We start from the raw sequence: 115,343 nt of genomic DNA, 5'->3' as shown, positions 1-115,343 counted from the left end.
TTCGTTGGTTACCGGACGGAAATCTTGAATATCTAGGACGTAATGATAATCAAGTAAAAATCCGTGGTTACCGTATTGAGCTGGGGGAGATCGAAGCAGCATTGACATCACTTAATTGCGTTAAGCAGGCAGTGGTTGTCGATAATGAACGAGATGGTAGTAAAAGTTTAGTTGCTTACCTCGTTGGTAACACAAGTGAAGTGCTTAATCTAGATGAAATAGGGCGTATCAGTACTGAATCATCGTTAGATATTGAGGCCATTAGGCGAACTCTAACTACACAATTACCAAACTACATGGTACCAACCTCTTTTTCTGTGATAAGTCATATACCCTTGACAATTAATGGAAAGTTGGACCGTCATGCATTACCAACGCCTGAGTTCACTTATGGAGGTACTTATGTAGCTCCATACTCTGAGCTAGAACAGCATATATGCGTTATATGGGAGGATGTACTGGGCCTTAAGGGCATTGGTATTTACGATAACTTCTTTCAGATCGGCGGTGATTCCATTCTCAGTATTCTGTTGGGGTCTCGACTTCGAAAAGAAGGTTATTCAATTCAGGCGAAGGATATTTTTGAATCACCGACGATACATGCATTAACTCTTTTATTAGAAAATGAACGTGTACCTGTAGTTATTGATTGTGAACAAGGAACTCTTGAAGGACCGTTTGATTTACTACCCATTCAACAATGGTTTTTTAATATTGACTTAGCTGATTCTAATCACTTCAATCAATCTTTTATTATGCGTATTCCTGCAAATTTATCTGAAAAAGAACTTATAAATACATTAGATAAATTAGTTCTTCACCATGACATACTCCGATTACGATTTGATCATAAAGATGAGCAGTGGGAGCAAACATATACACTTAACTCTACAATGCTGCCGCTTAAGCTCTTGGATACCTCTTTGCTTAGTTCTGATGAATTACAGCAACAACTAACAGACTGGCAAGGGATGTTTAATTATAAGAAAGGTTTATTATGGCAAGTCGGTTATTTAACTGGTTATGATGATGGTTATGCTCGACTTTGGTTTGCAGCACATCATCTTATTATTGATAGCGTATCGTGGCGTATCATTGGAGAGGATATATCTCAGTTACTTATCGGGAAATCTTTATTAGGTAAAACCAGTAGTTATCGTCAATGGGTAAGTTGCATTGAAGAATACGCGAAAAATAATGTTGGGGAGCGTGAGTATTGGCATAATGTGTTGAGTGATAGTAATAAGGTGATACTTCCGTCACCTGAAGATCAGGTACAGCATAAAGTTGTACTTGATTGTGAATCAACTAAGCGGCTTTTATATAAAGTAAATAGGGCTTATAACTCTGAAATTAATGATGTATTACTTTCAGCTTTATCTATAGGGCTGAAAAAAACATTTGGGTATAACTATTATCATATTAACTTAGAGGGGCATGGGCGCGAAGATATTACTAATTCGTTAGATGTTTCTCGAACATTAGGGTGGTTTACTTCTCTTTACCCTGTTCGATTATCTGTTCAAAAAGAACTTTCGGAAACCTTAATCTTGACTAAAGAAATGCTTAGGGCCATTCCACATAAAGGTATTGGATTTGGAACGTTAAATAAATCTGAATTCGGTTCCTGTTTGTTACCTAAAATAAGTTTTAATTACTTGGGGCAGTTAGACCGTGGACCTCATGAGAGTAGCTCTTTGTGGCAATTATTAGATGAAGATGCTGGTGACTCTATATCGAAAAAAAATAAACTGGATGGTCTGCTTAATATTAATGGGTATGTAATTGGGGATCAATTAACTTTTTCCATTGAATCTCGACTTCCTAAAAGACTTGGAACTTGTTTCGAAAAATGCTTTAAAGAAGCACTGAATGATGTGATTGATCATTGTATAAATATTGTGGATAAAGGTGGCGTTTGCACCTTATCTGATTTGAAATTATTAGAACAACCGCCTTATTTTGAACAAAATATAGAGGCGACTGGTCCTCAATGGTTTTTACTTCCTCCTGGTGGAGGAGGTGGTGAGAGTTATCTAGCTAATTTAGTGCCAAAGTTGAAGAATAATAAATTAGTATTGTTTAATAATATTTATGACAATATAAGTAGATTATCAAGCAGCTATGCTGAAAGCTTCTACACTTTTGAGAGATTGGCAATGCAATACTTACAATGGATCAAAAGAATACAGCCTAATGGACCTTATTATTTATGTGGATGGAGTTTTGGTGGTGTGCTTGCATTTGAAATCGCTAGGCAGTTAGAGGCATCAGGTTGTAAAGTTGATAAAATAATACTTATTGATCCTTATTTTTGCACCGGTGCGTTTAAGGCATCACTGAGTGAAAACGAACAGCTAAACTTCTATCTCAATGGCATTAATTGTCGTTATGATTGTAGTTTTACGCCTTATGAAACTAAAGCTAAAATACATTTATTTAAAGCCAAAGTTAAAGAGTTTGACTCTTTAGAAGATATGCTTGAGTGTAAAAAACGGGAACTAAAGGTTAGTGGTGATTATGATCGACAAGCACTGAAATATGATTCTATGTTTCAGTATTTTATTGAGGACTACTATTTAAGAAGTGAAGATAATGGATTAAATGATTTCCTTAAATCACCAGATCTCGATATTAGTTATTTAGATTCGAGTCACTTGGGATGGATTAACAATGAGAGGGATATTAATGATATTGCTGAAATCATTCAAAAAGTTTGATCTGGGTAGGTAAGATAAGCGCTTGGTCAATTGCTGTTAGTCCCTATTAGGGGTAAGGAAAACGGATGTTGGATAAATTAACATAAATCAGAGTTATGTCTAGGTATTAACGTAAGCGGTTGGTTAAGCGGTCAAGCCTGATATCATCAGGCTTCTAGGCCTGCATTCCAGGGTAATAAATCACTTAAATCAGCAAATTCATCCCGTTGTGGCAGTTCTGTGAAGAGTTTTTGGAAATATAAATACGGATTTATATCGTTTGCACGGCAAGTCATCACAATACTGTAAAGTACTGCGCTTGCATCTGCACCATCCACTGATTGGCTGAACATCCAATTTTTCCGACCTGTGGTAAATGGCCTGATGTCTCGTTCGGTGACGTTATTATCAATCCCTAATTCACCCGAATAAAGATAACGCCTCAGTTTTTCCGTAAGCGTCTGGGCAACGACACCTAGCTACGTTTAATATTCCATGGCAGCAACGCGTCAAGATCATTCGGCTTTTCAGCAATCTGCTGCAAGCAGGTTGCAATATAATCATGAACAATAAGATTATTCGCTTTTGCTGTTTCAACCAAACTATATAAAATCGCACTCGCGTTCGCACCAGTATTGGTGTACGAGAATAGCCAAGCCTTACGACCTATTACAAAGGGCTTTACCGCCCGTTCCGCTCGGTTATTGTCGATGTTTAACCTGCCATCTTCAAGGTAGCGCTGGAATTTTTCAAATTGGTTTAAGCTGTAGCTAATCGCTTCGCCAAGTTTGCTTTTGGGTGGGATTTTTTCTTTGTGTTCGATGAGCCAGTCATATAATATCTTTACAATAGGCTTGGCTTCTGATTGCCGAATGGTAAATTTGTCTTTGACTGATTTTCCTTTAATGCGTTTTTCTATTCCGTATAACTTACCAATTAAATTTAATGCGACATCCACTTTCCCTGTTTTCTTTTTGCCTTGCACCTTTTTAACATCAATGAATTTACGGCGGATATGCGCAAGACAGGCAACCAATGTTGCTTGCGTTGATTCATAAGCTTTATATCCATCAACGTGCATGTAACCTTCGTAACCATCAAGAAAATCGATCGCACATTGGGCTCTACGACTATTATGATAATCGAATAACACTATATTGGTGTTACTGCCTAATGCATCTGTTCCACAGCAATATACCCACATATAGCTTGTCGCTTTTTCGGCTTTGATTACTTTTAGTGGCGTTTCATCCGCATGAATAGCTGGCTCAGCTCGCAATGTTGTTTTCAAGCGCATGTATAAAGGTTCAAGCAATGTTGCACAACGTAATATCCAGCTCGACATCGTTTGACGACTCAACTCAATACCGATGTCACTCAACATTGTTTCTTGTCGATAAAGTGGTAAACCAAATTGATATTTACAGGTGATGATTTGGCTCAGCAAACTCACGGTAGCAATACTTTTAGGGATTGGCGTGGCTGGCATCGGCGCCATCTTTATATGATTTTCAATACCTTTTCGTTCACAATGGCGACAAGTATATTTCGGACGAATAGTTTTGATGACTTTAATATGAGCAGGTACAAATTCAAGGGTTTCGCTGCTACTTTCGCCCATTTTATGTAAAGGGTTACGGCAACAATCACATGTTTTATCTGTGTCATCAATATCAATGATAACTTCTTTTCGTGGGAGTTCTGGCGGTAATGGTTTGCGCTTTGGCTCTATTTTTTCTTCAGTTGATACGCTCGCTAATAGCTGTTCGTCTTGTTCATCAAGCGTCACTTCCGCTTCATTAAATACTTCATCAGCACCTGGCATCTTTTCTGATTTTTTACCGTATTCGTTAGCCAGTTTTATATTATAACGTTCGAGCAACTCCTGATAAATTACATCTTTTTTATTGAGCTCTTTATCTTTTTCAGCTAACTCACTGTCTTTTTGAGTCACGAGTAGCTGCAACTCAAGTAACATTTCCTTAAGCCGTTCAGGGTCGTCTGGTAATAAGTTCGCATCAAGTTTCATTTGCTCATTTTAGCAAATTTATGACAATGAAACTGCTTTTGACGCCAATTAGTACAAGGGGAGAGCGTCAACGATCGTTGACTACTCAGACATGACAAAACTGATCGCGTTAGATCATCGATTGATACTGTAACTCTTGGTGACCAAGTACATCAAATCCTGATAGCAGCCACTTAAATTGTTCATCCGTTAATTCAAATTCATTGCAATCGATGTTACTCGGCCATTTGAATTTTTGCTTTTCGAGGCGTTTATACCAAAGTGCAAAACCAGTCTTATCCCAATACAATATTTTTAGTTTGTCTTTGGCTTTATTGCAAAATACAAACAATTCTCCCGTGTAAGCGTCACGATTAAGCTCATCTTCAACAATGGCAGCTAACCCGTTTATTGATTTTCGAAAGTCGACAAAATCACGGTGTAAAAAAACGGCTGATGGTTCAATAAAGGATTGCATTAGTTCAACTCACGCAGTATTTGAGCCAAGTATGTGGCGGGAGTTGTTGCAGGCAAACTGACGTTTGCCTTACCAACCGAGAGTGTGATTGGCTGTTGCTGCTCTTCAATAAATTCTATCTGCTGCGTCACTTTAGCGCGAACAAAGCTACTTGATGCTAACCCTAGTTTTTTCTTGAAAGCGTAGAAGCTCGACGTTGGTAAGTGATGTTGCTGGCAGTAATCTGAAACAGTTAACCCACTGGTTTGCTGATTTTGTATTAGGGTTTGCCATTGTGTTTGATTGCGCGATATTTTCATTGTTATTTCCTTTTGTTTAACTTGGAAATAACATAACTGAGATCAGAAATTAGATGAAGGTGTGGTTGGCCAGACGCTTACGGAAAGTGAACTCAATCAGTAGGAAACATCATACTACTAAAGGAGCTTCTAGCCTGTTATGTCATTTGATTCTTACTTTCATATGCGGTAACAAATCTTTAAATGTAGTATGTTTTTTTAATGAGGCAATACGACCGGACAAGCTAATTGTCGCCTAATAACTGATGTTGTGATGACTAATAACTTCGCCTTTGGTGGTATCAATACATCACTGCTCTTTAAACGCTGGCATAAATAGCATTTTGATAACAAACGCGCCTTACTTTTCATTAAGTTGCGTGTTTTTTGTAATTTTAACTGGAGTAATTGTTCTGCCTGTCGATAATAAGGTTATACCTTAATGAAGAGATGAGTAGACATTGATGTCGATTAAATCTGTTTTATCTGCGGCGAGCTTAGTTTTTTTAAGCCCATTGGCTGCCGCGGAGTCTTTCTACCATAGTAATATTGAATTGAGCTATGCAGAAGACACATGGACGTTGAATACAGAAAATGAAATGTTGGAAGATGTACATTTTAAAACATTCATTGATAAAAAAAGTGACATATCAGAAGTCAGCGATGCATCGGCTAAATCAACGGATATTGCGGTTGGTTTGTCAAAGACATTTAGGGTTCATGAATATGCGGAGATATATGGTTCAGTTAATCTTGGTATTAGTGCTTTAGTCGCAAGGATTGAAGGGCAAGATAAAGATAAAACCATTGCAATATTAACGTCACCAGTATTGGGTGTAACGTATTCGACGTCACCTGAGTATGAAATCGACTTTAATGTATCATATGACCTTGTGAACCTCGATCATGAAGTGGATGCTATCCAATCCATTTATAACGCGACGAAATTTAAAGTGGGGGTTAAATACCATGTTAACTCGGCCGTCACAATCAGTGCGGGCTACCACTGGACAGCCGCCGAGGAAGACAAATTAAACCTGAGCAATGTTGTATTATCATTCAGGCTTAACCTCGAACCCGTTGTTATGTTTATGATGTAGCTTTATGGTTGCTTGATCGAAAAAGTCTGAGAATAGCCTTAGCAGGCGAGAGCTTACGGTTCCATTGCTATCTCAGCCTTATCTTAATACTTTTGCATTTACGCTAATAGCGCGTTAAAACACCATTCACATTCTTAACATTGAGATATAAGTCATATGTAAGTTCTAAACTGCTATCTCTATATGAACCCTGCGTAGTCATGCATTTTGCATTTAATATAACTCTCACATTTCGGCTGTGCTCAGCGTAGTTACCTCCTGGAAAATAACAATACCCTCTAATAATAGGATAATTATTTTCTAGTTCTAACTCTCCGTTTTTGTAGAGTAGTTCGGTTTTAACTGGATCTTGCATTGTTAAATCTAGATTAAAAGGAGTCCATCTACCCTGCTGATTCTTACATTCCCCAATTAAGTCCACTTGCACAGCCTGGCTACTAGCAAGATAATCACCTAAAGGTACAAATCCACATGGGTAATTATAGCTATACTCTATTTCTGCTTGATCAAAACAACCTTTCATATAGCTATTTATCTCATTCGCTGACTCTAGCTTATGGACAACATCTAACAAACAAATATATAAATCGACAAGATCAGAGTGTGTATTAATACTACTTGATGCTCGTCGTGCACTGTCCATATTTTCTGAGATTGTAAGCCACTGCGCCCACAAGTTTGTTGCTGACTTTTCTGCATTAAGAGAAAAATTCAACATAAAATTAAAATCATCATTTAATTGATTCAACGTAGAACGAACTGATTCCTCCTGTAAATATTGAATGTAATCCATCTTTTTTCGAATAACTAGCCTAGTCTTGTCAATAATATCCTTAAACATAGTCAGCCTACTAGCTGCTGAATCATTTTCAGCTGTAGCGTAACTAATATCATACCAAGCGTTAAAGATTATGTTATGAATATTCGTCAGATCTGGTTCAATGTTTGATAAATAGGATGTTACGGCTGTGGTGCCAACCAGCTTGTTACTATTTTCGAGTAATTCTTCAAGTTCTTTAAGTGCCGATTTTAATAATCCATAATGCTTATTATAAATTTTATTCATTTCAGAGATACAATCTTTAAAACTACCTTCAATAGATGAATTCCAATCTCGGCCATTGTTATTTACATCCATAAAAAGATCATAAAAACTTTCTGGAGATAAAATATCTATCTCGGTACTACTATAACCTAGAAAATAAATTGTTTTTTTTAAATTATCAGGTGCCAGAACAGAATAACGGACATATTTCTTTATATTAATTAAATCAGCGGATGTGAAAATTTGGTCCACAGTTAAGGCTGTATTTTTTTCTAATGTAGGGTGCATAAACTTAACCTTATTAATAAGGCTCCCCTTCATTTTGAAAGGGAGCTATAGTTGTTATTATTAAGTTATAATTTAATTAATAGTGAAGTGCTTTTGGTAATTTTGATGCTTCTTGAATCCATTGACTCACCGTTGTTTTTGAAGGGAGATGGCTCACAAGGTTCTTTTCATTATTTACTTCGGTTAATTTTTTCACTAAATTTTCGGCATTTCGCTGAGCAAGCTCTGGTACAGTATCAACGCCAGAGACTTCCAGTAAATCAGCATAATGTGCATCAATACCAGTGACCCTACCTAAATCAGCACGATTCAGCCAATTTAAAATTGTACTTTCATCAATACCAGATGCATGGGCTATTTGTTTTCTACCTTTAGGTTGTCCTCCGGCTTTAAGCAGCTCAGTCACTGATGTAATATTAACGTTATTCAGTTTTATTACGCCATGTTCGCTCATCCCCTTAATACTAGAAAAATGATGAACAGAATTAGTGATAGGGGTACGTAAACGACTGTTAATTGAATCTACACCGGCTTCCAGCTCACCCATATAGCTAGACATAAGTATGAATAATTCAAGGACACGATTAAAGTGACGATCTTCATTTTCAAGATCATTTACTGATTTGACAAAATTAGTATAACAATCGGCCAGATTGGTCAATTCAACACATAATGGGGAACGGTTCTTATCAATCGCTATTACGATGTTAATTGTAAATAAATTATGCTCATATTTCCTTTTTTTATCTTTTAGTTCTGCTCGTTCAGCATTTAGAACATCACGCTCATCATTTAAAAACTGACTAGCGTCAACCATTAGGTCATAGCTAAACCCTCTCCCAACTTCATCAGCTAGGCTAGATAATATATCGAACTTTACCGCTATCGCTTGCAGTTCCGGTACTGGTATTTCTACAAAGTCAGTTATTTGATCAAGACTTGGGATCGCATCGGCAAAGAAATCAAAAACATTATATTGACGCAATAGCTCTCTTGCTTTGTCTAATTCCTTAATTTTCTTTGTGGTATCCGCAATTTCTGAGTTACGTTTATCAATTGTTTCATTTACAAATGTAATTTTAGATTCAAGTTCTTTTTGCTCATCTGTTAATTCATTTTTAAACTCAAAAAACATAATGTTATTAACTGAATCAGTGTGTCCTTCAGCGTACTTGTTAATATCATTAAGTATCGGATTGAGCTTGTTAATAAATTTCTTTCTGAAGCTGTTAATCGTTACATTAATATTTTCAATCTGTTCTGGATCTGTTTCTGTTTCCAACTCTTTTAACTTACGAAGGATGAGATTATTAAGGTGAGACATACTACTATCGGTTATATTTGTTTTACTTTCAACCGCTAGAATAGACGTTTCAGTATCTGATTTTGCAGTCGTTGCATCATCTGAAATCCTTCTACAAATGTCGAGATACACTAAATAATCACCAGAACTCACAAGCTCGTTATTGTTATCTCTAATTTGCTCGGCGATTTTATTCAATTTTAAAATATCAACTTTAGGCTCAATAGAAAGTGAAGAATCTTGAATTTGTAATAAATTATCTTGCTCTTTTTGAGCAATTTTAATTGTATCTAGCGCCTTGTTAATTTGATCAACAATAATTTGAGCATTCCCTTGAACATCAGCCCAAGGATGGACAACATCATCAAATGCCATCCAGTAATCACATAAATCTGCAGAAGTAACAATAGCTTCACAACCTGTGTGAGATTTTTCCAATAGATTAACAATTATCTTCCAAGATTTAACTAATTGATTAGCACCTTTTTCAGCTTGTAATATGGTAGCTGTAACACCTTCAAGTTGACCATCAATTGCAGTCACTGCGTTAAGCATGCGACTTAAACTTTCTATGTCTTTATCTTTTTTATCTAATTCGGCTTTTTTATTGTTCATTTGTTTACGGAGAACTTCTGCTTTAGCACCAAATATGCCACCCGTAATAGCAATACCAATCACACCACCAACAATACCGCTGAATGCGAGTCCTACGTTATAATCATAATCTGCTTTTAATGTTTGAATTCTTGCTTTTATTTCTCTACGTTCTACTTTTAAGTCCTCTAATTCCTGATCTAAATCAAGTTGATCACAGGTAGATTCTTTATGTTTTACATCATCATAATTGCTTTCTATGCCATCTTGAAAACTTAAGATCTTATCTAGTAATTTGATACTTCTATCGTAATATGTTGTAGCTTCTTTGGTCAGCGTTTGGATTAGTTTAGCTGACATGGCGAGATGGGCTGCATCTTCTCCGACAGCATCGGCATCACCATTAAAGTTTTTCATAAATTCTGCAACAAAATCTTCATCAAGTAGTTGCTCAGAGGAGATCGCATCTATATCTAAATCCCCCGTATAATATTTTTCAACCATGACAGATAAGAAGCCAAGTATCTTATCACCCTTATAATTCATCGTGTCAGCAAAACTATCAAGATCTGCAGCTGTTGATAATAGATCCGCTTTAATCGGATTCCACAATTGACCATTATCACGAATTGCAATATATGAGGCGAGCAATTCAACATTCGTTAACCCAGCGATATCACATTCATAGTCACCTAAAAATTGCTTAACTTGAGCAAGGTTTATCGGTAATGATGCACCACTGTTCGCATAAGTTTGAATTGAAATTATCGCTTCTGTTGATAATACTAACGAAGTATCAGAAGAAGTATGTTCTACTTTACCTGTGGCCAATTTTAGTAATTCATGTATAGCTTGAGTTGGACGAATTTCATAATCAGAATTATCAACATAAGCTGCAGTTTGTGTATTCAATGACATAATGTTTCCTTTAAATAAATAATAATTGAGCATTGTGGGTGCTGATTTGATTGTGTAATCAACACCTTACGCCAGGTAAATATATCATTTCAATTAGCTGTAATATAACCCTATACAATACGGAATTAAGTCATTATGTCTATTTGATCACCTTTAATTAGATAAATACCTCTAATTGTATATTGACGATCACAATCTTTCGTGTTTTAGGTGTTGTAACTTTGACTCAGCTCAAATTCAAAATATGATGTACTCTGTCGCTGCCCTAGCCAAGTTTATCCAAAATTCATTGAGCGATTCTTTGGCCGCATGGTGACCGCATAGTAGCTGCTTGTGCCGCCAGCTTAGAATATAATGGCTTGTGGACGGTTACGATCACAGTGCTAGGGGCGAGCGCTTTACTGATTGTTTTATTTAAAGTTAAGCAGTAAATGAAAGTAATTTATTTTTAGCGTTGCTGGCCAGATCAAAATTGCGATAAACTACAGGGATATATTGATACAGGTTATAAACACTCATGGAATCATTCGACAAAATATATCTCCGAGCTACTGAACGTAAGGGTGGGGAACAGGCGTTAGCGTATTTATTATCGCAACCATTGACAAACGATGAGCTTGTTACTGTGCCTAACAGAGATGTACTGGCTGAGTTTACCCGTGCCATTTTCAAATCAGGGTTTGTTTGGCGGATTATTGAAATTAAGTGGGCCGGATTTGAAGAGGTGTTCTGGGGCTTCGATATCGATAAGCTGATCTTAATGCCTGATGATATGTTAGAGCGTAAAGCGGCTGATACTAAAATCATTCGTAACTATACCAAGGTAAAAACAGTACGTGATAACGCGCTGTGGCTCAAAGATATTTGTGACGAATATGGCTCTATTGCGAAATGGTTAGCACAATGGCCAGCCGATGATATTGTGGGTTTGTGGCAATATATGAAAAAACACGGTAGTCGTTTAGGTGGTAATACCGGCCCGTATGCATTGCGTCGATTAGGTAAAGATACGTTTATTTTGAGCAGCGATGTTGAAGCTTATTTTCGTGGGCATCAACTCATCGATGGTGGGCTCATGACCAAACGTAGTTTAGCCACGATCCAAAATACCTTTAACCAATGGCGACTGGAATCGGGTTACAGTCTTCAAGAACTTAGCCAAATTGTCGCTTATTCAGTCGGCGATAATCGGGTTGGTTTTAGTGGCGAAGTGCAGAATAATACCAAAGTAGATAATAGTACCGAACTAGAGAGCGTTAAATAATGAAAATGTGTATGAATAAGTTAATTATTACCGTGTTATTAATGTGCACATTTGCATTACCCGTACAGGCGTTGACGGTTAAATTTAGTGAGGCTGTGCTGCAAGGGAAAGTCTCGGCTGTCATGCCATTAGTGAAGGAAACTTCATTTTTGACGGTAGAGGTAACTGAACCTGTGTTAAAGTTGGCGCAAGACAAAAATGAAATTGAGTTGCAATTAAACATTAAATTATTAATGGCAGGATTAGAGTACCGTGGTCATACGCGACTAACGGGGTCTCTGAGTTATAATTCAGAAAAATCTGCGTTCTACGTAACAAATATGAAGGTACGTGAAGTTAAGGTTGAAGGCATGCCGGACTTGTTTACACCACAAGTGATCCAAATGGCAGAGCAAGTGGTAAATCCAGTACTTAATCAAATGCCAATATATAAACTTAAAGATGACTTAACCCAAACCATGATTAAAGCTGTTCTAGAGTCAATTGAAGTGCGTAACAAGGAATTAATCGCGACACTTAACGTTATTTAATGGCCAAATTTATAATAGATAATGAATAAAATACCGCATAACGCTATGTTAGCGGTATTTTTAATAGAGTTAAATTAGGCTAATTTTCTATAGCTTAAATACACCGACCATATCACCAAGGCGCATCGAAAGATCACGTAATGCATGACTCGATTTCGCTAAGCCTTCTGCTGTGTCTGCAGTGCATTGGGTGATGTCATTAATCTCAACAATGTTTTGGTTGATTTCATTGACTACCGTTGATTGTTCTTCTGTTGCCGTTGCTACTTGGGTGTTCATGTCCGAAATGTGGCCAATACGCTCACCAATAGACACTAATGCTGTCGAGGTATCAGTTGTCGCGATTGTGCCCTGTGTGGTTAACTCACGGCTTTTTAGCATAGCAGCTACTGCGCTGCTGGCCTCATTTTGTAAGTTATCAATCATTATTTGAATTTCGTTGGTGGATTGATCGGTACGGCTGGCTAAATTACGTACTTCGTCTGCAACCACGGCAAAACCACGCCCTTGTTCACCCGCACGTGCCGCTTCGATCGCTGCGTTAAGGGCCAGTAGATTAGTCTGCGCTGAAATGCTGCTTATCACCTCTAAAATGCCACCAATCGCCTGGGTATTATTGGCTAATGAGTCGATAACTCGGCTGACTTCGTCCACATCACCTGCAAGCTGGTTAATCACATCACTAGCTTGGGTTACCACGTGTTGACCATCTCGGGTTTCAGCTTCTGCATTCTGGGCTTCAATGGCTGCCGCTGATGCGTTATTGGCGATTTCGTTAACTGTCGCGCCCATTTCATTAATTGCAGTCACGACCAGAAAGGTGCGGTCTCGTTGTTCATGGCTATTATCTAAAGTGATCTGCGCTTGGCTTGCCACTTCTGCAGCAGCCTCCTGGAGCGCTTCACCAGTGCGTGAGACTTCTTTCATTGAATCGTGGATCTTAGTAATAAAACTATTAAAGCCCAATGACAATTGTGCAATTTCATCGTGTCCTTGAATCTCAATACGTTGACGCAGGTCGCCGTCACCATTACCAAGTTCAGAAAACACACCTGCGATACGTTGAATTGGACGTGTAATATTGTTACCTAACCAGATGGCGATGAAAGTAAAAGCAAGGGCAATCACAAACGTCCATAACATGATCTTGTTATTGGCTTGCGCTAAGCTGGCGAATGCTTCCTCGGTGGGTAACTCGGCAATTACATACCAATCCATTGATGGGATATAACTACTGGCAATCATAGTGTCATGTCCATCTACCGTCGCTTCACTCATATTAAACGCGTTTGTTTGTAGCAAAGTACTTGCGACTTCTCGGTTATAGATGCGATTTAAATCTGCATTACCAATTTGGCTATTGTCCTTGTGTAGACGTACCATACCCTTGGCATCAACAAGGTAAACAAAACCGCTTTGCTCAAGTTTGAACTGGTTAATAAAGTTAACCATGTCGTCGAGTGATTTTGATAATCCTGCCATGGCAATGCCATTTAGCTGTTGGTAATTAATAAAGAGTTTAGTTTCGCCGCTACGTTCTTTAAAGATACTAACGGACTGCGCCTTATTACTGGTGGTAAAATCATAGAACCAGTTATCTTGTTGGCGGTTTAATTGGCGTAAGAAGCCATTTTGGTTCCAGTACTGACCATCCATACGGTTTGCGATGGATGCGTCGATGAGTTGATACTGGTTTTTAATATCATTCAGTGTTTGTATTAATTGTACTTCTTGATTTGGTGCCTTTGTATCTTGTAGGCGTTCAAGGACAAAACGGTTTGTAGCTAGCTGCTGAGCCGCTTGTTGTAATGTTGAAATTTCTTTATCTACTTCATTACGGATCTGCATTAATTTAGCGGGCAGTTCAGAAGTGGTTAAGCGTGTTTCAATGACTTCTTTGGCTAGGTTTTGACTCACGAACCCGACGAGTAAGGTCGCGGTAATAACGGCACTAATCATAGTAATGATCAGTTTTTGCTTGATACTAAATTGACTGAAATTCATTCGGGTATTGTCCTGGCCTATCGATAAGGGAATTCAAATGTAAAATGTTGCTGGATTTAAGTAATAATCCGCACTTTAATTTGAATTATTATAATTATTGTTTAACATTATGCGTTAATTAACTTGGTTAACGGCATTAATAACGAAACCTTTAGCGATATAGACTATGTTTATACGCGGTTTTAATTAATTAAGTGGCTTATTGTTTAAAACATGGCATTTTTATAGTATAAGAGCCCACTGAATTAAGAATATCTAAAAATTAGGAACTGTAGATGTCTAAAATGTTTTTCAAAGGTCGTATTGACGCGAGATTAAACCACGTTAAATCTGGCTATAGCACTAAACGTGATATTAAGCTTGGGACTGACGAGTCACCTTTAAATTTGACCGTGCAAACAGCAGAGCGTAAAACTGAAATTGAAGTGATTTTAGCTGACACTAAATTAGTTGCAAACATTGAAGTAAATGCAGAAAAAGAAGAAAACACCCGTGATTTAGACGGTGTGTTAAACAAGCCAAAAACAACTGTATTCGAAAAAACGCCTAACCGTAATGATCCTTGCTCATGTGGCAGTGGTAAAAAATACAAAAAATGTTGTGCTTAATTGATAGTGTGAGTCACTTAATTAAATAACGTTTGTCTTATTGTACATTAAGCTCTTAGTCATATGACTAAGGGCTTTTTTTATGTCTGCCACTTAATATTCAATGTAACCATTAGTTTCAATAATTGACCAATTTTACCGGTAACATCGACCACTTAAGTCGCCATACAACCACTGACATAATCAAGACTATTAATATCGCCCTATCTTACTAAAATTACGCCCATATAAATAAGGAGATCTATATGAGTTTGTTGTATTTTTTTTGGTGGCTTGCGTCCATCAACTAAACTCGTACAGCAGTGTTGCTGACAAGGATGCAAAGGAGATTGGATATAGAATCAGCCTGGCAGGGGTGAAAGAAGTGCTTCTACACATTAAGTAATGTTCTTTATATTCAGTCTTTAGCATAAAATAGCCTTACTCACTTTGGTGGTAAGGCTATTTTTTTGCAGTTGAATTCCGGATGTTTATATAATACCAAAGCTTTGTTTTAATAGTTTTAGGTAACGGCGGCTTACAGGTAACGTTTTACCACTTGTCGTCACGATTTCAGCCAAACTATTATCCAATAGTTGGATCTCTTTAATTGCTTTTAGATTAACAAGGTACTGACGATGACAACGAATCAAGGGGGTCTTTTCTTCTAGTACCTTCAATGTTAATTGGCTCGTTGTTTCTTGTTGGCCGGTATTAATGTACACACCAGATAATCCGCTGTATGCAAATTCAATGTCTTCAGTGGCTATAATGAGAATACGGTTGTGACCAGTGCAAGGCACTTGCGCCAACTGTTTATGCTCTATCGGAGTGTAGTTCTGCGGTGTTGTTGACTTGACTAACCTGTCTACCGTTTTTTGTAAGCGCGCGGGATCGATAGGCTTAAGCAGATAATCAAAAGCGTTCTCTTCAAAAGCCTGCAAAGCATATTGATCATAGGCTGTTGAAAACACAACTTTAGGCATATTGTCAGGATGAAGCATCGAGAGCATTTTAATGCCCGTAATCTGTGGCATTTGAATATCTAAAAATATAATGTCGGGCTTTAATTTGTTAATGAGTTGCAAGCCTTCGATTGCATTTTCTGCTTGTTGAATTACTCGAATCTGTTTGGTCTCATGTAATAATTCGATTAACTCTTCACGAGCATACTGTTCGTCGTCAATGACGATAGCATTAAGCATGAGTTAGTGTTCCTTATTATTAATTGTTATCGTGCTTATCGGTAGCAAAAATGATATCTGAGTTAGCTTATTTGCTATGCTTGAAATTTGTAAACTTGAACTTTCATTAAAATGATTAATCAGTCTTTTATCTACTATTTTCAGTCCTAAACCTTTTGAATCTTCTTTTTTTGTGACAAATGTACCCGCATTGTCGGTGACAAAAATAAGCGTCCCTGTCGCTGTTTTTTTACTGTATATCTCTAATTTACCCGCTCCTAACATAGTTGAAATACCGTGCTTTATGGCATTTTCGATGAGGGGTTGTAGGGTAAAACTTGGTAGTCTTATATCCATTAAATCGGGGTCTATATCAATATTGACCGTTAATCTATCCGTTAATCGGGCTTGTTCAATGGTCAGATAAGCGTTTACGTGAGACAGCTCTTCACGCAGGGTTACTGATTCAATGTTCTGTTTAAGGTTACTACGGAAAAATTGTGACAGGTGCTGGATCAAAGCCCTGGCTTTATCTGGATCACGACGTGTCACAGCACTAATTGTTGTTAGCGCATTAAATAAGAAGTGTGGGTTAACTTGAGCATGTAATAATTTAAGTTCAGCTTGTGTTAATAATGTTTGCTGCTGTTGATAGCGACCAAGTAATATCTGACTCGACAGTAATTGTGCGATCCCTTTTGCCATCGATATATTGATATTAGACAGTAGCTTTCGGTGTAGTTCGTATAATTTAATTGTGCCTACGACCTCATTGTCACCATTACGTAACGGCAAGATTAATGCTGAGCCTAATCGGCATTTGTCATCAATAGGGCATTGGTAGATACTTCTGCTGTTTAGGTCTACGATGCGGTTTTCATTAATCGCTTGTTGAGTGTAATCTGAAATGGGCACATTCGCTTTATGATGTCGCTCACCAATACCTACAAATGCTAGAATATTGTGCCTATCTGTAATCGCTATTGCACCGACATTCGTTTCTTCATAAATAATGTTTGCTATGGTTTTCGCACTTTCAGTATCAAGACCTTGATTAAGAATGCCGACACTGCGATCTGCAATTCTTAATGCGCGTTGTGAAAATGCGGTTGAATACTTTTCAAAAATAGATTTTCTATCCTCGATAATACTCATAAATAAGACAGCACCAATCGTGTTTGTCGTGATCATAGGCAGTGCTATTTGACTGACCAGAGCTAGTGCTTGATCGTAAGGTTTGGCGACCACGAGTAAGATTGCCATCTGTGTTAGTTCTGCAATCAAGGTAATGAAAAAAATGACGTGTGGTTTAAATAGGTCGTTAATTTTATTTTTACGTAACAGATATACGTGTAACAAACCACCAATCAAGCCTTCTACGGATGTCGAAATAGCACAAGCGAGATCAGTAAAACCACCCATAAAATAACGATGTATACCGCCTGTCATGCCGACGGCTAATCCAACAATAGGGCCACCAAATAACCCCCCCATTACAGCGCCGATTGCTCGGGTATTCGCTATTGCATCTTGGTATTGCAAACCAAAATAACTGCCCATGATGCAAAACATCGAAAATAATAAATAACAGCTAAGCTTATGCTCCCAGCGTGAGGATATATTTAATAGGGGCATGAAAATGGGTGTTTTGCTGAGTAGGTAAGCGAACACGAGGTAAACACACATTTGTTGTAATAGAGAGGGGATTAAATCCATAATGTCATCTCAACTTTATTGCTTAATAACAAACAGTAACGATAATTATTTTCATCTTAAGTGTTGAATGCGCTGTTCATTTATGAATTAGGCAGCATACTACACACTTACTAAAAAAACCTATTGAATTTAATCATTTAGCGTTGTTTAAGTTGTTTTTTGACCGAAAAATAGCAGTTAGCTTAAATCAGGAACAGTTTGCTTATGCCTTTTTACATAATAAGGAGTATAAAGTTAGTTATATCAATAATATATCTATGGTCTTTAGCAGGATTAACGCAACGGCTTTGAAGAACCATAAGTACTGTTGTGTATCTGGATTTAGATAATGGTAAACGAATTAATGAAACGTTTGGTCATTGAAAAGGTGATGAAATGCAGACGAACAGCTATATATCAGTAAGTAACAACGCAAAATTAGCGTTAATAAGAACGTTAGCAACATAATATACGCTGCTAACGTTGAGCTTTATTAGAATGCTAATTCGATATCTGCTTTCAATTGCACTAACTCACTGCATACCGATGGTGAACCTTCGTTAAAATCAAATGTTTTATCGTTTAGGGCACAAATTGTACCAACGACAACCCCTTGAGCCATCAGTGGGAAGCCAAGATAAACACCAAGATTAAATTTCACGAAATCTTCGTTGCCTTTCCATTCATCATCAATACTTGCATCTGGGATAAATACCGGTTGTGCAGTATCGACAACTCGTTCGCAATACAGTTCGTGGCAGCCTGGCTGTCGACTTTTCGGACCACAGTCTCCCACGTTATAAATTGGCTGTTCATTGGCAACAACAACTTCCATTGTGTCGGGTCTCGACTCCATGATCAGGATTGAATGTAAGCCTGAATTATTGGCAAGCGTATTTAGGCGCTCTTGCCACTCAGAGAATGATTGTTTGATGTTAACAAATGGCATATTTAATTCCTTATATCCTTATTGGGAGTTACTTTTGATTATACGTCTTAAGTCTACATTTTCAGTTGATCAGATCTCATTTTTACAATGTTTACGGTAAATTACTGTCAGCAAGCGGGTATGTTATAAACATTTTTAACTGTGTTTATTTATTGTTTTTATTTACCCATCTTAACCCTACCTTAACCTGCTATTTTTTATACTTGCCTCAGTAGAATTGAGGAGATAAACAATGGCTTATTCTGGTCCATTACGATATTCAGTGTTAGCACTACGTTATTCAATGTTAGCACTTACTTTAGCTGCCGTGACAGGCTGCAGTAACACCGCGATTAATTATGAGCAAAGTGCTGATACAACGCGGAAAGAAAAAACACATTGGCAATATCAACAACAAGATGCAGTTGATATAACACAGTTAACTGAGCTTATTTCTATACCTGAACTGACTAGTTTAGTCGAACAAGCCATATTACAAAACCCAAGTTTGCAACAAACCGCAATTTCTTTGCAAATTGCTTATGCACAACGCGGTGTTGCGGCAAGTGATCAAATTCCGCAAATTAATGGCGGATTTAACGCTGAGCGTGACGAGAATGATACGAGTTATAAAACAGATATTAGCGTGAGCTGGGAACTTGATATCTGGCAGAAGCTCAGTGATGAAGTAGCCGCTGCAGACATGGACATTAAAAGCTCAGAGGCGACTTATCAAGGTGCTCAAGATGCCTTAGCAGCAAACATCATGCGCAACTGGCTACAAATCAATTTACAGCAGCAATTAATCACCATTGAGACTTCACGCTTAGCGGTATTAGAGAACAATGAAAACTTTATATTAAGTCGCTATCGCAGTGGCCTAGGTGCACTTGAAGAGTTAGATAATGCACGTACCAGCAGTGCGCAGACTCGTGCAACGTTAGCTGAGCAACAAGAAACATTAGCGAAAAATCAACGTAACCTCGGACTACTGTTAGGACACACAACTGCGATTGAGGTGGGGAGTGATTTCCCTAACGTATTGCAAGCTTTAGCGGGGTTACCGGAACAAAATTTAGGTCGTCGCCCTGATTTACAAGCCGCTTATGCTGACATTAGTGCCGCGCAATATCGGACTGACGTTGCTTATAAAGCCTTATTACCGTCAATCAGTTTATCCGCGTCGTTAACCGATATCGCCAATTCACCCAGTGAATCGTTATTAACAAGTCCGGCATGGAGCTTATTAGGTCAATTGACAGCACCTATTTTCCAAGGGGGGAAGTTACGTAGCCAAATCGAAATAGCAGAATTGACGACCGAGCAAACGTATTGGGCTTATCAAGAAACGCTATTAACAGCAGTGAACGAGGTCGAAAATGCCCTCGGCCAAGAGTTGTCGCTAAAACGTCAGCAGCAACACCTTAATGATGCGCTAACGAGTGCGAAGCGCAGCGAGGCTAACTATCAAACTAAATACCGCCAAGGGCTGGTGGATATATTAGATCTGCTTAGCGTACAGCAACAAACTTTTGATCTGCAATCGCAATTGACACAAGCAACCTATAACCGACTGGTTAATCGTATTGATTTAGGACTGGCTTTAGGGCTTGGCATCACAACAGACAATGCTGGAGAAGCATCATGAAAAAGAATGTTATTACTATCGCGATCACATTAGCGGCCGCAGCCAGTATTTTTGCCGTAATGAGTTACAACGGTGCAAAAATGGATGCTGCGAATAGTTCTGTTCATACGCCTGTTGTTAAAGCTGTTGTGCAATTACCCGAAGTCACGGTGATGGCGGTGACGAAAGGCAGTTACCAAGCTGAAGTGATTGGTTATGGTGAGGCAAAATCGCGTTATCAATTAACCCTCACCAGTGAAGTCAGTGGTCAGGTCGAATCCCTCGGACAGAATTTTTCGACCGGCAAGCTATTCAAGCAAGGCGAAGTGGTTATTAAAATTAATGATATTGATTATCAGCAAGCCTTTAGCAGTGCGCAAGTGGCAGTCGCCGACGCTAAATTAGCCTTGTTAGAAGAGCAGCGTCAAGGCCAGCAAGCACGTCTGGAATGGCATAACTCCGGTATCAGTGGCGATCCTGATTCCCCGTTGGTATTACGCGAACCACAGCTGATTGCCGCTCAAGCCACGTTTAAAAATGCCCAAAGCCAGTTAACTAAAGCGCAACGTGATTTAGATAAAACAGCCATTACAGCGCCATTTTCAGCGTTAGTGGTGAGTCGAGATGTGCAATTAGGCAGTTATCTGCAAGTGGGTAATAGCATTGCGACCTTATACAGCACAGATCGCATGGAGATTGAGATCCCATTATCGGCGCATCAATGGTCAAGTTTACCGAACATCAGTGGTGCAGTAGAGGGTCAATGGCCGGTTACTTTAACGAACACAACGGGAGATAGCCAGTGGCAAGGTTACGTTGAACGTGTCGAACAGCATCTTGATAATAACAGTCGTCAACGTGCCTTGGTCGTTGTCGTTGAACAGCCGCTAACACAGCAAACACCGCTATTTCCGGGTACGTTTGTGACGGCTATAGTGCAAGGCAAAGCGCTGAATGATCTATGGCAATTACCCGCATCGGCAATATCACAAAATGGCGAAGTTTGGTATATCGGTGCAGATGGTCACTTGGCTACGTTCACTGCCCAGCAGCAGTTTGCTCAAGGTGAATTAAGTTACATTAAACCAATGGCGGGGATGGACAGTGCCAACATTATCATTCGTCCATTAAACAGCTATGTGCAAGGCATGCAGGTGATCGCGAAGTTAACCAATCAAAGTGATGTGCAACTTGCAGATGCCTCTGTCGTCACATATGTGACGATAAATAACGTGAGTGTGAAATTATGAGTGAACAACATCGTGATTTAACAACTCGCCCGTCACAATCTCACGAGTTATCTACTATGAACCCATTACAAGGGGTTATTAACTGGTTTGCCACCAATTCCGTAGCGGCCAACTTACTGTTAATTAGTATCATCCTTCTTGGGGTAATGGCATTAGGAAACTTACGTAAAGAAGCGTTTCCGAGTATTGAACCAGATACCATTCGTGTATCGGTTAACTACGACAGTGGCGATGCCAAGCAAGCGGAAGAGGGCATCGCGATAAAGATTGAAGACGCCCTCGAAACGGTGGCTGGTATTAAGCGCATTACCTCAACATCGAATGCCAATGGCAGCTCAGTCAGCATCGAAAAGACCAGTGGTTATTCACTCGATACCTTACTGACAGATGTAAAAACCAATGTTGATGCGATCAATAACTTCCCCAGTGATGCCGAGAAACCGGTGATTGATAAAGCCCGTCGTCAGGATCATGCCTTATGGGTGCAGTTATACGGCAATGCTGACCGCGCAACACTACAAACGTTAGCTGAAAAGTTAAAATCAGATCTGTTAGCGAAATCAGGTATTCGCGACCTTGAGATTAAAGCCAACGTTGAGCCGATGATCTCTGTCGAAGTCGATGAAGCCAAGCTACAAGCGTACGGGTTAACCATTGCTGATATTTCTGCGGTGATCAATGCCGAATCGGCCACACCATTAACGACAAGTTTACGTAATAGTGAAAAAGTGATGCGTCTAAAAGCGTCATCACAGGCGTATCAACAAAGTGAATTCGCCCGTATTCCGGTGATTACCAGCAGCAACGGTGGTGTTATTACCTTAGCGGATGTAGCGACTGTTACCGACACGTTTGCCGATGATAGCTACACCTTATCTCGTTATGACCAACAAAATGGCATGGCGATTGAGATCGTTATGGATGATTATGGTGACATTACCCAGATTGTAAAACAAGCGCAGGAAGTGGTTGATGAATGGCATGCGCGCGGGTTATTACCTGCCGATGTTGAGCTGGTGACTTGGTACGATCAAAGTGACACCATTACAGATCGTTTGTCATTGTTAACCAAGAACGCCTTAACTGGTATTGCACTGGTATTTATTGTGTTAGCACTGTTCTTGAACTTTCGCGTTGCATTTTGGGTTGCTGCGGGTTTGCCGTTTGTGTTATTCGGCACCTTGTTCTTTATGCAAGATGCCTTTGTTGGCCTTACTATTAATGAGATGACTACCTTTGGTTTTATCATGGCGCTCGGTATTGTTGTTGATGATGCAGTGGTGATCGGCGAAAGTATTTATACCACCCGTAAAGAAGAGGGCGATACTGTCGCCAATACGGTAAAAGGCACAATGAAAGTCGCTATCCCGACGTTGTTTGGCGTATTGACGACGGTGGCTGCGTTTGTTGCTATTGCCAATGTTGACGGTAATCTCGGTAAGATCTATGCGCAGTTTGCGGGCGTGGTAACGATTTGTTTATTACTGTCGATGGTGGAATCTAAATTAATCCTACCGTCACATTTAGCGCACTTAAGCACAGCCCGTCAATCGACAAAGGGCATTAAAGGACTGTGGGTACGTACTCAAAATGCGGCGGATGCTGGTTTACAATGGTTCAATGTACGTATTTACCGTAACGTGATTGAGTGGTCATTAAAATTACGTTATGCCGTTATCTTAGCCTTCATTGCGTTGTTTATTTTAGTGATTGGTTTGCCATTAACGGGCAGTGTACGGGTTACATTTTTCCCTGATATACCGGGTGAAGTGGTGAGTGCTGACATGGTGATGCAAAATGATGCCAGCTTTGGTCAAACCAATACGAATTTACTTTGGATAGAGCAAGCTGCATTGCAGGCGGATAAGAATTTGTTGGCTAAATACGGTGTTGTGGCGACCAGTGAAAATAGCGAGATCATGAGTTTACAGGTCATTGCTGAAGACGACAGTTCGGGTAAATTGACGGTAGAACTGGATGCTGACTCTGTTTATCGGTCAAATGAGTTTACGGCAGAGTGGAAGGCGTTAGTGGGTTCACCTGAAGGGGTTAAAAAGCTTAAGTTTCTTGCGACTATGCACATGGTCGATAACTTTAAAGTCGAGTTAAAATCGTGGGACGATGCAACGGTGAAAGCCGCTGGCATACAGCTTAAAACCGCGCTAGAGTCGATACCAGGTGTTAGCGGTATTGATGATAATCTTAACCCTGGTCAGCCACAGCTACGTTTTGTATTAACAGAGCAAGGTCGTAGTTTGGGCATGGATACCGCCACCTTGTCACAACAAGTACTTCAGGCATTTGGTGGTGATATTGTACAGCGTTTCCAGCGTAATAAAGATGAAGTGAAAGTGCGTGTTCGTTATTCTGAGAATCAGCGTCAAACATTAGCGGATATTATGCAAGCGCGTGTGCGTACGCCAGACGGTACGGTTGTGCCACTGAGTAGTGTGGCGAGTATTAGTAGTGAATATCAAGAAGATGAGATCACCCGGATTGATAGCTTACGTACTGTGTATCTCACCGCATCGGTGGACAAATCGATATTGGCATCGAATGAGTTGGTGACTAATTTACAGCGTGATTTAGTGCCTGAGTTAACGCGTCAATTCCCTGAGTTAAATATACATTTTGCGGGTGAAGCAGAAGAGCAGGGGGAAACGACAAGTTCGATGATCTCGGTATTTGTTGGCGCCCTGTTGGCTATTTACGTATTGCTGGCTATTCCGCTTAAATCGTATGTGCAACCTGTGCTTATTATGTTTGCGATCCCGTTTGGTATTGTTGGGGCGATATTAGGACATTGGCTTAATGATCTGACGATTAGTATTTTATCGTTAAATGGTATTCTGGCGCTCAGTGGCGTGGTGGTGAATGACAGTTTGTTACTGGTCTCGCGTTTTAATGAGTTGATGAAAGAGGCTAAAATGTCACTACACGATACTATAGTAACGGCTTGTAGTGGCCGTTTACGCGCGGTGTTATTGACTTCGGTGACTACGTTTGTTGGTCTTGCGCCATTACTCGGTGAAACATCGACACAATCACAGTTCTTGATCCCAGCTGCGGCATCATTAGGATATGGTATTTTGTTTGCAACCTTGATCACCTTGGTATTGATACCTGCGTTATTGTTCATTCAATATGAAATTCAACAGTTTTTCGCTAAAATGATGGAGAAAAAAAATGTTAAACCTGCTGTTAGTGGAAGATGATTTAGATTTAGCGACCGCTGTGGTTGATTATTTAGAGCTGGAAGACATTCAGTGCGACCATGCGGCAAACGGGCTAGCAGGTTTAAACATGATCACCAATAATGATTACCAAGCGATTATTCTGGATTTAAACCTGCCTAAAATGGACGGATTAACAGTTTGTAAGAATATGCGCGAGCAGGGTATTGATACCCCAGTACTGATGCTGACCGCTCGCGATAGTTTGGATGATAAGCTGGTGGGCTTTGATTCTGGCGCCGATGATTATTTAGTGAAACCATTTGCGATGGCGGAGCTGATTGTGCGTATGCAGGTATTAGCACGCCGTCGCAGTGGTCAAGTTAAACGCTTAAACTTGGCTGATTTAGAGCTAGACCTACAACAAAAACAGGCAACCCGAGCTGGGCAGTTATTAAAACTATCACCCATCGCGTGGAAAATACTCGAAGTATTAATGCGTGCAACACCCAATCCCGTCTCACGAGAAAAGTTGATGCAGGCTGTCTGGGGTGACGACCAACCGGATAGTAATAGTTTAAAGGTGCATATTTATAATTTACGTAAACAATTGGATGCAGGTGATGTGCCGCCATTATTGCATACCATATCCGGTGTCGGCTTTGCGCTACGAATTTCCTCTAAATAGGTTTATGTTATGAAGTTAAGACCCAGTTTACGGTTGTATTTTCTTGGCGCTATGTTGTTTCTTGGTGTCAGTATGGCCATTATGTTTTCTGCGCTCACGGTCAATTATTTTGTTGAAGGCATGGACTCGGTATTACGTGGCACCATGGTCGAAGTTGCTGATACAGAAGGGTTAGAAGTACAAGATGGCCAGCCTGAGATGTTGCTGGATTTCTATGTCTCAAGTCGCTGGCAAGATCTTCCCGCTGAGGCGAGAGACAATTTCGTAACACCACCGACGAATATGTTTGAATTAAACAAGCACATTATTAAAGATGAGTTATTTTCGCCCCCGAGTGCTGTGCACTTTTTGATGGTGATGGAAACGAAACAGGGGCAATTATTGTATATCTATAAGTCCTATACGGGTGATTTACATGCTCGCTTGTCCGGTGGACCCGGTTCTCAGTTTTTCTGGATCCCAGTATTTGGTTTAGGTGGCATTGCGGTGTTTGCTTTGTTATTAATCATGGTGATGCGTCGTGTAGCCTCGCCTGTCGAAGCATTACGAGATTGGGCCAAGTCATTAAATGCTGAAAGCTTACAGCAACCGCCACCCGAATTTAAATACAAAGAGCTGAACACGTTAGCGAAAATTGTGCATAACAGTCTTAATTCGGTGCAAGAGAGCCTTGATCGCGAACATGAGTTTTTGCGTAATGCCAGCCATGAATTACGTACACCAATCGCGGTTATCCGTACTAATGTTGAATTGCTGAATAAAATCAACAGCAAATCACCCATGACAACCAAACAGCAGCAAGTTATTGAACGCATCGAACGCGCGGGTTTTACCATGAGTCACTTGACTGAAACCTTGCTGTGGTTGAGTCGAGATGAGTCATTATCATTAACCCCTGAACTTGTTAAATTAGACGAACAAATTATGCAAACGGTAGAAGATTTAAGCTATTTATTACGCGGTAAATCAGTAACCGTTGAACTTGATACCAGTGAATGGCAAGTGGAATTACCAGCCACTGCCTGCCGAATTGTTCTCGCTAATTTGATCCGTAATGCATTTCAGCACACCGATACGGGTGTTGTGACTATTCGCCAACAGCAAGGGCAAGTTGTCATTCGTAATGTGAATGACGATGTTGATACAGCGGTGCTGGGGAGCAGTAACATCAACGATTTGGGGTTTGGCTTGGGGGTTAAATTGACCGACAAACTCACTGCGCGTTTTAACTGGCAACATAAGCGTGAAATTGAATCTTCTGGGCATCGAGTGACTGTTAATTTTGATTAATATTGAACATCGGACTTATTAGATTAAAGGCTATTTAGTGAACTAAATAGCCTTTTTATTAAAACGGTGCTGGATAACGTTTAAATACCGATTCAATATCCGCTAATGCTTGTGGTGTTAGCGGCGTTGAAAAGGCTGAAATGTTTTCTTTTAATTGCGGTAGTGTTGTCGCACCAATAATGGTCGATGTGACCCCGTCTACTTGATCGCACCAGGCTAAAGCCAATTGTGCTGGTGTAAGACCGTGCTGGTGGGCGATGTCAACATACTCTGCAGTCGCAAGGTGGGCACTTTCAGTATTTCTATATAATTTATTGCGTTGCGAGAATGTCCAGCGACTGCCTTCCGGTCGCGCATTGTTTAAATACTTTCCTGATAACATGCCTGTCGCCAGTGGAGACCAAGGTAAATAGGCGATATTTTCATGCACGCAGTTTTCGATTAAGTAGGGCCAGTCTTTCGCGTGCAATAAGCTGAATTCATTTTGAATTGACACCATGCGCGGCAGGTCATATTGTTCACTGAGCTTCAGGTAAGTATTAATTCCCCAGGTGGTATCGTCAGACAAACCACAAAAGCGGATCTTGCCTGCATCAACACAACGTTTTAACCCTTGTAAAATATCAAGCATTTGTGCGGTATGGTCGGCGGCATTGATATCACTAAAGCGGATCTTATTGGGACTGTGCTGACTAAAGTGCGGATTAGGGCGGTTTGGCCAGTGCAGCTGGAATAAGTCGATATAACTGGTCTGTAGACGCTTTAACGAAGCATCTACAGCTTGAACGATCGCATCACCAGTAATCGGTCCACCGTTACGTACCCAAGGCAATCCGGGGCCTGCAATCTTAGTGGCTAACACTATGTCTTTACGACGATGTGGGTTGGCCGCTAGCCAATTTCCAATAATAGTCTCTGTTTTACCATAGGTATCTGCTGACGGCGGCACTGCATACATTTCAGCCGTATCAATAAAGTTCACGCCCTGTGATAACGCGTATTCGATTTGTTGATTGGCGTCTTGCTGGTTATTCTGAAAACCCCACGTCATACTGCCTAAACAGACTCGGGACACAGACAAACCGCTACTACCTAGTGTTGAAAATTGCATTATCATCCTTATGCTGCTTCGTTTTCATCATTATACGTCTGCTAATACCATTAATCGACCCAACAGCGAATAAATAATGTCGGACTACGGGCTGCCTTGTTAGCGGTAACTTTATAAAATAGTTAATGATATCACTTTGTCTTTTAGTATCAATGATTTACGCATTTAAAACAAGGTAATAACAACCGGTTTGTCAATGGGCATTGATCTGACCAGACGTTTTAGATCTATATTATTTGAAGTGCTGCACATAAACGTGAAACCTTGTCGCATTATTTTATTATTACATTATGAGTACCTAGTTATTAATACTTTTGAGTGTTCTAATGATTTTATAAGGTGATTGATGACAGTATTAGATCGGAATATTTACATAAGGTTAAGCCGTTAAGACTTCATAGGACTGAAAAATGGAATTATCTCAGGAATCAAATGCGTTAGATGCGTATATGCAACAAGTGAATAAAAAAAGTACGCTGCTGACAAAAGAAGAAGAGTATGAAGTTGCAGTCGCTGTTGGTAAGGGGGATTTACGCGCCAAAAATCGCATGATTGAAGCCAATCTACGTTTAGTGATTAGCGTTGCTAAACGTTACCAGTATAGCGCTATTCCTTTAGTCGATATAATCCAAGAAGGGAACACAGGATTAATTCGTGCTGTTGAAAAATTTGATGCGAATAAAGGCTATCGTTTTTCTACTTATGCTATTTGGTGGATAAAAAATAACATTGAGCGCTGTATCATGAATAGCGCTCGTACCATTCGTATCCCCATTCATGTCGGTAAAATGCACAAAAGTATTGCTAAGGTTGCCAGAGAGCTCGGATTAGATGTTGGCAGTGATAACGATTTGGTTGTGATAGCCAAGGTACTCGAAACCGATGTAGATGAAGTAATGGAAATCATGTCGTATTATTTTAATGAATTGAGTCTAGATAAAGGCATTATTACTGGGAATGATTCGGTTACCACCCTTGCTGATATCATTAAAGACGAATCGGCAAGTACACCGAGTGAAGAGATTGAAGGTGGCAGCACGCGCGATTATCTTTTAGCATTATTAGAAAACTTACCAGAATGTGAACGTCGTGTCGTTGAATTGCGGTTTGGGTTAACAGGCGAGGAGCCGTTGAGCTTGTTAAGAATTGGTGAGCGCTTATCAATTTCTCGTGAAAAAGCGCGGACTATCATTCGCTCGAATCTGAGAAGACTAAAGCCTAGATTATTAGTGAATAGTGTACAGCAACATGATTACATCTCTTAATATCAAATAACAGTAACACTGCGCTGTATCGCTTGCTGGTACGCTATTCGTTGGTAACAGCAAGCACTTTGATTATCTCTTTTTTTCGAGTGAGAGTAGTTGCTGTTTTAATTCTAAGCCATAAGCATAACCCACTAGTTTCTTATTCGCGCCTATCACCCGGTGGCACGGAATAATAATTGGGATAGGATTTTTGTTATTGGCCATACCTACCGCTCTTGATGCATTTGGATTACCTAGTCCCGCTGCAATGTCCTTATAACGGCGTGTCTCACCATACGGTATTTTAGTTAATTGCTGCCACGCATGACGTTGAAATACGGTACCTGTAGGATTCAGTTCTAACTCAAAAGTGTGGCGTTCATTATTGAAGTATTCACGTAGTTGTTGCTTCGCGTTATTAAAAAAAGTACTGGAGTGTTGCCAGTCGGCAGCAATGTTAATTTCTTTGGTATCATTATCAATCAATAGCTGGCTAATGCCTTTTTCATCTCCGACTAAGATGATGAGGTAATCTTGTTCATCTGAAGGGGTTGCTAGTTGGATGGTGAATTTATCGTAATACATAACGGCTTTACAACTTGATCTTATAATTTCGAGGCATAAAGTTTAGTTTAATTTTACAATATTTGTTGTTATCTGGATCAGATAAATTGCACCGTAATCTATCCATATTAAAAATAAGTTATGTGTATTTTTAATTATTAACCTTTAAGGGGTAAGTTAATGTTCTCCTTTTTGTTCTTTTTTTCCTTTAGCAAATATTTCTAATTTGTTTATACGACTAAAGTCGGTAATTTCTTTTCCTGTGCCTCAACCATGAGTATTAATCAATTTATTGCGATCAGTTACTGAAAACAATAAACCACTAAGTATTATAAAGCCTATCTAATATACCTTTTAATAAGGGGGGAGGAATACCCGTTTCATAGGGCGATCTGCTGTATTGGTATTAACCTTTAGACACCTTAATTTTATTATTTAAAAGGAGTTAAATATGAATAACCTGTCGATCAAGGTAAAACTGTCAGGTTTAGCTGGGCTTGTTTCTTTATGTCTTGTTGTCTTATCTATGATTGCACTGAGTTCGTTTAACAACATCGCAATGTTGAATGAAACATTAGTATTAGTGAAAGATAGTGAAGTTGATATGTTGCAGTTACGCCGAAATGAGAAGGATTTTTTAACCCGACTAGATGTTAAGTATCAGACCAAATTTGAGCGTAATTATGAACAGTTAACGGTCCGAATTAATCAATTAAAGCAGAAAATTGAAGGATTAGACTGGGAGAATGGGAAAGACGCGGAACTGGTCAATTTATTACAGTATCTTAAAGATTATCAACATTCATTTTATAATATAGTCGCTATTTATAAAAAAATTGGTTTTACGCATGAAACTGGCTTACGTGGTACGTTAAGGCGTGCTGTACATGATGCAGAATCATTAGTCAGAAAATCAAATCAGTTGCAGTTAACCGCTGATATTCTCATGCTAAGACGTAATGAAAAAGACTTTATGTTACGAAAACTGCAAAAGTATAAACAAAAATTTGAGCGTAATTATTCATTTTTTAATCTACATTTGAAGGCATCAGCACTTGATGTCACCGTGAAACGAGCAATTGAATTGAAAATGACGGATTACCGTCTTAAATTTATGCAGCTTTTTGATGGGTATCAACAGTTTGGTCTAACTCCAGATACAGGATTTCAGGGGGTGATGCGTGACTCAATACATAAAACTGAGGCTATTTATCACCAACTGACTCATGAATTAGAAACGAACATTATCGCGCAAAATAACCGTATTTATAATCAATTATTATTGATAACAATACTGCTTATTATCATCATCGTCTCTGCAGTTCTATCCATCTCTTATTCTATTAATACACGTTTGGACTTATTGAAGTCACACCTTCGTGATGTGGCTATAAAGTCGGGCGATTTATCCGTGTCTTTAAAAATCAGTGGTCGAGATGAAATTACATTGATTTGCAAATACTTTAATCAATTTGTGGATAATTTAAAAAACACATTTAATCAAATACCCATTTTTTCAGAACATTTAGAACAAGCGTCTAAAATTAATGCGGCAGTATCATCTCAGACACATCAATTAGCCGTAACGCAACAAGTGGAGTCAGATCAGTTAGCGGATGCGGTATCTAAGATGGTCTTGGCGACAGAAGATATTACGCACAATATACATGTCGCCGCCAATTCTGCCAAAGAAGCGAATAAATCAGTATTACAAGGTAAAGCGACCATTCACCATGTTAGTCATTCGATTAATGCGCTTGCTGAACAATTACAGTCCTCGGTAGACGTCGCGAATAATCTCGCTGAAAATGGTAATAGCATTAGTATTGTTTTAGATGTTATTCGCGACATTGCCGCGCAGACTAACTTACTTGCACTCAATGCTGCTATAGAAGCCGCTCGCGCAGGCGCTAACGGACGCGGATTTGCTGTGGTCGCGGATGAAGTGAGGACACTAGCACAACGGACTGCTGCGTCGACAGTACAAATCCAAGCGCTCATTGAAAATCTACAAAAAAATGTGTTTAGTACAGTTGATGTCATGCAAAACGGATCTGCGGGTGCATTAAGCACCGCGCAAGATGCGGCTAATTCTATGGAAATACTCGATGATATTAGTGATAACGTACAACAGATATTTGAATTAAATACCAATATCGCACGAGCATCGAAAGAGCAGGGCGTGATGTCGACTAAGATAAATCAGAACATCATGAGCATTAATGCAACGGTACGAGAAACCGCGAAGCAATCCAACGAAACGAGTCAATCAAGCTCAAGGATAAAGAATATTGCCGTTGAGCTGCAAGCGTTAGTCGCGACATACCGGTTTTAGTTGGCTGGAATAAAGGTTTTAGCCAAATTACTAATCGTATCAATATCGGCTTTCAACTCATCCATTTGAGCCACCACGGTGTCGGTATGTTGCCAGTTCTGTTCTGAACCTTGCTTAATATCGATAACGTGGTTGTTGATCTCATTTGATACCATACTTTGCTCTTCAGCTGCCGTGGCAATCTGCATCGATAGGAGTGACAGTTGCTGCATCTTCTCATGAATGATAGCAATGGCTTGATCTGACTGTTCTGCTTTCTCGACACACTGATCGGCATTGTTTTTGTTTTTTTTCATCATAATGAGCCAGTCATTAATTGTTTCTAGCATGGTCGATAAACTAGAATGAATGTGTTCTGCCGTCTCTTGTGTGCGTGATGACAAAGTGCGTACTTCATCTGCTACCACGGCAAAACCACGGCCTTGTTCGCCTGCTCGTGCCGCTTCAATAGCTGCGTTCAATGCCAATAGATTTGTTTGGTCGGCAATCGATTGAATGTCGGTCATCAAACTCCCCACATTTTGCGCTTCGGTATTGAGCTTATCTGCGGCGGTAGATGCTTGTTCCACTTCATTGGCTAGTTGTTTAATTTCAATCGTGGTTGTGTTAATGCCATCTTGGGCCATTTCACACAGTTTAAAGGTGGCGTTAATTTCATCTGATGTTTCGACACTATTACGTACAATTTCATCGGTAGAGGTGAGCATTTGCGACATAGCAGTGCTTACTTCGGTTAATTCTTGTTGTTGATTTACCAAGTTCGTTCTGATTTGCTCTGTCCCGAGTGAGACGGTTTTAATCACGTTTTGCACTGGTTTAGTTGAATCTAAAGTACGTTCTAAAATGGCTTTTATTTTCGTTTTTAAAAGTCCCATATTAAAATCAAAGACGCTGGCGGTCCCTTTACCAAAATACACTTGGCGGCTGACGCTATCAAACGTGGATTGCATACGTTGCGCTTTTTGTGCCATTGGGATGATATCTTGCCAGAATACAAGCATGGGTGTTACTGCTGCAAAAAAGGCAATAACGGAGGCTGCGAGCCCCAAATAGTGGTAGATAAAGACTTGTGAGACAAGACTGATGAAGGTTAACAGGATAAAGCGTTGAGTACGTGTAAACTCAAACAGTAGTCCTTTACCTTGCAAATTTTTGTAGACATTACTTGCTCGGCTTACCATTTGCGGTGTCGCAGGTGTACCGACTTCTTGATGACCAACTATTTTACCGTTTTCAAATTGCGGGGTAATGAAGATATCAAACCAAACATCATTACCTTTGTTTGTTGTTTTACAAATAATCCCCTGCCAAGAGAAACCTTGTGCCAAGGTTTTTCTTATTTCTTCTATCACAGATGGAGGCATAGTTGACGAGTTCAGTTCTCGGCTATTCTTTCCTAATAATACGTCTTGTGTATATCCTAATGCGTCACAATAGTGATTGTTAACATACGTGTATTCACCTTTGTCGTTTACTAATGAAATCAATTGCGCAGCGCTATTAGCCATCAAGTTACCTATTAATGAATACCATGGGATAAAAAACCAAAATAACATTGAACTTACTTAGAGTCATCTTATAGTTACTTTTTATGTGGTTATTGTCGACGATGGATGCATATTATGCAGGTATTCGTGATGTAAAAACAAAAACCGAAGGGGTCACCTCGGTTTGATGGTATTCATTCATGATTAGCATTTCCAACATTTGCCATTATTAGGGTGGTTATACCAAGATGGAGTATTCACGCCACTGCTTTCAACCCAACCTCGGAACTGAGGATAAGCGGATAATATATCAATATACTCTAATGGATGACGCCATGATGTTGTGACGTTAAGTGCCCAAGGGTGACCCGCGGCCGTTCGGTAGTAAGTATGCGTTCCTGCATTCGAATCATCATCACCTGTACCGAGTAAAGTGAGGTCAGCTAAATCGGACGGTTCTTTATTCGCGAGGTGGATTTCTTTACCGCGTTCGCTGACACGATAGATAAACGGATTGAACGGTGCACTGCCGAGTGTTGTTACATCAACAGGATCTGTAAACACCATCTTAAATACGAGTGGCACCTGTGGTCGATCATCCCCATCTTGACTGTTGTAAAATGGATAAGCGCCTGCGGGTAATACAGCAAAAATATTGTCGATGAGCACTATCACGACTTCTCCAGTATGACCTGCTTCAGGTGTCAGCGTGCTGCCATTGCCATCTATTATCATCGTCGCGCTTTCTATATTAACTGAATCTGTTCCCGGGAAACTAATCGCGAATGCATTCGCATACATCGCACCACGCGCCACCGCGTTACCTGTCATCGAGACCTCTTTTACTTCGCCTGCAGCATTCGTAATTCTATTGAATGTGTGTAGAAGTACAAAGTCATTAAGATCGTAATCCCCTTTGTCTGGCCATAGGTCTTCAAACACCAATGTGGATTGTGCTGAGAAATTATTAAAGGCTCGTTCTGGATCGCTTGGGTAATCATCTGTTGTATCTGGTACCCCATCTTCATCACAGTCGATACCTATATCTACCCAAGTCACAATCGCTTGCTCACTCATTAAACCATTTGAATCGGTAGCGGTGACTTGCACGCGCCACGTTTCACCTGCGGCTGTTTGACTGGTTAATACGGTATTACCTTGATGATCTGTTTTACCTGCCACGTCATCATCGACTACGTTGCCTTGACCTATATCCACAAACCAACGGTATGAATAGGTTACGCTATCTCCATCTGGATCGGACGGTGTCGGACCTGTTACATTAACCACCAAATTATCTGTAGCTTGGGTACAAGTACTTGGTGTCATTGATAGCGTTGGTTGTGATGGTGGGCTGTTGTTCGTTTCTATATAGGTGATGGTTAATAAACTGTAATCAAGAATTGTTACCCAGCCATAGTTATTCATATCAACATCGATGAAGGTATTGATTAAACCATCATCCGTGATCGAGGAGATCGGAATATCAAACGTTGTCTCTGACCATGTGTTATTTGAACCTTGCAATAAACCTGGGTTCAAATCGATGCCATCAATACTGACGCCATCATACTCACCGGTTGCACCATGAAATATTTCTGAATCAATATCATAACTACGTATCCATAACGTCGCACTTTGGATCTGAACTAAGGGGTTAGTGATAATAACGGCGAAACTGTGTTGCCAACCAAAATCCTGTGATGCGTTGGTGTAATAATTAAAGCCCCCATTTTGTGGGCCAATACCCGAAGGCGTATAATGTGGTGCAGTACTCGATACATCAATTTTTTGTGTGTAGGTGAATGAACCATAACCATGATCGACAGTATTTTCTGTTGTGGCTAAGGCCAAGGCTGAATTTGTTACTACAGAACTGGATAGTGCAAGTAGGGCAAGGTAACAGAGTTTATTGAATTTAAATGTATGCATACCTCTACCTACTTTATAATAAATCAGAATCAATAACCACATCACAACCCAGAACTTGTGTCGCTGTTATTTGTTCTTTGTATAGAGTATTGATACAAATTAAATCAAGTAATTGGCTTTTTACTGTGATGCCTAGCCATGAATTCACAAGTGTGAGTAACACTTCCACTTCACCTTTATCAGTGGTCATTGCCTTTAAAAATGGCGTTGTATTTGTTTTGTTATTTTCATTCAGACTGTAGATTTCGATATAATATTTACCGGTAAGTGCAAGAGGAGCGCCGTTTAACTGGGTTATATTACTCACATGTTTAAAGGTAACGACTTTTGTACTTTGCATCTCCCAGTTGAAGTCTGTTGGTACTATGGTGTCAGGAAATATGATTGGTATAGATGCGGTGTTCGTATTGATCCCATTTTCTCCTGAGCCATTTGTGTTACCTGCAGGGCTAGAGTCACCATCACCACAACCTGCGACTAATATAGATGTCATAAAAAATACAAGAAGAGTGTCCTTCATAATGTACACCTTATTTCATGATTATCAGTTAAAGCAAAACTCAAGGCTTTATCAATAATAAATAAGGATTAGGTTTACCTTGAATTTTATAAGGATACTTGCAAGTGGGATACCACTTATTAATTTGTGTATAAACAATGGCGTGTGGTTTTATTAAAATTTTTTGGTGTATTGCCTCGCATTTTGCAATGCAAATTAGGAGTGAAGATTGGGTTAATGGTAAAAAAGCCTAGGGGCTAACCTAGGCTTGACGTGTGTCGATCAATTATAAGTTATCAGCATTTCCAACAATACGTATTGTTAGGGACATTATACCAAGTCGGGTTCGTTACACCGCCACTTTCTGCCCATACTTGTATTTGTGGATAAGCAAGTAATACATCGATATATTCATATGGGTGACTCCATGCCGAAGGAACGAGGAGTGCCCAAGGATGACCATCTGTTGTTTGATAGTAAGTCGCCGACCCAACATCTGAAGCATCATCACCTGTACCAAGTAACGCGAGATTGGCTAAATCAGTTGGCGTTTTATTCATCAGATGAATTTCTTTACCACGTTCACCAACACGATAGATGAATGCGTTGTATGGTGCATCGCCAAGAGCCGCGACAGTAACTGGCGTCGTAAATACAGCATTGAACGCGAGTGATATGAACGGTCTGTCATCGCCATTTTGGGTGTTGTAGTAAAGAAACGCGCCAGCCGGTAATACATCGAACACATTGTCGATCAGTACCATCACCGCTTCACCAGTATGGCCAGCTTCAGGTGTTAGAGCGCTTGTGCTACCGTCAATGGTCACAGTCGAACTTTCAATATTCGATCCTTCAGTGCCAGGCAAACTAATCGCAAATGCATTCGCATAACTTGCACCACGAGCAACTGCTGAGCCTACCATCTCAATTTCTTTTATATTACCATCCGCATTTGTGATTTTATTGAATGTATGGGTAAGCACAAAGTCATTGAAGTCATAATCACCTTTATCAGGCCATAGATCTTCATACGCTAACGTTCCTTCAGGGTAATAATTATTAAAGGCGCGTTCTGAATCGTCAGGGTAGTCATCATAGATATCATCGACACCATCGCCGTCACAATCGGTACTAATCGAGATCCATGTCGAGAATTCAGGGTCACTCATTAGACCGTTTGAATCAACAGCGGTAACTTGAGCACGCCATGTTTCTCCGTCGACAGTCTGACTTGATAATACAGTGTCACCTTGGTGATCTGTTTTACCTGCAACTTCATCATCAACTACACTACCTTGACCGATATCCACAAACCAACGATATAAGTAGCTTACGGTATCGCCATCAGGATCTGTTGGTGTCGGACCTGTTACTGAAACAACCAGATCACTCGCAGTTGTAGCGTCGCAACTCGATGGCGACATTGATAATTCTGGTTTGAATGGTGGACTATTAGTGGTTTCCATATAGGTGATCGTGAGTAAACTGTAATCAAGTTTTGTTACCCACTGCCCAGCAGTGTTCATATCAATATCGATAAATGTATTGATTAATCCATCATCCGTAATAGAGGAAATAGGTACATCAAATGGGGTTTCAGACCACGTCCCATCTGTACCTTGTAATATGCCTGGGTTTAAGTCGACCCCATCAACACTGATACCATCATATTCACCGGCAAGACCATGAAAGGCTTCTGAGTCAACATCATAGGCACGAATGAGTAATGTCGCAGTTTGAATTTGTACTAAGGGATTGCTTATTACGTCTGCAAAACTGTGTTGCCAACCGAAATCTTGGTTATGCCAAGAATAAATGTTAAAACCACCAGATGCTGGAGGGGTATAATGGGGTGCTGTACTGGAGACATCAATTTTTTGTGTATAGGTGAACGTACCATCACCATGATCAACAGTGCCTTCTTCTGTCGCCGCGGCTAATACAGATGTTGATAATACTGAGCTTGATAATGCAAATAGACCAAGACAACAGAGCTTATTTAATTTAAATTTATGCATACCGATATCTACCTTTATAATAAGTCAGAATCAAGAACAACGTCACAACCAAGCGCTTGTGTTGCTGTTATTTGTTCTTTGTATAATGTATTGATGCAAACGGAATCGTCGAGTTGAGTCTTCACCGTGATGCCTTTCCATGAATTTAAAAGCGTTAGCAATAGTTTTGCTTCCCCTTGTCTGTTGGTCATGGCTTTTAAGAAGGGCGTTGTACTGGTCGTGTTGTTTTCATCAATACTGTAGATTTCGATATAATGTTTTCCAGAAACATTAAGTGGAACACCAGCAAATTGGCTAATGTTACTGACGTGCTTAAAGTTAACGAATTCTGAATTTCGCATCTCCCAGTTAAATCCAGCTGGTACTATTGTGTCTGAAAAAATGGCGGGTGTAGCCGCTGCACTACTGGTGTTCCCATTGGCTTCAGTGTTATTCGCGTTACCTCCAGGGCTTGAGTCATCACCGCCACAACCGGCGAACAATATGGATGTCATAAACAGTACAAGAGGAGTTTTCTTCATAGCTTACACCTTAATTTTATTAAGTTTCGTAAATTAAAATCCAAGAATTTATAAGCAACCAACTAGTATTACGGTTACCTCGAATCTTGTAAGTGATATTGCAAATGAAGTGCCATCTTTATATGTTTTAATAAACAATGGATTAAGGTTTTGATAGGGAGGGGAACGTGATTTATTCGCATTTTGCAGTGCAAATTAGGGATTAGGCACTAAGCGGGTAGTTAAAAAGCCTAGGGGTTAACCTAGGCTTGACGTGTGTCGATCAATTATAAATTATAAATTATCAATTATAAGTTATCAGCATTTCCAACAATACGTATTGTTAGGGACATTATACCAAGTCGGGTTCGTTACACCGCCACTTTCTGCCCATACCTGCATTTGTGGATAAGCAAGTAATACATCGATATATTCATATGGGTGACTCCATGCTGAAGGAACGAGGAGTGCCCAAGGATGACCATCTGTTGTTTGATAGTAAGTACTCGTACCAACATCTGAAACATCATCACCTGTACCAAGTAACGCGAGATTGGCTAAATCAGTTGGCGTTTTATCCATCAGATGAATTTCTCTACCTCGTTCACCAACACGATAGATGAATGCGTTGTATGGTGCGTCGCCAAGAGCCGCGACAGTAACTGGCGTCGTAAATACAGCATTGAACGCGAGTGATATGAACGGACTGTCATCGCCATTTTGGGTGTTGTAGTAAAGAAACGCGCCAGACGGTAATACATCGAACACATTGTCGATCAATACCATCACCGCTTCACCAGTATGTCCAGCTTCAGGTGTTAGAGCGCTTGCGCTACCGTCAATGGTCACACTCGAACTTTCAATATTAGATCCTTCAGTGCCAGGTAAACTAATCGCAAATGCATTTGCATAACTCGCACCACGAGCAACTGCTGAGCCTACCATCTCAATTTCTTTTATATTACCATCCGCATTTGTGATTTTATTGAATGTATGACGAAGCACAAAATCATTGAAGTCATAATCACCTTTATCAGGCCATAGATCTTCATACGCTAATGTTCCTTCAGGGTAATAATTATTAAAGGCGCGTTCTGGATCTTCAGGGTAATCATCATAGATATCATCGACACCATCGCCGTCACAATCGGTACTAATCGAGATCCATGTCGAGAACTCAGGATCACTCGCTAGGCCGTTTGAATCAACAGCGGTAACTTGCGCACGCCATGTTTCTCCGTCTACAGTCTGACTTGATAGTACAGTGTCACCTTGGTGATCAGTCTTACCTGCAACTTCATCATCAACGACACTACCTTGACCGATATCTACAAACCAACGATATAAGTAGCTTACGGTATCGCCATCAGGATCTGTTGGTGTTGGACCTGTTACAGAAACAACCAGATCACTCGCAGTTGTAGCGTCGCAACTCGATGGCGACATTGATAATTCTGGTTTGAATGGAGGACTATTCGTTGTCTCCATATAAGTAATCGTGAGTAAACTGTAATCAAGCGTTGTCATCCAGCCATTAACACCTGGGCCGAAATTCATATTAATATCGACGAAAGTATTGATGAAACTATCATCCGTAATTGATGAGATGGGAACGTCGAACGAGGTTTCAGACCATGTGTCATTTGCGCCTTGTAATAGACCCGGGTTTAAATCAACGCCATCCACACTGATTCCATCATATTCACCCGCGGTTCCCCAAGATGCTTCTGAATCAATATCGAAGCCACGTATTAATAATGTTGCAGTTTGGATTTGAATTAAAGGATTGGTTAAAATGTCAGGGAAGGAGTGTTGCCAACCGTAATCTTCGTTATAGCCACTGTAAATATTAAAACCACCAGATGCTGGAGGGGTATAATGGGGTGCTGTACTGGATACATTAATTTTTTGTGTATAGGTAAATGTACCATCACCATTGTTGACAGTGCCTTCTGTTGTCGCCGCGGCTAATACAGATGTTGATAATACTGAGCTTGATAATGCAAATAGACCAAGACAACAGAGCTTATTTAATTTAAATGTGTGCATATCTATATCTATCCTTATTATAAGTCTGAACCAATAATAACGTCACAACCAAGCGCTTGTGTTGCTGTTATTTGTTCTTTGTGTAGTGTATTGATACAAACAGAATCTTTTAAATGAGTCTTCACTGTTATGCCGCTCCATGAATTTAAAAGCGTTAGCAATACTTCTGCTTCGCCGTGTCTGTTGGTCAGGGCTTTTAAGAATGGGGTGGCACTCGTCTCGTTGTTTTCATCGATACTGTAGATTTCGATATAATGTTTGCCAGGGACAGCAATAGGTAAGTTACCAATTTGGCTAATATTACTGACGTGTTTAAAGTTAACCGTTTCTGCGTTTTGCATCTCCCAATTGAATCCAGCTGGTATTATTGTGTCTGAAAAAATGGCGGGTGTAGCAGCGGCACTACTGTTGCTCCCATTGGCTTCAGTGTTATTCGCGTTACCTCCAGGGCTTGAGTCATCACCGCCACAACCGGCGAGCAATATAGATGTCATAAACAGTACAAGAGGAATTTTCTTCATAGCTTACACCTTAATTTTATTAAGTTTTGTAAATTAAAATCCAAGCATTTATAAGCAACAAACTAGTATTACGGTTACTCGAATCTTGTAAGGGGTATTGCAAATGAAGTGCCATATTTATATCTGTTAATAAACAATATATTAAGGTTTTTATAGGGAGGGGATCGTGATTGATTCGCACTTTGCAATGCGATATGTGACGCATAATATAATGAAATACTAGTATTTAGCAGGTTTTTAAATTATTCATGGTGATGATAGTGGACTTAAAATCTGGGATTTTTTTAATTTATTCGAATCTATTATTTAACGAATGTGAACCAATAGCATCGCAATGATGATGCCATTGGTTCGTATTAACTATGGTTATCTATACGCGAACTGTACTCTTAGCCCCCTACACTTTGTGGAAGTAGTGCGGGGTCTATGTATTTTAATATATTCAATGGATTATCTATATTTTCAATATTATCTCGTTCTAAATCAGAATTAAGATCTAAAAGTAAGAAATCAGGGTTATCAACGCTAATTGCACGACCATCTTGCGCTAGAAATGTCCCAATTTCAAAGTTGAGTTCTACTGCTGGACAAGCAGCATTCGTCCCCAACATGCATAACATACTGGGCATTGGCATCATAGCCGTCGTGTGAGTTGCACTCGAGTTGAAACGAGCGATAATGTTTAAATCTTTATCGTCGTCTGGAATGCTTTCTTTCAGACTATCTAAATGTAGCGCTGTTGCGAGTGGCTCTGTACCACCTAACGCACTGTATTTGGACGTTTGATTCGGCACGACTTGATCACCTGCTGCTTCCATTAAATAAACAGGGCCAGTTACTTTTGCTGATAGCGAAAGTGGATCTACTGTGTCCATAACGGTTTGAGCTGCATAGGAGAACTGAGAGAACATTGTTTCCATTTCTGATATGAGAGGTTCTCCAAGGTTCGCGGTATACTCATCTAGACATGTTTTAATATCGACGAAACCTGATTTGTCACCACAAAGGGCCTTATAATTCGCATAATCACTGTATTTTCCTTCAGAGGCGAGTAATATGCCATGCTTGACTACAGGGCCTAATGTTTCAGATTCGAGTAAAACGGATGCAATATTGCCACCCGGATTAGCGAATGCTCCGGCGGTAAACTTGAATAAACGGTCATTCAACGCTTTATCATTTATAACGGCTTGATTAGCAATGCTATAGCTAGAAATACCTGATATTGCCCCCATAGAATGGCCATAGTAACTAATCTTATCTTGATCAAGCTTCTTAAGAACCTCACCCGCGATATTATCTTGCGACATTCCCGAACTCAGTGCGACACGTAAACCGATAGTGTCGATAATACTTTGGCGCAGATTATCCCGACCAACAGTTAAGTGCGCTAGATTCATAAACACATCGGGAGTGGCACTATTGGTTACAATATCATGATTTCCTTTTGCTCCATCTGGATCTTCTAAGCCTCGTTCACCATGCAGATAGGTATCGATGGCCACGATAGCAGTTCTATTGGTTTTATACTCGATCAGCTGCTCCATTGTCGGAACGAATAAGTAAGCAAGCTCTTTTAGACCTGTGATTCCATGTTGAAAAACAGTGATCTTGCTCAGTTCGCTTTGGGAAGATTTATCGCTTGGGGCAAAAAATATAATAGGGACGTCTTGGACGGACTTAATTTTCGGGATCGGACTATATTTGGTGATGAGTCTTTCTTCATCTAGCAGCTTACCATTAGTAAGCGTTATTTCTTGTCCACTCAATTTAATCAGTTCATTAATGTCTAGATTAAACAGTTTCTGAGTATCAATGTTAAGTTCACTCAGTTTATTTGTCACTGCTTGTTTGTCTGCTTCTGAAAACTCAGAACCCGGTGAGAGTACACGTTTTATTTTTGCCACACTTGGAGTGGCACTTTGCCAAGGGGTTGTACTCCACAAATCATCTTTGACTTCCGTCGTAGAAAAAATAGGGAGGGTCACCGTTCCGTGATAAACATCTATTTTATTGTCAACATCAGCGCCTCCAAGAAACGAGAGGAACATTGTTGTACACTGTTCAATATCAGTGATGCCGAAAGTAGTACATATCGAAGGATCGGCTATTAGCATACTCTTTATCATTTCACGCGCAACAGGGTCCGTTTTAAAAGCCTCTTCATAATAACCCGCTACTTTTTCATCTAGTGTGATTTTATACAAATCATCGAGTGCTGCGTTGTTTGGGTTGGCACTATCATGCCAAATATCAGCAAAATTTAAGCTCTCTGAAGGGTCTAACACTTTAGCTATGACAGCTTTAGTCGCCGTTAGCGACGCACCGATAGATTCAGTCGTAAACCAGCTAGCATAAATAATTGTATCTGGGTTAACTTTATGTGCTTTGAATCTAGCTTCTATGCGATTAGTTAGGGTGTTCGCTGCGCCTAACTCTGGACTTGGAGGCGTACTTGATGACTTTAAATAAGCGTAGGACAGCGTCATTCCCACGGGTTGACCTTTATTATCTTTCAGCTCGCTAGTAAGAGCGTACATATAATTACTTGCTGCTAGTAGCGGTTTCAATAGTTTAATTGTCAGGCTAAAGTCTTCAATTTCAACGGAATAATCCTCACCATAAACAAGCATATTCTCAAGACGTTTATGACTCTGAGATTCAGCTGTTGGGTCGTTAGTGATCATAATCTTGAAAACGTTGCTGAGATCTTGAGTTTTATCTAATGGCTCACCGGTAAAGCTGATCGTGATTGGTTGAGAAATACTCCAACCATCATTTTTCCCCATCGCCACGGCAGGATCTGTCTGATCGTTTGGATCCGTTGCGGTCTTTTCGCTATCGATTGTGCCATCGAAAGGGTCCATCGCAATGAAGCTTGGCGTAATCACAACTGGTATTTCTGAAAGTAAGTCAAAATTTATCTTGGTTTCGGCTTCCAAACTTTTATCAATAACGCTGTCATGACTTGGATTTCCGGTTGTTTTCTTATCACCACAGGCGGTTAAAGAAAAGCAAGCTGCAATAATTATCGCTAATAAGCTTTTATTCATTTTATTTATTCCTTTATATTATGGAACCAGTGGTGATTAAAATTTGTAGTTAACTTGAACTGCTGCCAGTAAAGCATCACCTGTAGAAGTAAACGCGTGTGTTGTTCCTGGCTGAGGATTACTTGGTGATGTTTCTTCTTCAAAACTTGATTTGGCACTTTGTAAATAAGTGATCCCTAAATCAAAAGAGAGGTTGTCGCTATAGGTATAACTTGTTCCTGCTGAGTACCAGTAACGATCTGAGTCTGGGATGCTAAGAGTCGATTGACCTGCGCGTTGGTCATACGCTAGGCCTGCACGTAACATCCATTTCGGGCTGACTGTATATGTTGCGCCAACGGCAAATCGGAATGTGTCGTTATAATCTTCATCTTTGGTAAAGCAGCTCCCTGCGACGCCACCTGCATGACATTGAGCACTGGTTGCATCAAGGCTTTCAAACTGACTGTATTGTGTCCACTGCACGCTGTAGTGCACAGCCCATAGCGGGTTCAGCTGATGAAAACCAGAGAACTCGGCAATAGCGGGAAGAACAACAGGCAGTTTTCCCTGAACTGCAACACCTTTGTTGCTATTTCCTGTAATCGAGCCGGTATAATCTGTAAAATCACCTTTAAAATCCATATCAACCTGTGAACGGTAGCTTAAACCGAAGCGGTTATTTTCATCGATTTCATACAAGGTACCAATGTTCCATCCCCAACTGTAGGTGTCACCTTCCATCTTCATTATTAACGTATCGGGTGTGATATTTCCTCCCCAGCGACGACTTAGTTCTGCGGTGCCATAAACAAGGCTAACACCCGCTCCGATACTGAGTTGATCATTCACTTTATACGCGAGATTAGGGTTAATGTTAAAAGTTGCTAATGAGGTTTTTCCGGCAGCAAGACCAGCATTAAAATCTACGGGATAATCAGTTCCGACACCATAGTTGGAAAATAATCCTAAACCGACAGCAAATTTTTCATTGATTGGTTGAATGTAATATGCAGCCGGAACATAAGCGCTCGGTGCGATATTATTCGCTTTCTGATCGAAAGTTTCGTCGTTAACATCGATGGAAGGCATGATAGCGGTGAAACTACCCGAAACCTCGGCCCGATCAAATCGAGTCATCGCTGCTGGGTTATTCGCGAGCACTGCTGCTGTGTCTGCAATCGCGGCTTCTCCGGCAAACGCACGGCCGAGACCAGCCCCTGAATGTTCTGAGACCTGAAACCCAGCACCGTAAGAATTGATTGAAGTTATTGACGCAATAATAACGAAAAGGTTTGATTTAATTTTAATAGACATACCATTGTCCCTATTTTTATATAATTTCTAATTAGCACCAAACTTCAGTCAGATTAATTTGACGTTGGGGTTTTGGTGCTGTTTAAATATTTTAACGGCTGAAAGATGTATATATTTATACTCTTCAGATTACTCATTCACGTAAAAACATTAGGATTAATATTGGCTATCTGTTGGGCATCCTTTCCAAGGTAATATCTCTATTTTATTTAATCCTTCTACAGCGCTAGATGTATCGGATGACCTTCGTCATCTATCTGCTAAATTAAAGCTAATTTTTGAAATCCTTATCAAATGCGTATTAGAATCTAATTATTTAGTATTACCTCGTAAAGGTATTTTTATATAAGTTGCTTTTTTTAACTGTGTTTTATAAAAAACTTGGTTGTTTAAACTATGATGAGGGATGCTAGTGGAAGATTGGGTTGTTGATTATAACTTGTTGTTTTGTAGTGGTTAACGTGGTTTTTGTAAAATTGGGTAAGCTCGACGTCGGATGAGTTTGCAAATATTGAAAAATAATTCTAATACGAAAATCAATACGTGGAGCCAAAGCTCTAATAAACGGCTGTTTTTTTAGTCTTTATAACCACCTGTTATATATGCAGGAATATCCATATTTATTTCATCTGTTTCTTTAGTGGTATATGTTTTTATTTAAAGTGAAAATTAAGCATAATAATGGAAGGGGACGTGAAATAATGCCTACAATAAATAATACTTAATTTATTTGTTATTAAAATTAATGAAATTATCTAGTCCAATGTTTAATTTAAATATAATGCGAATGAGACTTAGTTTTATTATTGTCTATGATGATGGGGCTATTTTCGTTAGTTAATAGGTGTGAAATATACTCATTTCACCTCAAAAAATTCATCATTGAATCGTACCTACCGTAGTCCTCGATGTGGCTAATTGAAAACGTCAAAGGCATTGAGTAACAATACGCAAATACCAAATAAGTTATGACTCTATAAAGAGTCAATTTCACCGCTATTATTTTCTAAGTCAATTTGTAGTTCTTACCCAACAGCCAATTTCGCAGTTTCATGCCATAAATAAGCTGGCATTTCATGAGCTAACTTCCAAGTAATACTCATTGGCTGGCTGCCTTCGTATTTTACAAAGTCCACCGGACCAAAGTTAACAAATCCCATAGTTCGGCCATTTTCATCTTTGGCTTGCTCTCTTACAAACAGTAAGACGGTTTTATTGGTTTGTTTTTGTTGAATATAACTAAGCCCTTTACCTGATGTAGGCTTAGCGCTGTTTTGTGTTTGCCAATGGAACAAACTTGGGCTGATCGCATAATCATGATACATGGTAGTCGGAGAAAACTGCGTTTCACATTTGTTCAAGGTCACGAACAATAGCTCGGTATTCATATCTGCAATATTTAATACACCTTCACGACTCGATGATTTTTTATTAAAACGGCTATCGCCAAATGCAACTAGGATATGTTCTTTTGGATAACGTACATGCATCTTAATTGGAGACGATAGAATGTTCAAATTGTGCATGTTCGGCATCGTAAATTCATTGATATCTAAGCGCTCAATCAGTAACGAAATAACCTCGCTCAGTTCATTTTGTAAAAGTGGATGTCGTAATGTTTGTAGACTTTGTGATAATGATTTAAAGCCTAATTTTGGACCTGCTTTATCCCAAAAGTCATAGTGACACATAAGGGCAAACAATTGTGTTTGTTTATTATTTATCTCATCGTTGTTAATGGCAAAGTTGTTAATGGCAAAGTTGTTCTGGCATAACTTAAGTAAAAAACGTAAGTAAGAGATTGAAGTACATATTAGTAGTCGATTATTGATCGCACGATAGTAAGCACTGGCTAAGTCATCAGTTAAATCGGGTACTACTGTGGATTGACATTGTGCGACTAATCGAGACCAACCACCACATTTACCTAGTTTTATTTTATAGATATCTTCGACGGTAAAATTTGGATTAATATATAAAAAATTAGTAAGAGTTAATGGCAGACTAGTTATATGCGGATAATTATTAATTAAGTTTATTAGTCTACTTTTATTGAGCGTTGCCTTGTTAATATTTTTCAAAATCATTGCTTGAGTTTTTTCTTGTAACTCAATACGGCAACCGATGGGTAAATGTGGGAATCCTTGCTTAATTTCCTTGTCGATAGACTGATTTGTTTTACCAACTAAGGCTCTAAACTTCTGCGAAAAATCATATTCAGGGCGTGAATTTCCAACAAAATCGAGTATGGTGCAACATTCTTTACCTTCAGTAAGTCGTAAACCTCGTCCTAGTTGTTGCAAGAAAATAGTTAGACTTTCTGTTGGGCGTAAGAATAATAAGGTATCTAATTCGGGGATATCGACGCCTTCATTAAACATATCGACGACAAATAACACATTAATTTGTTTTGATTTAAGACGTTGTTGTTGTATTTCTCGTTCAGCGCTGTTGTCACTGGTTAATATGTCGCAAGCAATACCTTTCAGGGTGAATTTTTGCGCCATAAATGCGGCATGTTCTTTACTGACGCAAAATGCCAATGCCCGCATTTGATTAATATCCGTAACTATCTCGGTCAGACTTTGCAAGATCCGCATTACTCGGTGGTCGTTATACGTATATAAATGCGTTAACTCTGCTACATCGTAACGGCCTCGTGACCACGGAATCGAGGTTAAGTCAGTGTCATCATCGATAGCAAAGTACTGAAATGGGGAAAGGTGGCGTTGATTTATTGCTTCTGGTAAGCGGATTTCTGCCGCGATGACATTGCAAAAATCGGTTAAGATATCTTCGCCATCATGGCGTTCAGGTGTTGCTGTTAGGCCGAGTAAAATCTGAGGGGTAAAATGCGTTAATACGCTTCTGTAGCTAGCGGCAGTGATGTGATGAACTTCATCAATGACAATATAATCGAAGTAGTCTTGACTCAGTTGCAGTGTGTCGATTTGATTATTTAGGCTTTGAATCGAGACAAACAAGTGTTGGTATTTACTGGGTTTGTTTTTACCAACCCAGAGCTCACCAAAAGTACTGTTTTTAAGTACGCCACGATATGCACCTTGTGCTTGTTTTAAGATCTCTTCTCGGTGCGCAATGAACATAAATTTGGCACTGGGATTAGCTTGATAGAAACGCGCAAAATCAAAGGCTGAAATAATGGTTTTACCTGTCCCTGTCGCTGCAACAACCAAATTTCGATAGCGTTGGTGTAATTCTCGCTCAGCTTGTAATTTAGCTAAAATAGCTTGCTGGTGGGAGTAGGGCTTAATATCGAAATAATATTGTGTGCTATTAGAGTCAAAGCTACCTTTGGCTTCTCGTAATGCTTTCGTTAGCTTTTCTCGGCTTTCTGCTTTACCGTCAAATGATTCAAAGTCGGGCGATTCCCAGTAGGTTTCAAAGGTACTTACCGATTTATCAATAATATGGGGTATTTCTTGAGACGTTATTTTAAGGTTCCATTCTAAACCACTGGTTAACGCTGAATGCGATAAGTTAGACGAACCGATATAACCAGTATGGAATCCGGTATCGCGTAGGAATAAATAAGACTTCGCGTGTAACCGTTCACGGTTTATATTGTAACTGAGTTTTACTTCGGTATTTGGCAGTGCTGCTAAAAACTCAATTGCTTTCGCATCTGTGGCACCCATATAAGACGTTGTGATTACCTTTAGTTGCTTGCCACTACGAGCAAATTCTTCAAGTTCTTTTTTAAATATACGAATACCACTCCATTTGATAAAAGAAACTAGCCAATAAATTTTGTCAGAAGATTTAATTTCACGCTGTAATTCATTATCAATAGAAGGTTCTGCATTGCTACCGCTGAAGAGCTCACTTTGGCTAAGTCCAGTTAATGGCATTATTGATTCAACATATTTAGGTAAATCAGCGGAAATAGGATTAGTTTTATCAAATAGAGCAGTCAGGATCCTGCCTTGACTATCAAGGAGGTTATCAGAGATTAGTTCTGGATCTTGAATATGGTCGCTTAACCAATGAATAATGGTATTGGCTAATTCAATCTGTTTAGAGATGCGAACATTACTTTGTGGTACAGAATCCATTACAGTTTCGATCAATCTTGTGAGGAAGCGTGATAACCAAGTGGTGGCTTCACCAGCCTCAAGTTGGCGTTCGCCTACATAGAATGAATCTCGATTAAGGTTTTGCCCTATTAACTGAGTAATGAGTTGCTCGTAGATACCGGTTTGATTCATGATAAGCCTATGTGTGAAAATCGTGTCTGACATATATTTCGCTATAATATCAGATGCTAACAAGAGAAAACATATAGCTTATGGTATTGTGGTTATTAGCAATTTTTATCTTCAATCAATTGGACTAAGCTTTTTATACGGTGGATACATGGACTTTTATTTTTTCGTTAATTTATTTATTAATGCATTATCCCAATTCTGGTTTGTTATTCCTCTTGTATTGTTAACGAGTTTACTGCGCTCTCCTACGATTAAAGGATTTATCGGAGAGTGGTATGTAAATAAAAAATTAGTAAGCGCACTTGATAATCAGCAGTATAAGTTATTTAAAAATGTAACTTTACCTACAGAAGATGGTACAACCCAGATAGATCATATTTTGCTTTCTCCTTTTGGACTGTTTGTTATCGAAACAAAAAATATGCAAGGATGGATTTTTGGTTCAGAACGGCAGGCTAAATGGACTCAGCAGATATACAAGCATAAAACATCTTTTCAAAATCCACTGCGACAGAATTATAAACATACCGAAACATTACGAGAGCTACTAGCACTACCGAAAGAGGCGGTTCATTCTGTTGTTATTTTTACTGCGCGGGCAGAGTTTAAAACGGTAATGCCTGCTAATGTCGGATACATTAATCAGGCAATCAAGTTTATTAAAAATCATGAACAGGTATGTTTTACTGAACAGCAGCGTATTGAGCTTGCGCATAAGCTAGCGACTAAAAAATTACAGCCTAGTATTAAGACTCATGTTGCACACATAAAGCATGTGAAAGAGATCATCAAAAACAAAGAACAGACTAATGAAATTACCAACGTTGAATTAGCCGAGTCACTTTGTCCTCGTTGTAATAGCGAATTAGTCCCCAGAAAAAATCGTAAAACAAAAGAAAGCTTTATTGGTTGCAGTAGCTACCCTAAATGTAGATATATGAGCCACTGATTCAGCAAATTCTTCTATTATCTCCCCCCGAATATGGAAATGCTTGTTACTCACAAGTTAGCCCGTATTTTCCACGGGGAAACTGTCAAACTGATGCTTTATTAATTGAGGTAAAGTATTGTCGATATAAAGCGTAGAAACGACTTTTTTCTCATCGACTGTCCAGTACATATGACCATGATTATTCAATGTGACCGAGACTGTATTCACACCTTGCTTAAAATGCGTTGCTGGCAAATGAACGTCTAGTCCATAAACACGCTGTATTTTAATCCCGTTAATATATAAATGAGCGTGACCTTCGATAAAACCCGTTTCTTTATTGCGTGTGGCTGACATTAGCTCCGACATACTCACCACTCCTTCTGGCGGTGGCATTAGCTGGTAGCGTGCGAGTTGCAAATGCAAGTTATATCCAGACATAGCGTCTTTGGTTAATGATAAACTCAGTGCGGGTTTAGGCGCATTACTCGGTGCCGCAATGGGTAAATGAGAATGGTCCATTGTCATCTTCATCATGCTGCTTTGTTTACTTGATTCGGTCTGAGCACTCACGTTATTCGTTATAACGGTTAGCGTAATCAGTGCCAATATAAAATATTTTCTCATCATATTCACCTTTTCTCTGTGGTGAAAGTGGTATTCAGACCCACTTCCACCGCTAATATTATTAACGTCTTGGAGGCGGTGACATTCCACCCGAAGCGCCACACTGGCTTATAGAATTACTCGCGAGTTGGCCTTTAAAATTGGGGCCTATGGTATACGGGAATGCGGGTACAAGCTTACCATTCTGCGCTTGTGTTAACGTGATATGGTAGTGATAGCCTTTACCATCATGAGTATCGTGACCGTTGTTCTGATCAAGCTGAGCACCCTCAACAGTCGCACCTGCATAGTAGTGATCTTCATAGAAGTAACCGTCGGTTGCAGCGAGAGTGTTACCAGATAAAGTCGTTACGTTTTCGCCGATATCCGGGCCGTTCGACACAGCTTTAACGCCTTTGGATACATCATAAGGGTCTACTAATACACAGCTTCGTTCACCTTCGGTATCACAACCGCCTTGGCTGGCATCTGCACCATAATCACGTACTTCCCAACCACTCACTGCCAGTGTGTTTTCACTTTCGTAAGGACCGTAAAGCGGATAACCATCAGCGGCAAACCCATAAATAGGAGAGTGAGCACTGCCATCATCGCCCACTAAATTGGCTAAACAGCGAGTATAGAAGTGATGATGATAATCACCCGCGGCAGCATGACCGCCACAAATATCTACGTCGTATTGTTCTGCTACAGGGGCTAAGGTATACCAAAGGTTGTCACCTTCACTCATGCCATCACCCCAGTTATAAATACTAGTGCCATTGACCATCAGGCCAATTTTCCCCAGTCCTGTTTCGCAACTTTCTTCACCGTCTTCAATGTTAGATGGTTCTACCGGAAAGTAGGCTTGTTTGTCTTGTTGGGTCGGACACCCAGGACCTGGCGGCCAATAACCATCGCCACCTGTCGTCGAGCAGTTTTCTTGGCTGCTGTTATAGCCAATGTCTTCACCAAAGGTAACCACTTGTTCTTCAACCGCAAAGGTACTGCCTGTTAGAAAGTCGGAATTGGCTTTTGGTCGTTGATTCAGTTGTTCAACCATCGCCTCGGTTATCGTTACGTCGTATTTAGGTATCCCTGTTGCTTCAACATAAACATAACCAACATCTAAGTTGTTTTCATCTAGATTTACTATTTCAGCGACTTGTACATTTTCGAGCGTGCTTCCTGTATCGGAATAAATATAATTGGATGTTGTTTCATTGTTCATTATCCAATTTTCAGCTTGGGCTGAGTCAGCGGGAACACTGACATCTGCAGCATCTGTAACCTCAACAGAGTCCCTCGTATCGCCTTCGCCACAAGCGGTCAGCCCTAAAATAGGGAACATAAATAAAGTTATCATCGATTTTTTCATGCGTTCTCCTGCTAACTGTATACTGTTGTTGATGTTTGATAGGTGACAGGTTAGCAAAGCGTAGGTGAATTTTAGGTGAACGCAGCCCTATGAAAGGGGATAACAAGGGCTGCGTAAAGAACTGATTCTAAAAATGAAACGTATGATTAATCATGTTTTGGCTTACTTGGTATTTCGTCCTTAGTGAGAAAACCATCTTTGTTTTTATCTAATCGCTTAAAGTCCTCTTTTAATGGGCCTCTTGCTTCGCTGAACGAGATTTTTCCATCGCCATTTGTGTCCATCATTGTTAATGGAGACTTGTTCATCGGCATGTCAGATGTGGATTCAGTGCTCATGTTTTCTATTGTCATGGCTGTTCGTGCTTGATATTCAGGGCTGGCATTAAACGTCACGCCACCACCACTCACGCAGCGAACCATATTGTTTATGCGGATAGAATCACCTTGAGGGCCTTTACCTTGTGGATATTGGCTCGCATCGCCAACTTTAGGGTCGCTTCGTTGTGACCCCGCGCCGTGTACGTCTAACCATTGGCCATTCATAAAGCCTGTTGCACGGCCAAATGAAACATACGTCGCGTTTTCGCCATCTTTCAGGTTAACGTGTGTTGTGCTACTCCAGTAGTTGGCATAATCTTTTTTGCCACCTTCATTGGTGATCGATGTGCTATTAAATAATGGGTCTATTGCAGCAGACGCAGAGGTGTCTGGAGAGCGCGTGTAATCCACAATCGATTGCAGTTCTTTTACATTTGGTAAGCGCCAATTGTTATTACCTGATACCGATAAGCTTTCACAATAGCCAAGTGCATCGGTAAAGTTCATCGTCGTTGCGCTGTCATTTTGCTGCCATACTAGGCTTGTTGCTTGGTCTACAATCGTGCCGTTGTCAGCTTTGACAAAGTCATTCTTGCCGTAGTCTGGGTTGTCTCGTACAGCAAGTACATAGAAGGTTTTAACACTGCCGTCTGGCATGCTTGTTCCATACCCTTTAATGCGTCCGTCAATAAAGTTAACACCAAAAACAGTGTCATCACCGTGCATGGTTGTTGAAACATATTTGGTGCTGGTGACAAATTGGCTATCAATCAAGCGCTCTCCAGATTTAGTATCACCGGTATTAACCCCAAATATTTCGTGATCAATAAAGGGAATAAGTTGAGATTTACCCGTGTTTAGTTTTATACCACTTGGATCTTGTCCATCAAACAACGTCAGGGAATAAAGCTCCTTAATCGTCGGTAGTCGCCAATCGCTGTAGCCTGCTAGCGTTAGATTTTTAATATAGTTAACAGCTTCTTCGAAGGTGAGCTTATCTTGGGCATTGATTTTACCGTCACCGTTAATATCGGTTGTTTGTGACCACATAAGACCTGTTACCTGATCTGACACTGTGCCGTTGTCGTGCTTTATGTAGCTTGGCTGGTTGCCTTGGTATTGTGCATCCTGACCAAACATCGCTTCTGTTGCTGACGGACATTTTTCTTGGTCTGTAGTACCAAAACATTGTGATTGATTGGTATCGACGATTGCATATGATGGGCTAACTTGCTTGCCACCGATACTCGCAACCGCTGTGTTGATATTGCATAAAGCGGTCACAACCGAAAGGGCGATGAGGGTGAGTTTAGATGCTTTTGACTTGATCATATCGTCTCCAAATATTGCTTAACGTGCGTTGTTGCTGATGAGGCATCCTAACAATCGATAGGTGAAATTTAGGTTAAGACCTCAAAGTCGGGCTATCCAGTAATGATGAAGTTAACAAAATCAGGGTGAACTTTAAGTGAATTTGCGATTTTCCTGTAAGTTATACTAAACCTGATAGGACATTAGGATTCAAATAAAAGGGAGTGCTTAGTGGTTGTACTTGTGGTCGAAGATAATAGCGCGTTAGCTGCCAACATGATTGAGTTTCTAGAAGCGCATGGTTTTGAATGTGATTATGCAGGCAATGGTAATTTAGGCTTGAGCCTGGCAATGAGTCAGCCATTTAACGCCATCGTGCTCGATATTATGTTGCCAGGCAAAGATGGTATGCGTGTCTGTTCGGCGTTAAGAGAAGCGGGTATTAACACGCCGATTCTAATGTTGACCGCAAGGGATACCTTAGATGATAAATTACAAGGCTTCCAAGCTGGCACCGATGATTATTTAGTAAAGCCTTTTGACTTGCCTGAACTGGTTGCACGCCTGCAAGTGCTGACTAAACGTATTAGTAAGTGCGATGTAAAATTGAGTGTGGGTGATTTGGTGATGGATGTTGATTTAAGAAAAGTTACCCGTGCAGGCCAGCTGATTGAGCTAAATAAAGCCTGTTGGCAAATATTAGAAGTGTTATTAAAAACCAGCCCCAAAGTCGTTACCCGTCAACAAATAGAGCACATTATTTGGCCGGATCAATTGCCCGATTCTGATGTGCTTAAATCCCATATATATAAATTACGACAGCTGGTGGATAAGCCATTCGATAAGCCACTGATTCAAACCGTGAGGGGCGTTGGGCTTGTATTAAATGGTGAGCAAGATGAAGCATAGAAATAGCTTAAAATATCAGTTCAAGAAACAGTTAGCGGTCAGCATAGGTTTGCTGGTTATTGTGTTTTCATTCTTACTGTATCAGCTTTTTTTTGTTGCGGTTGGTACCACGATGCACCGGACTATGATGCCGATGGCCAGTCATTATGCTAAGCAGGTTGAGCTAAACCAAAACGTGCCGTTACCTAGGGATGGGGCTTATTCTGTTTTTGTTGGTCGTGGGTCGATTCCCAGCGAAATAGCCAGTTTGTTTGATATTGATGGCATGAAGGACTTTGGTCTTGCAGTGAATGATGGTGATCAACTGGTCAAGTTTTCTCGTCCTGACGCTGTCTATTTTTTGTTTATGCATCCGATAAAAAATACCACAGACAAGCTTTACTTACTTTATAACGACACGCCTCAAAAGGGCTTAACGGGCGTTCCAAAACGAGAGCCGTTATTAAATGTGCCTCTTTCCATTATCGTTATTACTCTGTTAGCTATATTTTTGGTGTATTGGGTAGCGCGGCGTTTAATCAGTAAGGTGTTAAACCCATTGCATGAGCTGTCTGTTATGGCAAAAAGCCTTGATGAGAGTAATCCGGAACTGTCGTTTGCGGTTATGAATGATAAAACTGAAATTGGTGAAGTGGCGAATACATTGCACCAGACAATGGGGCGTATCCATCAATACCATCAAAGAGAAAAGCAGTTTTTGCAAAACGCCAGTCATGAGTTACGCACGCCCATTGCTGTTGTGTCTTCTGCGTTAGATATTATTGATTTAAGAACGGCCCAAGGTAAGACAAATGTTGCTGACCAATACACGCATATTCGACGCGCCAATAAAAATATGGCGGAGATGACCGAAGCGCTGTTATTACTAAGCCGGAAAAGTGGAACGTCAACGCTGCTAGAAACAGTAGACCTTGAGCAATTAGCCACAGTGATTATTGATGAACACAAGTATTTGTTGAAAGGAAAAGACGTTGACGTTGAGCTTGTCGTTGATGACAGCCCATCACGTGAACTACCTGTGTCACTGTGTCGAATTGTGTTGAGTAACCTGATACGTAATGCATTTGAGCATACTTTATCAGGTATAGTGCGGGTGCAGCTTTCGGGTCTTATTGTGTCAATTACGAATACGAGTGCTGGTTTAGCTGACTATGAGCAAAATGTGACTGAACGTGGCGTATCTCAGGGGCAAGGGTTTGGCATTGGTTTAGATATAGTCCAAAAAATTGTAGAGCAGCAAGAATGGCAGCTTCATCTTTCGTCAGACAATAATGATGGTAGCCAAGTCGTTGTTTATTTCGAACCGCGTCATTGACCTAACACCCAGTCATAAGGCAAACTCACTGCCAGTATAATCTAACACTGATTTTAATAGGAAAAAAACATGAGCGGAACGAACAGATCTGATATCAAAAAAGGCTTATCAGTATCAATTGTACTGAAACAAGATCAACGCAGTGGTAACTTGACCGACGGGATCGTGAAAGACATTCTTACTAATTCACCGAATCATCCCCACGGTATTAAAGTGCGTTTAGAAAGTGGTGATGTTGGGCGTGTTAAAGTGATTAACGACTAATCAAACGTACTGATCTACCTATATATATTTAGAATACCTATTATGCTAATCTACCTCAGTCCCCACGCATTCAAATCTGAGGTTAAGATTAGCTATGCACACCCAATTTTATGACGATAATGCTCAACAACTTGCCGAACAATACTTATCAAAATCCTTCGAAGAAGTGCATGCCGCATGGGCTGAATTCTTACCGCCAATTCTAAACAAATCTAACGCGCGTATTCTTGACTTAGGTGCTGGGGCAGGGCGTGATAGTCGATATCTCGCTGAGCAAGGACAAGTAAGCGACATTAGTATTGTTGCTGTCGAGCCTGCTAAATTATTAGCCGAAATAGGCCAGCAACAAACGCAGGGTTTGAATGTAAAGTGGGTAGAAGACTCATTACCTGCACTAGATGTTGTCAGTCGCCAAGAAGTCAGTTTTGATCTTATCCTGCTTAGTGCTGTGTGGATGCATATCCCGAAAAGCGATCGACCGCGTGCTATTCGAAAACTAGCCAATTTACTCAAACCCGGAGCTAAATTAGTTATCTCGCTACGTCATGGCCCCAGTGGTGATGAACGTAAAATGCATGATGTCAGTACTGAAGAGTTAGAACTACTTGCTAAGACCGTTGGTTTGTCTGTCGTGCTTAAAACAGAGCATGATAGCGACAAACTTGGACGTGATAGCGTTCATTGGCAAACCGTAGTATTGCAGTTACCTGATGATGGTTTTGGTGCATTTCCTTTTATTCGCCATGTCGCATTGAATGATGGTAAATCTGCGACACATAAACTGGCGTTAATGCGAGTGCTATTACGCATTGCCGATGGTCACCCTGGTGCGGTTATTCGTCGTGAAGATAGTCCACAGGGAATGCGAGTCATATTACCTGTAGGGCTGGTGGCTTTGTATTGGTGTCATCAATACAAGATACTGATTGATGATCATGGCTTATATCAGACCCCGAACAAAAAACCGAATATGGGTTTTATGAAAGATGATGGTTGGCACTTATTAACTCATCGTTCTGCTACAGATTATCGTATCGGCCATCTTTTTGTTGGTGAAGATGCTATCGCACTGCACCGAACATTATCCGCAGCAGTCAGCAACATTAAAGAAATGCCGTGTAAACACATCACCTTGCCGAACAGTGAAATCAATGTATTTGAAGTCGATAGTAAAACGGTACGCGCTAAAGACAGTTTGTTTTTAGATATGGCGTCTTTATCTCAATGGGGCGAACTGTCATTGCCTGAAACAATATGGAATGCTTTTAGTCGTTACGCTTGCTGGGTTGAACCTGTTCTTGTCAGTGAGTGGATGAAAACCATGAAGGGATATCAGGGTAACAAGAACCCTGAACAACAACTCGCAATCGTTAGCTCGTTAGATTGGTTAGAGGCTAAGCGTTCTACTGTTGAGAGCCGTAAACGTTTGGAATTATTACAACAGACACAAAGCCAGCAATGTGTCTGGTCTGGCAAAGTTTTAAAACAAAAGTTTGCAATAGATCATTGTATGCCGTTTTCACGCTGGCCGAATAACGATCTGTGGAATTTACTGCCGAGTGATTGCAAAGTGAATGGTCAGAAGAGTGATAGCTTACCCACAGCCAAAAAGCTCAAAGACGCTAAATTACGTATTACAGATTGGTGGCAACAAGCTTGGACAAATGATAATACGCAGTCGACTCGCTTCTTTGCCGAAGCGAATATTGCTTTACCTGGACTCACGACGAACAATACGTCTATTGATGATCTTTTTGAAGCGCTGGAATTACAACGCGGGCGATTAAAAGAAATGCAGCAACTGAGGGAGTGGGGTTAGCACTCCCTTTGAATTACTTGCAGAACTTACTCCACAATCTTAAGTGATTGATTGTTTATGATATAAAGCGTATCACCATCCCAGCCTTGATAGGATGATTGATTATTTATATCAAACCCATCATTTTCTTTAGGAAATAAGCTCATGTGTCCCTTGTAAGCTATATCTCCTGAAGCATAAAAAATTTCACCCCAATAAACCTCTTTATCTGTATCAGTTGGTTTGGTTATTGAGATAAAAACACCGCCATCGTGACCGCCGACCCAAATTGCACTACTGGGGATCGTTGCTGCCCTATCAGGTTCAGAATTTTCGATAACTTGGTCACCGCAACCAGCTAAGGAAAGAAATAAAGCCATTAAAAAAACATTTAGTATCTTCATTTTTATTCGACGACCATTAATTTGCCTTTGATCTTATCAAACTCTGAACGGGGTAGAACCTGTAGATTAGGCTCTATACCAGGTAGGATAAATAAAGTTGTGCGCCAGCTATAAGGAAGATTGTCTAATGTCGCAGTGAACGCTTTATTGCTTTCTCTATTCAACTGTTCAAATAAACGCATAAGCTCATCTGACCCGCTTGTAAATTCAGGTATTAACCACATTTCATCTTTGAATACGAGTAAGTCGCAATTTGAATTGTTACCGACAATTTCGCTGCCACTAATGAGTGAGTAGAAGCTATCTAGATCAGAGATCTTTTGTTGGCTCTGCTTACCGTTTTTCAGAAAAAGCGAGATTGACTCATTCTCTATACTTATTTTTTGATTTGCTATTATCTGTCCCTTCTATTACTAATAATGTTAATTCAAAGGCAAAACTAGGAGCCATAAGACATTCGTATGGTTCCAATATGCTAGTTAGGTATGCAAACGTAAGTGTAATATTCAAATCGTGATCATGATTATTTTTGTGCTTCCCCCCATGTTCTGTCGTATGTATCCATAACATTAAATGGCTTTTTTATATCCTCCATCGAAAGGAGGATATTTCTAATATCGATTGGCAATGCATCAAATCTTTTCTGCGAGTAAAGATCAAATTTGATAAACGCTACTTTCTTAATTGTTAAAATATAATCCGATATATAACTCACATTAGCGCTTCGATTTAGATCTTCTAATGTCAGTAGAACTCTCATTAGTTCACTCAATTCTGGCTGCGAACATTCATTTATAGCGACAATAGACAGAAAGCCTAACCCTTCAGCCGCAATGGCTGGTAGCGCTTTTAATTGCTTAATGCTTGAATCAGATATTCGTTCTTTTTTTCCTGTCTCTGAACATTTCGCATGCTTGTCGGTAAAATCAACAAATTGCTGTTGAAGAAGGTTGTAACCATAAGTTACATAGTCATTTGAAACCGCATGAGCACTCATTGAAGAGGCCATTATAAATATAAATAATAAATTTCGTATAAACATTATTTAACCTTACATCCTTGATACATGGCCCGCCAAAACAGCCTTTATTTGGGGCTGGTGTCACCTCGAAGCGCTTGTAAATATATCACTTTAAAAATAATCTTACGGACTAGAAAAGTATGAATTAATCATTACTGGGAACAACATGATGTACTACCTGAACGAGTTTCCAATTTGTTATTAATATCAAAATTGAACAGTGGAGAAGCCTGAACGCACCCTCAAGTATTATGTCTGTATTCAGCGTCATTCAATCTTTTTGTGGCAACACTCACTAAGCGGACAATGCTGACATCGAGGAATCTGGGTGCAGTAGTTTTTGGCGTGTTCAACCAGCAAAGCATGGTATTGCTGATAGGTTGTGATGTTTGGTGGGATGTTATGTTCTAGCATTAATCTGAGTTTATCATAACCCGTAGGTAGTTCGAATCCTATGCGATGTAGGATGCGGCGGGTATAATTGTCGATGATGAAAAAAGGCTTATCCAGTGCATAAACAAGAATGCAGTCAGCAGTTTCTGGGCCGATACCATTAACGGCGAGTAGCTCATTACGCAAGGTTGTCCCTTCTATGTGGCGCGCTGTTGTTTTAAGCATAGCGTTTTAGGTCGTTTTGTTGAAATCAGGAATGCCACATACATCGAAGATATGTTAATAAAGATTTAAATTACGCCATAATATTGCTAATTTACCGACTGATATGGATATTGTCGTAGTACATGCAGACAAATCGATTAACCATTCATTAACGCATTTAAGATTCTTATTAGGATATTTTTAGTGAAAAATTTATTTGAAAGCAAACTTAATATAGCGAAAGACATCGAACAAAATGGCGTATTAGTAAGCCAAGTACTCGATAAAATAAAAGGACTTTTACCTTCACATGATCATGACGAGTTTATCGCCAGAGAGTCATCTTCAATAACATTAGCAACAGTGCGAGAAGGTGCGTTTCCTTGTATTCTTGTTATTAATGGTTACCTCTCGCAAGAGGGTAAATACATGTCAGATTGGCTAAGTGTTGTAGATGAATTGTATCCTAAAAACAAGATTGTTCATGTGCGCTGGAACGCGGGTAATGTTACCGATATAGCGCTTGATGACAGTAACGTTGCTGGTGATATGAAAGATACAGATGCAGAGAAATGGTTGGCGGCCGCAACGTTGGCAAGAGATATGAGTCCTGCGGATATTGCGACTTTGGTTGGTGAGATTGTCACGGATAAATTCGTCGGACACTGGAATAAATCGTTTAACGAAACATTGCATGCAGGGGATGATTTAGCGAAAGCAATACAAGATGATGATCAATTACAGGGTGCAATCTTAATGGGTTATTCATTAGGTACGGTAGTTGCTTGTCAGGCATTGAGCAACCTTGATGCGAATAAAGTCACTGCTTGCTATCTACTGGCAGGTGCTGTGTCTGCAGAAACAGAGCAATGGACACCTATCTTAGAAAAACACACGGATCTGTGTCTTATTAACTGCTACAGCGATAACGATGACGTATTGAAGAGTGCATACGGTGCAGGTTCAATACTTGATCATAAACCTGCTGGGCTAACTGAAATAGACAACGATAATACGAAGCAAGTTGTGAATTTAAATGTAACTGAATTTTCATCTGGGCATTTGAACATTAAAAATGAAAAAGTCGGTAAAGCATTGGCAGGAATTCTTAAGCCTTAAACCCTAATATGTGAATGATTTTACGCTCTATGGCTTATATAGAGCGTGAACTAAAATTGGTTTGAGATTAGCTTATTTGATCAACAACGTCGAGTAGGGTTAGTAACACTTATTAAAACCGCCATCCAATAGTATATTCTGACCAGTCATGTGATTAGATAATGGACCCATCAAAGCGAGGATTGCGCCTGTCACATCGTCAACAGATGCATACTTTTGTAGCGGAATATTCGACACTTCGTTTTCCATCAATTTTTCAAAACTGAGATTATTGGCTTTTGCCTTTGTATGCATTTTATTTGTGTAACTTTCGGTCATGACACCGCCCAGTGAAATCGTATTTACTGATATTTTGTTAGAGGCTAACGAAAGTGCCATCGTTTTCGCTTGTCCCAGCCAGGCACTTCTTAGGCAGTTATTGAGTGAGTAATTTGTAAGTGCTGTTTTGGAGCTAAGACCGGAAATGAATACTATTTTACAACCTGAGTTGATAGCCGATTTTTCGACTAATTTTCTTAATAACCTCAACGGTAAAATAAAGTATTTTTCATATAACTCCCGCCAGACTTCATCATCGGGAAATACTTCAGAAGATGCTGGAATTCGTGGAATTATAAAGACGACACCATCAAAACCATCTCCGTTTGTTGCAAGTTCAGCACATTTGTCTATCGAATCAGAACTGAAAAAATCTAGTTTTGCAGTTGTAACACAGCCTTGCCTATTTACGACCAAGGATTTGTGTAGTTCTGATAATTTTTTTTCATCACGACCAGTGATAAATAAATTGGCTTTTGGATTTATCGCTTTAGAAACTTCTGAACCCATATTACTGGTTGCACATGTAATTAAGACGTTGTTCATGATTTATTATTTTCCAGAGTAAAGTCTTTCTAATAGAGATTTTTCAAATTTTTTCCCTACTTCGAGTAAAGAGTTGTTATTTTTTAAGTTTAAAGAAAGGTTATATCTATCTGCCTTAGTATCTGTTGTCAAAGTACTATAGTCTTTAATTATTTCAGTATTAACTATTGTTGACCGATTAAGACGAATAAAATCCAATGGGAAAGATTTTTCTAGTTCAGCAAGTGTACACCTCAAACGCTCAAATTTTCCATTTGTATATAATATATTGGTGTATGGGTGATCATATGAAGCATACAAAACATTTTTGTTGATAGCGAAGACACGCTTATTTCTTTCAATAATTTTGTTAATGTTGATCATTTTTAATTGATAACAGCAGACTTCTTCTTCAAGTTTTTTAAAAATATCACTTTCTTGACTTTCAGCTATCTCAGTTTTTGAGTTAGTACCATCTTGGTGTTTTTTTTTCATTATAATAAAAAATAAAAGCGTTTCAATAAAGGTAATTATAAACACATAATACCAATATAACTCTGAACGTAAGTAAAATGGTATATTATCAGATTCAGTTATATACCAACTCGCGCTCCCTAGGTTGAGCATGCCGATTGTCAAATTTTCTTTTTCTGAAATTATAGACCCTCGGTGTTTAGTTGTTAATAAATACAATGTATATCCTTTAGAGCAATAGGTATGAGACACTGCGTCCTCGTTTGAAAAGCTTTTTAAATTGATAGCTATACATATTGCTGACATCGAATTATTTTCATCATTAAATTCAATTAAGTGCTTGATATTTTTTGTTATACTTTCAATGTTGAATGTATATACGCCATCCAGAAATGCTTCAGATCTAACCCAAGACTTCATTGTCCCCAAGAAAACACGTTGGCTTATTTCTTGCCTTCCAGCTCTGTTATTTAACGAATATAAAATTAAATTCGAACAAAAAATTAAGAGGGAAACCAAAAGAACATTTTTTTTATATGTGATTTTAATCATTTTAACAAATCATCTAATTTAGCCTGACTATCCTTAACATGATAAATGTACATATTCTTTTTATTATATCCGTTCTTATCAAAATTAAATTTTTGTCCATCCATAACGGTTACATAATCACTGTTTTTAAGAATTTTGATTATGGACATAGGGCTATCTGCTTTCTTTAGGTTATCCATCTCAGACAAAACAAAATTTATTAAATCAAATGAATACGCAGTAAGAAATGTGCTTTGTTTTTCACCGCAGTAAGTTTTAAATATAGGGATAAATCTTTTCTTGTTTGGCCCTTTTACTGTGTGATCCCAATTTTTTAAGTATTGAAGTGTGACTTTATCTGAAGTCGTTCCGATAATGCTAAAAAACTCTTTTCTAGCTCCAATTGAGTCTGGACCCAATATGTGAATTTTTTTATCTCTTTGGCTAAGGGCTATATATAAAATAGCAATATCTGGATTATATAGGAAAGCGGAAACAACCTCACCATCTTCAATCTGTGAAGCTATTCCTTTGATATTTTGGCGAGTAAAGGAGTGTTGAATAATCTCTGCATTTGGGTTGTCGGTAAGTATCCTCGCGCTAAAAATCTTCGAAATTGATTTCGAGGATTCGTTTGAGCTGTTGGTAACCACGTGGATCTTACTATCGGGATATTCCTTTTGATACAAATCGGCAAGTAGATTGGCTTGATGCTGATTTGAAGGCATTGTAGATAGACCATAGCTGTTCTTCGCAATGATTGATACAGAGGTTGCGGTAGTAACAAAAGGAATTTTAGCTTCCGTAAATATTCTACTCGCAATAATTGCCTCACGTGAAATAAGTGGAATTAAAACTAAATCAACATTTGATTCTATCAGTGATAAAGCGGCCTTAGCAGTCCCTACCACCGTTCGAAAATTTTCTACAAATATAAAGTTTACCTTCTTACCCATCTGACTGTAATTGTCAGTGACATATTTTAGAATACACATTTTTTCATTATTTGATGTGCTAGTCAGATTGTTTTTTTGACCAAGAATGATACCAACAGTGAAACTTTCTGTTGATTCTCTTGCTAGGGCGGAGCAGGGTAGCGATAGGCCCAGTAAAAATAATACTGCAAGTCGACACATATTTCGGAAGTCATGTAACAGTCGTGCTTTTTTGTTAACTAAATTCATTTTAAATTTTCAACTTTTGTTAATGGGATTAACCATCTTAGTTGTATCTAAGTGTATGTATTTTATAGACCATTTCATAATTTTACTATACACCCAACAATCTTGGTTAACAATCTTTTAATATACCATTTTGTTAATGTAAAAAATGATTAATATAGATGCGGCTATATTTTATGACTTAAAAAGCATACTGAATCAATATATTTTCATGTAATGGAAAGTCGCTTAGTTGTGAAAGCATAGAGGACTGATAAGAACCCCAGACATAAATGAAACCTGAGGCTCTTATTTAGTAAATAGATCAATGGAAGGATATATTTAACATGGAATTACCTGGTTACTACTATAAAAGCTGTAGTGTTGGCGGCTATATGGTTATGCAAAGCAGTGTTCTATTCGCACTGGCAAGTACGCTCAAGAACTGTTTATTGAATCTTCAATGAATAAATAAGTGGGGGTGATACATGGACGTTGAATTAATTAAATCATACAAAGCATTGATAGTGTCAGTGTTACGCACGACAAAAAATAATGACTGCAATATTATGTCAGAAGTTGAAGATAAATTTCTATTGCTCGATCCGAAATGTAGAAACAAAGTTGGTGGAGTAAGCCTGACTACATTCCCTGATACTATCTTTCCTGTTCTAATCTTAGAGCGTGATGATGATGATAATTGCAAAGTAAGACCGTTATCCAATTTGGGCTGTGTTGATAAATTATCGAAACCAAGTGGTAATTATATTATGGGTGATGATAGTCGATTCACCTTTTTTATAGCTCGACACCCCATTCCAATTTATGAAATAAGTGAAATAAAAAAATGACTTCCATCGCACTGACGTGAAGTAGGGCAGACTTTACATACGTTTTTAGTTGTGGGAGTCATCAAGGTTATTGGCGCGGTGATATCAGTAAAAGCAAGACATCAAAATTACCCTCAAGAATTGACTGTTAACATTCTAAAAACACAATTAATACCAATATAAACTCAAATAGGACGTATGAAATGGAAAATTTATTGAATGCAATAAAAACGGAGCTGCAACGTTTAGATGCAGCTAAGTTAAAGGAGCTTTCGGCGCGGTTTAACGTTAAATATTCTGCGGATGGTAGTGCCGAGGTGATGATTGACCACGAGATTGTTGCCGTTTGCGGTCGTAGCTGCACTGGCTATTAATTATAGGGGCCTTAGGATATTAGCTATGACAAGCACATTAACTATGTGCTTGCTTCTTCATTATCACCGATTTGGTTCAAATTATGCGGCGTGTACGCTTTCCATAAAGCTTAACAATTTTGCTGTAATGACAGCTGGTTGTTCAAGGTTCGAAATATGTCCAGCGTCTTTCACTATAAGCAATTCACTACCCGATATCACATCTTGCATCAGTAGCGATTCTAATGGCGGGCGAGCAGTATCTTGCTCACCAACAATAATCAATGTTGGTAACGCAAATTTTTCGATATCTTCAAATGCATCACGACGTGTAATAAACATGCGACCCATTCTCGTGATTTGTGTAGCGCGTTCACCTTCCAAGCTAACAAGGTAGTTACGCAATTTTGCGACTAACTCTGGGTTTACTTCTGCTGCATTTTGCGCAAAGAACATTGGCGTAATGATATCTACCAATGGTGCCGGCACCTGTTGTGCGTCATCAATTGCACTAAGCATGCCTAAGTATTTGGTACGCATAACGTCAGACTCAAGTCCGACGAAGCTATCCATTAATACTAATGATTTAACACGTTCTGGAGCAATAATAGTTAATTCAGCTCCCCACATACCGCCAATAGACAGACCAATAATAGAAAAATCATTAATAGCTAAGTGATCCATCAACGCCAGTACATCGCGTGCGTAATCTTGCAGGCGGATTGTTTTTTCTGGCGCGTCGTCCGATTTACCATGACCCCATAAGTCAGGAACAATGCAGCGATAATGTTGGCTTAGTGCATCAAGCTGCGGCGCCCACATTTCACTATCCCACAAATAACTGTGACCCAAAATAAGCACAGGGCCTTGACCCTTGTCGATATAGTGCATTGTTTTATTGTCAATCGTAAACGTATTCATTTTATATCCCTTTAAATATGTCTTTTCGTTTTATAACCAAACTATCTTAAGGTACTCGTTTCAGAGTGAGAGCTGCGAGCACGATTCACTTCTAAAGGGCAAGTTTTGTATATGTAGATAGTTGTTATTACAGCGTAATAGTAGCAGGATAATGTATTGATACATATAAGATCAGTGTAAGTGTTGAGTTACTCAATGCACACACCTTCTTGTACCAATTTTTTGCATATGGACAGCAACTGATCGCATTCATTACTGCTTAGTGGTGAGTAGAATTCTGCAATTGACGCATGCAGCATAATATCTGCATTTGTTTTGGTAGTGAGGCCGTCGGCAGTAAGGGCGAGATAGCGGGCTTTTTTATTTATATCACTTTTATGTACTTCAATAAGCCCGCGTTTAATGCAGTTATCAACCAAACGTTTGGTTACCGAGCGTTCTCGGTGCAGTGCTGTTGATAGGGTTTGTTGCGGAATTTTACCCAGATAATCTAATACCCGCAACGCGCCTAACATCTCTAGTGTTATATCAAATTCGGAGTTGAGTTTTTGATTCGTAATTGTGCGGAACTGCTTATAAGCGAGTCCCATCATAAAGGCTACGTTCTCATTCAGTTCTGGGATTAGGGTAATTTTCTTGCTCATGTTTGTCTCGTGAAATGGTTAACCGATAACCAATAAATAAGATAGTCAACGTGATAAAGAGTTGCCACGCACGTAAAAACGTATTGTCTAAACCAAAGCTATTGTTGCCCATATAAAGTTGGATTGGCAGTATCGTCGCTAATAACGTATCGGCATGAACACCACTGGTAAACCCGGTTGTTGATAGCATACTGCGAGTCAGTATAAATATAATGCTACCAAGCGATAATGCATAAAATCCGAGCGTACTTTGATGGCCTGCCATTAGAAATATAAATATACCAGCAATAGCACAACCTGCAATTTGAGTGATAAAACGCTGCTCTACAAGCTCAATGAACGTGCCGCGATCAAACTGAATCGCTGCTGCAATCACTGGTACCATGCAAAACGTCGCGGGTAACATATCCACAATCAGCAACAAGCCTAAACCAGAGCCGATCAACGCTAAAGAGACCAATCGGTGACCGTACGTTACTGGTTGGGGTTTAAACTGAGGTAGTTTACCCAATTTAGGTACAGGAAACAAAGTAATCATCAATTTTGTCACTGCAGCCGCAATCGCCATTGCTGCAAAGCACTCACGGATCATATCTGGCATATCAAAATGACCGCTTTGCGAAAATATCACCATCAATACCCAGTGAAAACAAGGTAGTATCATTTTGGCTAATTTAATCGGTGTATCAGCCCTACGTCGTAGCTGATCGAAAAAGAGTAAACTAATAGTCCAAACGATAAAGGGGTGACCATAAAATAACTCACTGACAAAGACTGCAAGTGCCGCCGATATAAGGGAGGGGGCGAGAGTCCGTGACATCGCCAGCCAAGAGAAGTCTCTACCTTTAGTAATTAACATGGTTGGATATAAAGCCAGATAAACCGGGGTATTAAAGTTAAGTATCTTACCCAATACCATACACAAGGTAATTGTGAAGGTGATCCGCAGCGCCTCTTGCAGATTATTTTTCGGCTGGAGTGACTGAGGCATTAATAAATATATCTAAAATAAGAAACAAAGGTGATCCAGCTGTAACCGATAGCGGACAGCAGGCTATTACTATTTTGTACGATAACACTGGCTTTTGCGCCTGACATTAATGCGGTATCAATCCCTTCAACTTGTATACGAGTACGTATTTTTTGTTGTTCGCGGATCCAACGATTATCATTCTTCACCGTTGATAGTTGATTTGTTAAATTAGAGGCATCATAAATGGCGCTATCTTGATTTAACAATGTGCCATTAAATACTTGCCCCGGGATAGCATCAAATACGATCGCGACTTTAGTGCCAGAGCCGAGCAAGCTCATCCCTTTTTCATTAAAATCAGCGCTAAGCCAACTACTAGACTCATTGACTAAAAATAACGCCACCGAGCCCTTTGCCACATAACTACCCACCTGCAATTGCAGATTACTTACTGTACCTTGGCTTTTGGCTTTCACGTCAGTATTAGCAAGCGCAAGTTTGGCTTGATCGAGTTTGGCAATGGCAAACTCAATTTCAGCCGTATTATTATTCTCTGAAAGCGTGGATTTAATACGTTGGATCTCTGCCTTCGCAATCGCCACTGCACTTTTAGACAGATTAAAATTGAGTTGTACATCTTCAACGTCTTGTTGAGTAATAAGACCTTTATTAAACAGTGATTGATAACGTCGTAATTTGGTATGTGCATTGTTAGATTCGGCTTGACGTTGACTTAGGGTTTGCATCGCTGATGTCAATGTTTGTAACTTCGACAAGTTAGCCTCTTGTGCCAAATGTAGTTCCGCTTCAGCTTGGCGCACTGCTACCTTATACACTGCTTTGTCTAAGGAAAATAAACGCTCGCCAGTATGCACGTGTTGGCCGTTCTCGACATAGACTTGAGTGATTACACCTGTTACTTCAGGCGCAATATTGGCCACATTCTTATGCAAACTCGCTTGAGTCGTAAAAGGAAGAATATTGTCAGAGGTGACTAAAAATGCAGAAAAGCCAATGGAAATAGCCAAAACGGTATAGATAATAGATTTATAAACGATATGTTTCATTTTTGTTGCCCATGCAACTAAATAGGTTGTTTGATTATACATCTTTTTGTTGTGGTCACAACAAAAAATAAAGCGGGTATAGAAAAATAGCGAATGAGTGGAATAAGACATTGGGAGGGAAGGCGTATCGCTGATCGCGCGATACGAAATCGTGATTAAGTATTATTGTCGCGACTCTCGTCGAATAAATTACTCTAATCCGGGGAAGTGACTGAAGGCGAGATCGGCGATGTTCTGTAATTCTGCTGCACTGATGCAGTTCGTTGCCTGAATCGTCATACCCTGAATAATTGTCGCTAAGTATTGAGCAAGTGATTCTGCACTGTACGCCGTGGTCAAATCTCCTTGTTGTTGGGCAACTTCCAAGCGTATTTTCAGTTCGTTTTGATGATTACGGCGGCGATCAATTAATGCCTGTTTTACTGATTTACAGGCATCACTCCCCGTTAACGCACCTTGAATAAGCATGCAGCCTTGTGGGTTATTGTGATCCGCTAAACTTTGCGCCGCACCATTGAGAATGGCTGCAATAACCGCTTTGGCAGTCGCTTCTTCTAATGCAGGACGGAAATAACCACAAGGTCTTTGTTCATATAAATCAACTGCTTTAAGGAATAATTCTTCTTTATTACCAAATGTTGAATACAGGCTTGGCTTGTTGATCCCCATTGCTTGTGTGAGATCACTGAGTGACGCACCTTCATAACCTTTAGCCCAAAATACCGCTAATGCCTTTTCTAAGACGTCATCAACATCGAAGCCTTTAGGGCGACCAACGCAACTTGTTTTAGACATATTTTTTAGACCTTTTATTACCTTCATTTATGCGCATAGGATAGACAGAGTGTTGTCTTCTGTCCAGTGTCTTTACAGACGAAAACGATTGACTCTATTTGAAAATTATATAACATACCGATCGGTACATAATAATTTGTACTGTTCGGTATGTAATTATAGACCAATGCAGTGCAATAAGCGCGATATCGACTGACACTAATTATCTTGATTTGCTGATTGCAAAACAGTGTAACGAAGGGACACCATCACATGAGAACAAGCAATATATTCCGCACATTCATGATCACTAGCTTAACAGCGCTGGTATTAACCGCATGTGGTAGTGAGCAATCGCCACAATCCCAAGCCCAAAGTAGACCAGCACCCAAAGTGAGTGTTGCTAAGGTGATAAACGAGCCCGTCACGGAATGGGATGAGTTTACTGGTCGCTTAGAAGCGCCTGAACAGGTTACTTTGATCCCTCGGGTGTCTGGTTATATCAATTCAGTGAACTTTGATGAAGGGGCCTTAGTGAAAAAAGGCGCTATTTTATTTAAAATCGATCCGAGTGTCTTTGCGGCAGAAGTACAGCGCTTAAAAGCGAAATTAAGCAGTGCGACAGTGGCAGAGAAGTTAGCGAAAAATGATTATCAACGCGCTTTTAAATTATATAAGAAAAATGCCGTTTCGGAAGAGTTAATCGATACTCGCCAAGCGAATATGCATCAAACCACGGCGGAAGTCGCCTCGGTTAAAGCCGCGCTAATGAGTGCCGAACTCGATCTTGCTTATACCCATGTTAAAGCGCCTATTTCTGGACGTGTTTCTTATGCTAGCGTAACGATGGGTAACTATGTGACCGCGGGAAAAACACAGTTAACCAGTCTTGTATCAACCGCACATATGTATGCCTATTTTGATATTGATGAACAGACTTACCTTAAATATGTGCAGCTAACGGCGCAGCATAAACGTAATGATCAACGTTCTGACGGTAACCCGTTATTTATGGCGCTGGCGAATGAAAGCGATTTTACCCATACAGGTGTGATTGATTTTGTTGATAATGCGGTTAACCGCAACACGGGTACGATCCGAGTTAGAGCGCGCTTTGCTAATCTCGACAATGATTTGTTACCGGGACTATTTACTCGATTACGCATTGCGGGAAGTGCAACTTACAATGGTATTTTGATTGACGATAAAGCCATAGGTACTGACTTAAATAACAAATTTGTGTTAGTTGTCGGCGCTGACAATAAACTGCAATACCGTGGTGTTTCACTGGGTGAAAAAGTGCAAGGTCTGCGGATCGTGACACAAGGCTTATCTGCTGAAGACCAAATTGTGGTGAATGGATTGCAAAAGGTACGTCCAAATATGGTCATCGAACCGAATATGGTGGAGATGGCCACAGCCGATAATTTATCGGCATTACGCCATGACCAAGCTGTATTAGAGCAAGCGCGCGAATTAGTATTAACACGAGTAGCGAGATAAATATGTTTTCTCAATTTTTTATTAAAAGACCGATCTTTGCAGCCGTGATCTCATTGCTGTTTTTTATCTCGGGTGCGATATCCGTCGGTTTAATGCCGATCACTGAATATCCCGAAGTGGTGCCGCCAACCGTGGTTGTTTCGGCAAGTTATCCGGGTGCGAATCCGAAAGTGATTGCCGAAACCGTCGCAGCACCCTTAGAGCAAGCCATTAACGGGGTGGAAAACATGTTGTACATGTCTTCACAAGCCACCTCGGATGGTCTGTTAACATTAACGGTCACGTTTGAGATCGGTAGCGATGTTGATAAAGCCCAAAGCCAGGTACAAAGTCGCGTTGATCGTGCGGTACCGCGATTGCCTGAAGAGGTCCAGCGTTTAGGGGTTGTAACAAAAAAATCATCACCGGATTTAACCATGGTGGTGCATTTAATTGCGCCTGATAACCGTTATGACATGTTGTATTTATCCAACTATGCTGCATTAAACGTAAAAGATGAATTAGCACGTATCGAAGGCGTTGGCGCAGTAAACTTGTTTGGGGCGAGTGAATACAGTTTACGTATTTGGCTTAATCCCAATAAAGTGGCGTCGCTAGGACTCGCGCCAGCAGATATTTTAAAAGCGGTACGTGAACAGAATAAACAAGCGGCAGCCGGTAGTTTAGGTGCGCAGCCAAGTGGCGCTGATTTTCAGTTACTGATCAATGTGAAAGGGCGTCTATCGACACAAGAAGAATTTGAAGACATTATCATTCGTGTGGGCGAGCAGGGCGAGATCATCCGCTTAAAAGATGTGGCTCGCGTTGAGATCGGTGCGCAAACGTATGCACTGCGTTCATTACTCGATAATAAAGAAGCGGTTGCTATGGGCGTGTTCCAAGCATCCGGCTCTAATGCGATCCAGATCTCGGATGATGTACGTGCCACCATGGCGCGTTTATCACAGAACTTCCCGGATGGTCTAGACTATGCCATTGTTTATGATCCAACGGTATTTGTCCGCGGTTCGATTGAAGCGGTAGTGAAAACGCTGTTTGAAGCAGTATTGCTGGTGGTATTAGTCGTAGTGTTGTTTTTACAAACATGGCGCGCGTCGATCATTCCATTAGTTGCCGTGCCTGTATCCTTAGTCGGTACGTTTGCATTCATGCATCTCATGGGTTTTTCATTAAACGCCTTATCCTTATTTGGGCTGGTATTAGCCATTGGTATCGTCGTGGACGACGCCATTGTGGTGGTGGAAAACGTCGAACGTAACATCGAAGAAGGGCTTGATCCTGTAGCAGCAACGCAAAAAGCGATGAAAGAAGTAACCGGACCGATTGTGGCAACGACCTTAGTGCTTGCTGCGGTATTCATTCCCACGGCATTCATGAGTGGTTTAACAGGGCAGTTCTATAAGCAATTTGCGTTAACGATCACTATCTCGACCTTTATTTCGGCCATTAACTCACTGACATTAAGCCCGGCATTGTCGGCGTTATTGTTAAAAGGCCGAGATGAGCCGAAAGACAGATTAACCCGTGCCATGGATAAGCTGTTAGGCGGTTGGTTATTTACGCCCTTTAACCGTTTGTTTAATCGTGCATCGAAACGCTATACCTGGTTGGTGCGCAAAGTCATTCGTTTTGGCGGCATTATCGGTATCTTGTATTTTGGTCTAGTGGTGTTAACAGGTGTACAATTTTCGCAAACACCGACGGGTTACGTCCCGGGACAAGACAAGCAATACTTGGTGGCATTTGCTCAATTACCTGATGCGTCATCGTTAGATCGCACCGAGGCGGTGATCCGTAGAATGTCCGATATTGCCCTTGATCATCCTGGGGTATTACATTCGGTGTCGTTTCCTGGATTAAGTATTAACGGTTTCACTAACAGCCCCAATTCAGGCATTGTTTTTGTTACCTTGGATGAGTTTGAAAATAGAACCACGGCTGATCTGAGTGCCAATGCCATTGCCCAGCAACTGAACGCAAAATTTGCCGGTATTGAAGATGCCTTTATTGCCATCTTCCCACCACCGCCCGTGCAAGGACTTGGGACGATTGGTGGTTTCCGTTTACAAATTCTGGACAAAGCCAACTTAGGCTATGAAGCCTTGTATAAAGCAACCCAAGCGGTGCAATATAAAGCGTGGGCAACACCTGAATTGGCCGGAATATTTTCAAGTTATCAGGTGAATGTACCGCAACTTGATTTAGAGATTGACCGTACCAAAGCCAAGCAACAAGGGGTATCGTTGGATCAGATATTTCAAACCTTGCAAACTTACATGGGCTCGACTTATGTTAATGATTTTAACTTGTTTGGCCGCACCTACCAGGTGACTATGCAAGCCGATGAAGCCTTCCGACAAACACCGGAGCAGGTGAGTCAGCTTAAAGTCCCTAATCAACAGGGTGATATGGTGCCATTAGGCTCGTTTATTACCATTACGCAGTCTTCAGGTCCTGATCGTGTGATGCGCTATAACGGGTATACCACCGCCGAGATTAATGGTGGACCAGCACCGGGTGTCAGCAGTGGTCAGGCGCAAGCGGCGATTGAAAAGATCCTCGATGAGACGCTACCGATTGGTATGAGTTATGAGTGGACTGAAATTACGTACCAGCAGATCCTCGCAGGTGATACTGGCATGTTCGTGTTCCCATTGATTATCTTGTTAGTATTCTTGGTATTAGCGGCGCAATATGAAAGCTTGAGTTTGCCACTGGCGATCATCTTGATTATTCCGATGACGATATTGTCAGCCATCAGTGGGGTACTGCTGTATGGCGGTGATAACAACATCTTCACTCAAATCGGCTTGATTGTATTAGTCGGGCTGGCCACTAAAAATGCTATTTTGATTGTCGAATTTGCCAAAGAGAAACAAGATTCGGGCATGAATACCATGGATGCAATTTTAGAAGCGGCAAGGTTGCGTTTACGCCCTATCTTGATGACGTCGTTCGCATTTATCATGGGGGTTGTGCCTATGGTGTTGTCAACGGGGGCAGGCTCAGAAATGCGCCAGGCAATGGGCGTTGCGGTGTTCTCTGGTATGATAGGGGTGACCGTATTCGGTTTAATTCTGACTCCGTTATTCTATTACGCGTTAGCAAAACGCGGTAAGCGGAGTGGCATCGAAAATAATACAGCGTTAAGGTCGGATTAAGACTTTAACTGAATAAAATAAAAAGGCGATATGGTATTCATATCGCCTTTTTTGTGCCAACTATTGAGCCGCAGTACTTTCGCCATTCTAATACCTGCACCGTCATTTTAGCTGTCTATATTGGTTGCAACTTATTAAGCTGGTAATGGCGTTATAGTTGGGGCTTTAAGCTGGGATATTTATATTTGTCTGGATTAAACGTCTTTAAGTTAACCCTTTTAGTGAAACAATCCGTTTGTTGCTAAAGTGTTACGTGACATGTTGACATGTTAATTCCGTGTGGATAGAATTCTACCCTAAAGTAATACATCTAAAGTGGTGTGTATAAAGGGAATTAAAAACGGATATGAAAAAAATATCACATAAAGTTAACTGCATTTTGACTTGTGTAATGGCTGGCGCTTTTACCTCGGGTGCACAAGCATTCAATTCAGAAGAACATAAAAACATAGTCGATAATGCTATCGCGCAACTCAATATTCCAAAGACAATCAAATTACCGACAGCAGTGTCGCTAAAGAGCAGGACTGATAGTTACACGAAAGAGCTCCGTGCAGCGAAACAACTGGCGGTAGGCTTTGATAGCAACGATGAAAATGACTATGACGCATATAAATATAATGTGCAGGACAACTGTTATTATAGTGGCTTTGGTCAAAGTCATTATAATAACACGATCTATATTCCCAAAGAGAGTCAACTGCCAACTAAACTACTTACGCTGAACACGAATATGGGTAGTCAGTCTGATGAGTTCACATTAGGGGAACTGGCGGCAATCTATGGTGATTACCGTCGGACGACTTCGTGTGATACTGATGGCAAGTGTTTTTTAAGCAATGATATTAAAGATAATATTGTTTTTGAACACGGTACACATCCAGCGTATTGCCCTCAACCGGTAAAAAATACGACCTATCTGCATCATGTCGGTTCTGGTGTTGTGCCGCCATTTGGCGCACTCGGTAACCTGAATTCGAATACTGCTGGAGATGGTGAGTTAGAAGAGGCCGCGTGGTGGGGAGATGAAATGATGCGCATTGCTAACGTGAATGATTGGCATTTCTCTGACGCTGCAGTTGCTTGGTACATAGGCTTACACCGTCAAGCGCTTTATTATGTAGACAAAGCCCGCACCGAGCCAAAATACTGGAACGTTGCTTTACATCATGAAGCCAACGCCTTGCACAGTCTAACTGATTTGTTTTCATTTGGGCATGTTGTGACGTCTCGTGAGCAATCATCATTTAACATGATAGAAAGTGCAGGTTTAAAAGAGAAAGGTACTTACCTGTGGATGGAATCGATCATGAAACAAGCGGGTGCGACACGTGATAGTGATGGCATTCTTTCGTTTGATCTGGCGGACTTTCCTCCCCTCATGCGAATAGCAACCGCGCCTCGCAATGATTTCATGCCTTCATACCGTGGTATCTGGATGCTGTGGGCAAAAAATGAACAAGACTTCCATGATGAGTTTAATGAGAGTGGTGCACTTGTGCGTAACTTAAATGGTGATCGTTTTCAAATATACGGTGATAGCCACCTTAAAGAGTTGAACGACCAAAGCAGAGACATCATCATTATGGCTACTAAAATCTCTATTCAATCTTTAGTTGATGCTTACCAAGCGCTTGAAAATGGCAGTGACATTACCGAATTGGGTGCCGTCGGCAGCCAATTCTTTAATGCATTAAACTATTTACCTGCGTTTGTAGAAAAAGACGGTGATAATTACTTTACCGGTACTTGGACCAGTTATGCAGATGTGATAAACACCATGGCAGGTAGTAGTAAGGTATTGAATAACAAGGGTGATTGCACGTTGTCGACGGTGAGCGGTAAAACACGCGGTCAGCTGACAACGCGTAGCGAAGCTTGTACGGTGTTTTAATTGATCGCTGCATACGCTTGATATTACGCTACCTTAAAATGATGACACTTTAGGGTAGCGATATTTTACGGTATTACGTAAAATACACAGTTAATAATATAAGAAGAGTAAGTCGTTATGAGAAAGTATTTGTTTGTATTGATGCTGACATTATTGAGTGGAAGTGTATTTGCTAGTGCCAAGTATGCTGTTGAAGTACAGATTGAGGATGGTGGAAAGCTCATGGTGTTTCCTCGGTTTGAATTGTCTGAAGGTCTGTGGGGAGACTCTAAAAGTAAAAACTGTCGATATAACGGAAAGTTAACCAAACAAGTTGATGGTTTGCTTCTTAACGGTTCTCTGCAGTGTACATCTCCTGAAGGGGACTTTAGTTATAATACTCCCGCTTTCTTGTTAGAGCCGAAAGGTGGTAAGGCGAGTATGGAAATGGGTGATAATGAAGAAAACTTGTGGAAGTACGCTATTGTTGTGACGGTACTAAACCAGACGTAATAGTACTAACAAAGCAAATTACAGGACGCATTAGCGTTGTCGTTATTTTATTCGTTATTTTCTTTCTACCAATTCTGTAAGTTCTTCAAACAGTGCGTTAAGACCAGTCTTTTCATCAAGTACTTTATAGTCTTTTTTCAATGCTTCTTGTCGATCATACAGTTTCTCTGAACGGTCAGCGAGTATTGTATACTCGGCCTGGTGCTCCTGTGTAATAGTATCTATTTTAGCTTTTAGTTCGGATATTTTTTGTTTTTTTGTCATCGTTGTAATTACACTAATTTCCAATTAATTATCACTACTTTAGCTTAATTTTCATTTTTTGGCTAAAGTAAGGGGGGCGAGTGTCGATAATGTGTCCACTTAACAAGTGCGCGTATAGATGACTTCTATATATAATGATTACCTATGATTGATGTAAATACAATATCAATCATAGGTATAGAGCCGTTGGTTACCAACATTCGTTAGCCGTTTTTTACATTATCCACTTCCACCAAATAAACACCACTAAGAAGCTAAACAGATAAATCAAACCCGCCCATGAAAGCAGTTTCATACTGGTGGTGAGTTTTAACGCTTCTGGTAGTTCTGCTTGTGTCACTAAACGATAGTTAATCAATGCAAATATTGGGGTAGTCATAAATGCCAACACCATCGCAAAGTTCAACATATCCATTAATGATGACGTAAAGAATAATAAGATAGCCAATGCACAAGCACTGATTGCAACCATCCATACTTGGTGATATTTACGTTGATCAAGTGGTTGCTTGGTGATTAACAAGTGCGATTCTGCTAATGCGCGCGAGTAGCCATCAATGACGGTGATCGTACTGCCAAATATACAAAAGAAGGCCACCAGTGCGATTAAGTTACCAGACCACTCGCCAATTGTTTGTGCATACATGCTCACTAACTGATGTGAAAAACCAATACCTGAGCTTTTTAATTCAACCCCATTACCATGGAGTACTAGTGCGCCAAGCATCACAAAGGCCACAGCAAGTAATGCGGTACCTATATAGCCGACATTAAAATCAAACAATGCTGAATCTGGCGTTACCTGTTGTTCTTTCTGTTGGTTCTTCAGCCACAGCGAGGTAATGCTTGAAATCTCAATCGGTGCCGGCATCCAACCCATCATGATCACAATAAAGCCAATTGCAGATACTTGCCAAGGAGAAGGACTAACATAGTCTGCAGGAGCTACTGCACCTTGATTCAGCGCAATCACCACTGCTGCTACGGTAGTAATCACGAGGATAGCCATAATCAGTTTCGATAATTTATCTAGTGCTTTAAAATGACCCGCAAGTAAGATGGCGAGGCATACTGCTAGCACAATCGCTGCAAGTGTGGTTAACGGCAGTGACCAGGGTAGAAAGTAACCGAGTAGACTTGCACTAAAGAGTAGCAGTGCCGCGGTATTCACAATCCCAGAAATGATATTGAGCCCAGTATAAAGCCATAAATAGCCCTTTCCTAATTCACTATAGCCTTGAATCAAGCTTTTATTGGTGCCTAATGTGTATTGCACACCAGCACGGAAAAAGGGATATTTGAACAAATTTACCAGTAAAATTAATCCGATTAGTTGCCAGCCATAGGTTGCCCCGGCCTTCGTTGATGCGACTAAATGAGAGCCACCGACAGCCGCGGTTGCCATCATAATTCCTGGACCTAAAGATTTGATTCGTTGTTGCCATACACTTTTTGTTGCTGTTAGCGTTGTTTTCATTATCACATCCTGTTGATTTTAATGTCATTGTTTTCGCTAGGAGTGTAGCTGATTTAAAATGTAACTACAGCTGTTATTATTTAAATAACAAGTCGTTATCATTATTTTAAGCCGCTTATCAAGCATATTAAAATGTTCTTAAAATAACACGTTTGAGTATATGGCAAACGTAATGGCTAAAAAATGTTACTGACATCATCACATCCCACGGATTACGCGATTATTACTGTAACTGTCGCTAATTTATAGGCCGAAGTCAGCGTGATTATGCTAATGAGAATACGATTCTATAGAGTTGTTTGGCGTAACATAGTTGTTATATAGTTGTTTTTCATATTCTCCGTGATCTTTATCAATATATTATATTTTATTTTTTTTGTCGTAAACGACATAGTGTAAGCTTAATGTAAGCAGGCATAGAGTTATAGCGCTATACATGTTAATTTAGTGCGTTATTAATTTGTACTCGGCTGTGTCTTTAATGAATGAAAATTCAGTGGTTATTTTTCCCACTGAAAAGTTACATCGAAGTAGCTAAGTGGAAGTATTATTTTATTTATTATTGAGGTGTTACCAACAAATGAGCGATATCATGGGAGCTGGTCTGAATACCAGTAAAGTTAGGGATGATGAAGGCGAAGACTTGAGTAAACATAGCCGGTTTTTACGTAAAATCGCTTGGTTAGTCGAGATTATCGTTGTATTTATCGGTCTTTGTATTTCAATATCATTAATGACAAGTGACAATGATTTGTCCAGTGCATTTACATTAGCTGCGCCTTTTGTGATGATCTCGCTGGTGGAATTGACCAAGATCCCTTTTGTGATCGGACTTTGGCATTCACGTAAATCATTCCCTATGTACCTGTTGATCATTAGTTTCTTGTGTCTGATCACATTTGAAACCTTACTTAATGGTTTTGAACGTGCTTTTTCATCGATTAATAGTCAAATTAACATCAGTGAAATTGAGATCAGTAAAATTGAAAACCAGATCAAAATTAATGAAGAAAATATTGAAATTGCATTGCAAGACTACAATATTAAAACTCAAAAAATTGACTACGACACCACTACGGTCAAGGCAAACTATACATCGCAATACGCCAGTGAAGTAAGACGTAATAAGCGCTTATCAAAAAATATTCCACAGTTAAGTCGTGCTTTAGCAGCAAAAAGAGAGGAATTAATTCAGCTTAAAGTTGATAAGTCAGAGTTGCTACAAGAGCTATCACAGAAGAAAGAGCAGCGCTTTAAATCATCGATGGAACGTACTCAAGGTAACGCTGATTTAGTACAATCTGAACGTAACCGTTTATTGGCTCAGCTTGATAAACTGAATGCCGACAAGATTGTTGCGTTAGATGATTCGAATTTCTTTACTTCAGCTACAGTGAAAAAAGACTACGATGAAAAGATCCGCCATGTTGAAACTCAGCTTAACAAAATTAATAACAACACCATGATTGTTAAAGATAACAGCCCTGATTTAGAGTCTGTTCAATTCCTTGACGATTATTATGCGGATTTACTTGGATTGAAAGATGACATGATCCAGCAGAAAAACGAAGACGTGAAGCAACTTCGTCGTAGCTATAGAAATGCGGTGAGTGCGAGTAATAGTAATTTAGCGGTTAAACAAAGAAAACTGGTTAAGGATAAAACCATAGCGTTACGTAACTTAGAGATTAAGCGTGATCAAGCAGATGTTCAGTTCTTGAATGAGAAAGACTACATCAAAGAGATCAAGCAAATGAATATGAAGTTACGTTATGATATTCGCGTGATTGAAATAGAAGCGAACACAATGGCGTTATCTAATCAGGTTTATCGTATGGCTTCTTATATTGATAATGTTGACCATTATAAAGAAGTGAAAACGGAAACCTTAACGCTTGTTGGTTTGGTTTGGTTTGGTTCATTAGCCTTAATCGGTTCGATCACGGGTATTGCGTTGACTTTATCTGGATTGCACCTGAATAGCCTTGCAAGAAAGCGTGATAAAAAAACAAAGGTATATTTTAATAACGAAGCATAAGTAATACGACTAAACGTTATTGATATAAACGAAACCTGCACAATTAATATGAATTGTGCAGGTTTTTTAATTTTTAATGGATTGGATTAATCGGACATTACAGGGAGTCGCATAAATAGGTTGTTTGTTAAACAATTTTGTTAATTAAGCATCACTTTTGTCTTGTCTATTATTAACATGATGCCTATAAAGAGATGATTATCTATTTTAAAGCGTAATTTTGAACAGGCCGTGCATTTTTATCCCATAATATTCTTATGAGTTGAGGGTATGAAAGGGGAATAATCATGATCCAACCGACGCACGGCAATGATGATATTTCAAATATCACGGTGTTATCATTTATTGAGCCACATCCATTATTGGTTGATATTGCGAATAATGACGATATCGATATGCAATTCATTACGGCGCAAGATGCAATCGCGCATGATGTCAATTTACTGCAATCAGATTTGATTGTTGCTATTTATCAGCAAAAAAATGTCAATCAACTTGGTTATCTTTCTCGACGTAAAATTATTGAGGATAATTATATTGCGACTATTTGGTTGAATATCGATGAGCTTGATAAACGGGATAGTTTAACCGCATTACGGTTTGTTAATCATATGGCGACAGTGCTGAATCAAAATCAGCTGCTTAAATTTGATATCAGTGATATTTCGTCATTGGTGTCACATTCTAAATCACTCCGTTTTTTTGAAACATCTTGCGAAGAGAACTCATTGAATCTTGCTGCCAACGATACGATAGCGGATTCTGCCGCGATGATTATTGTAACGAAAGAGCCCATTTCAATACGAAAAATAAACGCAGGTTTTGAGGCGATAAACGAAGTTTGTGAGCACAAAGTGCCTTGTTTTTATGGGGTGCATATGTCGCCTAAGTACAGTGCTAAGCACACTTATCTGTATCTCGTTGGTGAGCGCTAAAGTTATTGCTATCAAGAGGCTAAATTAGTAGGTGTCTATAATAAACACCTACTAATAATTTAAGCCGATAATAGCGTTATGTTAATGGATTCCTAACTCAAATCTAGTCGCTGGCTTTTGAGGCGTCGGTGCCGTGATTGTGGTTAAAAAGGCTTGTAATGCTTCAGCTTCCGTAACCGTTAGATTTAATGGCCTAATTTTCTTTGATAATACCGGATAAGTGGGGTCATACTTATCCCAACCAAAGGGTGCATTATCTGCCATACCAGCCGAATACATTGAGATAACACCTTCCATCGTATCGAGTAAACCGTTGTGGAACCAGGGGTGATTGTTCATCACATCACGTAATGACGGTGTTTTAAATTTACCGACACTGCTTGGTTTGCCATCCACATTATACAATCCCAGATCTTCATAAAAACCTTGATAATAAGTCAGTCCGACATTTTGCATTTTGTGATCCGTAAACTCAGCCCCCATGTGACAATTAACACAACGGCCATTGCGGCGGAAGATGTCTAACCCCCACAGTTCTTTATCAGAAAGTGCGCTAGTATTACCTGTATTATCAGCCTGAACCACAAATGAATCAAAACGACTTTTGTTACTAATAATCGTTCGTTGGAATGTGGCGAGTGCCATTCCTAATTGTTGTTCTGTGATATCAGCACTCATCGCACCTTCCGGAAATGCTTGTTTAAACAAGGCTGGATATTGTGCATGTGCATTGAGTCGTGAAAGTAAACGCGGTAAAGTTTCAGCCATTTCCACTGGGTCTTGAATTGGCATTAGTGCTTGTTGTTCTAATGTTGCTGCGCGACTATCCCAAAACAACACAGGTAAGAATGCGCTGTTTACAATCGTCGGGGCGTTACGCTTGCCACGTTGACGGTCATGGCCAATGGAAACCTCTTGCCCGTCTCCCCAACCTAATTTAGGGTCATGACAACTAGAGCATGACACATCACCTGCTTGAGATAAAAAGGGGTCGAAGAAGAGTTTTTCCCCTAATGCGACTTTTAGCTCACTATAAGGGTTTTCGTTAGGGAAGCTTGGTTTAGGCATAGTGCCCAGTTCTTGATAACTCGACATATCATCGACAAACGGGGGTGGCCAACGATCACTATTACTCGCGTACTCTTGTCGTAAGCGATTGAAGTTAGGTTGAGCGTGGTTGCTCACTGAGCGGGGATCTTCTGTCGCTCTGTTTTCAAACTCTGTTGCAATTAATAAAATACGACCAGTGTCTGTGTTAGTTGTTGACTTTGGTTGTAAACTCGCCGTTGTTGGTAAGCTGTACAGGCCATAACTAGAGCCTGTTTTAACCCAGTAATCACCGGTTTCAGGTCTGTTGAGTGATGTTTTGTATAGTAAGCTGTAATCACTGTCTTGTTCACCTTTATGCAGTAACATTGCCAACTCATCGGCTGTGGGTAGCCGCCAGTCATTACGACCACAAAATTGGGCTTGATTAATATCTGAGACAGCCTTTGGTACGCTTGCTTGTATTGCTAACTGCTGGCTGGTGTTAGTGATATCTTGTGGATTTGGCGTTAACCAATATACATAAGAGAACTGCTTATCGCGTAAATAGAAGTTATCACGTACTAATCCGCGTGTATCATCTAAACAACGCCAAGGGGTATCAGCATAATTATCATCTTGTAGTGCTTTAGGTAATGGCTGACCGCTGTTATCTAAACGTATAAAGCTGTCTTTTTCTGCTTGTGGCTTCTTTTGTTCTGATGGCAGTGTCGTATCACGTTTGATACCACTAACAAGCATGACTGATTTAGGTTTACGCTTGTTTTGCATCATTGCCGTATGGCGGCCAGTCGCAAAATTTAACGTCGGTGCAATATTGTCAGCATGTGACTGATTATTATCATTCGCTAACCAGTAAGTCTCAAAACCAGTTGCAGCAAAAAAGTAAGGGTCAATGGCGGCTTGATTATTAGCTAATGCGTAATCTTGCTCACTGATTAATCCTTTCATTTCATAGCCTGACGGTAAACGCCAATCATCGCGGCCACACCAGTTTTGTTGATTCGCGTATTCAACAAGCGAATCTGTTGTACAAGCTTGACTGTTGCCATCACTGTCTGTGAACTGACACTGAGCTTCAAAAGCAGGCAAGGTCGGTAGCCAATCACCCCAAGCATAAGTTTGCATTGATGGTTGTAGTGGCGTTGCCCAAACGACACCTTGATGAATATTGTTATCTGCTAGGCACCGCCATTCCTTATTCTGACTACTGTCACCGAGCGTTAATGTTGCAAAGCGAGGCGTTGGCTTATTCACTCTAATCAGCCAATTGATGGTCTCAATTTTATCACTTGATATTATGGCCAATTTTACATGGTCGGAACCCTGTGCATCGGCATTTGCCTGATAGGTAAAAGTATTACCTTGAACACTGGCATTACCATATAGGCCTGGCTGAATCAGCCGTAACGCTTGCGTTGACGTTAAGGCGTACTGCTGAGTAGTCGTACGCCCTTGGGTTAGCTGTATACGAGGGTTCAATTCCAGCGGTTTAGCAGTGCCAGAGCCAGAGCCAGTACTAGTGCCAGAACCAGTGCTAGTGCCAGAGCCAGTACTAGTGCCAGAACCAGTGCTAGTGCCAGAACCAGTGCTAGTGCCAGAGCCAGAGCTAGTGCCAGAGCCAGAGCTAGTGCCAGAGCCCGTGCTAGTGCCAGAGCCAGTACTAGTGCCAGAACCAGTGCTAGTGCCAGAACCAGTGCTAGTGCCAGAGCTAGTGCCAGAACCAGAGCCAGAGCCAGAGCTAGTGCTAGTGCTAGTGCTAGTGCCAGAACCAGTGCCAGAGTCCCCACCACATGCAGCCAATAACGCACAGCCAATGATGATCACTGACAGGCGCTGTATACTTTTTAATGTATATTTTAGCATTATGGTTGCAATCTCGTTGTAGAGATCAGGCGTACGCGAAGCATTTCGGTATTTGCAATCCGACTACTAGCAGACCAGCTATCTTGGAATGCGAATGCAAAGTGTTTTGTCTTTGGATGGTATGAACTGATAGTCGAAGTCCAGTAATAACTGTCACTGCCTACGTTAGTGTCATCAAACACGCTCGTTATATAACTCGCGCGTAAACTGTCCATTCCATACATAGGTGTATTTACTAATAGGCTTTTTAATTCATTTTCTGTTGGTAAGCGCCAGTTAGTTTGACCGCACAATGCTGCTTTGTTGATTATTTCGGCGTACTCCACAGCCAGAGCGTGGTTTTTCAGTGGTTCATTTTTACTGATGCGTTGCCATAGAATCTGCGTATTTGGTAACACGCCTCTGTATTCAAGGTCAGATGTACAAGTCCAATCTGTACTGTCTTGTAATGTAAGCGCTTGGCCGAGAGTACCATGCTTAACAAAACGTGATTGCCAATTAAGATTTTCGTCAACACCTTCGACTATGTTTTGCGGTGTTAATTGTGTTGATAATTTTGGCACGTCATTGCCTTTTTTATCAGGAATAACAGTACCGTTTACTAACATCGTAAAATGAGGCTCATTTGTTGATCGCGGAGGCATGTTAGCAAAATCAAAATCTTCACCCATCCACATCACATGTGCATCGCCCACAAGTGGATTTGAGCCCTGCCAATCATCAGCTGTAGCTTTGATATCATGACCATTTGGATAAAGGGTAAATGAATTAGTCCAGTAAGCTTCGTCGTAATTAGAGTCGATATAAGGGAAGTAGAAGTTGTTAACCGGAGACTGTTTTGTATCTTCATCAAATAAATTTTTATCTAGCAGGGTTTGCCACTCAGCGCGTGTGGCTAAACGCCAGCCTGAACGGTCACACAGTTTTTGTTTGTTTGCTTCTGCAACCAAGTTATCGGTATTACAGCTACCACCAAGTGCACAGATTGCTTCGCTATAATCACGATTATTGATTGTTCGATCACCCCAGTAGTAGGTTGCATCAAACGCGTATGTACCATTTGCTTGAGGTACTTGCCACATCAGCTCACTTTTGTTATCTGTTATGCAACTCCAATCACTAACATTTGCTGGTCGCGCTTGGTCTTCTGGTGATAAAGGTGTGCCATCTTGACTCACTTTGCTAAAGCGTAGTGCTGGCTTATTCGATTGATCTTTATATAACGGTAAGACAGAACCATCAAGTTGATAAATTGTATTCTCAACTTGATAGCTAATAGCAAATTGATAATCGTTCTGGGCTGCAATAATCTCAGCACTTAAAGGATTACTCGTAGAAGGAACATAAGGTTGGAAAGTTATAGCGCCTGTCGTTTGATCAACACGTGCTTCACCAAAATTAGCCTTGATGTCTGTTATTTCACTGAGGTTGGTAGCGGTAACACCGGGGGCGATAAAACTAACCATTGTTGGTGATACAAGTGTTATATCACTGGTTTTTATATGCGCAGTTGTCGTCGTCACTGACGGCTTAGTCACTGGTGGCTTAGTCACTGGTGGTTTAGTCACTGGTGGCTTAGTCACTGGTGGTTTAGTCACTGGAGGTTTAGTCACTGGAGGTTTAGTCACTGGAGGTTTAGTCACTGGAGGTTTAGTCACTGGAGGTTTAGTCACTGGTGGTTTAGTCACTGATGGCGTAGTCACTGATGGTTTAGTCACTGATGGTTTAGTCACTGATGGTTTAGTCACTGGCGGCTTAGTCACTGGCGGCGTAGTCACTGGCGGCGTAGTCACTGATGGCGTAGTTACTTGTGGTGCTGTTGAGTTATAATCGTCACATGCACTGAGGAATAAGCTTGCAAAAGCGATAGATAATGCTGTTTTTTTCATTTTTTTTAGTTTTTTTGTGTTTTAAATTGGGAGTGGGATAATAAAGAATTACAAAAGAAGATGCAAGTTTAAATGATAGTAATTATCGTTCGCGTTTAGGTTTTTTGATTATGTGATTAAGGTAAAGGGTTATTTGTTTAAATGTTGTTGTAATTCAGTCCCTGGAATGGAGCTTGCCGTTGCGACTGCAATTGCGGCCCATTGGGACCCGGTTATCATGGCTTTTTTAATATCTTGATTACTCAGTAATCCATGGATTAACCCAGATGCAAATGCATCGCCAGCCCCTGTAGTATCAACGACGTTAGTTGAGATTGCTGCAATTGAAATATGCTGCTGGTGGCGATAAGCGACAGCGCCTTTTCCACCATCAGTTAGAATAAAATAACGTAAGGTTTGACCTGCGATGGACTGACCATAGCACCATAATTCTTCGCTATTATTCACATCAATACCATGATTAAAGAGGTCTGAACGAGAGGAGATTAAGACGTGGCAAGGGCGTAAACGGTTGTCTTTAGCTAACTGAGCAATCACCAAGGTGTGTTCAAGTGCGGATTGAGCCCAAAGCTCAGTGCCGACTGCTGATGAGTTAACGTATAGCGCTTGCCAATGTTTAAAATTGGGTGCTGGACCTAGCGTGAAAATGGGGCGTTGTGGACGAATAATAGTGCGTTCACCATCGGGTGTCATGACTAATAATAACTCGGGAGTATCGAGTTCATTGCGTTGCAATAAGCTGCAATCTAATCCTTGCAGACTGGCTTCTGCTAATAACCAGTCTGCGGTTTTATCATTACCAACTTGGCTGACCAGGGCTACTTTATGTCCCGCATAAACCAAGCCTAATCCAGTATTGGCTCCACCTCCACCTAATCGTCGGCCATGATCAGCATAATAGTGGCGGCCACCTGTCGTTAATTGCCTATCCAGTTGTAATACTCGATCACAGTTCAAATTGGCAAGTAATAGGATGTTTGACATAGGTAATAGCCTTAAATGATATGTTAATGGTCATTGTCTCTTATCCAGCTCAGAAAGAAAATAACAGCATGGCGTTGTGGTATTAAAGTTTAGCATGTTCAATGTTGTCATTACTGATGAAGTACCCTTACTTCAGCGAGGGGAACTTCAAGAATACTGTGTCGATACAATGCGCTTAAGTGCGCCACTTCAGCTGCTGTATAATGTGGATGAGGGTTTGACGTTAGCGCTAGAACAATATCAACAGCGGCGAGATGCGGTAAGCTTGGATCCTTTATGATGGTGAAATCGTCAGGTACGGTGGACGCAACCATCGCACCAATCCCTGTGCCGTTTTTAATGATGGCTTTGATCGCTGTCGCACTGGGTGAGATACAAATGATGTTGTATTTACGGTTAATTTTATCAAGACCATCGACAGCAGCGCAATGTACTTTGCAATCTTCTTCGAAGAGAATTAAGGGTAATGTGGGCTGAGTCAGTAACTCATGATTACCATAATATACCCAGACGGCTTTATCATTTTGTAATAAGTAACCTTCTTGGCTTTCTGGTGCACGCGTAATAATAGCTAAGTCTATTTCTCCATTATCGAGCATAATGCGTAACTTTACCGTGTTGTCACAATGTATACGAAATTTTTGATTCGGGGTTTTGTCTTGTATTAATTGAATAATTTTAGGTAAGACACTGACAACGTAATCATCTGGACAGCCTATAATGAGTGGTCGATTATGTTTAACTGTCGCGAATTCGGCAAGCACGTCATCGTGTAATGCTAAAATTCGTCGTGCGTAGCTAACCAATACTTGACCTTCGGTGGTCAATGATAAGTTCCGACCTTTTTTGATAAATAAGCGCTGATTCGCTTCTTGTTCTAGCTTTTTCATTTGCATGCTGATCGCACTTTGTGTCCGACAAATTTGCTTCGCCGCTCGTGTAAAACTGCCCGTATCAACAAATGCTATAAAGCTACGTAGTGCATCAATGTCCATTGATTAAATCCTTTTAATACATCAATAAATTGAATGTGTGCTATCAAAAGTATGCGTTTGTTTTAATTTAATCAAGAGATTACAGTAATAAACATCAAATTAAATAAGGGAATATAAAATGAAAAAACTATTAGTATTGTTGATGGTTTCTTTTTCAAGTGTTGGTGGGTTGATGTTTTTACAACAAGGAGAGACGGGTAAAAAAGAATTTGAGAATAGAAAAATAAGTACGATGTCTATTGAAGACGCGAATAATATATGTGATTGTCGCCAGCTATAAAAATACCGCAGACTAGCCGCGGTATTTTATATCAAGGTGGTGCAGACACTACCTGAAGTAAAGATTATTTCAGGTTTTGTAGGTCTAAGCTGTATACAGCGAAGCCAAGTTTATCATCTTTAATGTATTGCATTGGGTATTGGCCTTTGTCCTTGATGAACTGTGCGGCTTTGTCACCCGGCGCTGTTTCAAAGGTAATCGTTAGCTTCTTGTCGCTTTGTAATGGTGTGAAGTGCCAGTTGTTATCTGCACTTGGTGTTACTTGGCCTTGTTCTTTACTGACGCGGCTAATGTAATCTGCCAGTACAGTGCGGTTTTCATCAGGAGATGCAAATGCAACAAACGCTTCGCCTGTGCCCGCAAATTTACCACTGTAAGCGCGGTAGTTATTGGTCGCTACGATGAAAGGTTGGAGAGGGTTAACGGGTTTTCCTTCGAACGTTAAGTCGGTAATACGATTTGAGTCAGGGTTGATCAGCTTACACTCACCGTTATAACGTGCAGGTTGCGATAAATCGATGCTGTATTTTACACCGTCAATGACGTCGTAATTGTATGTGCGGAACTCATTCCAGTTAATTAAGTCTTGTGGAGCAGTGCTGTTTAGATCGATTTGATTGAATTGACCTGCAGAGCATTCTAACCATTCTTTCACTTCTTTACCTGTGACCTTCATGGCGACTAGCGTATTCGGGTAAAGGTAAAGATCCGCTGCGTTACGGAATGTTAACTGACCAGATTCAACTTCAGTAAAGTTCGTTGGATCGTTACCACGGCCACCTGCTTTAAACGGTGCCGCCGCAGAAAGTACTGGGATGCCTTCTAAATCAGGGTCACCTTGGATAAAGCGTTCTACATAATCTTGTTGTGCAAGGTTAACGATTTGGATTGTTGGATCGTCTTGTACTAGTGCAAGGAAGCTGTACATCACGTCATTTGCTTTACCGATAGGTTGGTTAACAAAATTACGTGTTGCTTTGTGATCAGCTTGTACTGCGGCAACCATTTTTTCATCCGCGGCTACTAATGGTTTTTTAGTGAATTTATCAAAAATAGGACGCGCTTCGGTTTGTGCGTCGATTACTTTCCAAGAATCACCTTGCTTGTCTAATACCAAATCCATGATACCGACGTGATCGCCCCAACGACCAGGCATAACCGCTGGGATACCGTTGATTGTGCCTTTTTCGATATTGACACCCGGTATTTTAGAAAATGTTTTACTTGGGAATACAGCGTGTGAATGACCAAATGCAATCGCATCAATACCTGGTACTTGTGTTAGATAGTACACTGAATTTTCAGCCATCACTTTATACGGGTCAGCAGATACGCCTGAATGTGGGATCGCCAGAATAATGTCTGCGCCTTCCGCTTTCATTTGCGGTACAAATTTTTCGGCGGTTTGTTTAATGTCTAACGCTTCAACTTTACCTTCTAGGTTTTTCTTGTCCCAGATTAAGATTTGCGGTGGTACAAAACCGATATAACCAATCTTAACTTGATGCTCTACGCCGTCTGTATCTTTAAACGTGTTTGTTTTGATAATGTAGGGGGTGAACATGTTTTTACCGGTTTTAAGATCGATAACATTCGCATTAATATAGGGGAAGTTTGCGTCATTCGTTGCTTCTTTTAAGAAGTCTAACCCGTAGTTAAATTCATGATTACCTAAATTACCTACTTCATAGCCAAGCTGGTTCATTGCTTTATAAACAGGGTGTACGTCGCCAGGTTTAAGGCCTTTATCTGCCATGTAGTCGCCCATTGGACTACCCTGCAATAAATCACCATTATCAACCAGTACACTATTGGTTACTTCAGCACGGGCTTCTTTTATCAATGTGGCAGTACGTACAAGGCCTGTTTTTTCTGTCGGCTTGTTTTTGTAATAGTCATAGTCCATGACATTGGTGTGAATATCTGTCGTTTCTAGAATACGCAGTTTGATGGTTTCAGCATAAGCAGGGCCAGCCATGGTAAGTAGACCTCCGAGTACCGCAATAGCCACAGGTTTGATAGATAACGACATGGTTTTCTCCAAATTAATAAGAAGTAGGTAGGAATAGATACAGAAAGCGCCAAGGTAGCATAAATATACTGAGCTTGGCGCTTTAATGTCGGCAATAGCTTGTTTTATCCCTTGTTTTATTGATTACGTTTAATTTGTTGTCAACGAATAGGGGATAAAACTGATTCGGTTGTTGCTATTTTTGCTTAAATTCACGATCCATTTTGAATGAAAAAGAAATAACATAATTTTCCATTTTCTGCAGACCTTGATCAATATCATCGAGCTCTGCGGTAATATTATCCAGCAGTTTTTCTGCCGTATGACCTTGTTGCCATGGTTTCGTTTTCATCGAATGGTTGGCATAAATGCTTCGTTGTTGCTGCTTTTCAATCGGCATTTTTTCGAGCAATAACCAGGCAATGATATAAATCAGAATGGCGAGAAAGAAACCGGTGAATAAAAACAAGGATACGAACAGTAATCGCACAAGCCAAACCTCAGCCCCGAAGGTGGCAGCTAAGCCCGCACACACACCGCCGATCTTGCCATTTTCGGTGTCTCGATATAAGGATTTAGCGTTCATCGGTCTCTCCATTTCGGTGATTCTTCATCTAAAATTTGTTCTAACGAGATGACGCGATCTTGCAATTGCTCGGTACGGCTAATCAATGTTTGTAACTTGTCTTTGTCTTTCTCTGATAACCCTTGATTGCTTTGGCGTCTACTCCGATAGGCTAAAATTAGCCACAGTGGTGCGACGAAAACTAAAAATACAGTGAGTGGTACTTGAATAAAATCCATGGAAATTCCTTAATGATGTTATCGCACAACTAATGATGGTTTATTACTGTATTTTATACATATATAGCTTGTTTGTATTGCTTAAAACCGCAAAAAGTACATTTTATTACTCTACAGACCCTGTCTTTATTGTGCTTAAAACTAAAACGCACCTTAATATAAGGTGCGTTTTAAATATGAGGTGTGAGGGCTGATTATGAATCCAGATCTAACTCGTCATAAGTGCTATCAATGTCTTCTAGAGTAGATACTTCATCCACAAAGTAATCACGGCTGGGTTGTTTTGCACTGCGCTTATGTGCCGTATTGCGTAATGAATGAGGGTGGCTGATCTTATGATTATATTTACGCCAGCATCGCGCAAAATCAGAGGTTAATTCAAATTCACCATCAAGCTCTGCGAGAAAGAAATGTTCGTCAGCAGTGGTGGGCAAAAGCTCGCCTTCTTGTAGTCGCTGCATTGTTAAACCGTAATGTTCTAATAATTTTGATTCATCTAAATTAAACGCATTTTGTTGTTGAAAACCAAGTGGAAAATGCACTTCATCTAAAAATATACCCATGCTTCTCATATCGATTACCTTTCGTTAAATTAACCGTGTAACAACAATCGTTAGCAGTATTTATGACTGCATTGGAATCTTCATGTTGTCACAGCTATGTCATATTCAATCTTTATAATTTTAATTACAGACTTTGTTGGTCTCTAAATTAACGGCGGATGTTGACAGTTTAATGACAATGGTAAATTTATTTGTAATCAAGCGTCACAATTTTACTTTTATATTATTAATGAAAGAGATAAGCAGGAAAGAACATAGCTAAATTAGATCAGAAGTTTAAAAAAAAATCGGCTCAGCGTGTTGACGATGACGGCATTACGTCATCAGATCGTAAGGCTCATAAACGTGCACGACGTGATAGTCGTCAAAAAGATGATCTGTATGCGCTGATGGATAACGCTTCTGTGAATGAGAATAAATCACACGAAAATAGCATGCAATTTTAATGATAATAATAGAGGCAAAATATAAGTAATAAACTTAAAACATTTATTGCTTGTATTTCATTGCCTTACATTTTAATTGGAATTAATTTAAGCTTTTTACTTGAAAACAAATCGTGTAATCCACATCTATTAATTAGGCGCTTACGAGGCCTACATGAAAACCGATAGTGATGAATACACTATATTAATAAATAAAAAATCAATAAATAAAAATAGCTGCCTAACGGAGTGTATTTTTATTTACTAAAGACATAATTAACAACGATAAATCATGGCTAGGTGCAAACTAATTTGGCTTAGTGACGATGATAATATTGCTCAATGGAGAATATATTTATGCGTACTTTTGACTTTACTCCCCTATACCGCAGTGCAATTGGTTTTGAACGTTTAGCAGCACTTGCTGAAACGGCTGCATCAAATCGCCAATCTGGTAATAACTTTCCTCCGTATAACATCGAACAACTTGATGACAATAACTACCGCATTACGATGGCTGTTGCAGGTTTTGACGAAGCGGATATCGATATATCAACCCAAAATAATGAATTATTAGTAAAAGGCACGAAAGAGTCTGTGGCGAAAGAAGACGATCAACGTACTTTCTTACACCGCGGTATTGCTGAACGTAACTTTGAACGTAAATTCGAGCTTGCCGATCATGTTTTTGTCAACGGGGCAGACATGCGAAATGGCTTGTTGTATATCGATTTAGAACGCCAGTTACCAGACGCAATGAAACCACGTAAAATTGCCATTAACGGCGCTAAAACCCTATCTGCAGAATAATACTGCATAAACACTGTTATAGATTGGCAGTGTTATTAACCCTTATAAATTATATTCGTCTTAGTGGGGATTCTTTCACTAAGCTCGTTACACCCAAGTACCTGAAGGGCTTGGGGATATAAGTGCTGCTCAGCAGGCTTATAGCTATCTATTGTTTGAGGAAAATAGAGATGACTACAACGACTACATTTGATTTCGCACCCCTATATCGCCACGCGGTTGGTTTTGATCGCTTTGCTAACATGGCACAAAAATTAGTTGAACAGCAATTAGCATCACAGCGTATGTTAGATGCGTGCAAGGCTAAAAAATTGATGGCCAAAAATGAAAAAGTTAACAGTGAGCAAGCAAAAAACCAAGTGGTTAAAACACGGGTTGATACGAACTATCCACGTTATAACATAACTCACACAGGTGAGTTAGATTATCAAATCACACTGGCGCTAGCTGGTTTCTCACTCGAAGAGATCGATATTACTGTGACGGCTGATGAGTTGGTTATTACCGGTAAAAATCAGCCAGTAGAAGTCACATCAACATTATTGCATCAAGGTATTAATCAAGCGGACTTTAGCCGTAAATTTGCACTCGCCGACCATGTGCATGTATTGGGTGCTGAGATGGCGCAAGGATTACTGACGATTAATCTACAACGTCAGGTGCCAGAAGCATTGCAACCTCGTAAGGTGACCATTGGCGCTTAAAATAAGCCAGTAAGATATTGTTTTAATTATTAATATAAAGAGTGAGTGTAAATAGATTTAGCGCATCAATAATGATGCGCTTTTTTTTAGCCGAGGTGTGGTAAGCCATTATTGAGGATTAAACTAAACGATCAAACGCAGCTAGCGTTAAATCACAATTAATAACTCGGCCATGTCCTTGTCCTTGTGTTGTGACTAAGTCGATAGTATTAGCTTCTTTCGCGGCTAATTCTGAGGTGCTGAAATTGGCAAATTTATCACGCTTATCATGCACTATGATGGTTTTTTGCTGACGAGATATGAGTGTTTTATAAGGTTTGATCGTCTCTAGCCTATAGTCATATTTGTTTTCAATTTTTTTTATCAACTCACCAAATAATTTCATTGAATACCCAGAACTACCAACAGTGTCATATAAGCTTTCAACATAGTTTAATACAGGTGCAATTAATAAGAAGGGTAAGGCTTGTACTTTAGGGTGACGACTCTCTAAGACGACTGTCGATCCAATGCTATGTGCAATGATGCCTACTACGTCATCAATATTATCGACGATTTCATCGAATGCTTGTACAAATGCGGGCAGGTGAGCGTGACGCCCTTCACTTTGGCCGTGTGCAGGATGATCGTAGGCCAGCGCAGTAAAACCTTGTTTGGCAATATGCTCCATCAACGGAAAGAATTGACTGGCACTACCAGACCAACCGTGGCTTAAGACCCAAACGGGTCCGTTACCCATTTGATAGGTATTTAGTCGGCCTTCAGATGTCATGAGTGTGGATCTTAATAACCCAACCGGATCTTCATGTTTGGATGTACTACGTACGGGAGTTAACAGTAAGTTCTGCGCTGTTTTTAACGCATGAGCGGGTGCAATGCTGTGATGTAATCGAGTACCGATATTGATCATGCTGCGACGGATCGTAAATTTTTTTCGAGTATTAAAATAAATGTTACTGCTCATCGTAGATTCCTTAAATAACACCCTAGGATTTTCGCGTACTTTTAGCACGACCGTTCTTTTAATGCTACCGCCGAATTCACTCAGCATTTAATTTATAACTAAGTAGGTATTAAATGTGCAGGGAAAGAGAGATGTTAAATTATTCGGTGTATCGGTTTATGACTTATAGATGCCTGTATCTAATGATTTATGCTGGATTTTGTGTTGTATTGGAAATTAAATAAGGTTTTAAGCGTTATTAGTAAACATCTTCTCTACCCAGTTACAACGGGATCGTTTATGCTTAAGTTAATTTCAAAAATGAATTAAGGAAGTCGTATGCGGATCACCGCCAATTTTGATGCTGGTAATATTGAAGTCATTAATTTAGATGACAAAAATGATGTACAACTTGCAATTCGCCCAGATGTGGGTGAAGAATTTTTCCAATGGTTTAACTTCCGTATTGAAGGTGTAGTCGGTGAGCAATACACACTGAATATCCTTAATGCAGGCGAAGCGGCTTACCTAGAAGGCTGGGAAAATTACCAAGCTGTTGCATCATACGATCGTCAGCACTGGTTCCGTCTTCCTACTTTCTATAAAGAGGGTAAACTAACGATCATTGCTGACATGGATTGTGAGTCAATGCAAATTGCTTACTTTGCTCCGTACAGTTACGAACGTCATCAAGATCTACTAGCGGCAGTGCAAATGCACCCATTAGTAAGCCTAGAGCACCTAGGTGAAACGATTGATAAGCGTGATTTAACCTTAGTTAAGATTGGCGATGGCGCTGAAGGCAAACGTAACATCTGGATCACTGCGCGTCAGCATCCTGGCGAAACGATGGCTGAATGGTTAGTTGATGGTTTAATGCATAGCTTACTTGATAGTGATAACCCAACGGGTAAAGCATTATTAGACAAAGCTAACTTCTACATCGTACCAAACATGAATCCAGACGGCAGCGCACGTGGTCATTTACGTACCAATGCATTAGGTGTAAACCTTAACCGTGAATGGTTAAATCCAAGCTTAGAAAAAAGCCCAGAAGTATTCCATACCATCAATAAGATGAAAGAAACTGGCGTTGATTTATTCTATGACGTACACGGTGATGAAGCGCTACCTTATGTATTCCTAGCGGGTTCACAAGGTACGCCAAGCTATAACGACAGATTAGCGAAACTACGTGATCGTTTCTCTGATGTGTTCAAACTAGCAAGTGCAGATTTCCAATCTGAATTTGGTTATGACATCGATGCACCAAGTACAGCCAACATGACTGTGGCAACTAACTGGGTAGCAGAAGAGTTTGATTGTTTAGCTAATACCATGGAAATGCCATTTAAAGACAATGATAACTTGCCTGATCCTATGATGGGTTGGTCACCAGAGCGTTCTATTAAGCTTGGTGAAGCATCATTAGTGGCTATGCTAGCTGTGGTTGACGATTTACGTTAATCGGCTTTAGCTATTAAAGGCTAAGGCATAAAGCCCGTGCGTACTCGTTGTTTTAAAAACAGTATTTGCGGGTTTTTTTGTATCTAAAATTCGCGATAGCCAAGGTTTTGTGAGCTATATCAGTTTGTTGAATAAATTAACGTGGTCTAAATAGCGAATCTAGACATATACTCAATAAAGATTGACCAAGTTTGGTAGAGGATATGAGGTTATGTCACAAGAGGGTAACCAGATCATAGTGCATGGTAGAGTACAAATGGTCGGCTTTCGTTATGCAACAGTGCTACAAGCGCAGCAACTCGGTTTAACCGGGTACGCCATCAATCTGAAAAATGGGGATGTCGAAGTACAGGTCTTTGGTGATAAAACTGAACGAGATAAACTGATTTTATGGTTACGAGAAGGCCCCGATATGGCACAGGTTGATGCATTAGAAATCACTGTCATTGATTATAAAAATATGTCAAATTTTACTCCGGGCTAATTGACTACATTCTATATGTCTTTAGTGAAATAGTGCAGTGTACAGAGAGGGGAATACCTTCAGCGGCAAGTTGTTGTCTTTGATAATCACCACGGCTACCTTGCAGTGATATTTTACCTTGGCTATTCACAATGCGATACCAAGGCAACTTGCTGTCGGCTGGTAAGCGACTAAGCACTTTACCAACCTGACGCGCATGACTTGGCATTCCCGCTAACTTAGCGATATCGCCATAGGTGGCAACCTTACCTTCAGGTACTTGATACACTAGAGCAAATACTTGCAGATCAAAATTATTCATATGGATGAATTAAAAACGCAGTTTCGTCACCAGTTGCTCACCTAAATTAACATTACTTGATGAGCCGCTAAGCGCATCTTTAGTGTCACTAATTAATGCCTCCATACCGGTTTGAATACTGTGTGAATGGCTTAACTGTTGCTGTACTTGACTAATGGTTTGTTCTACTAAGTTCGAACTTGAATTAGCTTGAGATACTAGCTCTTGTAAACTTTGCATTGTCACTGTCGCGATATCAACACTGTCATCAATAATATTTGTTACTTGTTTTTGTTTATCAATGATCGCCGCTGAAATATCCATGATTTTTTTCATTTCACCTTGGATCTGGTCTGCAGATTGGTTTGCTGTATTTGCAAGTGCGCGTACTTCATCGGCCACCACGGCAAATCCACGACCATGTTCACCTGCTCGTGCCGCCTCAATTGCCGCATTTAGAGCAAGTAGGTTGGTTTGGTCGGCAATGCCTTTAATAGAGTCAACTAGTTGACCAATGTTTTTATTGTTTTCATCTAGATTAGCTAACAGCACGGTAAACTCAGCAATGTATTGTGCAGAGTTGGTGATGTTACCCGTTAATTTTTCAAGTTGTTGAATACCTGTTTGAGAGATGTTTGCGGTACTTTGTGTAGAATTAAATGAATCATTTGAAAGGTTTTCTATACCTTTTGACTGCTCCATAAAGCCTTGAATCAAATCGAAACTTTGCTCTATGTTGTTAAGTCTGCTTGCCGAAGATTTATTGACCTTGTGTGCATTTTGAGTGATTTCTTGGGCAATAGATAATGCGCTACTATTTTGTAGTTGGTCTAAAAGTTTTGCTTTACTTTGCAGTGCCGCTAAGTCTGTTTCTGAGATAAGAACTTGTCCAAGAGGGACTTTATTAGTGTTAAAAAAATTAAACATAGCTTAGATCTGCCTTTTTAGTCGTTTATAATTTATAGCGGCAAAATAGATCCCGCTGAATATTCTTAAGCAATAATTAGACCGTAATTGTCATAAGAGATAATTTATTTTTCTTATTAATTATATAGTTATTCTTTATCCTTGAGATGACCATTTGACTATAGTTAAGTCATCGCATTTATCGTCCTTTTGTATTATCGGCATCAGTTGCTATTTACTTAACCATTCTTGTTATATTTTTGAAAATCGGTCGACATTTATAAAAAGTTAAGTATATTGTGCGCAAGGCAGTTAAGAGAGGTTATCCTGATGTCAGAAATGAATGAAGAGACTATGTTGCACTTAGATAATCAGGTTTGTTTTGCGTTATACAGTGCGACGAATGCGATGGTTCGTGCATATCGACCAATGTTAAAAGCACTCGATCTTACTTACCCACAGTATTTAGCTATGTTGGTTTTTTGGCAGAAAGATGAAATTAGTGTGAAGGTATTAGGTGAACAATTACACCTTGATTCCGGTACGTTAACACCCTTGTTAAAGCGCTTAGAGTTGAAAGGGCTTATTCGTCGAGAGCGAAGTAAAGAAGATGAGCGTGCTCGTATACTGTGTCTAACCGATGCTGGCTTAGCCTTAAAGGAGCAAGCAAAAGATATTCCTATCAATATGTTTTGTCAGGCCGGTTTACCGAAAGAAGAGTTATTGATGATGAAAGCGAGCTGCGAAGCATTGTTAGGTAATTTAACTGATTAATACTCGGCAAAGTATTGCTTGAGGGCTTGTTGCCATTCAGGGCTTTGACGAACATTGAGCAATGCTCGGTTTAATTGCTCGGTGTAAGGACTATTGTCTTTAATCGCTAAACCATAATTTTGTTTTTCGAATTGATAAGGTAATACTGACATTTGCTGATAACGTCCTTGCTGTTTTTCTTGTTTCAGCTTGTACTTTAAAACCGCATCATCATCAACGATAGCGTCTATTTTCCCGTCATTAAGTGCAATTAGCATATCATCAAGGTTCGTAAACGTTTGATGTATTATACCTAAACTATCAAGATAAATAGAAGATGTGGTCGAGACTGTGGCCCCGACATTAAGTTTGATTAGATCATATGGACTTTTTATATCAGTATTGAGCAACCCCAAGGTGAAGGTACTGGCTAGCATCGCGGTAATGCTGGCAATAAATAAGGTGGATGCAATGGCTAAAAACACTGTTAATACCCGTCCGCTCAAGGTTTTAAATTCAAAATAGTTGAAAGGACCTTTGGTGATGAATAGCAGACCAAGAATAAAGGCTTCTAATAACTGTGATCCTGCTGATGGCATTGAATACAGTTTATGATTAACTTTATGTTCGAGCAGGTAAAATATCCAGCCGATAAGCCCTGCACATATGAGAATAATACCAACAGCAAATAATAATGTAGTATTGGTGATGATATCGATAAAAGACGCGAGATAGCCTTTTTGTTTTACTGCAATGGCTAGGTGTGTCTCATAAAATGAGTGTGAAAAGTCCATGAGTAATTCACGCTCAGACGTAATAGTAATACAGGATATTCCCACTTCTATATTGCCATTTTCAACGGCACTTAATAACCCTTTTAAAGTGTAATCTCGCATTTCATATTGTAGGTCGATACTATCGGCGATACGTTGCCATAATAAAATACTCAGTCCTGTGCTGGTGGCTTGTGGCGTACCATTTTGCTGTAAGCTCATTACAAAAGGAGGGCAATGATAACTTCCGACGTTAATGACTGAACTACTATGGCTATACGATGCCATACTGTATAAATAGCAGAAAACACACAGTCTTATGAACGGGTGCGAGAGTGGATGCATAACAATCCTTAGGGCTTGGCAACGAGTTGAAACCAGTTGTTATTTACACTTGAATTCAAGTACTAAGTTTAGTGGAAAACGGGAAAAGGTTTATCAATATGAAATTTAAATTGCCAGCATCGTTATTATTAACGGGAATATTAAGCGGATTACTTATTGGGTGTTCGAGTACAAGTGATAGCAGTGCTGCGGTTGATACGAGCGGCGATGTTGAAAATAGTGAAATAACGACAAATGAAACGTACTGGGTTGCCCCCGAACGCGTCGCCTGTCAGGGTATTGTGCCTATGCAGTGTCTGGTTGTTAATCAAGTGATTGATGGTAAGGCCAGTGAGTGGCAATTGTTTTATAACGATATTGCTGGTTTTGAATTTGTACCTGGCTCTTTTTATAAGTTGTCTGTGGTGACGTCAGAAGTGGGAAATCCGCCTGCGGACGCGTCAAGTTTATCGTATACATTGATATCCGAGGTAGATAAAACCCCACGTCATTATGCGCCCAATACCATGTTAACGGAAAACCGAAAGTGGAATCTTAAACAACTTGTTGGTTTGGATGGCGTTAATCCATTAATGCTTGAGCAACCCGCTAATATTACTATTTCTGGTGATCGTTTTTCTGGCTTCTCTGGCTGTAATAATATGTTTGGTCAGGTACAGCATTTATTTGAAGATGAAAAATTGCAGAATGCCTTATTAAAATTAGGGCCTGTCGGTTCAACGCTAATGGCTTGTGCAGATCCAAATGCGAATGCTGTTGAGCAAAAATTACAGCAAGCACTTGGTGTTGTGAACGCCATTCAAGTGCAATGGCCATTTTTAAATATGTATCTAAATGATGAATTGATGATCCAGTTTGTTGCCGAAGATTGGGATTAATCGATATTACACCTCAGTGCGATGCGTTCTATTAATTTTATTTCCCTGCTGAATTTAATAGCAAGTAAATCTTGCTCTGGATCCCATCGCACTATTGTTGTTTTGATTACGTCAGTAAAATAGTTATTAAACTCCATAATTAAGTTTTCATCTACAGTGAATCTTCTTTTTGTTTTTACTTTTGCCAGTAATCCCGATTGCGATATGTTTTGTACTTCAATGGGTATTTTAAAAAAATCAAAGAGCCCTAACTTACTCACATACAAGATGGGAAATTGATCCCAATAGTGAAAGCGTGTGTGTCCACGGCTAACTTTTAACGATAGGTCTTTTTTTACACTAAACATTATATATCCATATTTTATGTATATTTGCAAACTAGCAAATGTCTGTAGCTGCCCCCTACAAATCTAGTTTAAAATTAATGAAATAGCCTGATAAATTATAGTTAAATAGCAACAATGTGCTTTTTATGGTGTTGATCTTAATCAAACGTGGTTGAATGTGTGTTGTACTTCAGTCTGTTCTTCATTAAAATACTAATACGAATTGTTACTATTAAGGTGTTTTTAACTGTGTCGCAAATTCTCATCGTGGATGATGATATACAACTGTGTGAATTACTCACTGAAGTTTTAATGGAAGATGGTTATCAGGTGCACAGTGTGCATTGCGGTGAAACCGCGCTCGATTACATACAGTCTCACCCTGTTGACCTCGTATTACTCGATGTCATGCTTCCCAATATTAATGGTTTGCAAGTGGCAAGACGTATCTGCCAGCGCTTTGCTACACCTATTCTAATGTTGACTGCATTAGCGGATGAAACGGCAATGCTTGATTGCTTGCAAGCCGGTGCAGATCAATATATTGCGAAACCTTATCATGTACCTGAATTATTAACGCGTATTCAAGTGATGTTACGTCGTGTTGGTTTAGAAAAGCAAAGACAAAACCTGGGTGGTGAAAGTTCAATCCTCACACAACTATCACGTCTATCACTGACTGGTACAGAAGCTGAATTACTTGAGTACCTCGTGTCACGCCATGAAATTGTGGTATCGAAAGGTGAATTGCAAAAACAAGTATTAAAGAAAGATTTATGCCCATTTGATCGTAATTTGGATATGCACATTAGTAATATTCGCCGAAAAATGGTGCAATCTGGTCTGTCTAAATTACATATTAAAACGGTACGCGGCAAAGGTTATAGCTTTTTTGAACACGTCGGCAGTATGGCGATATGAGTCTAGAGTGTATCAAAACGGCAAAGAAATTGTTTTTTTTAGGTGATCGCCAAGGATTGGCATTTCGATTATTTAGCTATTTTGCGATTACCCTTGTCTTAATTCTCAGTCTACAGAGTATCGCTGAAATGGCGTTGGTTCGCGTGCTGTTGCATCTGCCTGCAACGGTTAAAACTGAAATGTTGGATCTTGCTGAGCAGGCTAACCGATTACTTGACAATAAAGACAGTGAAGGGAATATCGATCGCAATAAACTTGCAGAATGGGAAGAGGCACAATCAAGCTATTTATTTGTACTTAGTGATGATCTTGAAGAAGTGAGTACGCGTGTTATGCACCCACATTTTAAGTTTAAGTTACGTTATATTCGTCCGCTTGATACAATTTTAGAGAATAAAGTGAATAAGCCTGTTATTGCATTACCCTTGCGACCAGGCTATCAGTTAATCGTTCAGTTTTCCGATAAGCAACATCCGGCACATAACTTCCCTTATTACTTTGCGGCCATCCAATTTATCATCACTAGTATATTGCTGGTTATATTTTCATTATTACTCGCGCGGCATTTACAACAACCGTTACATCGTTTACAAGCGGCTAGTCGCGGCCTTGCTGAAGGAGATTTTAGCATTCGGGCATCTCATAAAGTGGGTAATAGCGTGACCGAGTTTAATCAGCTTGCGCAAGATCTGGATGATATGGCTGAACATATTAATCATTTAATTGGTAAACAGAAAAAGCTCATTACCGACGTCTCTCATGAATTAAGAACGCCACTCGCAAGGCATAGTTTGATCTTGCATTTATTACGTAAACGTTGTCCTGATGAGGTCGGTGATTTATTAGATAAACTGGATAATGAATCAGCTGAAATGAATAACCTTGTCAGTGAGATTCTGGAGTTTAGTCGCTTAGGGCATGAAAACGTATCGGTTAACTTGGTGCCAACACAGCTTGAATCCTTGTGTCAGATCCAGGTGATGCAGAATGAAATGGATTTAAAACCACAACAATCACTGCAAGTCGAGCTGGATAATACGACGCCTATGGTACTTGCTGATAGTCGCTTATGTTTAAGATCGATAAAAAATGTGCTTGATAATGCGATTAAGTATGCGGGGGATAATGCTGCTATCGTATTAACTGTTAGTCAACAAGACCAATATGTAGAGGTTGTTATCGCTGACGATGGCATCGGTATACCTGCACAGCAACTAGGCCGTGTTTTTGATCCGTTTGTACGTATTGAACAAGCGAGAAATAAACAGTCTGGTGGTTACGGACTTGGACTTGCGATTGTAAAGGAAGCAATGCTTATCATGCGCGGCGAAGCCATTGCGGAACTAAATGTAAATAATGGCGTCACGGTAAAATTACGTTTCCCTATCCAATAATAGCTATTAATCACTAAAGTTTTATGAATACGGCTTATTTTATATTGAAATAAGCCGTTTTTATGTGCGCCACTGGTTAATAAGTATCCTGTTTATTTGTTTCATTCATGTTTACATTCGCTACAAATGCAAAGAATGTAAATTTGATGAAAATGGTAATGATTATCAATTAGAATCCTGTTCATCAAATCGACCTACCGCAGTAGGCGTGAAATTTAAATTAATGAAAAAATGAATCGGAGATAACGGAATATGTTTTGTAAAACTCGATTAGCTGTCGTAATAGCGACAGTACTTGCAGCGCCAAGTGCTTACTCTACTGAAACGGTAGAAACAGATGAGCACATGGAAGTTGTAGGTCGTGATTATGGTTATAAAGTTGATACAAATAGTACTGCAATGCGTGTTGAAGCGACTCAGCTTGAAACTCCAGGGCAAGTAACGGTTATTGATGAGCAGCTAATTGATGAGCAAAGAGCAAGCACACTAGGTAACGTACTTAAAAATGATTCAAGTATTTCTGCTGGTGGTGTAAGCCGTAACCGTGAATCGTTCAAGCTACGTGGTTTTGATTTACAAAGTAGCAGTGGCTTCTTGCGTGACGGTAAGCAGCATTGGTCGCATTACCGTCAACCTATTGAATTACTAGAACGTGTTGAAGTATTAAAAGGCCCTGCAGGTCTACTTTACGGTAAATCAGCGCCAGGCGGTCTAGTGAACATGGTGGCTAAAAAGCCAACTTACGAAACCCAAATTAATATTAGCCAAGATTTAGGGTCTAACAATGATTCTCGTACTACTGCTGATGTAAGTGGTTCATTGAATGATGACCAAACATTACGTGCCCGTGCGATTGTATCTAAGCAAAGCTACGATTCATGGCGTACATATGGCGATGGTAGTACACCATCGACAGAACGTTTTGTTGGTGGTTTGTTTGTTGATTACGACTTAAATGACAAAGTAACCGTATCTGTGCATTACGATCGTACTAACGATAACGGCAGTGTTGATTCAGGTGCTTATATTAAAGATGGAAAGCCTGTACTTGGTGAAGAGCACATCTGGGATGCACAGTGGTCAACCATTGAAAATGACGTTGAGAATGTTGGTTTTGATATTGCTGCACAGCTATCTGACAACTGGAACATGAAATTAGGTTATAACAACCAAGATTTTAGACGCCGTGATACAGAAAGTTTTACTAACCCAAAAAGTTATGACCCGACAACTGGTAAAGTAACTTATCAAGTATACGACCGCCTTGATCATTGGGTATTTAATACTGCATTTATTGACTTTGTCGGTGAATTCGATGCATTTGGTATGCAACACCAAACATTAATTGGTGCAAACTGGTTAGGTTACTACTATTCAAAATTAAGTGAAAGTAGTGATGATTTGACTGGTGTTGTTGGTCAGCCATTTGACAAGCCAAGTGGTACAAATGCTGAAAATGATAAGACTAAATCAATAACTGAACGTGATTCATACGGTATTTATGTACAGGATATGGCAACGATTAACGATCAATGGCAAGTACTTGCTGGTTTACGTTTTGACCGTGAAGTAAACGAGAAGCATACTTATAACAATGTATTACCGAAATTAGGCCTTATTTATCACCCGAAAGCGAATGGTTCGATTTATGCGACTTACTCAGAAAGCTTTGAACCAAAAGATCCTATTAATAGTTCTAAAGATATCAACAATGGTATGGAGCTTGATCCAGTAAAAGGGACATTGTATGAACTTGGTTCGAAATGGGAATTAATGGATAACCAACTGTTTGTATCGGGTGCTATTTTTGATATAACTCAAGAAAATACTGTTATTAAAAAAGATATAAGTAGCAGTGTAACTGAAACCACGCAAGCAGGTAAACAAATTCACCGTGGTGCTGAATTCAGTGCGATGGGTTATGTAACTGAAGCTGTTTCACTTAGCGGTTCAATGACTTATTTAAATGCTGAAATTCATCATGAACTTAAACCAGAGCTTGATGGAAAACGCCCTGCTGATGTTCCTGAGTTTTCAGCAAGTGTTTGGACTCGCTACTCATTTGCTAACAATACCGACGTTAACTTAGGTGCTATCTATGTTGGTGAACGCTTTGGTGATGCAGAGAATACTTATAAGAAAGATGCTTACACGCGTTTTGATACTGGTATCGCTCACACCATTAATTACGATAAAGACATGGACCTAGTATTACGTTTCAACATCGAAAACTTGTTTGATACGGATTATCTAGCGGGTGGTAGTCAAAAGAAAACTATCATTGGTGAAGGTCGCAACTATATGGCTTCAATCCAATTACGTTATTAATAACATAATCTAAGCCTTCATAAACAGCAATAATCGACTCTTAATTCCATAGATGTCGGTTATTGCTTTTTGTGGTTTTATTCCTTTTAAATTTAAACTCGAATGTTGATTAATTATGCTTTTAAATAAATCTTACTCTCTCGTTCTCGTGGCTGCACTGAGCAGTGCTACGTTTAGTCCTTTCGTGTTTGCGCAAGCTAATGATAGTGCGCAAGCGATTGAACATGCACAAGCACTGACTCAAAAAATGAATAAAACGGCGGCTAGTAGCCAATATAAAATTGATAATAGCGCAGACCGTACTTTAAGCATGCAAGCAGAAATAGAGCGTCTGCAAGAAGAAGTCGACAACTTAGCTGTATATCGCGATCATCTTGCTAAATTAGTAAATAATCAAAACCAAGAGTTAAATAGCTTAGACGAACAACTGCAAGGTATTAAAACGACTCGCCAAGGCATAGTACCTTTGATGTACAAAATGTTGGCTGGTTTAGATGACATCATCAATACCGGCAAGCCAATTAAAAAAGAACAACGCCTAGCGCGATTAGCAAAATTAAACGCGATGATGTGTCAGGCGAATGTCAGCGATGCAGAGAAATATCGCCGTATTTTAGAAGCGTACCAAATCGAAATCGACTATGGGACTAAGTTGGGTGTGTACCAAAGCGAAATTACGCTTGCTTCATCAAATAACACGATCACCGTTGATCTATTGCACCTTGGCCGTATTGCATTTGTTGCGCGCAGTTTAGATAGCCAACGTTATTGGCAGTGGCATGATCAACGTCAGGAATGGGTCCCTATTTCTGAACAAACAAACGATATCGACAAAGCCTTCAAAATGGGCAATAAGCAAATTGCACCAAGCTTAATATCTCTTCCTGTGACCACTGCGCAACGTGTAGGTAATGCCCAATGAAAACATATATTGCAATGAATCAAGCGAAGTCACTGTTAACGCAAGCATTGGTGTTTGGCGCATTAACCTTTAGTGCACAGTCTATGGCCGTTAATAATACGGTTGTGAGTAATGAGGCTGATGTAGTCAGTGCAACATTGTTAAGCGACACAAAACAAGATAATAAACAGCTTACAAAAGCGTTAAAACAACGTGAAGCAGGCTTTAAATTAACAGAACAAGAAATTAAACAGCAACGTCAGGCGTTATTAGCGCAACAACGTCAGCTGCAAAGCGAAACAGAAACGTTAAGTCAGCAGTTTACACGTAACGAAGAAACGTTAGCGAAGCGAGAAACACGTTTACGTTTAGAAACCGGTAGTTTAGGTGAATTATTTGGTGTTGTACGTCAATCAGCAAAACAGTTAAATAGCGAAATTAGTACTGCAGTAACCGCGATTGATAGTGCTACGTTTGCACCAATTGTGGCGGATGTGGTTGCAGCAAAAACCTTACCTTCAATGTTGCAGCTAACGGGACTGTGGTCTGCGTTATCAGAACAAATTAAAGCAAGTGGTGAAATCAAAACGGTGAATGTTGCTGTGATTGATGGTGCAGGGCAATTAGCAGATAAACAAGCCGTTCGCCTCGGTAGTTTCGGGCTAGTGGGTGAACAAGGTTATCTCGCTTGGAATGGTGAGAAGAAAACCGCGACCGCTTATCTAAAGCAGCCAGGGAAAGGCCCTGTTGCGGCAGATCTTATCAATGCTGATACAATCGGTAATGTTGTTGTATTGGACCCATCACGCGGTGTGATGCTAGCGCAATTAGAAAATACCCCTACCTTAAAAGACCGCTTAGAAAATGGCGGCACAGTGGGTTACGTGATCATATCATTACTTGTGGTTGGTTTATTGATTGCGATTGTACAAGGCATGAAATTAGTCGTTACACGTCGTCAAATCAAACAACAACTAGCGAACTCAAGTCTGATCGGTGACAACCCATTAGGTCGTATTCTACAAGTATACGTAGACAGTAATGCTAAGTCGGCATTGCATAACAGTACTGAAGCGTTAGAACTGCGCTTGATGGAAGTCGTGGTCGATGAGCAGCAAGGTCTAGAGAAAGGTTTGTCGATGCTGAAATTACTGGCTGCGCTTGCACCTATGCTGGGTCTACTGGGAACCGTCACGGGCATGATTGAAACGTTCCAAGTGATCACGCAGTTTGGTAATGGCGATCCAAAAGTGATGGCCGGTGGTATTTCAATGGCGCTGATCACGACTGTATTAGGTTTAGTTGCTGCAATGCCGTTATTAATTGCGCATAACATACTGAGTACGCAAGCCGATAATATTCGCGACATTTTAGAAAAACAGGGTATTAGCTTAGTTGCAGAAGAAGCTGAAAAATTAGCTGTTTCAGCCGTTAATGATACAAACGTGACTCCTCTTACACAGCAAGTAGGCTAAGCGATGCACTTTGATATAACGTCAGTTGATTGGCTTGAAAGCGTCAATCAATTTATGCAACAGGGGGGACCAATACTGTATTGGCTTGCCGCTGTTGTTATGTTGTGTTGGTTTTGCGTGATGGAACGGTTGTTGTATTTGTATTGCTATTTCCCTGCGTTACAACGTGACTTATTAACACGCTGGCAAGCACGTTCAGAGCAAGATTCATGGCATGCTCAAGCCATTCGTGGTGGTTGGTTGTTACAGGCGCAGCAAGCATTACAGCAAAACCTCAGCTTTTTGAAAGTGCTGGTGGCTATTTGCCCTATGTTAGGGTTGTTAGGCACAGTGACGGGCATGATCAGTGTATTTGATGTTATGGCGACATTAGGTAGCAGTGAACCTAAGTTAATGGCAGCAGGGATTTCGTTAGCGACCTTGCCAACAATGGCGGGCATGGTTGCAGCACTTGCAGGTATGTTTGCTCATGCTCGTTTAACTAAAGCTTGTGATACACGCTATAGCAGATTAGAAAAATTATTAAGACTATCTATTAAGGAATGAATATGAGATTTAATCGTCGTTCAGCCGCGCGTGAAGATGCACAAATTGATATGACATCTATGTTAGATATCGTGTTTATCATGCTGATATTTTTTATCGTAACAAGTTCATTCGTCCGTGAATCAGGCGTTGAAGTTAACCGCCCGCAGGCCAATCATGTGGTTAGCCAAGCGGGTGCCGGTATCTTTATTGCCATTACGTCTAATAACGACATTTATATTGATAAACGTATGGTAGATGTTGAGCGTGTACAGGCAACATTAGAACACTTATTACTGTCTCAACCTGATGCCTCTTTAGTTATCCAAGCCGATGAACATGCCTTCAATGGTACTGTTGTTAAAGTGATGGATGCGGCGAATGGTGCGGGTGTGAGCGGTATCGCATTGGCGGTGGAGAAGTCTTAATGTTACGTTTTTTACTGGCTGTACCGCTGGCTTTAGCGATGACATTAGCGTTGTTCACCGTAATGGCGTGGATGGTGGATAATGGCCATTCAGGTAAACCTGAAGAATCGACTGCACAAGCGTTCGACATTGTTATGGTCGAGCAAGAGCGTGATGTTAACCGCCGTCAACGTGCGTTACCTGAACAACCTAAAAATGCACCGCCACCCACAGACAGTATACCCGTTGCGAATGCAGAGGCTAAAGCGCTGGCATTACCTGATATGCCTGTACTTGGTATTGATATGGCAGGTATTGGTGTCGAAGTTGGCTTGCCAGCGATTGGAGCTTTTAGTGCGAATCAGCAAGCGATGCCTTTGTATCGTGTTGAACCGCGTTACCCATCACGCGCCATGAAACAAGGCGCACAGGGGTGGGTTAAACTGTCATTTACCATCGATACACTGGGTCGTCCTATCGATATCAAAGTAATGGATGCGAAACCAAGACGTTTATTTGAAAAATCGGCACTGAAAGCATTACGAAAATGGAAGTACCAACCCAAGTTGGAAGAGGGGAAAGCGATCATGCAAGTTAATCAGACGGTCACCTTGGAGTTTAAATTAGAGCGATGATTTATAAAGAATATAAAGCTGATTTAAATAAGCTAAAAAGCAGTTGGTTGTTCGCCCTGATGTGTTTGTTCGCATCATCTGCCTATGCTAATCCGCCACAGTTAACACAGTTCATTGCGGGTAAAATCCAAGCCGCGCAAGCGTTACAGCAGCAAGAACGCTATACAGATGCAATTGAGTTGTTAACTGAACTCACCCCGAGACAAGCCTACGACCAAGCCTTTGTACAACGTGTGTTAGGCATATTTCATTGGCAGCAAGAAAATACCGACCAAGCGGTAAAGAACTTATCATTGGCCGTTGAAAGTCAGTTATTACCGATAGAGCAGACTTGGATGACGCAACGAATGGTGGCGGATATCTTACTGAGTCAGCAAAAGTACCAACAAGCCTTGCCGCATTACTATGTTCTTGTGAATAGTTATATGCTGAACGATGGTGTGCTTGTTAATACGGCTGTAGACAATGACAAACAGAGTCATAAAGCGGTAACGAAACGCAACAAAAAAACATCAAATATTAAGACAAAAGAATTTACCGAGTTGTGGTTACGTATCGCGCAAATCCATTATCAGCTCCGTGAATGGGACAAGGTACTCAGTGCGGTGGGGTCATATGAAGGAATAAATACGCAAGGTGACCAAGTTCAAGCGCTAAATCTACAGTTGACGGCGCAATCACAATTGCAACGGTGGCCTGCTGCGATTGATACATTAGATCGTATTATTGCTGTTGAACCCGATAAGTTATTGTGGTGGCAGCAGTTAGCTGGTTTGCAACTGCGTATTTCACAGCCTCAAGCGGCATTAACAACATTGATTTTAGCGCAGCGCCAAGGGCTTGCATTAAGTGTGCAAGCGCGTCGTACTCTGGCGCAGCTATATGCACAGCAAGGTATTCCTGAACAGGCCGCGCGCGAATTAGATTTGTTAGTAAAAGATATAACTGACAATGATAAACGACAAAAAATGTTAGCTGAGCAAGCGCAATATTGGCAGATGGCGAAAGAGTGGAACAAGGCCATTAGTACATGGCGTGATGTGATTAACTTGTCTACAGATGATACTGCAGAATATCGCTGGCCATTAGCGCAATTGTTATTACAGCAGGGGAGTTATAAGGCTGCATTGGCAGAGTTAAATCACCATCAAATTAAGCAGGGTCGAAGTAAAAATAAGCAAGCGGCAATTGAACTCGCCAAAGTGAGAGCTTACTACAAACTTGCGCAATTTGATCGTGCGATTAGCCATGCGAAGTTAGCCCAGCATATAGTCCCATCTGCAAGTGCGAAAGGCTGGATTAAATACTTACAACAAGTACGTCAAATAAATAGTTAGTGCCTACTGTCTCGATTTACAACTTGCCTGTTGTGATCGAGATGATTATTGAAGTAATCGTTCTATTTATTTGTGAATGCCGGCATTATCGCCGGCATTCTTATTCACATCGTATGCTGTCTGTCACGTTTTTAACTTACTATTCAAATTTATAACATCCAGCCGTTACTACTTAAGTTCATATGGGGTAGAAGCTAATACCGCACTGTATCTGCTTGTATTGCCATTCAAACGTCTCATCTCTCATACTTCTTGATTTATCGTTCTCATACTATCCATTTACTGTTGGCACTTTTTTTTTAATCTTAAATGTTAACCTTTCTGCGGGTGAATAAGGATTATTCATCGTCAAAATTAAATAAGGATATTTACCATGTTGAAGAAGTTACTTCTTGCCGTGACCTTGATGGGTGCCAGTAGTCTTGCTGTCGCACAACTTCAAGTTAGCTCTGCGAGTTATGATAAAAATGTGTTGGGTGTGATTAATGCTACAGATGGCGCTGTTGAGATCACTGTAGATGGTGAGGTTGTTCAGCTCGTTGATAGTAATTACATTATGCCGTGCTCACCGGTTTTAGGTTTTCCTAAAAAGGTGCAAGTAGCTGTTCCTGCTGCCGCTTATGACGAAGAAGTTACTTGCCCTGTATTTGTAACTATTAGGGAGACTGAATAATGAAAAAACTATTATTCATAATGACACTCGGTGCATTATCTGGTTGTTTTGGCGAGTCTGATGACACTAAAGAGCAGAGCTCTGCAGTAATCAATGCTGATTTTTCTACGGTAAAAGACAATCTAAAGGTTACCTTTACTAATACATCGACCAGTGCTGACAGTCCAATAGACAGCTATTTGTGGGATTTCGGTGATGATTCAGTCAATAGCTTTGATATCAATCCCGTTTATACCTATGCAACTGCAGACACTTATAGTGTGCTACTTACTATAACGACTGAAGACGGAGGCTCAGCTAGTGTGATTCGTGATGTCACTGTGGCTAAAATCCCAAGTGTTCCAACCGCTGACTTTACGTATAGTCCTGAAGGCTTAACGGTAACGTTTACTAATAACGCCGCGGTTACCAACGATTCGATTGACAGCTACAGTTGGAACTTTGGTGATGCTGCACCCGGTAATACATCAACATTACCTTCACCTGTTCATACGTTCTCGGCATCAGGTAGTTACGATGTAACATTAAACGTTACTTCTGAACTTGGCAATAAAACGAGTACAGCGAGTTATACTGTAACCGTATCGGATAATGTAATAGACCCTGTTAATCCACAAGCAGATTTCAGTGCTGCAGTGAATGATTTAGACGTCACCTTTACAGATTTAACCAGTGTTGATAATGGCAGCATTACTGATTATTTGTGGGGTTTTGGCGATAGCGCGTCATCAGCACTTGCTTCACCTACCCATCTTTATGCTGCGGGTGGTACTTATACGGTAAGACTCGATGTAACGGGCAGTGATGGTACAACAGCAAGTCATAGCAAAGAGATTACTGCTTATGATCCTGCCGTAGAGCCGACCATACCTACGGTAAGCTTTACTTCTGATGCACTAGAGGCATCACCAAGTCTGACGGTTAACTTTACCGCTGACGCAGCAAATGAAACAAGTCCCATTACCAGTTATGTATGGGACTTCGATAGCTTAGGCGCATCGAGTACAGCTAACCCGACGTTCATATTTAACGATGCGGGTATATATACAATCGGCTTAACAGTGACTTCAGAAGAAGGTATTGAGAATAGTGTTATACAGAGCGTTGAAGTATTCGCCCCTGTGATAGAACAGCCTGAATATATTGCCTGCCAGGTAACTTCAACCAGCACATTCGTAATCACTTCCAACCGTGATGAAGAGTTAGCAAGTTGTTTCACTAGTGATACGCCAATCCTAGATAAAAAACAGGCGGGGACTTGGTGTGCAGAACAAGTCGCGACTTATGTTACAGATATGTCTTTTTTACGTATTCGTCCGACATTAACGGCGAATATATTAGAAACAGCGTGTCCATAAGTTAACCGTTTTGCCCTGTATTATCGTAACGATGAGGCAGGGCTTTTCGTTTTACCTTTCTAACTTCTTAATAAAGTTAATAATGCCATTTCAATAAGTTGCGTATCATTGAGCTGCTTATATTTATCTTGTTGTTTCAACGTTTCAAGCATGTTTTTGTGTGTTTTACTGAGTTTGAGATAGTGACTATTGGAATCTAAAGCCGCTAAATTTTGTGTTTGCAATGACTCGGTGATAACACGTAAATAAGCAGGGCGTAGGTGAGCGGTTAATATTTCCAAGTATTGTACAGGCTCTTTGCCTTGGTATTCTGTCACGGCTATTTGAATATCAATAGAGACGTTATTGTCGATAAAGATCTCATCGAGCTGTTTGGTTGCGATATCAGCAGTCACTTTACGACTGAGTTTACGTGCTTCATCGTTAGAAATCGCAGGTGTTGTTGAAGTGTTTGTAGAATGAGTCACGTAATTAGTACCTTTAAATGTTGTCATTAATATTATTTAATATCGTTTATTTGTTTCTGAACGGCTGGGTTAGCATCCGCTGCACCTGACATTCTTTCGGGTCTCGAAAATAAGGTAAACCGATCTGCATTTGCTGATGGCCTAATTTGGGTTGTGCTTGATAACTGCCAAACAGATGATCCCACCACGGTAGACAAAAACCAAAATTATGATTGGTTTCGTGTCCATTTACAGAATGATGAACGCGGTGCATATCAGGCGTAACTAAAATGTAGCGTATGTAGCGGTCAATCTTAGCAGGCAGCCTAATATTACTGTGATTAAACATGGCCGTCAGATTGAGCAACATTTCAAATAACACAACCGCTATCACGGGTACACCGAGTGCAATAATAACGGCAATCTTAATTAGCATAGATAAAACAATTTCTATGGGGTGAAAGCGAATAGCTGTGGTGACATCAATATCTAAATCACTGTGATGCATTCGGTGTAAACGCCACAATACAGGGATATGATGGAATATTTTGTGTTGGAAATAGATGGCGGCATCAAGGAGCATGATCGAGACCATAATGATCAACATTTGATTTGTTGAGCTTCCCAAACTGGCTAACGAAGATAGTCCCCATTGCTGTTGCTCGGCAAAAATTGCGGCATCAATGGCGAGAAAAGGGACGAATAATTTAAGCACCAAATTATTAACAAGTACAATCGCGAGGTTATTTCCCCAGCGTTGTGACTTAGATACCGTCAAAGGGCGCTTTGGTTGATAGTGTTCGCTAATTGCTAATAAGATAAGCAAGCCGATAAAAGCGCTGGCACGAAGTGTATTACCGTTAGCGATAAGCCATTCACTCATATAGCATTCCTTATTATAATCGTTAATCGCCTTATTTTGCGGGATAATTGCTTTGTTGCCAAGCAGTATCGACAGGGGTATTCGTGTAATACATCAAGTAAGCACTTGATGTATTACATCATGCTAAGCTGTAAATAGCCTTAAGCTGTAAATAGTACCCAGCTATACCCAATAAACATAATTAACAACACAGCACCTGAAAGGCGACCAAAACGGTAGTTCAGTTTACTGTCTGCTGCGATAGCCTCATCAGTTTGTTGTTCTGGTGTCAAAGCCGAGCGACGTTTAGTCACCGCTATATAAGTCATGGTAAATGAGATAACCATGAATGCTGTCATGATAGATAACATTGGTATATCACGCGTTAAGACTTCTGCTGGCAGTTGCAATCCATCACCAATTAACCCTGGGAATGCTAATACGCCTAATAGGTTAAAGGTGTTTGAAC

The 115,343-nt window shown here is 40.1% G+C and carries 99 protein-coding genes and 1 pseudogene (2 of these 100 only partly in view); 45 read left to right on the top strand and 55 right to left on the bottom strand.

Features of this window, described 5'->3' with window-relative positions; translation table 11 throughout:
- Positions 1-2,720: the 3' end of a non-ribosomal peptide synthetase gene (locus AKG98_RS08905; protein ID WP_067044459.1), read on the top strand. It extends 5,944 nt beyond the left edge of the window; only the last 2,720 of its 8,664 coding nucleotides appear in the window; the start codon falls outside the window, past its left edge; it ends in the stop codon at positions 2,718-2,720.
- A 146-nt stretch (positions 2,721-2,866) separates the two neighbouring features.
- On the opposite strand, the pseudogene AKG98_RS08900 reads toward AKG98_RS08905, so the two are convergent.
- The 4 genes and pseudogenes from AKG98_RS08900 to AKG98_RS08885 all read right to left on the bottom strand — a co-directional run.
- Positions 2,867-3,148, bottom strand: a pseudogene (locus AKG98_RS08900) (transposase); the annotation flags it as partial.
- A 26-nt stretch (positions 3,149-3,174) separates the two neighbouring features.
- Positions 3,175-4,728, bottom strand: a complete 1,554-nt coding sequence (locus tag AKG98_RS08895; RefSeq protein WP_067044450.1) for an IS66 family transposase — start codon at positions 4,726-4,728, stop codon at positions 3,175-3,177.
- 109 nt (positions 4,729-4,837) lie between these two features.
- Positions 4,838-5,185, bottom strand: a complete 348-nt coding sequence (gene tnpB / locus AKG98_RS08890) for an IS66 family insertion sequence element accessory protein TnpB (RefSeq protein ID WP_067044434.1) — start codon at positions 5,183-5,185, stop codon at positions 4,838-4,840.
- Positions 5,185-5,484 (bottom strand): hypothetical protein, encoded by a 300-nt coding sequence (locus AKG98_RS08885; protein WP_067044423.1) that lies wholly within the window; start codon positions 5,482-5,484, stop codon positions 5,185-5,187. The genes tnpB and AKG98_RS08885 overlap by 1 nt, the downstream gene beginning before the upstream one ends.
- Before the next feature lie 443 nt (positions 5,485-5,927).
- On the opposite strand from AKG98_RS08885, the gene AKG98_RS08880 reads away from it, so the two are divergent.
- Positions 5,928-6,563, top strand: coding sequence for an outer membrane beta-barrel protein (locus tag AKG98_RS08880; RefSeq protein ID WP_067044407.1), 636 nt, complete (start codon positions 5,928-5,930; stop codon positions 6,561-6,563).
- A 103-nt stretch (positions 6,564-6,666) separates the two neighbouring features.
- On the opposite strand, the gene AKG98_RS08875 is transcribed toward AKG98_RS08880, so the two are convergent.
- Both AKG98_RS08875 and AKG98_RS22220 read right to left on the bottom strand, forming a co-directional pair.
- Positions 6,667-7,896: a hypothetical protein gene (locus AKG98_RS08875; protein WP_067044405.1), complete on the bottom strand. Its 1,230-nt coding sequence runs from the start codon at positions 7,894-7,896 to the stop codon at positions 6,667-6,669.
- 76 nt (positions 7,897-7,972) lie between these two features.
- Positions 7,973-10,711 (bottom strand): alpha-xenorhabdolysin family binary toxin subunit A, encoded by a 2,739-nt coding sequence (locus AKG98_RS22220; RefSeq protein WP_198155463.1) that lies wholly within the window; start codon positions 10,709-10,711, stop codon positions 7,973-7,975.
- A gap of 517 nt (positions 10,712-11,228) precedes the next feature.
- On the opposite strand from AKG98_RS22220, the gene AKG98_RS08865 reads away from it, so the two are divergent.
- Positions 11,229-11,975: a DNA-3-methyladenine glycosylase I gene (locus tag AKG98_RS08865; protein WP_067044403.1), complete on the top strand. Its 747-nt coding sequence runs from the start codon at positions 11,229-11,231 to the stop codon at positions 11,973-11,975.
- Positions 11,976-11,986: 11 nt separating this feature from the next.
- Positions 11,987-12,505, top strand: a complete 519-nt coding sequence (locus tag AKG98_RS08860; RefSeq protein ID WP_228140258.1) for a DUF1439 domain-containing protein — start codon at positions 11,987-11,989, stop codon at positions 12,503-12,505.
- Between the two features lie 87 nt (positions 12,506-12,592).
- Here the strand turns inward: AKG98_RS08860 and AKG98_RS08855 are convergent, their stop codons facing one another.
- A complete protein-coding gene (locus AKG98_RS08855; RefSeq protein WP_067044397.1) occupies positions 12,593-14,509 on the bottom strand; it encodes a methyl-accepting chemotaxis protein in 1,917 nt (638 codons plus the stop codon).
- A gap of 275 nt (positions 14,510-14,784) precedes the next feature.
- On the opposite strand from AKG98_RS08855, the gene AKG98_RS08850 reads away from it, so the two are divergent.
- Positions 14,785-15,117 carry a PBPRA1643 family SWIM/SEC-C metal-binding motif protein gene (locus AKG98_RS08850; protein WP_067044394.1) on the top strand — a complete coding sequence of 111 codons (333 nt, stop codon included), beginning with the start codon at positions 14,785-14,787 and terminating at the stop codon, positions 15,115-15,117.
- 470 nt (positions 15,118-15,587) lie between these two features.
- On the opposite strand, the gene btsR is transcribed toward AKG98_RS08850, so the two are convergent.
- The 3 genes from btsR to AKG98_RS08835 all read right to left on the bottom strand — a co-directional run bounded on the left by btsR (position 15,588) and on the right by AKG98_RS08835 (position 18,924).
- Positions 15,588-16,301, bottom strand: coding sequence for a two-component system response regulator BtsR (gene btsR / locus AKG98_RS08845; protein WP_067044391.1), 714 nt, complete (start codon positions 16,299-16,301; stop codon positions 15,588-15,590).
- A gap of 3 nt (positions 16,302-16,304) precedes the next feature.
- The gene (locus tag AKG98_RS08840; protein WP_067044388.1) at positions 16,305-17,996 is read right to left on the bottom strand and encodes a sensor histidine kinase; all 1,692 of its coding nucleotides are present in this window, start codon (positions 17,994-17,996) and stop codon (positions 16,305-16,307) included.
- Between the two features lie 472 nt (positions 17,997-18,468).
- Positions 18,469-18,924: a GAF domain-containing protein gene (locus tag AKG98_RS08835; protein ID WP_067044385.1), complete on the bottom strand. Its 456-nt coding sequence runs from the start codon at positions 18,922-18,924 to the stop codon at positions 18,469-18,471.
- Between the two features lie 232 nt (positions 18,925-19,156).
- Here AKG98_RS08835 and AKG98_RS08830 point away from each other — a divergent pair, with 232 nt between their 5' ends.
- The 5 genes from AKG98_RS08830 to AKG98_RS08810 are packed head-to-tail and all read left to right on the top strand — an operon-like array spanning position 19,157 to position 26,931.
- The gene (locus AKG98_RS08830) at positions 19,157-20,551 is read left to right on the top strand and encodes a TolC family protein (RefSeq protein WP_067044382.1); all 1,395 of its coding nucleotides are present in this window, start codon (positions 19,157-19,159) and stop codon (positions 20,549-20,551) included.
- Entirely contained in the window at positions 20,548-21,780 is a 1,233-nt protein-coding gene (locus tag AKG98_RS08825; RefSeq protein WP_067044379.1) for an efflux RND transporter periplasmic adaptor subunit, read from the top strand. The genes AKG98_RS08830 and AKG98_RS08825 overlap by 4 nt, the downstream gene beginning before the upstream one ends.
- Positions 21,777-24,995, top strand: a complete 3,219-nt coding sequence (locus AKG98_RS08820) for an efflux RND transporter permease subunit (RefSeq protein ID WP_067044376.1) — start codon at positions 21,777-21,779, stop codon at positions 24,993-24,995. The genes AKG98_RS08825 and AKG98_RS08820 overlap by 4 nt, the downstream gene beginning before the upstream one ends.
- Positions 24,967-25,641, top strand: a complete 675-nt coding sequence (locus AKG98_RS08815; protein WP_067044373.1) for a response regulator transcription factor — start codon at positions 24,967-24,969, stop codon at positions 25,639-25,641. The genes AKG98_RS08820 and AKG98_RS08815 overlap by 29 nt, the downstream gene beginning before the upstream one ends.
- Before the next feature lie 9 nt (positions 25,642-25,650).
- Entirely contained in the window at positions 25,651-26,931 is a 1,281-nt protein-coding gene (locus AKG98_RS08810; protein ID WP_067044370.1) for a HAMP domain-containing sensor histidine kinase, read from the top strand.
- Positions 26,932-26,989: 58 nt separating this feature from the next.
- Here AKG98_RS08810 and AKG98_RS08805 read toward each other — a convergent pair whose 3' ends face one another.
- Positions 26,990-28,042, bottom strand: coding sequence for an aldo/keto reductase (locus tag AKG98_RS08805; RefSeq protein ID WP_067044368.1), 1,053 nt, complete (start codon positions 28,040-28,042; stop codon positions 26,990-26,992).
- Between the two features lie 410 nt (positions 28,043-28,452).
- On the opposite strand from AKG98_RS08805, the gene AKG98_RS08800 reads away from it, so the two are divergent.
- Positions 28,453-29,307: an RNA polymerase sigma factor RpoD/SigA gene (locus AKG98_RS08800; protein ID WP_067044365.1), complete on the top strand. Its 855-nt coding sequence runs from the start codon at positions 28,453-28,455 to the stop codon at positions 29,305-29,307.
- 72 nt (positions 29,308-29,379) lie between these two features.
- On the opposite strand, the gene AKG98_RS08795 is transcribed toward AKG98_RS08800, so the two are convergent.
- A complete protein-coding gene (locus tag AKG98_RS08795) occupies positions 29,380-29,874 on the bottom strand; it encodes a methylated-DNA--[protein]-cysteine S-methyltransferase (RefSeq protein ID WP_067044362.1) in 495 nt (164 codons plus the stop codon).
- Positions 29,875-30,304: 430 nt separating this feature from the next.
- On the opposite strand from AKG98_RS08795, the gene AKG98_RS08790 reads away from it, so the two are divergent.
- Positions 30,305-32,188 (top strand): methyl-accepting chemotaxis protein, encoded by a 1,884-nt coding sequence (locus tag AKG98_RS08790; RefSeq protein ID WP_067044359.1) that lies wholly within the window; start codon positions 30,305-30,307, stop codon positions 32,186-32,188.
- Here the strand turns inward: AKG98_RS08790 and AKG98_RS08785 are convergent.
- The 10 genes from AKG98_RS08785 to AKG98_RS08740 form a co-directional block, all read right to left on the bottom strand.
- Positions 32,185-33,696 carry a methyl-accepting chemotaxis protein gene (locus tag AKG98_RS08785; protein ID WP_067044357.1) on the bottom strand — a complete coding sequence of 504 codons (1,512 nt, stop codon included), beginning with the start codon at positions 33,694-33,696 and terminating at the stop codon, positions 32,185-32,187. The genes AKG98_RS08790 and AKG98_RS08785 overlap by 4 nt on opposite strands.
- A gap of 183 nt (positions 33,697-33,879) precedes the next feature.
- On the bottom strand, positions 33,880-35,607 hold the full coding sequence (locus AKG98_RS08780) for an LruC domain-containing protein (RefSeq protein ID WP_067045146.1): 1,728 nt from the start codon (positions 35,605-35,607) through the stop codon (positions 33,880-33,882).
- A 13-nt stretch (positions 35,608-35,620) separates the two neighbouring features.
- Complete coding sequence (locus AKG98_RS08775; protein ID WP_067044355.1) at positions 35,621-36,127, bottom strand: hypothetical protein; 507 nt, start codon at positions 36,125-36,127, stop codon at positions 35,621-35,623.
- A 275-nt stretch (positions 36,128-36,402) separates the two neighbouring features.
- On the bottom strand, positions 36,403-38,124 hold the full coding sequence (locus tag AKG98_RS08770; protein WP_067044352.1) for an LruC domain-containing protein: 1,722 nt from the start codon (positions 38,122-38,124) through the stop codon (positions 36,403-36,405).
- A 14-nt stretch (positions 38,125-38,138) separates the two neighbouring features.
- Positions 38,139-38,645 carry a hypothetical protein gene (locus tag AKG98_RS08765; protein WP_067044347.1) on the bottom strand — a complete coding sequence of 169 codons (507 nt, stop codon included), beginning with the start codon at positions 38,643-38,645 and terminating at the stop codon, positions 38,139-38,141.
- Between the two features lie 297 nt (positions 38,646-38,942).
- On the bottom strand, positions 38,943-40,673 hold the full coding sequence (locus AKG98_RS08760) for an LruC domain-containing protein (protein WP_067044343.1): 1,731 nt from the start codon (positions 40,671-40,673) through the stop codon (positions 38,943-38,945).
- 17 nt (positions 40,674-40,690) lie between these two features.
- Positions 40,691-41,194 (bottom strand): hypothetical protein, encoded by a 504-nt coding sequence (locus AKG98_RS08755; protein WP_067044340.1) that lies wholly within the window; start codon positions 41,192-41,194, stop codon positions 40,691-40,693.
- 389 nt (positions 41,195-41,583) lie between these two features.
- Positions 41,584-44,247, bottom strand: a complete 2,664-nt coding sequence (locus tag AKG98_RS08750; protein ID WP_067044338.1) for a VolA/Pla-1 family phospholipase — start codon at positions 44,245-44,247, stop codon at positions 41,584-41,586.
- A gap of 36 nt (positions 44,248-44,283) precedes the next feature.
- Entirely contained in the window at positions 44,284-45,543 is a 1,260-nt protein-coding gene (locus tag AKG98_RS08745; RefSeq protein WP_067044335.1) for an outer membrane protein transport protein, read from the bottom strand.
- 1,025 nt (positions 45,544-46,568) lie between these two features.
- The gene (locus tag AKG98_RS08740; protein ID WP_067044332.1) at positions 46,569-49,772 is read right to left on the bottom strand and encodes a DUF3427 domain-containing protein; all 3,204 of its coding nucleotides are present in this window, start codon (positions 49,770-49,772) and stop codon (positions 46,569-46,571) included.
- Positions 49,773-49,920: 148 nt separating this feature from the next.
- On the opposite strand from AKG98_RS08740, the gene AKG98_RS08735 reads away from it, so the two are divergent.
- Complete coding sequence (locus tag AKG98_RS08735) at positions 49,921-50,721, top strand: NERD domain-containing protein (RefSeq protein ID WP_067045143.1); 801 nt, start codon at positions 49,921-49,923, stop codon at positions 50,719-50,721.
- A 57-nt stretch (positions 50,722-50,778) separates the two neighbouring features.
- On the opposite strand, the gene AKG98_RS08730 is transcribed toward AKG98_RS08735, so the two are convergent.
- The 3 genes from AKG98_RS08730 to AKG98_RS08720 form a co-directional block, all read right to left on the bottom strand.
- Positions 50,779-51,333 carry a hypothetical protein gene (locus AKG98_RS08730; protein ID WP_228140257.1) on the bottom strand — a complete coding sequence of 185 codons (555 nt, stop codon included), beginning with the start codon at positions 51,331-51,333 and terminating at the stop codon, positions 50,779-50,781.
- A 58-nt stretch (positions 51,334-51,391) separates the two neighbouring features.
- Positions 51,392-52,687 (bottom strand): YHYH protein, encoded by a 1,296-nt coding sequence (locus tag AKG98_RS08725; RefSeq protein WP_067044326.1) that lies wholly within the window; start codon positions 52,685-52,687, stop codon positions 51,392-51,394.
- Between the two features lie 146 nt (positions 52,688-52,833).
- The gene (locus AKG98_RS08720; RefSeq protein ID WP_067044322.1) at positions 52,834-54,339 is read right to left on the bottom strand and encodes a DUF1566 domain-containing protein; all 1,506 of its coding nucleotides are present in this window, start codon (positions 54,337-54,339) and stop codon (positions 52,834-52,836) included.
- A gap of 210 nt (positions 54,340-54,549) precedes the next feature.
- Here AKG98_RS08720 and AKG98_RS08715 point away from each other — a divergent pair, with 210 nt between their 5' ends.
- The 4 genes from AKG98_RS08715 (at position 54,550) to AKG98_RS08700 (ending at position 58,625) form a co-directional block, all read left to right on the top strand.
- Positions 54,550-55,227 (top strand): response regulator transcription factor, encoded by a 678-nt coding sequence (locus AKG98_RS08715; protein ID WP_067044319.1) that lies wholly within the window; start codon positions 54,550-54,552, stop codon positions 55,225-55,227.
- Positions 55,217-56,542 (top strand): HAMP domain-containing sensor histidine kinase, encoded by a 1,326-nt coding sequence (locus AKG98_RS08710; protein ID WP_067044316.1) that lies wholly within the window; start codon positions 55,217-55,219, stop codon positions 56,540-56,542. Before AKG98_RS08715 ends, AKG98_RS08710 begins: the two co-directional genes overlap by 11 nt.
- 69 nt (positions 56,543-56,611) lie before the next feature.
- Complete coding sequence (locus AKG98_RS08705; RefSeq protein WP_067044314.1) at positions 56,612-56,806, top strand: YwbE family protein; 195 nt, start codon at positions 56,612-56,614, stop codon at positions 56,804-56,806.
- A gap of 94 nt (positions 56,807-56,900) precedes the next feature.
- Complete coding sequence (locus tag AKG98_RS08700) at positions 56,901-58,625, top strand: methyltransferase domain-containing protein (RefSeq protein WP_067044310.1); 1,725 nt, start codon at positions 56,901-56,903, stop codon at positions 58,623-58,625.
- 26 nt (positions 58,626-58,651) lie between these two features.
- Here the strand turns inward: AKG98_RS08700 and AKG98_RS08695 are convergent, their stop codons facing one another.
- From AKG98_RS08695 to AKG98_RS08680, 4 genes are all read right to left on the bottom strand, one after another.
- Positions 58,652-59,008, bottom strand: a complete 357-nt coding sequence (locus AKG98_RS08695) for a hypothetical protein (RefSeq protein ID WP_067044308.1) — start codon at positions 59,006-59,008, stop codon at positions 58,652-58,654.
- Between the two features lie 2 nt (positions 59,009-59,010).
- Positions 59,011-59,190, bottom strand: coding sequence for a hypothetical protein (locus tag AKG98_RS08690; RefSeq protein WP_157534094.1), 180 nt, complete (start codon positions 59,188-59,190; stop codon positions 59,011-59,013).
- 341 nt (positions 59,191-59,531) lie between these two features.
- On the bottom strand, positions 59,532-60,050 hold the full coding sequence (locus AKG98_RS08685; RefSeq protein ID WP_067044303.1) for a hypothetical protein: 519 nt from the start codon (positions 60,048-60,050) through the stop codon (positions 59,532-59,534).
- 246 nt (positions 60,051-60,296) lie between these two features.
- The gene (locus AKG98_RS08680) at positions 60,297-60,608 is read right to left on the bottom strand and encodes a hypothetical protein (RefSeq protein ID WP_228140256.1); all 312 of its coding nucleotides are present in this window, start codon (positions 60,606-60,608) and stop codon (positions 60,297-60,299) included.
- 222 nt (positions 60,609-60,830) lie between these two features.
- On the opposite strand from AKG98_RS08680, the gene AKG98_RS08675 reads away from it, so the two are divergent.
- Complete coding sequence (locus tag AKG98_RS08675; RefSeq protein ID WP_067044300.1) at positions 60,831-61,745, top strand: DUF726 domain-containing protein; 915 nt, start codon at positions 60,831-60,833, stop codon at positions 61,743-61,745.
- A gap of 99 nt (positions 61,746-61,844) precedes the next feature.
- Here AKG98_RS08675 and AKG98_RS08670 read toward each other — a convergent pair whose 3' ends face one another.
- Genes AKG98_RS08670 through AKG98_RS08660 form a run of 3 tightly spaced genes read right to left on the bottom strand, consistent with a single transcriptional unit; the run spans position 61,845 to position 64,777 of the window.
- On the bottom strand, positions 61,845-62,609 hold the full coding sequence (locus AKG98_RS08670) for an SDR family oxidoreductase (RefSeq protein ID WP_067044295.1): 765 nt from the start codon (positions 62,607-62,609) through the stop codon (positions 61,845-61,847).
- A 6-nt stretch (positions 62,610-62,615) separates the two neighbouring features.
- Positions 62,616-63,614, bottom strand: a complete 999-nt coding sequence (locus AKG98_RS08665) for a LytTR family transcriptional regulator DNA-binding domain-containing protein (RefSeq protein WP_067044291.1) — start codon at positions 63,612-63,614, stop codon at positions 62,616-62,618.
- Positions 63,611-64,777, bottom strand: a complete 1,167-nt coding sequence (locus AKG98_RS08660; RefSeq protein ID WP_067044288.1) for an ABC transporter substrate-binding protein — start codon at positions 64,775-64,777, stop codon at positions 63,611-63,613. The genes AKG98_RS08665 and AKG98_RS08660 overlap by 4 nt, the downstream gene beginning before the upstream one ends.
- Positions 64,778-65,241: 464 nt before the next feature.
- Between AKG98_RS08660 and AKG98_RS08655 the strand changes: the two genes are divergently transcribed.
- Entirely contained in the window at positions 65,242-65,604 is a 363-nt protein-coding gene (locus tag AKG98_RS08655) for a hypothetical protein (RefSeq protein ID WP_067044285.1), read from the top strand.
- 182 nt (positions 65,605-65,786) lie between these two features.
- Positions 65,787-65,957 (top strand): hypothetical protein, encoded by a 171-nt coding sequence (locus AKG98_RS22215; RefSeq protein ID WP_157534093.1) that lies wholly within the window; start codon positions 65,787-65,789, stop codon positions 65,955-65,957.
- An 81-nt stretch (positions 65,958-66,038) separates the two neighbouring features.
- On the opposite strand, the gene AKG98_RS08650 is transcribed toward AKG98_RS22215, so the two are convergent.
- The 5 genes from AKG98_RS08650 to AKG98_RS08630 all read right to left on the bottom strand — a co-directional run bounded on the left by AKG98_RS08650 (position 66,039) and on the right by AKG98_RS08630 (position 70,336).
- Positions 66,039-66,857 (bottom strand): alpha/beta fold hydrolase, encoded by an 819-nt coding sequence (locus AKG98_RS08650; RefSeq protein WP_067044282.1) that lies wholly within the window; start codon positions 66,855-66,857, stop codon positions 66,039-66,041.
- Positions 66,858-67,045: 188 nt separating this feature from the next.
- Entirely contained in the window at positions 67,046-67,501 is a 456-nt protein-coding gene (locus tag AKG98_RS08645) for a MarR family winged helix-turn-helix transcriptional regulator (protein WP_067044279.1), read from the bottom strand.
- Complete coding sequence (locus AKG98_RS08640; protein WP_067044276.1) at positions 67,464-68,492, bottom strand: DUF2955 domain-containing protein; 1,029 nt, start codon at positions 68,490-68,492, stop codon at positions 67,464-67,466. The genes AKG98_RS08645 and AKG98_RS08640 overlap by 38 nt, the downstream gene beginning before the upstream one ends.
- Positions 68,492-69,541 carry an HlyD family secretion protein gene (locus AKG98_RS08635; protein ID WP_067044273.1) on the bottom strand — a complete coding sequence of 350 codons (1,050 nt, stop codon included), beginning with the start codon at positions 69,539-69,541 and terminating at the stop codon, positions 68,492-68,494. Before AKG98_RS08635 ends, AKG98_RS08640 begins: the two co-directional genes overlap by 1 nt.
- Positions 69,542-69,730: 189 nt before the next feature.
- On the bottom strand, positions 69,731-70,336 hold the full coding sequence (locus tag AKG98_RS08630) for a TetR/AcrR family transcriptional regulator (protein WP_067044270.1): 606 nt from the start codon (positions 70,334-70,336) through the stop codon (positions 69,731-69,733).
- Between the two features lie 252 nt (positions 70,337-70,588).
- Between AKG98_RS08630 and AKG98_RS08625 the strand changes: the two genes are divergently transcribed.
- The 4 genes from AKG98_RS08625 (at position 70,589) to AKG98_RS08610 (ending at position 77,365) form a co-directional block, all read left to right on the top strand.
- The gene (locus tag AKG98_RS08625) at positions 70,589-71,818 is read left to right on the top strand and encodes an efflux RND transporter periplasmic adaptor subunit (RefSeq protein WP_067044267.1); all 1,230 of its coding nucleotides are present in this window, start codon (positions 70,589-70,591) and stop codon (positions 71,816-71,818) included.
- Between the two features lie 2 nt (positions 71,819-71,820).
- A complete protein-coding gene (locus tag AKG98_RS08620; protein WP_067044265.1) occupies positions 71,821-74,979 on the top strand; it encodes an efflux RND transporter permease subunit in 3,159 nt (1,052 codons plus the stop codon).
- A gap of 346 nt (positions 74,980-75,325) precedes the next feature.
- The gene (locus AKG98_RS08615; protein ID WP_067044262.1) at positions 75,326-76,873 is read left to right on the top strand and encodes a hypothetical protein; all 1,548 of its coding nucleotides are present in this window, start codon (positions 75,326-75,328) and stop codon (positions 76,871-76,873) included.
- 117 nt (positions 76,874-76,990) lie between these two features.
- Positions 76,991-77,365 (top strand): hypothetical protein, encoded by a 375-nt coding sequence (locus AKG98_RS08610; protein WP_067044258.1) that lies wholly within the window; start codon positions 76,991-76,993, stop codon positions 77,363-77,365.
- 54 nt (positions 77,366-77,419) lie between these two features.
- On the opposite strand, the gene AKG98_RS08605 is transcribed toward AKG98_RS08610, so the two are convergent.
- Together AKG98_RS08605 and AKG98_RS08600 are read right to left on the bottom strand one after the other, a co-directional pair.
- On the bottom strand, positions 77,420-77,629 hold the full coding sequence (locus AKG98_RS08605) for a hypothetical protein (RefSeq protein ID WP_067044255.1): 210 nt from the start codon (positions 77,627-77,629) through the stop codon (positions 77,420-77,422).
- Positions 77,630-77,843: 214 nt separating this feature from the next.
- Positions 77,844-79,106, bottom strand: a complete 1,263-nt coding sequence (locus AKG98_RS08600; protein WP_067044252.1) for an NRAMP family divalent metal transporter — start codon at positions 79,104-79,106, stop codon at positions 77,844-77,846.
- Positions 79,107-79,686: 580 nt separating this feature from the next.
- Here AKG98_RS08600 and AKG98_RS08595 point away from each other — a divergent pair.
- Together AKG98_RS08595 and AKG98_RS08590 are read left to right on the top strand one after the other, a co-directional pair.
- Positions 79,687-81,144: a hypothetical protein gene (locus AKG98_RS08595; protein WP_067044249.1), complete on the top strand. Its 1,458-nt coding sequence runs from the start codon at positions 79,687-79,689 to the stop codon at positions 81,142-81,144.
- 287 nt (positions 81,145-81,431) lie between these two features.
- The gene (locus tag AKG98_RS08590) at positions 81,432-82,079 is read left to right on the top strand and encodes a hypothetical protein (protein ID WP_067044245.1); all 648 of its coding nucleotides are present in this window, start codon (positions 81,432-81,434) and stop codon (positions 82,077-82,079) included.
- 81 nt (positions 82,080-82,160) lie between these two features.
- Here AKG98_RS08590 and AKG98_RS08585 read toward each other — a convergent pair whose 3' ends face one another.
- A complete protein-coding gene (locus tag AKG98_RS08585; protein ID WP_228140254.1) occupies positions 82,161-84,992 on the bottom strand; it encodes a cytochrome c peroxidase in 2,832 nt (943 codons plus the stop codon).
- Entirely contained in the window at positions 84,992-86,458 is a 1,467-nt protein-coding gene (locus AKG98_RS08580) for a DUF1566 domain-containing protein (RefSeq protein WP_157534104.1), read from the bottom strand. Before AKG98_RS08580 ends, AKG98_RS08585 begins: the two co-directional genes overlap by 1 nt.
- Here AKG98_RS08580 and AKG98_RS22210 point away from each other — a divergent pair.
- Positions 86,400-86,822 carry a hypothetical protein gene (locus AKG98_RS22210; protein ID WP_157534105.1) on the top strand — a complete coding sequence of 141 codons (423 nt, stop codon included), beginning with the start codon at positions 86,400-86,402 and terminating at the stop codon, positions 86,820-86,822. The two genes, AKG98_RS08580 and AKG98_RS22210, sit on opposite strands and share 59 nt — an antisense overlap.
- Before the next feature lie 188 nt (positions 86,823-87,010).
- Here AKG98_RS22210 and AKG98_RS08575 read toward each other — a convergent pair whose 3' ends face one another.
- Both AKG98_RS08575 and AKG98_RS08570 read right to left on the bottom strand, forming a co-directional pair.
- Complete coding sequence (locus AKG98_RS08575) at positions 87,011-87,865, bottom strand: PfkB family carbohydrate kinase (RefSeq protein ID WP_067044242.1); 855 nt, start codon at positions 87,863-87,865, stop codon at positions 87,011-87,013.
- 110 nt (positions 87,866-87,975) lie between these two features.
- The gene (locus AKG98_RS08570) at positions 87,976-88,860 is read right to left on the bottom strand and encodes a LysR family transcriptional regulator (RefSeq protein WP_083543918.1); all 885 of its coding nucleotides are present in this window, start codon (positions 88,858-88,860) and stop codon (positions 87,976-87,978) included.
- Positions 88,861-88,978: 118 nt separating this feature from the next.
- Here AKG98_RS08570 and AKG98_RS22205 point away from each other — a divergent pair, with 118 nt between their 5' ends.
- The gene (locus tag AKG98_RS22205; RefSeq protein WP_157534092.1) at positions 88,979-89,140 is read left to right on the top strand and encodes a hypothetical protein; all 162 of its coding nucleotides are present in this window, start codon (positions 88,979-88,981) and stop codon (positions 89,138-89,140) included.
- A gap of 64 nt (positions 89,141-89,204) precedes the next feature.
- On the opposite strand, the gene AKG98_RS08565 is transcribed toward AKG98_RS22205, so the two are convergent.
- The 4 genes from AKG98_RS08565 to maoP all read right to left on the bottom strand — a co-directional run bounded on the left by AKG98_RS08565 (position 89,205) and on the right by maoP (position 92,527).
- Positions 89,205-91,172 carry a bifunctional 2',3'-cyclic-nucleotide 2'-phosphodiesterase/3'-nucleotidase gene (locus AKG98_RS08565; protein ID WP_067044237.1) on the bottom strand — a complete coding sequence of 656 codons (1,968 nt, stop codon included), beginning with the start codon at positions 91,170-91,172 and terminating at the stop codon, positions 89,205-89,207.
- Between the two features lie 175 nt (positions 91,173-91,347).
- Positions 91,348-91,737: an envelope stress response membrane protein PspC gene (gene pspC, locus AKG98_RS08560; protein WP_067044234.1), complete on the bottom strand. Its 390-nt coding sequence runs from the start codon at positions 91,735-91,737 to the stop codon at positions 91,348-91,350.
- Positions 91,734-91,955 (bottom strand): envelope stress response membrane protein PspB, encoded by a 222-nt coding sequence (gene pspB, locus AKG98_RS08555; RefSeq protein WP_067044231.1) that lies wholly within the window; start codon positions 91,953-91,955, stop codon positions 91,734-91,736. The genes pspC and pspB overlap by 4 nt, the downstream gene beginning before the upstream one ends.
- Before the next feature lie 194 nt (positions 91,956-92,149).
- Positions 92,150-92,527, bottom strand: coding sequence for a DUF413 domain-containing protein (gene maoP / locus AKG98_RS08550; RefSeq protein ID WP_067044228.1), 378 nt, complete (start codon positions 92,525-92,527; stop codon positions 92,150-92,152).
- Positions 92,528-93,300: 773 nt separating this feature from the next.
- Here maoP and AKG98_RS08545 point away from each other — a divergent pair.
- Together AKG98_RS08545 and AKG98_RS08540 are read left to right on the top strand one after the other, a co-directional pair.
- Positions 93,301-93,753: an Hsp20 family protein gene (locus AKG98_RS08545; protein WP_067044225.1), complete on the top strand. Its 453-nt coding sequence runs from the start codon at positions 93,301-93,303 to the stop codon at positions 93,751-93,753.
- Between the two features lie 170 nt (positions 93,754-93,923).
- Positions 93,924-94,457 carry an Hsp20 family protein gene (locus tag AKG98_RS08540; RefSeq protein ID WP_067044221.1) on the top strand — a complete coding sequence of 178 codons (534 nt, stop codon included), beginning with the start codon at positions 93,924-93,926 and terminating at the stop codon, positions 94,455-94,457.
- 118 nt (positions 94,458-94,575) lie between these two features.
- Here the strand turns inward: AKG98_RS08540 and AKG98_RS08535 are convergent, their stop codons facing one another.
- Positions 94,576-95,421, bottom strand: a complete 846-nt coding sequence (locus tag AKG98_RS08535; protein WP_067044218.1) for an alpha/beta hydrolase — start codon at positions 95,419-95,421, stop codon at positions 94,576-94,578.
- Between the two features lie 318 nt (positions 95,422-95,739).
- On the opposite strand from AKG98_RS08535, the gene AKG98_RS08530 reads away from it, so the two are divergent.
- Both AKG98_RS08530 and yccX read left to right on the top strand, forming a co-directional pair.
- Positions 95,740-96,867 carry a M14-type cytosolic carboxypeptidase gene (locus AKG98_RS08530; protein WP_067044216.1) on the top strand — a complete coding sequence of 376 codons (1,128 nt, stop codon included), beginning with the start codon at positions 95,740-95,742 and terminating at the stop codon, positions 96,865-96,867.
- Positions 96,868-97,078: 211 nt separating this feature from the next.
- On the top strand, positions 97,079-97,351 hold the full coding sequence (yccX, locus tag AKG98_RS08525) for an acylphosphatase (protein WP_067044212.1): 273 nt from the start codon (positions 97,079-97,081) through the stop codon (positions 97,349-97,351).
- Between the two features lie 4 nt (positions 97,352-97,355).
- Here yccX and AKG98_RS08520 read toward each other — a convergent pair whose 3' ends face one another.
- Both AKG98_RS08520 and AKG98_RS08515 read right to left on the bottom strand, forming a co-directional pair.
- Positions 97,356-97,652 (bottom strand): MGMT family protein, encoded by a 297-nt coding sequence (locus AKG98_RS08520; protein WP_067044209.1) that lies wholly within the window; start codon positions 97,650-97,652, stop codon positions 97,356-97,358.
- A 9-nt stretch (positions 97,653-97,661) separates the two neighbouring features.
- A complete protein-coding gene (locus AKG98_RS08515; protein WP_369814922.1) occupies positions 97,662-98,333 on the bottom strand; it encodes a methyl-accepting chemotaxis protein in 672 nt (223 codons plus the stop codon).
- Positions 98,334-98,867: 534 nt separating this feature from the next.
- Between AKG98_RS08515 and AKG98_RS08510 the strand changes: the two genes are divergently transcribed.
- A complete protein-coding gene (locus tag AKG98_RS08510; protein WP_067044204.1) occupies positions 98,868-99,311 on the top strand; it encodes a MarR family winged helix-turn-helix transcriptional regulator in 444 nt (147 codons plus the stop codon).
- Here the strand turns inward: AKG98_RS08510 and AKG98_RS08505 are convergent.
- A complete protein-coding gene (locus tag AKG98_RS08505) occupies positions 99,308-100,408 on the bottom strand; it encodes a transporter substrate-binding domain-containing protein (protein WP_067044201.1) in 1,101 nt (366 codons plus the stop codon). The genes AKG98_RS08510 and AKG98_RS08505 overlap by 4 nt on opposite strands.
- A 98-nt stretch (positions 100,409-100,506) precedes the next feature.
- Between AKG98_RS08505 and AKG98_RS08500 the strand changes: the two genes are divergently transcribed.
- The gene (locus AKG98_RS08500) at positions 100,507-101,286 is read left to right on the top strand and encodes a DUF4377 domain-containing protein (protein ID WP_067044198.1); all 780 of its coding nucleotides are present in this window, start codon (positions 100,507-100,509) and stop codon (positions 101,284-101,286) included.
- On the opposite strand, the gene AKG98_RS08495 is transcribed toward AKG98_RS08500, so the two are convergent.
- The gene (locus AKG98_RS08495) at positions 101,283-101,633 is read right to left on the bottom strand and encodes a hypothetical protein (protein WP_067044195.1); all 351 of its coding nucleotides are present in this window, start codon (positions 101,631-101,633) and stop codon (positions 101,283-101,285) included. The two genes, AKG98_RS08500 and AKG98_RS08495, sit on opposite strands and share 4 nt — an antisense overlap.
- A gap of 228 nt (positions 101,634-101,861) precedes the next feature.
- Between AKG98_RS08495 and AKG98_RS08490 the strand changes: the two genes are divergently transcribed.
- From AKG98_RS08490 to AKG98_RS08440, 11 genes are all read left to right on the top strand, one after another.
- The gene (locus AKG98_RS08490; RefSeq protein WP_067044192.1) at positions 101,862-102,533 is read left to right on the top strand and encodes a response regulator transcription factor; all 672 of its coding nucleotides are present in this window, start codon (positions 101,862-101,864) and stop codon (positions 102,531-102,533) included.
- Positions 102,530-103,927: an ATP-binding protein gene (locus tag AKG98_RS08485; RefSeq protein WP_067044188.1), complete on the top strand. Its 1,398-nt coding sequence runs from the start codon at positions 102,530-102,532 to the stop codon at positions 103,925-103,927. Before AKG98_RS08490 ends, AKG98_RS08485 begins: the two co-directional genes overlap by 4 nt.
- Before the next feature lie 252 nt (positions 103,928-104,179).
- Complete coding sequence (locus AKG98_RS08480) at positions 104,180-106,255, top strand: TonB-dependent siderophore receptor (protein ID WP_067044185.1); 2,076 nt, start codon at positions 104,180-104,182, stop codon at positions 106,253-106,255.
- A 115-nt stretch (positions 106,256-106,370) separates the two neighbouring features.
- On the top strand, positions 106,371-107,177 hold the full coding sequence (locus AKG98_RS08475; RefSeq protein ID WP_067044182.1) for a DUF3450 domain-containing protein: 807 nt from the start codon (positions 106,371-106,373) through the stop codon (positions 107,175-107,177).
- Positions 107,174-108,631, top strand: coding sequence for a MotA/TolQ/ExbB proton channel family protein (locus AKG98_RS08470; RefSeq protein ID WP_157534091.1), 1,458 nt, complete (start codon positions 107,174-107,176; stop codon positions 108,629-108,631). Before AKG98_RS08475 ends, AKG98_RS08470 begins: the two co-directional genes overlap by 4 nt.
- 3 nt (positions 108,632-108,634) lie before the next feature.
- Complete coding sequence (locus AKG98_RS08465) at positions 108,635-109,177, top strand: MotA/TolQ/ExbB proton channel family protein (RefSeq protein WP_067044179.1); 543 nt, start codon at positions 108,635-108,637, stop codon at positions 109,175-109,177.
- 2 nt (positions 109,178-109,179) lie between these two features.
- Positions 109,180-109,584 (top strand): biopolymer transporter ExbD, encoded by a 405-nt coding sequence (locus AKG98_RS08460; RefSeq protein ID WP_067044177.1) that lies wholly within the window; start codon positions 109,180-109,182, stop codon positions 109,582-109,584.
- Positions 109,584-110,198, top strand: a complete 615-nt coding sequence (locus AKG98_RS08455) for an energy transducer TonB (RefSeq protein ID WP_067044174.1) — start codon at positions 109,584-109,586, stop codon at positions 110,196-110,198. The genes AKG98_RS08460 and AKG98_RS08455 overlap by 1 nt, the downstream gene beginning before the upstream one ends.
- Positions 110,195-111,535: a lipopolysaccharide assembly protein LapB gene (locus AKG98_RS08450; RefSeq protein WP_067044171.1), complete on the top strand. Its 1,341-nt coding sequence runs from the start codon at positions 110,195-110,197 to the stop codon at positions 111,533-111,535. The genes AKG98_RS08455 and AKG98_RS08450 overlap by 4 nt, the downstream gene beginning before the upstream one ends.
- A 373-nt stretch (positions 111,536-111,908) precedes the next feature.
- Positions 111,909-112,208, top strand: a complete 300-nt coding sequence (locus tag AKG98_RS08445; RefSeq protein WP_067044169.1) for a hypothetical protein — start codon at positions 111,909-111,911, stop codon at positions 112,206-112,208.
- Complete coding sequence (locus tag AKG98_RS08440; protein ID WP_067044166.1) at positions 112,208-113,566, top strand: PKD domain-containing protein; 1,359 nt, start codon at positions 112,208-112,210, stop codon at positions 113,564-113,566. The genes AKG98_RS08445 and AKG98_RS08440 overlap by 1 nt, the downstream gene beginning before the upstream one ends.
- Before the next feature lie 59 nt (positions 113,567-113,625).
- Here AKG98_RS08440 and AKG98_RS08435 read toward each other — a convergent pair whose 3' ends face one another.
- The 3 genes from AKG98_RS08435 to AKG98_RS08425 all read right to left on the bottom strand — a co-directional run.
- A complete protein-coding gene (locus tag AKG98_RS08435) occupies positions 113,626-114,033 on the bottom strand; it encodes a hypothetical protein (RefSeq protein WP_067044163.1) in 408 nt (135 codons plus the stop codon).
- 46 nt (positions 114,034-114,079) lie between these two features.
- Positions 114,080-114,895 (bottom strand): sterol desaturase family protein, encoded by an 816-nt coding sequence (locus AKG98_RS08430; RefSeq protein WP_067044161.1) that lies wholly within the window; start codon positions 114,893-114,895, stop codon positions 114,080-114,082.
- Between the two features lie 140 nt (positions 114,896-115,035).
- Positions 115,036-115,343: the final stretch of a calcium/sodium antiporter gene (locus AKG98_RS08425; RefSeq protein ID WP_067044158.1), read on the bottom strand. The gene runs 715 nt beyond the window's last position; 308 of the gene's 1,023 nt are visible here — the last part of the coding sequence; its start codon lies off the right edge, out of view; the stop codon is at positions 115,036-115,038.

This window comes from Moritella sp. JT01, assembly GCF_001574435.1.
Taxonomy (GTDB): domain Bacteria; phylum Pseudomonadota; class Gammaproteobacteria; order Enterobacterales; family Moritellaceae; genus Moritella.
Note: the sequence above shows the minus strand (reverse complement) of the source record. Positions and strands in the feature narration are given on the sequence as shown.

Coding starts and splice junctions, on each gene's coding strand:
- AKG98_RS08580 (WP_157534104.1), bottom strand. CDS start 86,458: ATGGTTAGTTTTATCGCCCCCGGTGTTACCGCTACCAACCTCAGTGAA.
- AKG98_RS08575 (WP_067044242.1), bottom strand. CDS start 87,865: ATGTCAAACATCCTATTACTTGCCAATTTGAACTGTGATCGAGTATTA.
- AKG98_RS08790 (WP_067044359.1), top strand. CDS start 30,305: ATGAATAACCTGTCGATCAAGGTAAAACTGTCAGGTTTAGCTGGGCTT.
- AKG98_RS08755 (WP_067044340.1), bottom strand. CDS start 41,194: ATGAAGAAAATTCCTCTTGTACTGTTTATGACATCTATATTGCTCGCC.
- AKG98_RS08590 (WP_067044245.1), top strand. CDS start 81,432: ATGATCCAACCGACGCACGGCAATGATGATATTTCAAATATCACGGTG.
- AKG98_RS08750 (WP_067044338.1), bottom strand. CDS start 44,247: ATGAATAAAAGCTTATTAGCGATAATTATTGCAGCTTGCTTTTCTTTA.
- AKG98_RS08830 (WP_067044382.1), top strand. CDS start 19,157: ATGGCTTATTCTGGTCCATTACGATATTCAGTGTTAGCACTACGTTAT.
- AKG98_RS08565 (WP_067044237.1), bottom strand. CDS start 91,172: ATGTCGTTATCTATCAAACCTGTGGCTATTGCGGTACTCGGAGGTCTA.
- AKG98_RS08650 (WP_067044282.1), bottom strand. CDS start 66,857: ATGAATACGTTTACGATTGACAATAAAACAATGCACTATATCGACAAG.
- AKG98_RS08690 (WP_157534094.1), bottom strand. CDS start 59,190: ATGCGTTTATTTGAACAGTTGAATAGAGAAAGCAATAAAGCGTTCACT.
- AKG98_RS08485 (WP_067044188.1), top strand. CDS start 102,530: ATGAGTCTAGAGTGTATCAAAACGGCAAAGAAATTGTTTTTTTTAGGT.
- AKG98_RS08855 (WP_067044397.1), bottom strand. CDS start 14,509: ATGAATTTCAGTCAATTTAGTATCAAGCAAAAACTGATCATTACTATG.
- AKG98_RS08865 (WP_067044403.1), top strand. CDS start 11,229: ATGGAATCATTCGACAAAATATATCTCCGAGCTACTGAACGTAAGGGT.
- AKG98_RS08760 (WP_067044343.1), bottom strand. CDS start 40,673: ATGCACACATTTAAATTAAATAAGCTCTGTTGTCTTGGTCTATTTGCA.
- AKG98_RS08660 (WP_067044288.1), bottom strand. CDS start 64,777: ATGAATTTAGTTAACAAAAAAGCACGACTGTTACATGACTTCCGAAAT.
- AKG98_RS08820 (WP_067044376.1), top strand. CDS start 21,777: ATGAGTGAACAACATCGTGATTTAACAACTCGCCCGTCACAATCTCAC.
- AKG98_RS08775 (WP_067044355.1), bottom strand. CDS start 36,127: ATGAAGGACACTCTTCTTGTATTTTTTATGACATCTATATTAGTCGCA.
- AKG98_RS08885 (WP_067044423.1), bottom strand. CDS start 5,484: ATGAAAATATCGCGCAATCAAACACAATGGCAAACCCTAATACAAAAT.
- AKG98_RS08475 (WP_067044182.1), top strand. CDS start 106,371: ATGCTTTTAAATAAATCTTACTCTCTCGTTCTCGTGGCTGCACTGAGC.
- AKG98_RS08600 (WP_067044252.1), bottom strand. CDS start 79,106: ATGAAAACAACGCTAACAGCAACAAAAAGTGTATGGCAACAACGAATC.
- AKG98_RS08720 (WP_067044322.1), bottom strand. CDS start 54,339: ATGATCAAGTCAAAAGCATCTAAACTCACCCTCATCGCCCTTTCGGTT.
- AKG98_RS08640 (WP_067044276.1), bottom strand. CDS start 68,492: ATGCCTCAGTCACTCCAGCCGAAAAATAATCTGCAAGAGGCGCTGCGG.
- AKG98_RS22205 (WP_157534092.1), top strand. CDS start 88,979: ATGAAAAAACTATTAGTATTGTTGATGGTTTCTTTTTCAAGTGTTGGT.
- AKG98_RS08730 (WP_228140257.1), bottom strand. CDS start 51,333: ATGATGAGAAAATATTTTATATTGGCACTGATTACGCTAACCGTTATA.
- AKG98_RS08630 (WP_067044270.1), bottom strand. CDS start 70,336: ATGTCTAAAACAAGTTGCGTTGGTCGCCCTAAAGGCTTCGATGTTGAT.
- AKG98_RS22220 (WP_198155463.1), bottom strand. CDS start 10,711: ATGTCATTGAATACACAAACTGCAGCTTATGTTGATAATTCTGATTAT.
- AKG98_RS08625 (WP_067044267.1), top strand. CDS start 70,589: ATGAGAACAAGCAATATATTCCGCACATTCATGATCACTAGCTTAACA.
- AKG98_RS08875 (WP_067044405.1), bottom strand. CDS start 7,896: ATGCACCCTACATTAGAAAAAAATACAGCCTTAACTGTGGACCAAATT.
- AKG98_RS08535 (WP_067044218.1), bottom strand. CDS start 95,421: ATGAGCAGTAACATTTATTTTAATACTCGAAAAAAATTTACGATCCGT.
- AKG98_RS08770 (WP_067044352.1), bottom strand. CDS start 38,124: ATGCATAAATTTAAATTAAATAAGCTCTGTTGTCTTGGTCTATTTGCA.
- AKG98_RS08495 (WP_067044195.1), bottom strand. CDS start 101,633: ATGTTTAGTGTAAAAAAAGACCTATCGTTAAAAGTTAGCCGTGGACAC.
- AKG98_RS08645 (WP_067044279.1), bottom strand. CDS start 67,501: ATGAGCAAGAAAATTACCCTAATCCCAGAACTGAATGAGAACGTAGCC.
- AKG98_RS08520 (WP_067044209.1), bottom strand. CDS start 97,652: ATGAATAATTTTGATCTGCAAGTATTTGCTCTAGTGTATCAAGTACCT.
- AKG98_RS08835 (WP_067044385.1), bottom strand. CDS start 18,924: ATGCCATTTGTTAACATCAAACAATCATTCTCTGAGTGGCAAGAGCGC.
- AKG98_RS08825 (WP_067044379.1), top strand. CDS start 20,548: ATGAAAAAGAATGTTATTACTATCGCGATCACATTAGCGGCCGCAGCC.
- AKG98_RS08735 (WP_067045143.1), top strand. CDS start 49,921: ATGGACTTTTATTTTTTCGTTAATTTATTTATTAATGCATTATCCCAA.
- AKG98_RS08800 (WP_067044365.1), top strand. CDS start 28,453: ATGGAATTATCTCAGGAATCAAATGCGTTAGATGCGTATATGCAACAA.
- AKG98_RS08795 (WP_067044362.1), bottom strand. CDS start 29,874: ATGTATTACGATAAATTCACCATCCAACTAGCAACCCCTTCAGATGAA.
- AKG98_RS08810 (WP_067044370.1), top strand. CDS start 25,651: ATGAAGTTAAGACCCAGTTTACGGTTGTATTTTCTTGGCGCTATGTTG.
- AKG98_RS08840 (WP_067044388.1), bottom strand. CDS start 17,996: ATGGATTTAATCCCCTCTCTATTACAACAAATGTGTGTTTACCTCGTG.
- AKG98_RS08670 (WP_067044295.1), bottom strand. CDS start 62,609: ATGAACAACGTCTTAATTACATGTGCAACCAGTAATATGGGTTCAGAA.
- AKG98_RS08780 (WP_067045146.1), bottom strand. CDS start 35,607: ATGCATACATTTAAATTCAATAAACTCTGTTACCTTGCCCTACTTGCA.
- AKG98_RS08655 (WP_067044285.1), top strand. CDS start 65,242: ATGGACGTTGAATTAATTAAATCATACAAAGCATTGATAGTGTCAGTG.
- AKG98_RS08540 (WP_067044221.1), top strand. CDS start 93,924: ATGACTACAACGACTACATTTGATTTCGCACCCCTATATCGCCACGCG.
- maoP (WP_067044228.1), bottom strand. CDS start 92,527: ATGAGAAGCATGGGTATATTTTTAGATGAAGTGCATTTTCCACTTGGT.
- AKG98_RS08480 (WP_067044185.1), top strand. CDS start 104,180: ATGTTTTGTAAAACTCGATTAGCTGTCGTAATAGCGACAGTACTTGCA.
- AKG98_RS08530 (WP_067044216.1), top strand. CDS start 95,740: ATGCGGATCACCGCCAATTTTGATGCTGGTAATATTGAAGTCATTAAT.
- AKG98_RS08700 (WP_067044310.1), top strand. CDS start 56,901: ATGCACACCCAATTTTATGACGATAATGCTCAACAACTTGCCGAACAA.
- AKG98_RS08805 (WP_067044368.1), bottom strand. CDS start 28,042: ATGCAATTTTCAACACTAGGTAGTAGCGGTTTGTCTGTGTCCCGAGTC.
- AKG98_RS08515 (WP_369814922.1), bottom strand. CDS start 98,333: ATGGAGCAGTCAAAAGGTATAGAAAACCTTTCAAATGATTCATTTAAT.
- AKG98_RS08745 (WP_067044335.1), bottom strand. CDS start 45,543: ATGTCTATTAAAATTAAATCAAACCTTTTCGTTATTATTGCGTCAATA.
- AKG98_RS08450 (WP_067044171.1), top strand. CDS start 110,195: ATGATTTATAAAGAATATAAAGCTGATTTAAATAAGCTAAAAAGCAGT.
- AKG98_RS08595 (WP_067044249.1), top strand. CDS start 79,687: ATGAGCGATATCATGGGAGCTGGTCTGAATACCAGTAAAGTTAGGGAT.
- AKG98_RS08705 (WP_067044314.1), top strand. CDS start 56,612: ATGAGCGGAACGAACAGATCTGATATCAAAAAAGGCTTATCAGTATCA.
- AKG98_RS08765 (WP_067044347.1), bottom strand. CDS start 38,645: ATGAAGAAAACTCCTCTTGTACTGTTTATGACATCCATATTGTTCGCC.
- AKG98_RS22210 (WP_157534105.1), top strand. CDS start 86,400: ATGTCTGTTATTTCACTGAGGTTGGTAGCGGTAACACCGGGGGCGATA.
- AKG98_RS08470 (WP_157534091.1), top strand. CDS start 107,174: ATGAAAACATATATTGCAATGAATCAAGCGAAGTCACTGTTAACGCAA.
- AKG98_RS08500 (WP_067044198.1), top strand. CDS start 100,507: ATGAAATTTAAATTGCCAGCATCGTTATTATTAACGGGAATATTAAGC.
- AKG98_RS08785 (WP_067044357.1), bottom strand. CDS start 33,696: ATGGCTAATAGCGCTGCGCAATTGATTTCATTAGTAAACGACAAAGGT.
- AKG98_RS08740 (WP_067044332.1), bottom strand. CDS start 49,772: ATGAATCAAACCGGTATCTACGAGCAACTCATTACTCAGTTAATAGGG.
- AKG98_RS08615 (WP_067044262.1), top strand. CDS start 75,326: ATGAAAAAAATATCACATAAAGTTAACTGCATTTTGACTTGTGTAATG.
- AKG98_RS08440 (WP_067044166.1), top strand. CDS start 112,208: ATGAAAAAACTATTATTCATAATGACACTCGGTGCATTATCTGGTTGT.
- AKG98_RS08430 (WP_067044161.1), bottom strand. CDS start 114,895: ATGAGTGAATGGCTTATCGCTAACGGTAATACACTTCGTGCCAGCGCT.
- AKG98_RS08620 (WP_067044265.1), top strand. CDS start 71,821: ATGTTTTCTCAATTTTTTATTAAAAGACCGATCTTTGCAGCCGTGATC.
- AKG98_RS08850 (WP_067044394.1), top strand. CDS start 14,785: ATGTCTAAAATGTTTTTCAAAGGTCGTATTGACGCGAGATTAAACCAC.
- AKG98_RS08585 (WP_228140254.1), bottom strand. CDS start 84,992: ATGCTAAAATATACATTAAAAAGTATACAGCGCCTGTCAGTGATCATC.
- AKG98_RS08545 (WP_067044225.1), top strand. CDS start 93,301: ATGCGTACTTTTGACTTTACTCCCCTATACCGCAGTGCAATTGGTTTT.
- AKG98_RS08880 (WP_067044407.1), top strand. CDS start 5,928: ATGTCGATTAAATCTGTTTTATCTGCGGCGAGCTTAGTTTTTTTAAGC.
- AKG98_RS08460 (WP_067044177.1), top strand. CDS start 109,180: ATGAGATTTAATCGTCGTTCAGCCGCGCGTGAAGATGCACAAATTGAT.
- AKG98_RS08815 (WP_067044373.1), top strand. CDS start 24,967: ATGTTAAACCTGCTGTTAGTGGAAGATGATTTAGATTTAGCGACCGCT.
- AKG98_RS08445 (WP_067044169.1), top strand. CDS start 111,909: ATGTTGAAGAAGTTACTTCTTGCCGTGACCTTGATGGGTGCCAGTAGT.
- AKG98_RS08710 (WP_067044316.1), top strand. CDS start 55,217: ATGAAGCATAGAAATAGCTTAAAATATCAGTTCAAGAAACAGTTAGCG.
- AKG98_RS08685 (WP_067044303.1), bottom strand. CDS start 60,050: ATGTTTATACGAAATTTATTATTTATATTTATAATGGCCTCTTCAATG.
- pspC (WP_067044234.1), bottom strand. CDS start 91,737: ATGAACGCTAAATCCTTATATCGAGACACCGAAAATGGCAAGATCGGC.
- pspB (WP_067044231.1), bottom strand. CDS start 91,955: ATGGATTTTATTCAAGTACCACTCACTGTATTTTTAGTTTTCGTCGCA.
- yccX (WP_067044212.1), top strand. CDS start 97,079: ATGTCACAAGAGGGTAACCAGATCATAGTGCATGGTAGAGTACAAATG.
- AKG98_RS08635 (WP_067044273.1), bottom strand. CDS start 69,541: ATGAAACATATCGTTTATAAATCTATTATCTATACCGTTTTGGCTATT.
- AKG98_RS22215 (WP_157534093.1), top strand. CDS start 65,787: ATGGAAAATTTATTGAATGCAATAAAAACGGAGCTGCAACGTTTAGAT.
- btsR (WP_067044391.1), bottom strand. CDS start 16,301: ATGCTTAATGCTATCGTCATTGACGACGAACAGTATGCTCGTGAAGAG.
- AKG98_RS08725 (WP_067044326.1), bottom strand. CDS start 52,687: ATGAAAAAATCGATGATAACTTTATTTATGTTCCCTATTTTAGGGCTG.
- AKG98_RS08665 (WP_067044291.1), bottom strand. CDS start 63,614: ATGATTAAAATCACATATAAAAAAAATGTTCTTTTGGTTTCCCTCTTA.
- tnpB (WP_067044434.1), bottom strand. CDS start 5,185: ATGCAATCCTTTATTGAACCATCAGCCGTTTTTTTACACCGTGATTTT.
- AKG98_RS08570 (WP_083543918.1), bottom strand. CDS start 88,860: ATGGACATTGATGCACTACGTAGCTTTATAGCATTTGTTGATACGGGC.
- AKG98_RS08895 (WP_067044450.1), bottom strand. CDS start 4,728: ATGAAACTTGATGCGAACTTATTACCAGACGACCCTGAACGGCTTAAG.
- AKG98_RS08605 (WP_067044255.1), bottom strand. CDS start 77,629: ATGACAAAAAAACAAAAAATATCCGAACTAAAAGCTAAAATAGATACT.
- AKG98_RS08455 (WP_067044174.1), top strand. CDS start 109,584: ATGTTACGTTTTTTACTGGCTGTACCGCTGGCTTTAGCGATGACATTA.
- AKG98_RS08860 (WP_228140258.1), top strand. CDS start 11,987: ATGAATAAGTTAATTATTACCGTGTTATTAATGTGCACATTTGCATTA.
- AKG98_RS08695 (WP_067044308.1), bottom strand. CDS start 59,008: ATGAAGATACTAAATGTTTTTTTAATGGCTTTATTTCTTTCCTTAGCT.
- AKG98_RS08510 (WP_067044204.1), top strand. CDS start 98,868: ATGTCAGAAATGAATGAAGAGACTATGTTGCACTTAGATAATCAGGTT.
- AKG98_RS08610 (WP_067044258.1), top strand. CDS start 76,991: ATGAGAAAGTATTTGTTTGTATTGATGCTGACATTATTGAGTGGAAGT.
- AKG98_RS08505 (WP_067044201.1), bottom strand. CDS start 100,408: ATGCATCCACTCTCGCACCCGTTCATAAGACTGTGTGTTTTCTGCTAT.
- AKG98_RS08465 (WP_067044179.1), top strand. CDS start 108,635: ATGCACTTTGATATAACGTCAGTTGATTGGCTTGAAAGCGTCAATCAA.